This window comes from Hydrogenophaga sp. ZJX-1, from assembly GCF_048590325.1.
Taxonomy (GTDB): Bacteria; Pseudomonadota; Gammaproteobacteria; order Burkholderiales; family Burkholderiaceae_C; genus Hydrogenophaga.
The window spans coordinates 113,859-226,200 of record NZ_JBMBRA010000003.1; the positions used below are offsets into that span (position 1 = coordinate 113,859).

Here is a 112,342-nt window from a genome sequence, read left to right on the forward strand (position 1 = left end):
TCATGCTTGTCTCCTCGTTGTGTTGGAAATCGGTCGTGGGGCGGCCTGGACGCTCCCGGGTGTTCAGATCACCGGGGCGACCTCGTCGCTGGCGGGAGTGCTTCATGCGTTGGGCTCCTTCTCCACGCGCACGCAGCCCGGCACCCGCGCGAAGTCGTCCCGGTGGGTGGAAACACCGGTGGTCCGCCTTGTGCGAGCGGACGCCGCTCAGGCCGCCGCGGTCTGGGCTTGCAGCCGAGCGGGTGAGGTCTCTTTGAAGAAGAGCGAGATCACGATGCCGCAGAGAAAGCCATAGAAGGCAAAGGTGAGCACCGAGGGCAGGCCAAAGTGTTGGGCGCAGTAACCGGCGACCACGGGCGACAAACCACCGCCGATGACCTCGCCCACACCCGACACCAGACCCACAGCCGAAGCGATCAGGCCGGAGGGCGCGCCTTCGGTGGCAATGGGGCCCGTGATCAGGCTGAGCAGGCCCAAGGCACACATGGCGGTCAGAAAGAGCATCGCGAACAGCATGCCGGGGTTCGCACCGGTTTTCTGAAAGAGGCTCACGAAGATGCTCGCGCCGATGAACGAGGCGATCGCCGCCGGCTTGCGACCGATCCTGTCGGATATGGCTGGGATGCCGAAGGCGCCAGCAAAGCCGCCAAAGCCAATGGCCGAGGTGACAAAGCCCATGTGTGCTTGCGAGAGCTTGAGCACTTGGGTCAGATAGACCGGCACCATGGCGCTCATCACGAAGATGCCCGCCATGGCGCACAAGATGCTCAGGCAGGCCAGCACCACATTGCGGCTCTTGAGCAAATCCACCCACCGGACTTTTGCCGGTGCGTTGGCGGATTTTGTGGGGGTGTCGTTCTTCATCGTCTTGGCGATGAAGAAGGCAATCACCAAGCCCGGGGCGATGGACAGCAGGTACACCCAATGCCAGTTCGGCACCACGTCCAAGAGCTGCGTCACCAGGATCGGCCCCAGCCCCAGGCCGATCAGGGAGAACATGGACAGTTGCAGGCCCTGGTTGAAGCCGCGCAGATGGGGGCGCGAAGCCTCGCCAACGGCGGCCACACTGGCGGGCGTGAAGGCCCCTTCGGCCACGCCCATCACGGCGCGGATCATGAGCAGGCTGGCAAAGCCGGTGGCCAGACCCGAGACGCCCGACAAGAGCGAGAAGACGACCATGGTCGTGACCAGAATCGACTTGCGGCCGATGCTGTCGGCCAGGCGGCCCGAGATGATCGCCACCACGCCCCAGGTCAGACCCAGGATGCCGATCAGCTCGCCCAGTTGCTGGAAATTGAGGCCCAGCTCGGCCATCATGGCGGGAAACAGGGGGGCGATCATCCAGCGGTCGAGCCCGACCAGTCCAAACCCCAGGCCCATGAGGACCAGGACCTTTCTTTCATACTTGACGTCGTGTTGCATCTTTGTCTCCTGTCGTTGAGTTTCTTGCTTGCATTGGCTTGAGGCGGGGCTGCACCGAACCCCACCCGCTCGTCTCGCGGTCTGCGGCGCAGCGGTGCCGCAGACCGTTCAACGTCATACGTAGGTCGATGCCAGACCGCCATCCACGGGCAGGTTGATGCCGCTGACCCAGCGCGAGGCGTCGCTGCACAGGAAGGCGATCACCGGGGCCACCTCGTCGCTGAAGGCGGGGCGCTTCATGCGGTGCGCGTCTTTTTCCACGCGCTCGTTGCCGAGCATCTGCACGAAGTCGCCCAGGATGGGCGTGAACACCGGGCCGGGCGCGACACAGTTCATGCGGATGCCACGCTCCAGAAACGGCTTCTGCGACTGGGTGTGGGTCCAGACGATCAGCGCCTCTTTGAAGTACTGGTAGCAGGTGGCCTGCGGCACCGGGTGTTTGGCGAGCCAGGCGGCGCCGGCCTCGAAGCTGGTGGTGGCGCCCAGTTCGCGGTGCAGCTCCAGCCGGGCCGGCCATTCGGCGCCGAGGATGGACGCGATGTTGACCACCGAGCCGCCCTCGCCCATGCGCTCCATCACGCGCTGTGTGAAGTGACGCAGGCCCAGGTAGTTGACCTGGCCCACGAGCTCGACCGGCGCCGTGCCGGGCACGCCGGCGATGTTGGCCAGCGCGTCGATGTGCGCGGGCAACTGGGCCATGGCCGCGTCGATGGCGGCGGGGTCGCCGAGGTCGATCTTGACGAAGCCGTCCAGCGTGAGCATGGGGTCGTTGCGGTCCACGCCGATCACGCGTGCGCCCTGCAGGCGGGCGAGTTTGGCGAAGTCCGAACCGATGCCCGAGCCGCAGCCCGTGACGACGATGGTCTTGTTGGCGAGATGCATGTCTTGTCTCCGGTTGTTTGGGGGTCGGGGTCAGAACGGGAACAGCGGTGGGGCGTCCTTGACCGTGATCCACTGCCACTGCGTGTACTCGTCGATGTCGGCCGGGCCCCCCACGCTGCCGCCGTTGCCACCGATGCCGGGGCCGCCGAAGGGGTTGGTGCACTCGTCGCAGACGGTCTGGTCGTTGATGTGGACCATGCCCGCGCGCAGGCGCTGGCCGATGGCCAGGGCGCGGCCGATCGAGGGGCTGATCACCGCCGCAGCCAGGCCGCCCTGGCTGGTGTTGGCCAGCTGCACGGCTTCGTCGTCGGTGCGGAACGTGACCAGGTTGACCACCGGGCCGAAGGGCTCTTCGTCGAACGAGCGGATGCCGGGCTTCACGCCCGAGAGCACGGTGGGCTTGTAGCAAAGGCCCTCGTAGGTGCCGCCGGCTTCGAGCACGGCACCCTGCTTCACGCTGTCCTGGATCACCGAGTCGAAGTGCGCCAGCTGCTTGGCGTCGATCATCGGGCCCAGGGCCACCTGGCCGCTGGCGCCGTCGCCCACCGGCAGGTGCGTGGCCTTGCCGACCATGCGCGCCTTGAAGCCTTCGGCGATGGACTCGTGCACCAGGATGCGGTTGGACGCCATGCAGATCTGGCCCTGGTGGAACCAGGCGCCGAACGCGGCGGCGCTGGCCGCGGCGTCGAGGTCGGCGTCTTCCAGCACGATCAGGTTGTTGGCGCCGCCCAGCTCCAGCGACACCTTCTTCAGGTGTTCACCGGCCAGCGCGCCGATGCGCCGGCCCACGGCGGGCGAGCCGGTGAAGGCGATCATGGGCACGCGCGGGTCAACCACCAGCGCTTCGCCGGCTTCGGCGTCGCCCGGCAGCACCTGCAACACTCCGGCGGGCAGGCCGGCTTCTTCGAACACGCGGGCGATGATGAAGCCGCCGCTCACGGGGGTGCGCGTGTCGGGCTTGAGCACCACCGCGTTGCCCAGCGCCAGCGCGGGGGCCACGGCGCGCAGGCTCAGGATCAGCGGGAAGTTGAAGGGCGAGATCACACCCACCACACCGTGCGGCACACGCCGAGCGAACGACAGCCGTCCTGGCCCGCTGGGCAGCACCTGCCCCTGCGCCTGCATCGGCAGGCCGGCGGCCAGGTGGCACAGCGTGATGGACTCGTTCACCTCGTGCTGGCCCTTGGGCAGGATGCCACCGGTTTCGCGGGCGATGGTCAGGGCCAGCTCGGCGAAGTGTTGCTGGAAGAGCGCGGCGGCGCGGTGGAACACGGCCGAGCGTTCGCGCGGGCCCATGGCGGCCCAGGCGGGCTGGGCGGCGTGAGCCCGGCCGATGGCGGCGCGCATGTCGGCGGCGCTGGCGATGCCCACCTGCGAGAGCACCTGGCCGGTGGCCGGTTCCTTCACGTCGCGCACGCTGGCGAGGGCGGTGGACCATGTGCCGTCGAAGGCTTTGCCCGACGTGAGGCGGCTGTCGAGCCAGGCCGGATTTTCGGAAACACCCATTGTTTTGCTCCTGTTGATCGTTCATGCACACCACACGGTGGCTGCAACAGGTTTCGCAACGGACGTACCAGCGCGGACGCGATGGCCGACCCGGAGGCCGGCATTTCCGGGTTTTTTCAGAGGGGCAGATCAGGACTTTCCCTAGGGCATTTTTGGGGGTCCACATGCCCTGCTGGAGCCCCAAAAAAGTTACTATAAATAAACAAATGTGATGTTCACATTTCATCAAAACATCCATCAATTGATGTTCTCCCATGCCCAGACAACGCATCTCCCTGGCCGATCTGGCCCGCATCGCGAACAGTGACCAAGACGAGCGCCGGACCGAACCCGGCGAGCGGGTGATGGCCGGGTTCGACACCAGCGGCATCAGCCAGCAGGCGCACCCGACGGTGGCCGATCTGAGCGAGTGCCTGTTCTTCTCGCCGGGCGACGGCCGCATCTGGCTGCAGGACCAGCGCATGGTGCTGCTGCATTCGGAATCGCTGGGTTCGCTGCGCCGCGAGCTGATCGACAGCATCGGCCTGGACAAGGCGCGCGGTCTGCTCACGCGCGCGGGTTACGTCAGCGGTGCGCGCGACGCACAACTGGTGCGCCAGCAGTGGCCCGACGCCGACCCCCCCGCGGCCGCCATGGCGGGCACGCGCCTGCATGCGCTGGAGGGCGTGGTCCAGGTGGAGCTGGTGCATGCGGCCTACGACGCGGTCACCGGCGCCTACGACGGTGAATTCCTCTGGCACAACTCCAGCGAGGACGACGAACACATCGCCGCCTACGGCGTGGGCGGCGCGCCCGCCTGCTGGATGCAGGTGGGCTACGCCACCGGTTATGTGAGCACGCTGTTCGGGCGGCTGGTCGTCTTTCGTGAAGTGAACTGCCGCTCTTCGGGCGACCCCCATTGCCGCGTCATCGGCAAATCGGCCGAACTCTGGGACGACGTGCAGCAGGACCTGCGCTACCTGAACGCCCAGGCCTTCGTGGGCGCGTCCGCTGCGGCCGGCGGCGCGGTGCCGGTGGTGGATCTGCAGGCGTATGCGGCGGCCAACCCCGGCACCGAGCAGAGCATGGTGGGCGCCTCCTCCTCGTTCAACGCGGCCTGCCACATGCTGCACCGCGTGGCGCCGACCACCGCCACGGTGCTCTTCACGGGCGAGTCCGGCGTGGGCAAGGAGATGTTCGCCAGCACCCTGCACCGCATCAGCCCGCGCAAGGACAAACCCTTCGTGGCGATCAACTGCGCGGCCATTCCCGAGACCCTCATGGAGAGCGAGCTCTTCGGCGTGGAGCGCGGTGCCTACACCGGCGCCGGTGCCTCCCGCCCGGGGCGCTTCGAGCGCGCCCATGGCGGCACGCTGTTTCTGGACGAGGTCGGCACCCTGAGTTTTGTCGCCCAGGGCAAGCTGCTGCGCGCCTTGCAGGAGGGCGAGATCGAACGCGTGGGCGGCACACGGTCGATCAGCGTGGATGTGCGCGTGATCGCGGCCACCAACGTGGACCTGCGCCAGGCGGTGCGCGAAGGGCGGTTTCGCGAAGACCTGTTCTTCCGCCTCAACGTCTTCCCCATCCACCTGCCCCCGCTGCGCGACCGGCGAGACGACATCCCGCTGCTGATGAGCCACTTTCTGGGGCACTACAACAAGCGCCACCAGCGCCAGGTGGCGGGCTTCAGCCAGGCCGCGGTGAAGGCCATGTACAACTACGGCTTCCCGGGCAACATCCGCGAGCTGCAGAACCTGGTGGAGCGCGGCGTCATCCTGGTGAGCGACGGCGAGGCCATCGACGTGCACCACCTCTTCAGCAGCGGCGAGTCGCTGGCGCAGGACGTGCTCTCACTCGCCTGGCGCGATGGCGGTCCGGCCACGCTGAGCCTGCTGGGCGCCCGCCGGACGGCCGCACCGGACGAGGCGGCGGGCACTGCGCAAGGCACGTCGAAAAGCGGTGCGCTGGAGCAGGCCGAACTGGCGCTGCTGCGCCAGGCCATCCGGCGCAGCGGCGGCAACCTCGCGGCCGCGGCGCGCGACCTCGGGGTCAGCCGCGCGACCGTGGCCTACCGGGCGAAGAAGTTCGGACTGGCGACTTGAATCCGGGCGCTGCGCGCCCTCAGGCGGCCAGCGCCGCCTTCACAATGCTCGCCGCATCGACCTGAAAGTACGCGCGCAAGGCCGCGCGCGTGTCGCTGCGGCCAAAGCCATCGGTGCCCAGGGTGGCGTAGCGCCGACCTTCGGGCAGGAAGGCACGCACGCTCTCGGGCACGGCGCGCACGTAGTCGGTGGCGGCGATCACCGGGCCTTCGCTGCGCGCCAGCAGCTGCGTGATGAGGGGCACGCCATCGTTGGCCACACCATCACGCGCCAGTTCGCTCCAGCTGGTGATGCTGAACACATCCACCCCCACGCCCTGTTCGGCCAGTTGCTGCGCGGCCCGAATCACTTCGGTGAGGATGGCGCCCGAGCCCAGCAGGGTGATCCGCTGCCCGCCCTGCGGCCCGAAGCTGCCGAAGTGGTAACCACCCTTCAGCACGCCCTCGGCCGCACCTTCAGGCAGATCAGGGTTGGCGTAGTTCTCGTTCATGAGCGTGACGTAATAAAACACGTCCTTCTGCTCCACCAGCATCTCGCGCATGCCGGCATCCACGATCACCGCCAGCTCACCGGCAAACGCCGGGTCGTAAGCCTTGCAGTTGGGAATGGTCGCGGCCACCAGATGGCTGCTGCCGTCCTGGTGCTGCAGGCCTTCGCCGCCGAGCGTGGTGCGGCCCGAGGTGGCGCCGAGCAGGAAGCCGCGCGAGCGCTGGTCGGCCGCGGCCCAGATGGCGTCGCCCACGCGCTGGAAGCCGAACATGGAGTAGTAGATGTAGAACGGCAGCATGGCCAGGCCGTGCACGCTGTAGCTGGTGGCCGCGGCCGTCCAGCTCGCCAGCGCGCCGGCTTCGCTGATGCCTTCTTCCAGAATCTGCCCTTCCAGCGCCTCGCGGTAGCTCAGCACCGAGCCGATGTCTTCCGGTGCGTAGCGCTGGCCCACGCTGCTGTAGATGCCGACCTGCTTGAACAAATTGGCCATGCCGAAGGTGCGCGCCTCGTCGGCCACGATGGGCACGATGCGTGGGCCGAGCGTCGGGTCTTTCAGCAGGGTGCCGAGCATGCGCACGAAGGCCATGGTGGTGCTCATCTCCTTGCCGCCGGCCTTCAGCGCGAACTGCGCGTAGGCGTCGATGGCAGGCACCGGCACCACGTCGCACGCGGTCTCGCGCCGTGGCATGGCGCCGCCGAGCGCCGCGCGGTGCTCGCGCAGGTAGCGCATCTCGGCGCTGTCGTCGGCGGGCTTGAAGAAGGCCAGGCCCTTGGCCTGTTCATCGGTCAGCGGCAGGTTGAAGCGGTTGCGGAATTCGATCAGGTCGCCCTCGTCGAACTTCTTCTGGCTGTGCGTGGTCATCTTGCCCTGGCCGGCCGCGCCCATGCCGTAGCCCTTCTTGGTCTGCGCCAGGATCACCGTGGGCTGGCCGGTGTGCGTGGCTGCGGCGGCGTAGGCGGCGTGGATCTTCACCAGGTCGTGCCCGCCGCGTTTCAGGCGGTCGATCTGCTCGTCCGTCATGCCCTGGGCCAGCGCCGCCAGCTCGGGGTTCTGGCCGAAGAAGTTGTCGCGGTTGAAGCGGCCGTCTTTGGCGGCGAAGGTCTGCATCTGGCCGTCCACCGTGTTGGCAAAGGCGCGCACCAGGGCGCCGCTGGTGTCGCGCGCGAACAGGCCATCCCAGTCGCTGCCCCATACGAGTTTGATCACGTTCCAGCCCGCGCCGGCAAACAGCTTTTCCAGCTCGTCGATGATGCGGCCGTTGCCGCGCACCGGGCCGTCCAGCCGCTGCAGGTTGCAGTTGACCACCCAGACCAGGTTGTCCAGCTTCTCGCGCGCGGCCAGCGTGAGCGCGCTCATGCTCTCGGGCTCGTCCATCTCGCCGTCGCCGAACACGCCCCACACTTTGCGCGCGCCGCAGTTCAGCAACTGCCGGTGCGTGAGGTAGCGCATGAAACGCGCGTGGTAGATCGAGCTGATGGGGCCGATGCCCATGGAGCCGGTGGGGAACTGCCAGAAATCCGGCATCAGCCACGGGTGCGGGTAGCTGGAGAGGCCGCGCGCGCCGCTGGCGGGGGCGGTGATCTCCTGGCGGTAGTGCAGCAGGTCCGCTTCGCTCAGGCGGCCTTCAAGGAAGGCACGCGCATACACACCCGGCGCACTGTGCGGCTGGAAGAACACCAGGTCGCCCTGGCGCCCGGCACGAAAGAAATGGTTGAACCCGGTCTCGAACAAGTCGGCCGCGCTCGCGTAGCTGGCGATGTGGCCACCGAGTTCGCCATACGCCTGGTTGGCGCGCACCACCATGGCCAGCGCGTTCCAGCGCATCAGCGAGGCCAGTCGCTCTTCCACCGCCAGGTCGCCGGGGAAGGCGGGCTGGTCTTCGACCGCGATGGTGTTGATGTAGGGCGTGTTCAGCTCGGGCTGCCAGCCGATGCGCTGGCTGCGCGCCACGCGGGCCAGCTCGTCGAGGATCTGGCGCACGCGCGCCGGGCCTTCGGTGGCCGCCAGCGACAGCAGGGCGTCGCGCCACTCCTGGGTTTCGTCGGGGTTGGTGTCGGTGTGGGCGGCGAGGTGCCAGGCGGGTGTCATGTGATTCATGGCGAAGGTCTCCTGATCCCGGGACTGTAGGCACAAGACGCAGGCAGTTGGTGTTTATTTGTGGGGTGTTGCGGCGGATGTGGCCCATAAAATGCCGCTGAAATGAGCAATCAAAGCACAAACCACCTTGACGCCACCGATCTGAGGATTCTGGAAGAACTCCAGGCCGACGCCAGCCTGTCCAACGTCGAGTTGGCCCGGCGCGTGCACCTGTCGCCCTCGCCCTGCCTGGCGCGGGTGCGTGCGCTGGAGGCGCGGGGCCTGATCCGGCAGTACGTGGCCCTGCTCGACGCGAAGCAGCTGGGTCTGCACCTCAACGTGTTCATTTCCATCAGCCTCAAGCAGCAGAGCCGCGAGACGCTGCAGGCGTTTGAGGAGCGCATCGTCCTGCGCGACGAGGTGATGGAGTGTTACCTCATGACCGGCGACGCCGACTACCTGCTGCGCGTGGCCGTGCCCGACATGCCGGCGCTGGAGCGCTTCATCCTCGAACAGATTTCACCGATTGCGCAGGTGGAGAAGATCCGTTCCAGTTTTGCGCTGAAGCAGGTTCGGTACAAGACGGCGTTGCCACTGCACGCGGCTTGAGCCACGCCCCCTACCGTTCTGCGGGGGGGCTGGGGTGGGGCCTGCAACCACCAAAGGGCTGCTTCATGGCGCTGCCTTGTACTCACACTGCCGGCCAGGAGCAGCCTGTGAAGTTCCCTGATTCCAACAACTTGCGACTTCCGTTGTTGGCCAAAAAGGCGACGTTAGTGCATAAGCCAAGCCTGCCAATTCTTCGGTAAGGCTCTAGTCGAGTTTGAACCGTCGGCGAAGTGCCAGTAATGCGAGAGCAATCAACCCAAGAGATAGAAGGGCATGTAGTGTCGAGAGTGACTTTAGGACTAGCTCGGAGGCTGTCGGGTCCGCTGGCATGCCGGAAGCAATCCCCAACTTTTTTAATGAATCGGGGGCCCATATCGAGAAGGGCCTTATTAATTGCTCCAGAGTGAAATTGATGACAAAACCAAATGAAGGTGGTTGACCATTTCCTACGAATAGGAAGTTAAGCGTATAAGCGAATCCAAATATAGCTGTAACTAAGGCTAAAAAAATAAAAGGGCGGACAAAGCTCTGTCCATAGTCAGACAGTATCCCGTACAAATGCGAGAAGATTTTCACAGAGCGCGATGTTGTAGGTTTCATCACACGGGCCTGCTGCTCCAGCGCGAAGAACATCGCTTGTTCATCACGTGCGCCCAAGCGCTCCATGGCCAACTTCAAGGTACGGTAAGCATGGTCCGCGAAATCTGATGACGTATCTAGGAATTTTGCCCCATCGAAATTCGCACTCTGATGAAAACTGCAGTTATGAAACTCCGGTGCTACTGAGAATTGCGCCTGTTGAAAATTCGGTCCAGATAAGAACACTCTGTCATTAAATCTGGAGTGTCCCAAGAACTTCGCGTGATGGAAAAGCGCCGTTCGGATCGATTCATCTGCCGGGTGAGACGGAAGGAAGGAGTGGTAAAGATTGTGCAGGGAGAAGTCCGCGGTCTCACTGAACTCGGCAGAGGCGAAAACCAGGTTCTGCTGGAACCGTGCTCCATAGAAAATGGCATTCTTCTCAAAGCGTGATTGGAAAAAATTTGCATCACCTTTGAACACGCTTCCAGAGAAATCAGCATCACTGGAAAAGTGCGTCATCGCAAAGTCTGCCTGATTTCCAAAGAACACATTTCTTGCATAAACCGGCTTGGCAAAGTGGAGTGTTTGGAAATCAACCCCTCTTGGAAAATGGGCTCCATCAAGAGCTAACGCCGGTAAATTTTCATAAGGGATTGTCTGAGCATCACTCAGATCATTCCCGTACGCCATCGGAAAAGACAGCCTATCCCAATGAACCAAGCCGCAAAGATCAATAGGTTTATCCTGCTTTCGCCTCTCTTCAATATATTGGAATAGCAGGCCGCCAAATTGCGCTTGAACGAAGAATAACCATGCTTTTTTTTCGGTACTATTCCCACTGCTGTCGGTTAATGGAAGATGAAATGGGCACCATTCCTTTCCATCTGACGAGATCATCTGAGTCTCTTCAAAAAAAGTAAACTGACACTTATTCCCGAACGCATTTTCGGAGTTCGGATCAAATGTCGAGCTTGGCTCAAAGGAACTTGCATAACTAAGCGAGAACTGGCAAGGCATGATTGATCGTCTCTTTCTTGGTTATGTCCGCAGGAACCAATGACATGTTAACAAGTCGCTCGCATGGCGTCGATTCGACCGACCATGTTGAGAGGCCCTCGGCTCGTGCTGGCGCCGGTTAGGAGCCAGAACCGGACATTGGCCTCCTAGAGGCCATCAGTCTGTTGAGGGTCGAGAGCACCAGTTCGCAATCGGGGGCGGCGAACGTTCAAGATGAAGTGCCGTACGGGCAGGCGTGGCCCCTCACCCCAGCCCTCTCCCCAGAGGGGCGAGGGAGTGAAGGCACGGCCTGCGCCTTGAGGTCATGTTGTGCGCGGTCGATGCATTCAGCCATTCCTGAACAAAAAGCTGTACGCATTGAGCGCCGGCACGCCACCCAGGTGGGCGTAGAGCACGCGTGAGCCTTCGGGGAATTCGCCGCGGCGCACCTTGTCGATCATGCCGTGCATGGACTTGCCTTCGTACACCGGGTCGGTGAGCATGCCTTCCTGCCGTGCGCAGAGACGGATGGCTTCGAGCGTGCCTTCGTTGGGCAGGCCGTATTCGGGGCCGCCGTAGCGCGTGTCCAGCACCACGTCTTCAGCCGTGATGTCCTGGTCCAGTTCCACCAGCTGGGCGGTGTTTTGCGCAATGCGCAGAATCTGAGCGTGGGTCTGCTCGGGCTTGGCCGAGGCGTCGATGCCGATCACTTGGCGGGCGCGGCCGTCCGCCGCGAAGCCCACTACCATGCCTGCCTGCGTGCTGCCCGTCACCGAGCAGACCACGATGTAGTCGAACTGGAAACCCAGCTCGGCTTCCTGCTGGCGCACTTCTTCGGCAAAGCCCACGAAGCCCAGGCCGCCATACGGGTGCTCGGAGCAGCCGGCGGGGATGGGGAAGGGCTTGCCGCCGGCCGCGCGCACGTCGTCCATCGCCTGCTGCCAGCTGGGGCGGATGCCGATGTCGAAGCCGGCCGCGTCCAGCCGCACGTCGGCACCCATGATGCGGCTCATCTCGATGTTGCCCACGCGGTCGTACACCGCGTCGGAGTAGTTGACCCAGTTCTCCTGCACCAGCACGCACTTCATGCCGAGGTGCGCGGCCACGGCAGCGACCTGGCGGGTCTGGTTGGACTGGATGCCGCCGATGGACACCAGCGTGTCGTAACCGCCGGCGATGGCTTCGGGGATCAGGTATTCGAGCTTGCGCGTCTTGTTGCCGCCGAAGGCCAGGCCGCTGTTGCAGTCTTCGCGCTTGGCATACAGGTGCACCTTGCCGCCCAGGTGGGCGCTCAGGCGTTTGAGCGGCTGGATGGGGCTGGGGCCGAAGGTGAGCGGGTGACGGGGGAATTTCTGCAGGTTCAGGGCATGGGTGGTGGTGGTCATGGCGGAGGTCCAGGTTGAGAGCAGCGGTTGCAGCCCGGGTGCGTACAGCGTCATGGCGGCAAAACACGAGGGCATGGGGTGGAACGTCGGTGGGTGGAAACGACGTTCATCGTAGGACTGCGGCGGTGCTACGAATTGCGAACTTTGCTTCGAAAAACAGCCTTGAATGCTCATTTCGTGTCTGTTGTCGAATAGATGGTGTGAAATCACGGTCTGACGCAACAAAAGAAAGTCCCGGCTATGGAAACGCCCCTCGACCGCATTGACCGCAAACTGCTCGAACTGCTGCAGCAGGACGCCTCGCTGCCCAACCTGGAACTGGCCGAACGCACCCACCTGAGCCCGCCAGCCTGTTCTCGGCGGGTGGCGCGCCTGAAGGCGTCGGGCGTGATCCGCAAGATGGTGGCGCTGGCCGACCCGCGCGCGCTGGGTTACACGGGGCTGGTGATCATTGGCGTGGTGCTGGACCGGTCCACGCCGGACTCGTTCGCCGCGTTCGAGAAGGCGGCGGCCAGGCTCACCGGTTGCCTGGAGGTGCAGCTGGTCACGGGCGAATTCGACTACTTCGTCAAGCTGCGCATCCAGGGCATTGATTCGTTCAACGACATGCACAGTGCCCAGCTGATCGCGCTGCCGGGCGTGCGCCAGGTGCGCACCTTCGTGTGCCTGAAGGAAGTGTTCGAGACCACGGTGCTGCCGGTATAGGAAACACCCCCACCGCGCTTCGCGCGACCCCCTCCAGGGGGCGATGCCCGTCGTCCGGCAAAGCCGGCCCGACGGTATCTCCGGGCTGGGTCATTTCGCGCCGGAAAGGGCTCCGCGCTGCCGATGCCGTGGGTCGACTCTGCCTAGAGATCGAGCACCAGTCGCGCGCTGCTGGCGCGCGAGCAGCAGGGCAGGAACTGGTCGTTCGCCGCCCGTTCCTCGTCTGTCAGGTACTGGTCGCGGTGGTCGGGCGTGCCCGCTTTCACGCGCGTGAGGCAGGTCCCGCACACACCCTGCTCGCACGACATGGGAATGTCCAGCCCGGCCGCCAGCAGGGCGGCCAGCGCGCTCTGGTCGGCGCGCACCGGGATCACGCGGCCGCTGCTGGCGATCTCGAGTTCGAAGCTGCCGTCGTTCGCATGGTCCACCGGCGCGCCGGCGAAGTACTCGCGGTGCAGGCGCTCTTCGGGCCAGCCGGCGGCGCGCCCGGCGTTCAGCACCGCGTCCATGAAACCTTGCGGGCCGCACACATACAGGTGCGTGCCTTCGGGTGCACGCTGCAGCGTGGCGGCGATGTCCAGCTTCTGCACCGCATCGCCATCGTCGAAGTGGTGGTGGGTGTGCCGGGCGAACGCCGATGCCGCGACCCGTTCCAGGAACGGCGTGCGGTCGCGCGAACGCGTGCAGTGGTGCAGCTCGAAACACTCGCCCTGGCTGGTCAGGCGCTCGGCCATGGCCAGCAGCGGCGTGATGCCGATGCCACCGGCGAGCAGCAGGTGGTGCGCCGCCTCGGTGGCGAGCGGGAAGTGGTTTTTCGGCGCGCTGATGTGCAGGGTCGAACCTTCGGCCACGGCGTCGTGCACGGCCTGCGAGCCGCCGCGCGAAGCGGCGTCGCGCAGCACCGCGATCTGGTAGCGGCCGGTCTCGCCGGGCGGGTTGCACAGGGAGTACTGGCGCACCAGGCCGTTGGGCAGGGCGACGTCGATGTGCGCGCCGGCGCTGAAGGCGGGCAGGCTGTGGCCCGGTTCGGCCACCAGGTCCAGGCTGCAGATGTCCAGCGCTTCGGTGTGCTTGCGCGCCACGCGCACCAGCAAGGGGGTCTGGGGTTCGCTCATGGGGGTTCAGGCGGTGGCGCCCTGCTCGGCCGCGAGCACGCGGTCGATCAGCTTGCGCGACTGCACGCCGCCGGTGTCGATGTTGAGCATGAGCAGCTTGCGGTCGGGGAAGTCGATCAGGTTTTTCTGCTGGCGCTCCAGCATCTCCAGGTCTTCCGAAAAAATCTTGCCCTGGCCTTCGCGGATCTGCTCGGTGAGCGACGCGTCCTGCGGCTTGAACTTGCGCGCCATGCCCCAGAAGTAGTGCATCGAGGTGTCGGTCTCGGGCGTGATGAAGTCCACCACCCAGCTGGCGGCTTTGACTTCGTCGGGCGCGGCGTGGCCGCCCTGCCCGGCCAGCGCCACGCCGACCTCGATCATGATGTGGCTGGGCGGCGTGAAGTGGCAGATCTGCCAGCGGTCCACCGGCTGGTCGTCGGGCAGGCCGTTCATGCGCAGCGCCATCTTCCAGAACGGCGGCGCTTCGATGCCGGCCATGTAGCGCTCGGTAATCACATGCTCGCCATCCACGCGCGTCTGGCACGGCACTTCGTCGATCTCCTTCTGGCCGATGCTGGTCGAGTGCACGTAGGTCTCGTGCGTCAGGTCCATCAGGTTGTCGATCATGAGCCGGTAGTCGCAGGCGATGTGGTACAGGCCACCGCCGTAGGCAAAAGCGGGGTTGTCCTGCCACTCGAACTTCGGCACCAGCGCGGTGTCGGCGAGCGCGGCGTCGCCCGGCCAGACCCACACGAAACCGTGCGCTTCGTGCACCGGGAAACTTTGAATGGCCGGAAACGCCCGCACGCGCTGGCACGGCATCGAGACGGTCTTGCCGTCGCAGCCCATGGCCAGGCCGTGATAACCGCAGACCAGGGTGTCGCCCTCCACCTTGCCCAGCGACAGCGGCGCGCCGCGGTGGGGGCAGAAATCGAGCACGGCGGCAACCTGGCCGGCGCTGTTGCGGAACAGGGCCATCGGCTGGTTGCAGATGCGCCGGCCGAGCGGCCGGTCGGCGGGGATTTCTTCGCTGCGGGCAGCGACGTACCAGGTGTTGAGGGGGAACATGTTGCGTCTCCGGAGGTGTTTCGCGTACTTCATTCAGTATGCTGAATGAAGCGGATTGTACGGACGCCAACGGGTGGTGAACAGGGGTTCAGACCTCGGGTTTTCCCGAGTACGGATCGCCGGACGATGGTGTGTTGAGGTGCACGAACTTGCGCAGCAGGCGCAGGAATTCGGCCTGCTCGGCGGGCTCCAGCGGCTGCAGCAGCTGGCGGTACATGGGCACCACGCGCGGCAGCATGTGGGCCAGCACGGCCTCCCCTTCGGGCGTGAGGCGCAGGGCGCGCTGGCGCCGCGGCAGCAGCTCGCGCACGATCCAGCCCTTGGCCTCCAGCCGGGTGGCGATGTCGGCGGTGGTCGAGGTGTCCAGCGCCACCTTGTCGGCCAGCGTCACCTGGTCGATGCCCGGTGCGTCCTGCAGGGCGCGCAGGATCGCGTACTGCACGGGCGTGATCTGGCGACCGTGCGTTTCGTGGAAGGTGGAGACCGCCAGCTGGTGCGCGCGGCGGATCAGGTGACCGGGCTCGGCCTGCAGGGCAACGACGCTGTCGGGCAGTGGGCTGGCGGTGGCCTGAGGAGTGGGTGTCATGGTGGTGGCGTTGCGGTGAGCGCCGACTATATGACAGGACCTCCGCCGTGCGGGATCGCTTCGTGTGCGCCGGCGTGCCGAGGTTGCTGCCGGCGTGGCGGGCGGCGTCTCAGTCCTTGCTGCCGCGGCCACGCCCCCGGCCCTTGCCCGAACCACCGCCGGACGATCCGCTGCCGGAGCTGCCACTCCCGGAGCTGCCGCTGCCGGACGACCCGCTGCTCCCTGACGTCCCGCTGCCTGAGCTGCCGCTGCCGGACGAATCGCCACCGGACGATCCACTGCCCGAACTGCCACTACCCGAGCTGCCACTGCCAGAACTGCCGCTGCCCGAGGAATCGCCGTCGCCACCCCGTCCGCGGCCCCGACCGCTGCTGTCGTCCGAGCCGCTGCTGCTCTTGCCGCTGCTGCCGGAATCATCCGGATCGTCAGCGTCAGCGTCATCGTTCGAACGGACCGAGGCCCGGCGCGAATTGCCACGGCGGCTTTCGCGCTGGAACTCCAGCAGCTCCACCATGACCCGCTGCTGCGCGTCGACGCGGCCCCGCACCCGCACCGCCTGCCCCACGCTCAGGGCCTCCAACTCGCCGCCCCGCACCCGGGTGGCATCGCTCAGGGTGAGCGCACCGTAGCCCAGTTGCAGCTCCCGCCCGTTGAGCGCGTGCACGTAACCTTGCAGCAGCACCTCGCGCACTTCGCCGACGGCCGACCGCGTGGGCTGGCGCTGCAGTTCGCTCGCGATCAGGCGGCCGTCCGCCCATTCACCGCGCACCGCCACTTCCCCACCACCGTCCGTGCCCACCAGCAAAGCCGGGTCGCGCGACACCACGGGCGTTTCGCCCACCCGCAGCGTGCCGTCGGGCGCCCGCCGCAGCGGACCGGTGACCTGCGCCTCGCCAGCCGTCCAGGCCTGCACCCGGGTGGCGCGGATCTCGCCGCTGGCGAGCCGTTGCCCGCTCACCCGCGCCCAGTCACCCGCCTGGAGCCCCGCGAGATCGGCCGCTTCGAGCGCCACCGCGGGCTGACCCATCACCACGAAACGCCCGCTGGCGGCGTCAACGCTGGACAAAGGCCCGACGGCCGTGTCCAGCACCACGATGCGCCGGGCCTGCAACTGCGCCCCTTGACCGCTGGCCTGAAGCGCCACCCATTGGCCCACCGCCAGATCGCTGAGCGGCGCCTGCGCGCCGTCGCGCTGCACCGGGGTTTCGGGCTGGTATCCCACTTCCACCCCATTGACACAGATGCTGGCAAAGCCGGTGACCACACCCACGATGCCGGTGCCCCCCAAACCGCCTTCGTGGGACAGACCGGCGGCGCCGGCCACCGCGCCGGTGCCACCGAGGCCCGGGCTGCCGGCCACCTGACCCGTGCCGCCCACACCGGGCCGCTGCGCGACCCGCCCGGTGCCGCCGATGCCGCCGGGGTCGGCCACCACGGCCGGGGCACCCGTGCCCCCCAGTCCCGGCGCCATCGCGGCGGGGTTGGTGAGCGAGGCCACGCGGCAGGCCGCGGCGCCGCTGAGTGGCGGGTCTGTGAGTCGGTGACTGCAGCCCGCGGCCAGGCACAGCGTCAGGAGCGCGGCCCATGCCGCGGGCGCGCGGAGGTGTTCCTTCATGGCCGCTCCCCTGGTTGGTCCGGCCCGGTGTCGGGTTCGGTGTAGAAGTACGCGCCCAGCGTGAAGCGCTGGTTGGCCTGGTCCGGCGCGAACGCCTTGTCCTGCGCTTCGGCCTGCATCGCGGCCTTGTTCACGGCCAGCAACGCCTTCATGCTCCATTGCTCGGCGAGCTTCGCCAACTTCTCGACCGAGGCCGCTGACAGGGCGTTGTAGTGCACGCTGCGCTCCATCAGCGCGGGCTGTCCGCCCAGCAGGTTGTGCACCGAAGCGGCGGCGTGGTCGTGCAGGTTGTGGCCGAAATAGAAGGCCTTTTCATCGGCTCCGCGCGTGGGCACAAAGGCCCCGGCGTTCAGGCAGACCAGACCGTCGTCGTCCAGGTGCACCACGCCCAGGCGCAGCCATTCGTCGAGCACCACGCGCGAGCGGATGTCGCTGTTGACGCCGGTCACCAGCGCCTCGAACGACTGCTCGCCGCCCTCGCTGATCAGGCGCGCCAGCGGCCGGGGTTGGCCGTCGGCCTGCAGGTAACGCGGATCGCTCATCCAGTGCGCCACCAGCTGCGCGCCGCGCGGCACCACCGAAGGTTCGATCGCCAGCTCGCTGTGCAGCAGCTGGCGCAGGCGGCTCACGTCCTTGCGGTGCACGCCGCTGATCAGGCTGATGCGGCTGTCGGTGGGCGGCTTGTCGTCGAGCCGGAAGTCGCGGTCGGCCACCTCGACGAACAGACCCTTGAGCATGTCCGACAGGTAGGGGTAGGTGATGCCGCGCGAGAGCATCAGGCGCACCAGCGGACGCAACACCTTGCGCAGGGCGCGCACCACCGCGGGCGAGGGTGCCCCCGCGATCCCGGGCGCGGTGTCCTGTTCGGCAACCGGAGGCGGTGTGGAGTGCGTGGGCATGGGCGGTGACGGTCCGGAGGGTGGGGGCGAAACGAACTTTAACACTTGCGTGGGAAAAAATCACACAAAAAGATTGACGCGGGAAATTTTCACACACATACTGCGGTCGTGCGTGGGAAATTTTCACACGCATTCAACCACCACCCTTCAGGAGAAAACCATGCGCACTTTCAACAAGTCCACCCTCGCCACCCTGATTGCCGCCATGGCACTGGGTCTCGCATCCAGTGCTGTCCTGGCCAGAGACGGGGACTCCGGCAGCGGCAAGAACCGCAGCGGTTCTTCATCGAGCAGTTCCAGCGATTCCTCGGGCGACAGCAGTGGCCGCGGCCGTGGCCGGGGTGGTGACGATGGCGGCAGCTCGTCGTCCTCGTCCTCGAACGGTTCGTCCGGCGACAGCGGCCGCGGGCGCGGCCGGGGTCGCGGCGGCGATGATGGTGGCAACGCCGGCAGTTCCTCGTCCAGCGGTTCCTCGTCTTCCAGCAACTCGGGCAGCGGACGCCGCGGTCGCGGCGCCGATGACGGCCCGAACCACCACGCCGACGGTCACATCAGCGGTCGCGACCGGCCCCGTGGCGTGGAAGACAACGGCGTGGACGCGCCGGACGACAGCGATGGTCGCGTGGGTCGCCGCGGCCGTGGCGCCGACGACGTGAACGATGCACCGGACGACAGCGACGGTCGCTTGAGCCGCCGCGGTGGCATGGACGACGTCTTCCAGAACTGATCCCCGTAGCGGGCGTGTGCGCCCCGCTCAGCGGTAGCTGGCCAGATGGATGCTGGTCTCCGTGCCGCGGATGCCGCTGATCAGGCGCACACGCTCCAGCACGTCAGACAGTTCCTTCATCGAGCCCACCTCCAGCTCGGCCAGCAGGTCCCAGCGGCCATTGGTGTCGTGCAGGGCGGCCACACCCGGCTCGCCCAGCAGGCTGGCGATCACCAGCCGGGTCTGGTTGCCCTCGACCTGCACACTCATCCAGGCGCGGATGCGCTCGGGCTGCGACTCGGGCCGCAGGCGCACGGTGTAACCCACGATCACCTGCGTGTCTTCGAGCTTGCGCAGCCGGTTGGTGACGGTGCCGCGCGAGACCTTGAGCTTGTGCGCGAGGTCGGCCACGGAGAGCCTGGCGTCCTGCCGCAACAGGGCAATGAGTTGCTGGTCGAGCTGGTCCATGGTCAAAACGCCAATCGAGGTTGCCGAATTGGCTGATTTTCTGCCATTTCTCTACTTTGTTGCCGATTTTCATTGTCTCTGCCCAGCGGCAAACTTCAAGAACCGGTTGGCGGATGCCTGTCCGCTCCGTTTTCCGCACCACAAGAGACGACCATGAAGAACACCGCACTCACCCAATTCCGTGACACGGGCACCCTGTACCTGAGCGCACCCGAAGCCGCCGAGCTGGTCCGCCGCCTCGGCCTGCCGCACTGCCTGCAGCACATAGCACAACACATCCACGCCGACTTCCTGCGCTGGGCCGATTTCGACAAGACCGCCCGCGTGGCCGCGCACTCGAAAGACGGCGTGATCGAGCTCATGCCCGTGGCCGACGACCACCGCTACAGCTTCAAGTACGTCAACGGCCATCCCGGCAACACGCGCTTCGGCATGTCCACGGTGATGGCCTTCGGCGTGCTCGCCGACGTGGACACCGGCGCCCCGCTGTTCCTGAGCGAACTCACGCTCACCACCGCGCTGCGCACCGCCGCCATGTCGGCCCTGGCCGCCCAGACCCTGGCCCGGCCCGACAGCCGCGTGATGGCCCTCATCGGCAACGGCGCGCAGAGCGAGTTCCAGGCCCTGGCCTTCCAGCACCTGGTGGGCATCACCAGCCTGCGCGTGTACGACGTGGACCCCGCCGCCAGCGTCAAGCTGGTGGCCAACCTGCAAGGCAGTGGCCTGCAGATCACGGTGTGCCAGAGCACGGCCGAAGCGGTCAAGGGCGCGGACATCGTGACCACCGTCACCGCCGACAAGGCCATGGCCCTGATCCTCACGCCCGGGATGATGGAGCCCGGCATGCACCTCAACGCCGTGGGCGGCGACTGCCCGGGCAAGACCGAACTGCACGGCGACATCCTCGACGCGGCCAAGGTGTTCGTGGAATACGAGCCACAGTCGCGCATCGAAGGCGAGATCCAGCACCAGCCCGCCGACTTCGCCGTCACCGAACTCTGGCAGGTGCTGCGCGGCGAGCGCGCCGGGCGCGACAGCGCGGATCAGGTCACCGTGTTCGATTCGGTGGGTTTCGCGCTCGAAGACTTTTCCGCCCTGCGCTTCATGATGGACAGCGCGGTCCGGCTGGGCATGGGCGAGCGCATCGCGCTGATCCCGCAGCTGGCCGATCCGAAGAACCTGTTTGGACTGCTGGCTGCACCGGCTTCTGTGGCCGATCAGCTGGTGCAGATCGCCGCGACCGCGCGCGCCTGATCAGCTCTCAGTCGTCGTCGTCCAGCTCGGCATTCCAGCCCATGGCCTTGGCGCGCTCCACCGCCGTCGCGTGGATGCGTGCGTGGCGCTCGGCCAGCTCGGGTGGCAGGCGGCTGGGCAACTGGCCGTAAGGCTCCCAGGCCTTGTGCACTGCCTCGAAAAGGTTCGACAGGTCGCCCGCGTTCTTGCCGCCAAAGCCATCGCCTTCGGGCAGCAATCCAAACACCCAGGCGTCGCGGATGATGCGCCCGGTCATGGTCATGCCATGGTGTTCTTCGTGGTCGATGCCGGCGTAGCTCTGGGTACGGCTGTGAATCATGCTCATGGTCTGTTCCTGGTTATCGGGTCAGGCCAGCATAGAGCACCGGCAACTTCTCGGGCAGTTTTTCCACCTTGTCCACCACCAGGTAGTTGCGTTCGCCGAAGATGCGGCGCACGTACTGGTCGGCGCGCGGGTCCAGGCTCATGCAGTAGGTCATGACGCCGTTGCGTCCGGCCTCTTCCACCGCTTTCTTGGTGTCGTGGCGCAGGTACTGCGGGTCGCGCACGTCCACGTCGGCCGGCTCGCCGTCGGTGATGACGAGCAGCAGCTTCTTGCTGCTGCGCTGCGCCTTGAGCGCCGCCGCCGCGTGGCGGATGGCCGCGCCCATGCGGGTGGACAGCTGCCCCTCCATGCCGGCCAGGCGCGCCTTGGCGGTGTCGTCGTAGGGCTGGTCAAAGTCCTTGAAGCGCCAGTAGTTCACGTCGTGCCGGCCGTCGGAGCAGAAGCCGTGGATGGCGAACGGGTCGCCCACCTTCTGGATCGCGTCGGCCAGCAGCGCGCAGGCGGATCGTGTGAGTTCAAGCACCGTGTGGTCCTGGCCCGCCACCTTGTCGTTCGTCGATTGCGACAGGTCGAGCAGCACCAGCACCGAGATGTCGCGCGTTTTGCGCACGCTGCGCATCATGATGCGCGGGTCGGGCTGGCGGCCCATTCGCAGATCGGTGAGCGAGGCCAGCGCGGCGTTGAGGTCGATCTCGTCGCCGTCCTCGAGCTTGCGGATGCGCTGCACGCCCTGTGGCTGCATGGCGTCGAGGATGTATTTCATGCGGCCGATCAGGCGCCGGTGTTCGGTGAGGATGCCGTCGATCACCGCCACGTCGCCCGCCTTGGGGCGGCGCTCCTGCACCGTGGCCCAGGCCGGGCGTTCGAGCTGGATCATGTGGTCCCACTCGCCATAGTGCACCGGCGGCAGCACCGGTTCGCGCCCTTCGCTTTCATTGAAGGACACGCCCAGGTCTTCGTAGGGGAAGAGCTCGGTGCCCAGCACCCAGATTTCCTGCGCGTCGTCGCCCGCGCCTTCCACCTCCAGCTCGTTGACGAACTCCATCAGGTTGACCTGCTTGCGCAGTTGCTGCGGCGGCTCGTAGCCGGCGGCCATCGATCGCTCGAAGTCGAAACCGTCGAAGGCCCAGAAGTAGCGGTTGTCGTCGCGGTAGGCAGCCGTCTGCAGGTCCGTGCGCGGCTGGTAGCTCGGGCCTTGCGTGAGTTCGCGGTAGCTGTGCGCCAGCTGCACGCCGATCTCCCACGACACGGTGTTGTCGTGGGGCCCGGTTTGCATGCGGGGCAACGCCTCGGCCAGCAGGGCGCGGCCTTGGGCGATCCAGGGGTGGGCGTCTTCGAAGGCTGGATCGAGCAGCGCGCGCGCCAGGCGGTTGAGCCAGTCACCGGCCGTGGCTTGCTGGGTGGCATGCACGGTGTGCAACTGCGCCCAGAGCGGGCGCATGCCGGGAAAGCGCGCGAGCGTGAGCGCCTCGACCCGCGCGTCTTCCACCAGACCGATCAGCGCCATCTGCCACGGGCTCAGCGACTCGGCCGAGATCGGCTGGCGCGTGAACACCACGTGCGCGGCGGCGTGCGTGGCGGCGGCGCGGTAGAGCTGTATGGCATCCACCGGACCGGCGTTGCCGTCCACCGCGTCGTAGGCGTCGGGCAGGTGGATGAAGTAGTCCTCGATGAAAGGGCGGTAGCCCTCGCGCGATTCGTAGTCGCCGGCCGTGGGCCGCATGAAGAAGTCGCGGCCCCAGAGCGCGCGCAGGTACATGTTGATGCGCCGTTGCACGTCCACCAGCAGCGTGCCCTTGCGCTCCTTCTGCAACATGGCCAGCGACTCTTTGGACTGCAGGCCGAAGTAGGCGACCTGCTCTTCATAGTTCGTGCGGTGCGCCTGCGCCCCCCAGGTGGCCCAGCGCCGCAGACCGCCCAGCGTGAGCTGGCCGAACAGCGCGTCGAGCTGACCCAGCATGGGACGCAGCCCGCGCGGCGCCTGCGCCACCAGGGTGTTGAGGAACTGCAGGTACTGCATGAACAGCGCGCCATCGGCCAGGCGACGCGCGGCGGTGGGCGCGGTGGCCAGCACCAGTTCGATCACCGAACCCGAGGTCTTGGACGCGAGCATGAGCGCGGTGGTGGCGAGTTCACCGACCACGTCCTCGCCGATCTCCTGCGCCACCTGCGGTGCGCCGTCGATCCAGGCGTCCACCAGTTCGTGGCCACGGCCCAGACCGCGCAACGCAGCGGCGCCTTTGACGTAGTTGTCCAGCCCACGCGCCGAAAACACCTTGGTCGCGTCCGGCCAGCTGCGCTCCAGCAGTTCGCGCGATGCGGGCTCCAGCTGGTCGGTCCACTCGGCGTGGTCGTGGAGGTGGACGCTCATGGCTCGTCAGAAAAACGTGGCTACCGCAGCGTCCAGCGCATCGCGCATGTCCGGGTCGTCGGTGATCGGGCGCACCAGGGCCACGCGGCAGGCGGCCTGGGCGGCCACATCCTTGGCGATCAGGCTGCCCGCGTAGATCAGCATGCGGGTGGAGATGCCTTCGTCCAGGCCATGACCCTTGAGGTTGCGCGCACGCTCGGCGATGCCAACGAGCTTGCCCGCGGTGTCGAGGCTCACGCCGGTTTCGTGCGCGACGATCTCGGCCTCGATGTCGTGTTCGGGGTAGTTGAAATCCAGCGCACCGAAGCGCTGCTTGGTGGACTGCTTGAGGTCCTTCATCAGGCTCTGGTAGCCCGGGTTGTAGGAGATGACGATCTGGAAGTCTGGATGGGCCCTGACCAGTTCGCCCTTTTTCTCCAGCGGCAGCACGCGGCGGTTGTCGGTCAGCGGATGGATGACCACGGTGGTGTCCTGCCGGGCTTCGACAACTTCGTCGAGGTAGCAGATGGCGCCATAACGCGCGGCCATGGCCAGCGGACCGTCCTGCCAGCGCGTGCCCTGCGCGTCAAGCAAGAAGCGGCCGACCAGATCGCTCGCCGTCATGTCTTCGTTGCAGGCCACGGTAATCAACGGCTTGTCGAGCTTCCACGCCATGTATTCGACGAAGCGGGTCTTGCCGCAGCCGGTCGGGCCCTTGAGCATCATGGGCATGCGCACCGAATACGCAGCCTCGTACAGCTCGACCTCGTCGGCCACCGGGCGGTAGTAGGGTTGCTGGACGACGCGGTAGGCGTCGAGGTTGTCGCTCATGTTCGTCTCCACAGACCTTGCACTCGTTGCATTGTTGCGTTGGCCTGCACCGCATGGTGCGGGGCGGCCAACTCCGTTCGTGTCCTCCGACGGCCTGCGGCCGTCTCCCCCTTTACCTCACTGCGTCGACCACCCCGCACCACGCTCAAGGGCGCTCCAGGAAGAAACGCCATCGAGCGTCCGGAGCGCGTGTCTCGGTTCAGAGATGCCGTGGAACCGGCTTGGCCGGGCCACAGGCATCGTCCCCCCTTCCAGAGGGGAAGCCGCGCAGTGGCGCAGGGGGGTTACACCGTCTTCCCGCGGAAGATGACCATGCTCGCGCCTTGCGACTGCTTGAAGTTGTCATAGCCGATCAGGCGGATGTGGTTCTCCGGGTTGGCCTGGCGGCAGGCTTCGCACTCGGCGAGCACCTTGTCCACGTCGGTTTCGCCGAACATGGGCAGCTTCCACATGTACCAGTAGGAGTCCATCAGGTACTTGGGTTCGGTGTGTTCGATCGCCGGGTTCAAACCCTTCTTCACCAAGTATTCCACCTGCTTGCGGATTTCTTCGGTGCTCATGGCCGGCAGGTAGGAGAAGGTCTCGAACTTGCGGCTGGCGGGATCGGAGAGGCGGCTGTTGTAGTCCTGCATGCTCATGGTGTGTGTCCTTTCAATGCTGTTGCTGTGATCACTTGTGGGCGATGTCGAGCTTGTCCACGGTGTCGAATTCGAACTTGATCTCTTTCCAGGTTTCCATGGCGATCTTGAGCTCGGGCGAGTGCTTGGCCGCGTCGGACAACACCGCCTTGCCTTCCTTCTCCACCGCCACGCCTTCGTTGCGCGCCTTGACGCAGGCTTCCAGCGCGACGCGGTTGGCGGCGGCGCCAGCGGCGTTGCCCCAGGGGTGGCCGAGCGTGCCACCACCGAACTGCAGCACCGAGTCGTCACCGAAGATGTTGACCAGCGCAGGCATGTGCCAGACGTGGATGCCGCCAGAGGCGACCGGCAGCACACCGGGCATGGAGCCGAAGTCCTGGTCGAAGAAGATGCCGCGGCTGCGGTCTTCCTTGATGAACTCGTCGCGCATGATGTCGATCCAGCCCAGCGTGGAGGCGCGGTCGCCTTCGAGCTTGCCCACCACGGTGCCGGAGTGCAGGTGGTCGCCGCCGGAGAGGCGCAGCACCTTGGTCAGCACGCGGAAGTGGATGCCGTGGTGCGGGTTGCGGTCGAGCACGGCGTGCATGGCGCGGTGGATGTGCAGCAGCATGCCGTTGTCGCGGCACCAGTTCGCCAGACCCGTGTTGGCGCACAGGCCACCGGTCAGGTAGTCGTGCATGATGATCGGCGAGCCGAGTTCTTTCGCGTACTCGGCGCGCTTGTACATCTCTTCGGGCGTGGGCGCGGTCACGTTCAGGTAGTGGCCCTTGCGCTCGCCGGTCTCGCGCTCGGCCTTCTCGATGGCTTCCTGCACGAAGTCGAATCGCTGGCGCCAGCGCATGAAGGGCTGGCTGTTGACGTTCTCGTCGTCCTTGGTGAAGTCCAGGCCACCGCGCAGGCACTCGTACACCGCGCGGCCGTAGTTCTTGCCCGACAGACCCAGCTTGGGCTTGATGGTGCAGCCCAGCAGCGGACGACCGTACTTGTTCATGATGTCGCGCTCGACCTGGATGCCGTGGGGCGGGCCACCGCAGGTCTTCACATACGCGATCGGGAAGCGGATGTCTTCCAGGCGCAGGGCGCGCAGGGCCTTGAAGCCGAACACGTTGCCCACCAGCGAGGTCAGCACGTTGACGACGGAGCCTTCTTCGAACAGGTCGATCGGGTAGGCCACGAAAGCGTAGAAGCAGGTGTCGTCGCCGGGCACGTCTTCGATGCGGTAGGCGCGGCCCTTGTAGTAATCGAGATCGGTCAGCAGGTCGGTCCAGACCGTGGTCCAGGTGCCGGTGGACGATTCGGCGGCCACGGCGGCGGCCACTTCTTCACGGTCCACGCCGGCCTGCGGCGTGATCTTGAAACACGCGAGGATGTCGGTGTCTTTGGGGGTGTAGTGGGGTTCCCAGTACGTGCTGCGGTATTCCTTGACACCGGCGCTGTAGGTTTTCGTAGCCATTGCGTGTTGCTCCTTCTCGGGTGGTCGAACGTCTCACTGTGGTGCTCAAAGCGCCCGCGATGTACTTGAATGGGGCGTGATTGCTCTGAACTGGTGCAGATTGTTGGCCACCACAACAATAAATAAAAGTAAAATGTTTTTACTGTTACGTTAGATTTTTATCTATCAATTCCGGAGACTCGAATGAACCTGCGCCACGCCACCCTGCACCAGCTGCGCATCTTTCTGGCCGTGGCGCGCCACAACAGCTTCGCGCGCGCGGCCGAAGAACTGCACCTCTCGCCGCCCACGCTGTCGCTGCAGGTCAAGCAGCTCTCCGAAACGGTGGGCCAGCCGCTGTTCGAGCAGTTGGGGAAGAAGATCTTTCTCACCGCCACCGGCCAGACCCTGGCCGACGCCTGCGCCGACATCGAAACCCGCATGGAGCGCCTGTCGCAAGACCTGGCCGCGCTGCAGGGCGTGGAGCGCGGCAGTCTCAAACTCGCGATCCTCACCACGGTGAAGTACACCGTGCCCAAGCTGCTCGGCGGTTTCTGCGCGGCCCACCCCGGCATCGAGGTGGCCATGCTGGTGGGCAACCGCGAGAACCTGCTGCAGCGCCTGGCCGCCAACCAGGACGATCTCTACATCATGGGTCAGCCACCCGAGAGCATGGACGTGGTGAGCGAGAACTTTGCCGACAACCCGCTGGTGCTGGTGGCACCACCCGACCACCCGCTGGTGGGCCAAAAGAAGATCGCGCCCAGCCGGCTGAAGAACGAGCCCTTCATCCTGCGCGAACCCGGCTCGGGCACACGGCTCACGGCCGAAAAGTTTTTTGCCAGCCAGGGCGTGACGCTGAAGAACCGGCTGGAGGTCGGCAGCAACGAGGCCATCAAACAGACCGTGGCCGGCGGCCTGGGCCTGGCCGTGCTGTCGGCCACCACGGTGGTGTCAGAGCTGGCGCTGGGCGAGCTGGTGCTGCTGGATGTGGTGGGCTTTCCGCTGATCCGCCGCTGGCACGTGGTCTACCCGCGCGGCAAGCGCCTGTCGGCTGCGGCGCTGGCGTTCAAGGACTGGTTGTTCGAACACCGGACGGTGAGCCCCACCCAGCCCCCGGCCTGATAAGGCCGAGGCGGCCAGCGGGCACCTTAGGCCACCGCTTCTTCGCCTTCTGGCAGGCGCGATATCAAAACCTGATCGATGCGCCGGCCGTCGAGCACCAGCACCTCGAAGCGCCAGCCCGCGCAATCCACGTGCTGGTGCTGCTCCAGCAGATCGCCTTCCACGGTCTGCATCAAACCGGCCACCGTGTTGTAGCGGCCCTTGTCCTCGTCGGGCAGTTCCTCGATGTCCAGCCGCGCCTTGAGTTCGGCCACCGGCATGGCCCCGTCCACCAGCCAGGCACCGTCCTCGCGCTGCGTGGCCCAGGCGTCCAGCGCCTCGTGGGGCGAGAGTTCGCCGGTGATGGCTTCCAGCATGTCCAGCGGTGTGAGCAGCCCCTGCACCACGCCGTATTCGTCCACCACCAGCACCATGCGCGTGGAGCGCTCGCGGAACTGCTCCAGCAGCTCCATGCCCGAGAGCGTCTCGGGCACGAACACGGCCGGCTGCACGTGCCGCATGATCGGCTCGTTGTTGCCCTCGGCCTGCAGCGCCAGCATGCGCGGCAGGTGGATCACGCCAACCACGTCGGCGAGGCCGCCACGGCAGACCGGGTACCACGAATGACCGGTGGTCCAGGCCCGCTGCACCGCGTCGTCGATGGCGCTTTCCGCATCCAGCCACTCGATATCGGCGTGCGGCACCATGATGGAGGTGAGCTGGCGATCATCGAGCTGGAACACGTTGCGAACCATCTGGTGCTCGTGCTCCTCGATCAGCCCGGCGTCGACACCCTCTTCCAGGCTGGCGTTGATTTCTTCCTCGGTCACGTGCTGCACGGCGTTGGTGTCGACGCGCAGCAGCTTGAGCGTGCCCTGCGTCGTCACCGACAGCAGCAGCACGAAGGGGCGCGCGATTTTCGCCACCCAGGCCATGGGCCGCGAGACCCAGCGCGACACCGTTTCCGGGTACAGCTGGCCGATGCGCTTGGGCACCAGTTCGCCGAACACGATGGTGATGAAGGTGATCACCACCACCACCACCGCGGTGGCGCTCACGCTGGCCGTGGCCGCGGTCAGTCCCAGGCCCTGCAGCCACGCCGCCAGGTTATCGCTGAAGGCGGCTTCGCCAACGATGCCGTTGAGCATGCCGATGGAGGTGATGCCCACCTGCACCGAGGAGAGGAACTGGGTCGGGTTTTCGAGCAGTTTCAGCGCTGTCTGTGCGCCCTTGTCACCGGACTCTGCCATGGCCGACAGGCGGGCCTTGCGGCTGGAGGCCAGCGCCAGTTCCGACATGGCAAAGGCACCATTGAGCAGGGTGAGAAAGATGATTAAGAGGGTATCCATAATGGGCGCATGGCACTTTACATGATTGGCGACGTGCAGGGCTGCGACGAGGCCCTCGGACGTCTGATGGACGAAATCGGTTTTTCACCCAGCCGCGACACGCTGTACCTGCTGGGCGACCTGGTCAACCGCGGTCCGGATTCGCTGGCGGTGTTGCGCCGGCTGATGGCGCTTGAAGGTGCGGCGCATTGCCTGCTGGGCAACCACGACCTGCACCTGCTCGCCGTGGCGCAGGGCGTGCGCAAGCCGCACCGCAGCGATACCGTGGCCGACATCCTGAGCGCGCCCGATCGCAACCACCTGCTGGACTGGCTGCGCACACGCTCCATGGCGCTGCAGGCGCACGGCTGGCTGATGGTGCACGCGGGCGTGCTGCCGCAGTGGGACGCGGCGCAGACCCTGGCGCTGGCGGGCGAACTGGAGGCGGCGCTGCGCAGCGCGGACTGGGGCGTGTTCCTGCACGGCATGTACGGCAACCAGCCCGACTTCTGGAGCGATGGCCTGCGCGGCGCGGCGCGGCTGCGTGTGATCGTCAACGCGCTCACGCGGCTGCGCTTCTGTTCACCGCAGGGTGTGATGGAATTCGACACCAAGGACAGCGCGGACAGCGCACCGGCGGGCTTCATGCCGTGGTTCGAGGTGCCGGGGCGGCGCACCGAAGGCACGCCGGTGGCGTTCGGCCACTGGTCCACGCTGGACGCCGACGTGCAGCGCCCGGGTGTTCTTGCGCTGGACACGGGTTGTGTGTGGGGGGGGTGCCTGACGGCGGCGCGGCTGGGGGCGCAACCGGGCGAGGTCGAGCGCATCGCCGTGCGCTGCCCACAGACCCGCAAACCGGGCAAGGGCTGATTGATTCAGCTGTTGTCGGTCACAGGGGCCACCGGTGCGCTCTTGAACAGCGCCGGCACCTTCTTGCGGGTTTTGATGTTGGGCGACAGGCGGCTGGTGGGCTTCTGCGCGGCTTCCCAGGACGGCGTGGCCTCGGCGGCCAGGCTGGGCTCGTAGGGCTTGTCGAACAAGGGATCGGCAGGCGCACGGGGTGGGCGCACCGGGCGGCTGGACGGCGCGCGCGCCTCGCGCTCGGGACGGCTGCCGCGGCTCTCGCGGATTTCACGCGCTTCGCGCGCCGTGTCGGGCTGCTGCCAGGCGCGCTGGCCGTCGTTGAAGTGCCCGGCCGGACGCTTGTCCGCTTCGAGTTCCAGCGCTTCCAGCTCCAGCTTCTTGCCCAGCAGTTTTTCCAGATCGCCCATCAGGCGCGCATCGCGCGCACTGACAAACGACACCGCCAGACCCGAGGCCCCTGCGCGGCCGGTGCGGCCGATGCGGTGCACATAGTCTTCGGCGTTGAAGGGAATGTCGAAGTTGAACACCGCCGGCACGTCCTTGATGTCCAGGCCGCGTGCGGCCACATCGGTACACACCAGCAGGTCGACCGCGCCGCTCTTGAAGGCTTCGAGCGCCTTCAGGCGTTCGTCCTGGCTCTTGTCGCCGTGCAGGGCCGTGGTGTTCAGGCCCTCGCGCTCCAGCGAACGCGCCAGGCGCGCACAACCGAGCTTGCTGTTGACGAACACGAAGGCCTGCTTGATGCCGCGCTCGCGCAGGATCTGCTTGAGCGTACCGCGCTTGTCGTCGTCGTCGACGCGGTAGAAGTGCTGCTCGACGGTGGACGCGGTGGCGTTGGAGCGTGCGACCTCGATGGTCACCGGATCCTGCAGGTAGCTGTTGGCCAGGCGCTTGATCTCGGTCGAGAAGGTGGCCGAAAACAGCAACGTCGTGCGCTGCTTGGGCAGGAACGAGAGGATGCGCTGCAGGTCGGGCAGGAAGCCGATGTCGAGCATGCGGTCGGCCTCGTCGAGCACGACGTATTCGACCTGGTTCAACACACAGTTCTTGGCTTCGATGTGGTCCAGCAGACGCCCCGGCGTGGCCACCAGCACTTCAACGCCCTTTTTCAATTCGGCGGTCTGCGGCTTCATGTCCATGCCGCCGAACACCACGGTGCTGCGCAGGTTGGTGTACTTGGCGTAAAGCTTGACCTGTTCGGCCACCTGGTCGGCCAGCTCGCGCGTGGGCAACAGCACCAGCGCGCGCACCGGGTGGCGCGCGGGCGAGGTGGAGGTGTTGTCGTGCTTCATCATGCGCTGCAGCAGCGGCAGCGTGAAGGCAGCGGTCTTGCCGGTGCCCGTCTGGGCGGCGCCCATCACGTCACGTCCCTGCAGCACCACTGGGATGGCCTGAGCCTGGATCGGCGTCATGTTTTCGTAGCCCATTTCGGCCACGGCGCGCTCCAGAGAAGGAGAGAGGGAGAGTTGGGAGAAGGATAGGGTCATTTCAATGCGCGTTGCGTGTTCATGCGCGCTGGGAGGGCTTTAGCCCGCTATTGTCGCACTTTGGGCGTTTTTTACCCAGCCCGGACGGCGAAGCCCCGGGTAACACCCTCACGACACCGATCACCGGGTGACGTCAGATCTGCCGCGTGTTGAAGGTGTCGCAGGCCTTGACGCTGCCGGTTTCGAGCCCCTTGTGGAACCAGCGCTGACGCTGTTCGCTGCTGCCGTGGGTGAAGCTGTCGGGCACCACCTGCCCCTGGCTCTTGCGCTGGATGGCGTCGTCGCCGATCGCGGCGGCCGCGTTCAGCGCCTCTTCCACGTCACCCGGCTCCAGGATGGCGTTGCTCTTGTGGTTGTGGTGCGCCCAGATGCCGGCAAAGCAGTCGGCCTGCAGTTCCAGCCGCACGGACAGCGCGTTGTACTCGCGCTCGCTCACGCGTTGCCGGGACTGCTCCATCTGCTGGGTCAGGCCCATCAGGTTCTGCACGTGGTGGCCCACCTCGTGCGCGATCACATAGGCCTGCGCGAAGTCGCCGGGCGCGCCGAGCTGGCTGCGCAGCGTCTCGTAGAAGCTCAGGTCGATGTAGACCTTCTGGTCGCCCGGGCAATAAAACGGGCCCATGGCCGACTGGCCGGTGCCACAGGCCGTGGGCACAGCGCCACGGAACAGCACCAGACGGGGCTTCTGGTACTGCGAGCCACTCTGCTGGAAAACCGCCATCCACACATCTTCGGTACCACCCAGCACGGCGGCGACGAACTGGCCCATTTCGTCGGTCGGCCGGCCCGCCGGGGCCGATGCCGGCGCGCTCTGCGTCTGCGTGAGATCGCCCGCGCCGCCCAGGACACCGAGGATGGTCATCGGGTTGATGCCGAAGATCCAGCCGGCGAGCAGCGCGATCACGATGGTGCCCAGGCCGATGTTGCGTCCGCCGGTGCGCCGCCCCCCACCGCCGAACATGCCGCCCCCCGAAGAGGAGCGGCGGTCTTCAACCTGGTCCGACTGGCGGTTGTTTCCCCATTTCATGGTGCGTTCTCCTCGGGTCTGGCGACACAGCCGGACCCATTATGCAAAGCTCCAAACAAAAAAGCGCTGCCGGCGGCAGCGCTTCCGTTGCGATCGGTGTGGCGATCTCAGGTCTTGGGCAGCGTCACACCGACCTGACCCTGGTATTTGCCGCCACGGTCCTTGTAGCTGGTCTCGCAGACGTCGTCCTTGTCGCTCTCGAAGAACAGCACCTGGGCGCAGCCCTCACCCGCGTAGATCTTGGCCGGCAGCGGTGTGGTGTTGCTGAACTCCAGCGTCACATAACCTTCCCACTCGGGCTCGAAGGGCGTGACGTTGACGATGATGCCGCAACGCGCGTAGGTGCTCTTGCCCAGGCAGATGGTCAGCACGTTGCGCGGGATGCGGAAGTACTCCATGGTGCGCGCCAGCGCGAAGCTGTTGGGCGGGATCACGCAGACATCCTTGTTGATGTCCACGAAGCTGTTCTCGTCGAAGTTCTTCGGGTCCACCACCGTGCTGTGGATGTTGGTGAAGACCTTGAATTCGGGCGCGCAGCGGATGTCGTAGCCGTAGCTGCTGGTGCCGTAGCTGACGATTTTTTCGCCGGCCACGTTTTGCCGGATCTGGCCGGGCTCGAAGGGCTCGATCATGCCGGTCTGCTCGGCCATGCGGCGGATCCATTTGTCGCTTTTGATGCTCATGCGTGCGTGCTCCGGGCGGTGTTGTTGCGTCCGATTGTAGGCACCCGCCTGTGCCGCGCGCCGCACAAAGGCCCGGTGCGCCAATGGAATGCCCCTACGGCTGTTCATGTAATTTCAGAACTTTCTGAAACTTCAGACACGACTGCCTAGACTCCAGCCCATGCCGCTGCAAGACCACCTCCCCCCGCTGAACCGCGAATTCGTTGCCCACTTTGGCGAGATGGGCAGCAAATGGGGCATCAACCGCACCGTGGGCCAGATCTACGCGCTGATCTTCGTCTCGCCCCGGGCGCTCAACGCCGACGAGATCGCCGAGCAGCTGGAGTTCTCGCGCTCCAACGTCAGCATGGGCCTCAAGGAGCTGCAGTCCTGGCGCCTGGTGCGGCTGCGCCACCAGCCCGGTGACCGGCGCGAGTATTTCGAAGCGCCCGCCGATGTGTGGGAGATCTTCCGCGTGCTGGCCGAAGAGCGCCGCCGCCGCGAAATCGAGCCCACGCTGTCGATGTTGCGCACGGCCCTGCTGGAGACGCCCTCGACCGACGCCGAGCGCCACGCACAGGCCCGCATGCGCGACATGCACGACCTGATCGACCGGCTCATGACCTGGTTCGACGACGTGCAGAAGCTCGCCCCCGAGACCGCCCTGCAGCTCATGGGCATGGGCGCCACCGTGACCCGCGTGCTCGAACTCAAGGACCGGCTCACCGGCAAGGGTGCGGCCCGCCCGACCCGCGCCGACAAGCTGTCCGACGCCGCCTGACGGCCCTTTTCGCCACGCACCCAACCACCTGGAAACCCCATGGACGCCTTGATCCTGTCGCGCATGCAGTTCGCGGCCAACATCAGTTTCCACATCCTGTTCCCCTCCATCACCATCGCGCTGTGCTGGTTCCTGCTGTTCTTCCGCCTGCGTTTCATCCAGACCCGCGAGCCGGCCTGGGAAGAGGCGTACTACTTCTGGACCAAGGTGTTTGCGTTGAGCTTCGCGCTGGGCGTGGTCTCGGGCATCGTGATGAGCTTCCAGTTCGGCACCAACTGGCCGGGCTTCATGGAGAAAACCGGCAACATCTCGGGGCCTCTGCTGGGCTACGAGGTGCTGACCGCGTTTTTCCTCGAAGCCAGCTTCCTGGGCATCATGCTGTTTGGCCGGGGCCGCGTGTCCGAGCGCGTGCACCTGCTCGCCACCGCCCTGGTGGCGCTGGGCACCACGCTGTCGGCGTTCTGGATCCTCAGCCTCAACTCCTGGCTGCAGACGCCCGCGGGCTTCGAGATCGTCAACGGCCAGTTCATCCCCACCGACTGGTGGGCGGTGGTGTTCAACCCCTCGTTCCCCTACCGCTTCGCGCACAAGCTGCTGGCCTCGGCGCTGACCGCCTCGTTCCTGATCGCGGGCCTGTGCGCCTGGCAACTCCTCAAGGGCAGCGCCACGGCCGGCACCCACAAGGCCATGCGTGCGGCCATCGTGGCGGCCGCGGTGGCCATGCCGCTGCAGTTCCTGGCCGGTGACCTGCACGGACTCAACACCCTGGAACACCAGCCGGCCAAGATCGCCGCCATGGAAGGCATCTGGGACACCGAAAAGGGCGCACCGCTCACGCTCTTCGGCATCCCCGATGAAGCCGCGGGCACCACCCACTACGCGCTCAAGATCCCCCGGCTGGCCAGCCTGGTGCTCACGCACGACCTCGATGGCGAAGTCCAGGGCATCCACGATTTCAAGGACGCACACCCACCGGTGGCGCCGGTGTTCTGGGGCTTTCGCGTGATGGTGGGCGTGGGCAGCCTGATGCTGGTGGTGGCCTGGTTCAGCGTCTGGCGCCTCTGGCGCCAGCGCCACCGGGGCGCTGCAGAAGGCCACGCCCCGTGGCCCCGGCCCTGGCTCTGGGTGTTGGCGGGCATGACGTTCTCGGGCTGGCTGGCCACGCTCTCGGGCTGGTACGTCACCGAGATCGGCCGCCAGCCCTTCATGGTCTACGGCCTGCTGCGCACCAGCGAGCTGGCCACCCACACGGCGCCGCCCATGATCGCACTCACCCTTGCCGCCTACCTGGTGGTCTACGGCCTGCTGCTGGTCACCTACGTGGGCGTGCTCAAGTACATGGCGGAGCACCCCGTCCAGCACGCGCCCTCCCCCACCCACGGCGCCGGACTCGGCAAGGCCGGCGTCTGACACCCCCTCGGAGAACCCCATGGACACAAGCTGGGCGCACCTGCTGCCGCTGATCTTTCTGGCCGTGATGGGCCTGGCCCTGCTGGCCTACGTCGTGCTCGATGGCTACGACCTCGGCGTGGGCCTGCTGCTGCCCCTGGCCGACGACGCGCAGAAGGACACCATGATCGCCAGCATCGGCCCGTTCTGGGACGCCAACGAGACCTGGCTGGTGCTGGGCGTGGGCGTGTTGCTGGTGGCGTTTCCGTTCGCCCATGGCCTGGTGCTGCAGGCGCTGTACCTGCCGGTGGCCCTCATGCTGATCGGGCTGATCCTGCGCGGTGTGGCGTTCGACTTCCGCGTGAAGGCGCCGCCGATCTGGAAGCCGTTCTGGAACCGGGCCTTTTTCGGCGGCTCGCTGCTGGCCAGCGCGGCCCAGGGCTGGATGCTGGGCAGCTACATCACGGGCTTCGACAACGGGCCGCTCGGGCTGGGTTTCAGCCTGGGCATCGCGCTCACGCTGCCCGCGGCCTATGTGCTGCTGGGCGCGGGCTGGTTGATCATGAAGACCGAGGGCGTGTTGCAGGAGCGCGCGGTGCACTGGGCGCGGCGCGTGCTGTGGCCCATGGGTGCGGCGCTGGTGGCCATCTCGGCCGCCACGCCGCTGGTGAACCCGGCGGTGGTGGACAAGTGGTTCGGCGTGCCCGAAGTGTTTGCGCTGATGCCGATTCCGCTGAGCTGTGCGTTCGCCTTCTTCGCGGTGCGCTGGGTGGTGACGCACCCGGGTGCGGTGAAGGCCGGCCACGGCTGGGTGGTGTTCGCCGCCACCGTGCTGATCTTCGTGATGGCCTTCTTCGGGCTGGCCTACAGCATCTTCCCGGACATCGTGATCGGTCGCATGACGGTGTGGGAAGCGGCCATCGGTACCGGGTCACTCACGGTGGTGTTCATCGGTGTGGCGATCACGCTGCCCATGATCATCGTCTACACGGCCTATATGTACCGCGTGTTCTGGGGGAAAGCGCGCGCGCTTTCTTATAACTAGGAACACCCCCCTGCGCCGCTGACGCGGCTTCCCCCCTCTCTTGCGCGCCTTCGGCGCTTGGAGGGGGGACGGCATCTCGGGCCGGCGGAGCCGGACCCTTGACGCCCCTGGTTGAAGTCGTTACTTCATGCGGTGCGGGTTTTGCTCCCTCTCCCCCTGGGAAAGGGCTCGGGTGAGGGCACGGTGGCGGGGCGCCGTTACTGTCCGGCGATCACCGTGCGTTCCACCACCCGGTCGTCCCCCAGCACGATCAGTGCGAACAGCAGTTCGTCGAGGCTGTTCGCCTGCGCCGTCTTGCGCGCCAGCAGCGGCGTGGACTGGAGGTTGAGCACCACAAAGTCGGCTTCGTTGCCGGGCTGCAGGTTGCCCACCACGCCGGCCAGACCCAGCGCCTGCGCGGCACCCGCGGTGTGTTGCCACCAGAGCTGGCCGGGCGAGAGGCTCAGGCCCGTCTTGCTCTGGCCTTCTCGGCCCACGTAATACGCTGCGAGCATGGTGTGGAAGGGCGAGAAACTGGTGCCGCCGCCCACGTCGCTGGCCAGGCCGTAACGCATGCCGGCGGCATCGGCGGCGGCGTAGTCAAAGAACCCACTGCCCAGAAACAGGTTGCTGGTGGGGCTCACGGCCGCTACGGCGCCGGTTTCGCGCATGAGCGCCCGGTCCTCCGCATCGAGGTGGATGCAGTGGGCGTACACCGCGCGCTCGCGCAGCAGGCCGAAGTCGCCATAAACACCGAGGTAGCTGCGCGCGTCCGGGAACAGCTCGGCCGCCCATTTCACTTCGTCCAGGTTTTCGGCCACGTGCGACTGGATCCACACGTCGGCGTACTTCGCCGCCAGCTCGCCCGCGCCGCGCAGCTGGGCGGGTGTGCTGGTGGGTGCGAATCGCGGCGTGATCGCGTAGCCCAGGCGGTCCACGCCGTGCCAGCGCTGGATCAGGGTCTCGGTGTCGATCAGGCTCTGCTCGGTGTCGTCGCGCACACCATCGGGGCTGTGGCGGTCCTGCAGCACCTTGCCGGTGATGAAACGCAGGCCGCGCGCCTGGGCTTCCTTGAACGCCGCGTCCACCGACTGCGGGTGTGAGGTGGCAAAGGTCAAGGCCGTGGTGACACCATGGCGCTGCAGTTCGTCGAAGAAGAAACCCGCCACCTCGCGCGCATGGTCTTCGTCGTGGAAACGCGATTCGTGCGGGAAAGTGTAGTTTTCCAGCCAGGGCAGCAGGCCCGCGGCGGGGGCACCGATCACGTCGGTCTGAGGGTAGTGGACGTGCATGTCCACGAAACCGGGGGCGATCAGGCGGCCGCGCAGGTCCTCCACGGCGACGCCGGGAAAGCGGTCCACCAGCGCGCTGTGGCTCCCCGCAGCCCGCACGACCCGGCGCCCGTTCGCGTCGGGGCCGACCACGAGCAGGCCGTCGGATTCGTAGAGGGGGGCGTGGTCGTTGTCGAAACGGAGAAGGGCGGCGCGGTAGGCTTTCATGCACTTCGAAGCTTACCGGCACCGTCCGCCTGCGGCATACGGCGGGGCAGATAACCCCATGACGAAAGTCACACGGTCCGCCGGGCGCACCCCGTTTTCAGCGCGCCAGCTTGCCCACCACGCCTTCGACCAGCCAGTTCATTTGGAGGATCGCGGCGTCGCTGAGCGACTGGCCAGCCGGAATCACCACCTGGCCTTCGTTGTTGCGCACATCGGCTTTGGCGGCAAACGGTTGCAGCCGGCCCGCGGCCATGTCGGCCTGCCGCGCCAGCACCTCCGCCTGCACGGCGGCGGGCACCTTGCTGCCGAACGCATCGACGCGGATCATGCCGTCCTTCACCCCGCCCCAGACGCGGCCACTCTGCCAGCTGCCGTCGAGCACGGCCTTGACGCGGCGGGTGTAGTAGTCGCCCCAGAGGTGGGTCACCGCCACCACCTGCGCGTCGGGCGCGACCTTGCGCATGTCCGAGTGGTAGGCCACGGCGAGCTTGCCGCGCTCCTGCGCCGCCGCCATCACGGCGGTGGAGCCGGTGTGGAAAGCCAGCACCTCGGCGCCCTGGTTCATCAGCGTCATGGCCGCCTCGCGCTCGCGCGGCGGGTTGAACCATTCGCCCAGGAACACCACGCGCACCGTGGCGGCCGGGTTCACCGAACGCATGCCGAGCGTGAACGCGTTGATGCCCTGAACCACCTCGGGAATCGGGAAACCGGCCACGTAGCCGGCCTGCGTGGCCATGCGCCCGGCCGCCACACCGGCCAGGTACCGGCCTTCGTAATAACGCGCATTGGACGTGGCCACGTTGGGCGCGGTCTTGTAACCCGTGACCGACTCGAACTTCACGTTCGGGAACTCGCGCGCCACCTTGAGCGTGGGCTCCATGTAGCCGAAGCTGGGGGTGAAGATGATCTGGTGCCCCTGCTGCGCGAGGTCGCGGATCACGCGCTCGGCGTCCGGGCCTTCGGCCACGTTTTCCACGAACGTGGTCTGCACCTGGCCGGACAGCGCCGCTTCCACGGCCTTGCGGCCCTGGTCGTGCTGTCGCACCCAGCCGGCGTCGGTCAGCGGCGCGACGTAGACAAACGCGGCCTTGACCGGTGGCGCGACGGGCGCCGTCTGGGCTTGTGCGGAGAAGGGAAAAGAAAAGAAAAAGCTGGTGACCGCCAAGGCGCAGGTGCGCCGGGCCACGAGGTTTTTGTACATGGTGTTCCTCTACATGGCTTCCGAAGGACAAAAAAAGCGAGCCGGGGAAGCACCGGCTCGCAGGGGGAGAATTGTACCGTGCGGCGTGGATGCCGCCCGTTCAGGCGAGTGCGGCCAGGCCGACCGAACGGTCCAGCGCGTCGACCATGGCCGCGCGCTGGTCATCGCTCACGAAGCTCGCCTCGAAGCTGTTTTTCGCCAGCGTGATCACGTCGGCCTCCGTCAGCGCCAGTGCCCGCACCGTCTGTTCGAAGTTCGCATTGAGGTAGCCGCCGAAATAAGCCGGATCGTCCGAATTGACGGTGGCGCACAGGCCCGCGTCGAGCAGCTGTTTCATCGGGTGGTCGGCCAGGTCGTCCACCACACAGAGCTTCAGGTTGGACAGCGGACACACGGTCAGCGGCGTGCGGCGCTTCGCCAGTTCGGCCACCAGCACCGGGTCTTCCAGGCAGCGCACGCCGTGGTCGATGCGTTCGGCCTGCAGCAGCTCCAGCGCTTCCCAGATGTACTCGGGCGGACCTTCTTCACCCGCGTGCGCGACGATGCGCAAACCCAGTTCACGGCAGCGTGCGAACACGTGCACGAACTTTTCGGGCGGGTGGTCCACCTCGCTGGAATCCAGCCCCACGCCGATGAAGTGTTCGCGGTACGGCAGTGCGGCTTCCAGCGTCGCGAACGCGTCGGCCTCGCTCAGGTGGCGCAGGAAACACAGGATCAGCGACGCACTGATGCCCAGCTTCGCCTGCGCGTCGGCGCAGGCGCGCGACAGCCCCTGGATGACGGTTGCCATGGGCACACCGCGCGCGGTGTGCGTCTGCGGGTCGAAGAAGATTTCGGCGTGGATGACGTGATCGATCTTGGCCCGCTCGAAATAGGCCCAGGCCATGTCGTAAAAATCGGCCTCCTTCAGCAGCACGCTGGCACCGGCGTAATAGATGTCCAGGAAGCTCTGCAGGTCGGTGAAGGCGTAGGCCGCGCGCAGGGCCTCGACGTCGGCGTACGGCAGCTGCACACCGTTGCGCTGCGCCAGCGCAAAGATGAGCTCGGGCTCCAGCGAGCCCTCGATGTGGATGTGCAACTCGGCCTTGGGAATGGCACGCGCCAGGGCCACGGCGCGTTCAACAGCGAGGTTTTTCATGGCTTGACTCCTTGCGACAAGAAAAAAGTATCCGTGTTCCATGGTCCCGGAGCAACACCCCGAAGCACGAAACGGTGCAGCGCAGGGCACCGCCGGGCCGGCTTTGCCGGACGGCCAGTGCCGCCCCCTTGAGGGGGTCGCGCGAAGCGCGGCGGGGGTGGTTCATCTCAACACACGCCCAAAGACACACCCAGCCGAGCCAGGTAGCGCCGGTAGGCGCTGGACATGCGGTCGGCCGGGCTGTGCACCTCGTTGATCGGTCCGTCCTGACCGATCGGCAGGGTCCTGGGCACCTGGGATTCGACGATGGGGCGGTCCTGCGCGAACACGGCGTCCTGGAAGGCGCGCAGTTCCTCGTCATCCGAGAGGTCGCCCAGCGTGGCCATGGCGAACCAGGCGGTGCAACTTGCCGCCGAGTCGGGCCGGATGAACAGCGCGATCGCGTTGCTCACCGGGTCGCCCTCGGCCGCGTCCTTGCGCAGCACCGCGGCAAACGGGTGCGGCACGGTGTAGCGGTAGGCGATGAAGCCACCTTCGCTGGCGCCCGCATACGCCCGCGGCTGCCAGGCCTTGCAGTCGCGGGCCACCAGGCCGTCGGCGCCCTCCTCCACCCGGCCTGTTTCCACCTGCGCATGGCTGCGCTCACCGAGCCAGCCCTCGTGCACAAAACCGAAATGGCTCAGGTCCAGGAAGTTCTCGACCAGGCGCGGCGCGCTGGTGTTCACCTCGTAAGGCCCGCACAGCACCTGGCGCCAGAGCGGATCGCTCCAGGGCTCGAAGACCGGCGGTTCCGCCAGGGCCACGGGCACACGGGTCCGATCAGGTCGCTGCAGGCGGACCCACACCAGCCCGTGGCGCTCCACCGCCTCGAACACCGTGGCGCAGTGGGACGCGGGCGGCTCAAACACCGGCGCCGCCGGCACATGCACACAACGCCCCACGGCCACCGGCGCTGCCGCCTGCTGGGCCGCGGTGTCGCCACCGAACTGCCAGCCGTGGTACGGGCACTCCAGCCGCGCGCCGTGCAGGTGGTTCAGCACGCGACCGAGCGAGAGACTCGCCCCGCGGTGCGGGCAGCGGTCGGCCCAGGCGTGCACCCTACCCGGCGCGCCCTCGTGCCCCGGCTCGCGCCAGAGAACCAAGGGCTTGCCCAGCAGCTCCACCGCCACCGGCGCATCGCGCACCATGTGCGATGCGGTCACCGGATGCCAGAGTTGTTTCTCGATCATGTGATCCTCCAACGAAAAAGCCGCTGCAGATGCAGCGGCTTTGGGCCAGGGCACCGCAGGTCCGACGGTCGTCGATCTGCCATGTGTCCGAAGCGAGTGGCTTTTCCCAGGATGCGGTGGAACCGGCTTCGCCGGGCCACTCGCATCGCCCCCTTGAGGGGGTCGCGCCCATGGCGCGGCAGGGGTGGACTCAGTTCGGCAGCTTGCCCTCGACACCCTTGACATAGAACTTGATGCCACCCATGAAGGCGTCGTCGGCGACCACGTCCTTGGCCAGCACTTCCTTGCCATCCTGACCCATGATCGGGCCCTTCCAGATCGCGAAGCTGCCGTCTTTCAGGCCGGCCTTGACTTCATTGATCTTGGCCTTGGCTTCGGCCGGCACGTCTTCGGCGATGGAGACCATGTCGATCGCGCCTTCCTTGTGGCCCCACCAGACACCGCCGGTGCTCCAGGTGCCTTCCAGCGCGTCCTTCACAGCCTTGACGTAGTACGGGCCCCAGTTGATCACGGCCGAACCCAGGTGGGCCTTGGGACCGTAGGCGGTCATGTCGGAATCCCAGCCGAAGGCGCGCTTGCCCAGCTTCTCGGCGGTCTGCAGCACGGCGGACGAGTCGGTGTTCTGCATCAGCACGTCGGCGCCGCCGTTGATCAGCGAGGTCGCGGCTTCGGTTTCCTTCGGTGGGTCGAACCAGCCGTTGACCCAGACCACCTTGGTCTTGACCTTGGGGTTGACCGACTGCGCACCCAGAGTGAAGCTGTTGATGTTGCGGATCACTTCGGGAATTGGGATCGACGCCACCACACCCAGCGTGTTGGTCTTGGTCATGGAGCCCGCGATCACGCCGGCCATGTAGGCGCCTTCGTAGGTGCGGCTGTCGTAGGTGCGCATGTTGGGCGCGGTCTTGTAGCCGGTGGCGTGCTCGAACTTCACGTCCGGGAAGTCGGGCGCGACCTTGAGCATGGGCTCCATGTAGCCGAAGGTGGTGCCGAACACCAGCTTGTTGCCCTGGCTGGCCAGATCGCGCAGCACGCGCTCGGCGTCGGCGCTCTCGGGCACGTTCTCGACGAAGCTGGTCACGACCTTGTCACCGAACTCGGCCTCGACGGCCTTGCGGCCGTTGTCGTGCGCGAAGGTCCAGCCGCCGTCGCCCACCGGGCCGACGTAGGCAAACGCGACCTTCAGCGGCTCGGCCTTGGGCGCCTCGGCCACGGCGGGTGCCGGAGCCGGTGCGGGCGCGGCTTCTTCCTTCTTGCCGCAGCCGATCAGCGCGGCGCTGGCCACGGCCGTCAGGGCCGCAAGCTTCATCAGGGAACGTTTGCTCAGGTCAGTCATGGAAACCTCTTTGTTGGGAGAGTTGGTGGTAGCAGAAACAGTGACAAAAACCAAAAAAGATTATGCGCCGGGATAGAAGGGCTTTCCGATGGACGTAGGCATGTTGATGCGGATCCAGGTCGGGTTGCGCGAGATCAGCACCAGCACCACGATGGTGGCCACGTAGGGCATCATGGTCAGGAACTGGCTGGGCACATTGACGCCGACACCCTGCAGGTGGAACTGCAGCATGGTCACGCCACCGAACAGGTAGGCACCAAGCAACACGCGTGCCGGACGCCAGGTGGCAAAGGTGGTGAGCGCCAGCGCGATCCAGCCCTTGCCGGCGATCATGCCCTCGACCCACAGCGGCGTGTAGATGGTGGACACATAGGCGCCCGCCAGGCCGCAGAGCGCGCCGCCGGCCATCACCGCCATCAGCCGGATGCGGCGCACCGGGTAGCCCAGCGCATGCGCCGACTCAGGGCTCTCGCCCACGCTGCGAAGCACCAGGCCGGCGCGCGTGCGGTAGAGGAACCAGATCAGGCCGAACACGATGCCGATGCAGATGTAGACCATCGGGTGGTGACGAAACAATGCCGGGCCCACGAGCGGGATGTTGCCCAGCACCGGAACCACGAACTGCGCCTGCTCGGGCAGTTTTTCCTGCACGTAACTGCTGCCCGCGAAGGCGGAAAACCCCGCGCCGAACAGCGACAGCGCCAGACCGGTGGCGTACTGGTTGGTGTTGAGCCAGATCACCAGACCGCCAAAGATGGCCGCCAGAAAAGCGCCCGCCGCCATGCCGGCGGCAAAGCCCGCCACCGTGCTGCCGGTGTGCACCACCGTGGCAAACCCGGCCAGCGCGGCGCAGAGCATCATGCCCTCGGCACCGAGGTTGACGATGCCGGCCTTCTCGTTGATCAGCAGGCCTAGCGAGGCGATGGCCAGCACGGTGCCCGCGTTGAGCGATGAGCCGATGAGGAGGGCAATGGATTCCATCATTTACTCCACTTGATGCGATAAGCGATGAGCGTGTCGCAGGCCAGCAGCGCGAACAGCAGCAGACCCTGGAACACGCCGGTGATGGACTTGGGCAGACCCAGGCGCGACTGCGCCAGCTCACCACCGATGTAGAACATGCTCATCAGGATGGCCGAGAACACGATGCCCACCGGATGCAGCCGCCCCACAAAGGCCACGATGATGGCCGCGAAGCCGTAGCCAGCCGGTACGTAGGGCGTGAGCTGGCCGATCGGGCCGGCCACCTCCAGCGCACCGGCCAGGCCGGCGGCGCCGCCCGAGGTGAGCAGCGCGATCCACAGCGCCTTGCGTGAGGAGAAGCCGGCGTAGCGCGCAGCCGCTGGCGCCAGTCCGCCCACCAGCTGGCCGTAGCCCGCGTAGGTGCGGAACAGGAAGACCCAGACCGCGGCCACGCCAGCCAGCGCGAGCAGCAGGCCGATGTTGACGCGCGAGCCCTGCATCAGCTTGGGGATCTGCGTGACCGCCTCGAAGGTCTTGGTCTGCGGGAAGTTGTAGCCCAGCGGGTCTTTCCAGGGGCCGTAGACCAGGAAGTTCAGCACCTGGATCGCCACATAGACCAGCATCAGGCTGACCAGGATCTCGTTGGCGTTGAAGCGGTCGCGCAGCAGCGCCGTGATGCCGGCCCAGAGCATGCCGCCCAGAATGCCGGCCACGATGATGGCCGGGATGATCCAGGGCCCCGTGGTCTTGTCGGCGGTGAGGGCGACACCAGCGGCGAAGATGGCCCCGATCAGGTACTGCCCTTCGGCGCCGATGTTCCACACGTTGGAGCGGAAACACACCGCCAGACCCAGCGCGATGATGAGCAAGGGCGTGGCCTTGACCATCAGCTCCGACAGCGCGTAGGTGCTCTTGATGGGTTCCCAGAAAAACACCTGCAGACCACGCACCGGGTCTTTGCCGAGCACGGCAAACAGGATCACGCCGATCACCACCGTGATGGCCAGGGCCAGCAGCGGCGAGGCGTAGCCCCAGCGCGCCGAGGGCTGGGGACGGACTTCAAGCCGCAGCATGGGCGGTCTCCTTCTTGTGGTGTTCCGAGGCGGCGCCTGAGGGTGCACCCCACAGGCCCGACATCCATTCGCCGATGCGTTCGATGGTCGCGTCGGCCCGGTCCATGCTGGGTGACAGGCGCCCCTTGGCGATCACGTGCAGACGGTCGCTGATCTCGAACAGCTCGTCCAGCTCTTCGCTCACCACCAGCACCGCACAACCGGCGTCGCGCAGCGCCAGAATCTCGCCGCGGATCTGCGCCGCAGCGCCCACGTCGACACCCCAGGTCGGCTGGCTGACGATCAGCAACTTGGGTTTGGCCTCGATCTCTCGGCCGACGATGAATTTCTGCAGGTTGCCGCCCGAGAGCGATTTGGCCGCCGCGTCGGGACCGTTGGCCTTGACGTTGTAGCGCTGGATGATGTCGGTCGCCTGGGCCTTGAGCGCGCCCAGCTTGAGCCAGCCGCCGGCGCCCAGCGCGTCGCGCCGCGTCAGCAACAGGTTGTGCGCCAGCGAGAGCGTGGGCACGGCGCCTCGGCCCAGGCGTTCTTCGGGCACGAAATGCAGGCCCAGGGCGCGGCGCTTGCCCGGCCCATAGTGCGAAGCGTCCTTGCCCGCCACCCGGATGCTGCCCGCCGGCGCGCGGCGGTCTTCGCCCGAGAGCGCAAACAGCAGCTCGCTCTGGCCGTTGCCCGACACGCCCGCGATGCCCACCACCTCGCCGCTGCGCACGGTGAGCGCGATGTCGGCCAGATCGGTCCCGAAGGGGTCGTCGCTGGCCAGCGTCAGGCCTTGCACCTCCAGCACCGCGGCGCCGGCGTGGAGCGCGCGCACTTCCAGCGCGGGCGGTTCGGCGCCGATCATCAGGCGCGAGAGCGAGGCGTTGCTTTCTTCGCGCGGGTCGCACACGCCGGTCACCTGGCCGCCGCGCAGCACGGTGCAGGCGGTGCAGAGTTCGCGGATTTCGTGCAGCTTGTGGCTGATGTAGAGGATGCTGCAGCCTTCGGCCGCCAGCTTGTTGAGCACCACAAACAGCTTCTCCACCGCCTGCGGCGTGAGCACCGACGTGGGTTCGTCGAGGATCAGCAACTGCGGGTGGGTCAGCAGCGCGCGGATGATTTCCACCCGCTGCATCTCGCCCACGCTGAGCGTGTGCACCGGCCGCTTGGGGTCGATGTCCAGGCCGTACTGGGAAGCGGTGACGTCGATGCTGGCGCTGACCTCGGCGAGCGTGAGCGACTTGTCCAGCCCGAGCCAGACGTTTTCGGCCACGGTCAGCGTGTCGAACAGGCTGAAGTGCTGGAACACCATGCTGATGCCCAGCGCCCGCGCTTCCTGCGGGTTGCGCACGTGCACCGGCCGGCCGTTGAACATGACCGCGCCCTCGTCGGGCTTGACCGAGCCGTAGATGATCTTCATCAGCGTGGACTTGCCAGCGCCGTTTTCGCCCAGCACGGCGTGGATCTGGCCCGGCGCCACGCTGAGCGAGACACCGCTGTTGGCCACCACGCCGGGATAGCGCTTGGTGATGCCGGTGAGTTGCAGTCGTGGCGCGGTCACGGGGTCTCCTCTTGGGTGTTCAGGCTGCGGCGGCGTCAGCGTCGGGGCGGCGCAGCGAAGCCGCCACGCCCTTGATCTGCTCACGCAGCCAGCGCCCCGCGCTGGAAGCGTGGGTGCGCTCATGCCAGAGCTGGTAATACATCATGCGGGGGAACTCCACCGGACACGGCAGCACCTGCACCGGCAGCACGCCGGTGTAGCGCTCGCAATACTGGCGGCCGGTGGTCAACACCAGCAGGCTGCCCGCCACCATGGCCGGGATGAGCCCGAAATGCGGGCAGCGCGCGGTGATGTTGCGCACCAGGCCCTTGGCGGCCAGGTGGTCATCGATCACGCCGCGCGCGCCGGGGTGGGTGGGCGTGGGCGCGATGTGTTCGGCGGTGAGCCAGGCTTCCACGTCCCAACCCCTGCGGACCGCCGGGTGCTGGTTCGACACCAGGCACACCACCTCGTCGCCAAACAACCGGCCCAGGTGCAGGTCACCGGGCGGCAGCGGCCAATTGCCGATCACCACATCGAAGTCGCCCTGGGCGAGGTGGTGACGGTAGTCGGAGTCGGCCGACAGTGGATGGATCTCGATCGGACACTGCGGCGCCAGGCTCTTGATCTGGGCCACCAGCTGCGGCAGGAACAGCGGGTCCAGGTAGTCGCTGGCGGCCAGGCTGAAGGTGTGGTGGGCCGTGGCGGGGTCGAAGCTGCGGGCGTCGGAAAACAGCACCTCGGCACTGCGCAGGATGTCGGCCGCCGGTTCGATCATGCGCAACCCGGCCACGGTGGGCACCATGCCGGAACCCGAACGCACCAAAAGCGGATCCCCGGCCAGTTCGCGCAGGCGTTTGAGCGACGCGCTGACCGCCGGCTGGTACATGCCCAGCCGCAACGCCGCGCGCGACACGCTGCGCTCGGTGAGCACGGTGTACAGCACGCGGATCAGGTGCAGGTCAATCTTGTCGAACATGGACACGTATTTCATACCCTGAGGCTATGCGTGTGGATGGTGGTTTGGGCATTCTGCCCATATGCCTGAGCATATGTTGTGCCATGGGGTGGGCGCTATGCTGGCGCGCATGAATTCAAAAATCTCCGCACAAACCCTGAGATTCGTGCGCCGCGGCCAGACCGTGGCGCTCGGCAATGTAGCACCCGACCGCACCCTGCTGGAGGTGCTGCGCGAGGACCTGCAGCTCACCGCCACCAAGGAGGGCTGCGGCGAAGGCGACTGCGGCGCCTGCACCGTGGTGCTGGCGCAGGCCGTCAACGGCCAGCTGCAATACCAGGCCATCAACAGCTGCATCCGGCTGGCGCATTCGGTGGATGGCATGGCGGTGTTCACCGCCGAAGACCTTTCCGCCCCCACGCTCAAGGCTGGCGCCTCCCCCGACCTGCATCCCTGCCAGGAAGCCATGGTGCAGTGCCACGGCAGCCAGTGCGGCTTCTGCACGCCGGGCTTCGTGATGAGCCTGTTTGGCATGTACCAGAACAGTGGTGGCGGACAAGGCATCACGCGGGAACAGGCCCAGGTGGACCTCTCGGGCAACCTCTGCCGCTGCACCGGCTACCGCCCCATCCTCGACGCCGCTGAAAAAATGGGCAGCCTGCCGCTGCCCGCCGGCTGTGGCGTGGACGAAGCGGCCACCGTCGCCGCCCTCAAGGCGCTGAAGCCGCGCCAGAAGGGCAATGAAAGCTACCTGCGCCCCACCACCCTGGCCGCTCTGCTGCAGGCCCGCTCTGCTCACCCCAAGGCGCAGGTCGTGGCCGGCTGCACCGACGTGGGCCTCTGGGTCACCAAGCTTCACAAGCGCTTCGAGCGCGTGCTGGACGTGACCGCGGCGCGCGAGCTGCAGCGCGTGGAGACCTACCCGCACCACATCGCCATCGGCGCGGCCGTGAACCTGACCGACGCCTATGCGGCGCTGGTGAAGGAGCGCCCCCAGCTTCAGACCTTCAGCCAGCGCTTCGCCGGCCTGCCGGTGCGCAACTCCGGCACGCTGGGAGGCAACGTGGCGAACGGATCGCCGATTGGCGATTCGATGCCGCTGCTGATCGCGCTGGGCGCCAGCGTGGTGCTGATGCGGTGGAGAAAAACCGCCGCCGGCGGCGAGATCGCGCACCGCGAGTTGCGGCTGGAAGACCTGTACACCGGCTACCGGACCAACGTGATGCGGCCCGACGAACTGCTGTGCTGGATCAAGGTGCCTCGGCCGGAAAACAAAGCGTTCATGCGCGTCTACAAGATCAGCAAACGCTTCGACGACGACATTTCCGCCGTCTGCCTCGCCATCCAGATGACCCTGAAAGACGGCACCGTGCAACAGGTCTCCATCGGCGCCGGCGGCGTGGCCGCCACCCCGGCCCGCGCGCGCCAGACCGAAGCCGCCCTGCTCGGCCAGCCCTGGAACGCCGACACCGTGATGGCCGCCAGCGCCGCGCTGCGCGCCGAGTTCCAGCCCATTTCCGACATGCGCGCCAGCGCCGCCTACCGCCAGACCGTGCTGGGCAATCTGCTGCAACGCTTCTGGCTGGAAAGCCAGGGCATGACGAGCATCAACCTGGAAAGTCTGAACGCGGTAACGCTGGAGGCCTTGGCATGAACGCGCCCGATCTGAAACTCGTCAGCGACAACACCCTGCGTGCCGCCGGACAGTCGAAATTTCATGAAAGTGCCCGGGCCCAGGTGGCCGGCGCCGCGACCTACATCGATGACATCCCCGAGGTGCGCGGCACGTTGCACGCGGCGCCGGTCTGCTCGCCCGTGGCGCACGGCATCCTGCGCAAGCTCGACGCCTCGGCGGCGCTGGCGCTCCCCGGCGTGCGCGCCGTGATCGACGCCGGCGACATCCCCGGCGACACCACGCTCGCCGCCTTTGCGCACGACGAGCCGGTGTTCGCGCTCGACACCGTGATGTTCACCGGCCAGGTGATCGCGCTGGTGGTGGCCGACGACGTGATGACCGCGCGCCGCGCCGCGCGGCTGGTGAAGCTCGAGATCGAGGAGCTGCCCGCCGTGCTCAACGTGCACGAGGCCCACGCGCTGGAAAGCTACGTGTTGCCGCCCGTGCAGGTGTGCCGGGGCGACGCGAAGGCCGCCCTCCGGCGCGCACCGCACCAGCTCGAAGGCCGCTTCGAAGTGGGGGGCCAGGAACACTTCTACCTTGAAGGCCAGATCGCCTACGTGCTGCCGCTGGAACAGAACCAGTGGTGGGTCTACACCAGCACGCAGCACCCCGGCGAGGTGCAGCACTGGGTGTCGCATGCGCTGGGCATTGCCAGCAACGCCGTCACGGTCGAATGCCGGCGCATGGGCGGCGGCTTCGGTGGCAAGGAAACGCAGGCCGGCCACCTGGCGGTGTGGGCCGCCATCGCCGCCAACCAGCTGAAGTGTCCGGTCAAGCTGCGGCTGGACCGCGACGACGATTTCATGATCACCGGCAAGCGCCACCCCTTTGCCTACCACTACCGGGTGGGTTTTGAGGACAGCGGCCTGCTCTGCGGGCTGGAGCTGGAGATGCTGGCCAACTGCGGTTTCAGCGCCGACCTCTCCGGCCCCGTGGCCGACCGCGCCATCTTCCACGCCGACAACGCCTACTTCCTTGAAGACGTGGCCGTGGCCAGCTACCGCTGCAAGACCAACACGCAGAGCCACACCGCCTTCCGCGGTTTCGGCGGCCCGCAGGGCGTGATCGTGATCGAGCGCATCCTGGGTGACATCGCGCGCACGCTGGACCTGGACCCGCTGGACGTGCGCCTGCGCAACCTGTACGGCATCAAGGAGCGCAATGTCACCCACTACCAGATGAAGGTGGAAGACAACATCCTCGACCCGCTGATCAATACCCTGGCGATCACCAGCGGCTACCGCGAACGCCGCGAACAGATCGCCGCCTGGAACGCCAGCAGCCCCGTCATCAAGAAAGGCCTGGCGCTCACCCCCGTCAAGTTCGGCATCAGCTTCACCGCCACCCTGTTCAACCAGGCCGGCGCGCTGGTGCACGTCTACACCGACGGCAGCGTGCAGGTGAACCACGGTGGCACCGAGATGGGCCAGGGCCTGAACACCAAGGTGGCGCAGATCGTGGCCGACGAACTCGGCGTGCCGTTCGAGCGCGTGCTCGCCACCGCCAGCGACACCAGCAAGGTGCCCAACGCCAGCGCCACCGCGGCCAGCAGCGGCACCGACCTGAATGGCCGCGCCGCGCAGTTCGCCGCGCGCCATGTGCGCGACAACCTGGCCGCTTTCGTGGCCGGTCTCGACGGCTGCGGCGCGGGCGCGGTGCGCTTCGAAGGCGGCCAGGTCATCACGGAGAAAACCACGCGCCGCTGGGAAGACGTGGTGGGCGCGGCCTACGCCAACCGCATCCAGCTCTGGAGCGACGGCTTCTACCGCACGCCCAAGATCCACTACGACAAGACCACGCTCACCGGCCGGCCGTTCTACTACTTCGCCTACGGTGCGGCGGTCAGCGAAGTGGCCATCGACACGCTGACCGGCGAGTACCGGGTGTTGAAGGTGGACATCCTGCACGACGTCGGCCACAGCATCAACCCGGCGATCGACATCGGCCAGATCGAGGGCGGCTTCATCCAGGGCATGGGCTGGCTGACGACGGAACAACTCGTCTGGAACGGCAAAGGGTATCTGCAGACCCACGCGCCCAGCACCTACAAGATCCCCGCCACCGGCGACGTGCCCGCGCACTTCAAGATCGAGCTCTGGCCCGAGGCCAACCGCGAGGACAACGTGCACGGCAGCAAGGCCGTGGGCGAGCCACCCTTCATGCTGGCCATCAGCGTGTACGAGGCGCTGCGCGACGCGGTCGCACAGGCGGGTGGCCAGCCGATGCAGGTCAACGCGCCGGCAACCGCCGAGGAGGTGCTGCGCGCCCTGGGCGCCTGACGGATCAGGCCGGCCGGGGTCGGGCGCCCAGCAGACGCTGTGCCTCGTTTTCCGCGTCGATCGCCCGATCGAAGGCGGGCAGGCCGATCTGGTTCAGCACCCGCTTGAAGGTCCGTGCCACTTCCGGGTCGAGCGCGGCCAGGGTGGTCGCGACCTGCCAGGACGCCGCATCGCGGTCCGCATCGTCCACCACCCGGTAGACCAGCCCCCAGTCCAGCGCCTGCGGGGCATCAAAAGCCTCACCCATCAGGATCAGCGACCTGGCACGGGCCAGCCCCACCATCGCCGACAGGGTCGCGCTCAGTCCGCCGGTGACGAACACCCCCAGCGAGGCTTCCGGCAGGCGAAAACGCGCGCTGGCGCCGGCGACCACCAGGTCCGCATCCAGCATCCATTCGAGCCCCGCGCCCAGCGTCCAGCCGTGCACCTCGGCCACCACCGGTTGCGGCAGGCGCACGATCGCCTGGGCCACCGCCTGCACCAGCGCCAGATCGCGTCCGGTCGGCGGCTCGCTCACGTCGCGGCCGGCGCAGAAGGCACGCCCCGCCCCACGCAGGCGCACCACGCGGACGTCCGGGTCCGCTGCTGCCGAGCCCAGGGCATCGAGCAGGTCCTGCGCCAGCGCGTTGTTGATCGCATTGAGCTTGTGTGGCCGGTTCAGTGTCAAGGTCAGCACACCGTCGCGCAGCGCCGAAATCAGTGCCATGTCCGCCCCTCAACCGCGCAGCACGCCGGCGCGCGCGCGCACCGCGTCTTCGAACGCCGCCACCATGGTGTCGCAGGCCGCGTCGTCAAACGGCAGCGACAGCGCCACCAGGCCGCGCTGCGCCATGTAGACGCCGCGCTCCAGCAGCTCGAAGTACAGCAGTTCCTTCATCAGGCCGCTGGAAGGGGCCAGATCGGCCACGCAGCGCACCGGACCGGTCATGCCATGCAGGTTCATGATCGAGCCCAGGCCGGTGAACTGGGCCGGCACGTCCTGCGCCCGCAGGACCGCGTTGAGCCGTTCACGCAGGCGTTCACCGCGCTGGTTGAGCGCCGTCAGCGCCGCTTCGCTCAGCACCTGCTGCAATCCGGCGAGCCCGGCCGCCATCGAGAGCACGTTGTTGTTGAAGGTGCCCGCATGGGCCAGCGCATCGGGGCGGCGCGGGTCGAAGCGCTGCATGCAGTCCTCACGCCCGCCGAAGGCGCCGAAGGACAGGCCACCACCAAAATACTTGCCGATCACCGTCAGGTCGGGCGCGATGCCCAGCAGCGCCTGCCGCCCGCCAAAGGACAGGCGCGAGGTCTGCACCTCGTCGAACACCAGCAGGGCACCACAGCGCCGGGTGAGATCGCGCAGCCCCTGCAGGAACGCCACATCGCCCGGAATGCAACCGCCCGCGCCCAGCATGGGTTCCACCATGATCGCCGCGAGCGCCGCACCGTGTTCGCGCACCAGCGCCTCGACCGCCGGCAGATCGTTGTAGGGTGCGATGAGGCAGTCGTAGGGTGCGTTGATCGGTGAGCCGCCACGGCCGAAGCTCAGCAAGCCGCCGTGGTAGGCACCGTCGAACACCAGGATCTTGCGCCGCCCCGTGAAAACCTGGGCCGTGGCCAGCGCCAGCAGACTGGCCTCGGTGCCGGAATTGGTGAAGCGCATCAGCGCCATCGACGGGAAGCGCCGCTGGATCTCGCGCGCCAGCGCCACCTCGCGGCAGTTGTGCGAAGACAGGCTCAGGCCATCGTCCAGCGCAGCGACGATGGCCTGCCGGATCGCGGCATTCGAATGACCGAACAGGCCGGCGGTGAACTCACCCAGCGCGTCGAGGTAGCGGTGCCCGTCGGCATCCCAGAGATGGGCCCCTTCGCCCCGCACCATGGTCAGCGGGAACGGCGCATGGAACAGCACGGTGCGGGTATTGCCGCCGGGCATGACCATGGCGGCCTCGGCCAGCTGGCGCTCGCTGGCCGGGTTGCCGGCACGGTAGCGTTCGCGTGCGGCATCGACGGCGTCTTTCAGATGCATGGGGGTTCCTTCTTGTCGTGGAGGCCCGCACAGCGTAACGGATGCGGGCAGCACCATCGCCCCCTCCTAGAATGAAATCATGAATGCTCCCCTGCCCTCTCCCCTCCAGGTCGCCGTCATGGGCGCTGGCGCCGTCGGCTGTTTCTATGGCGGCATGCTCGCCCGCGCCGGTCACCGCGTCACGCTGATCGGCCGCCCGCAACACGTGCAAGCCGTCGAGGCCCACGGCCTGCGCATGGAAACCCGCCACTTTGACGAGGCGGTCCGGCTCGACGCGAGCACCGCGGCCAGCGCCGTGGCGGGCGCGGACCTGGTGCTGTTCGCGGTGAAGTCGACCGACACCGAAGCCGCCGGCGAGCAGATCCGGCCGCACCTGGCGCCAGGGGCGCTGGTGCTGTGCCTGCAGAACGGCGTCGACAACGCCGAGCGGCTGCGCACCGTGCTGCCTGGCCACGCGGTGGCCGCCGCGGTGGTCTACGTGGCCACCGAAATGGCCGGACCGGGCCACCTGCGGCACCACGGCCGCGGCGAACTCGTGATCGAGCCGTCGCCGCACAGCGGACCCGTGGCGCAGGCGCTCATCGCCGCCGGCGTGCCGACCGAGATCAGCGACAACGTGCGCGGCGCGCTCTGGGCCAAGCTGATCCTCAACTGCGCCTACAACGCGCTGTCGGCCCTGGGCCGCACCGTCTACGGCGAACTGGTGCAACAGCCCGGCGTGGCGGCGGTCATGCGCGACGTGGTGGCCGAATGCCAGGCGGTCGCGCAGGCCGACGGGGTCACGGTTCCCGGCGATGTGGAAATGGCGGTGCGCCGCATCGCCGAGACCATGCCGGGCCAGTATTCCTCCACCGCGCAGGACCTGATGCGCGGCAAGCCCAGCGAGATCGATTTCCTCAACGGGTATGTGGTGCGCCGGGGCGACGCCCTGGGTGTGCCCACGCCGGCCAACCGCGCGCTGTGGACCGCCGTCAAGCTGGTTGAACGCCGCGTGGCCGACGCCGCCCCGGCTGCCGGCGCCTGAACCCGGCCTGCGGCGGGGACATCGGCGGTCGGCCGTGCGGTTCACATGGTTGATGGTCCGGCCGGGTGATGCCAGCCTCGGCCGGCCCAGGCCGCCTATCGCGCCGGCATCATGTCGGTCTGGGTCGGCCGTCCCGGCAATGCAAGGCGCGAATGGGCGGCAGGCGTCTCGGCCAGCAGCCGGCCCTGACGCCACACCCGCAGCCGTGTCGCGCGCAGGCGGATCGCCTCGACCGGGTCGCGCGCCTGCAGCAGCACGAAGCTGGCGTCCCTGCCGGCCTCGATGCCGTAACCGGCCAGCCCCATCACCTGGGCCGCGTTCGTGGTCACGGCCTCGAAGCACTGGCGCATGCCGGCCTGGCTGGTCATCTGCGCCACGTGCAGCCCCATGTGCGCCACCTCCAGCATGTCACCGCTGCCGAGCGAATACCAGGGGTCCATCACACAGTCGTGGCCGAAGGCCACCGTCACACCCGCGGCCATCAGTTCGGGCACCCGGGTCATGCCGCGCCGCTTGGGGTAGCTGTCGTGCCGGCCCTGCAGCGTGATGTTGATCAGCGGGTTGGCCACCGCGCTCACGCCGGCCTCGGCAATCAGCGGGATCAGCTTGCTGACGTAGTAGTTGTCCATGCTGTGCATGGACGTCAGGTGCGAGCCGTTGACGCGGCCCTGCAGGCCCAGGCGCTGGGTCTCATACGCCAGCGTCTCGATGTGGCGCGAGAGCGGGTCGTCGCTCTCGTCGCAGTGCATGTCCACCGGCAGGCCGCGTTCGGCCGCGATCTCGCACAGCAGCTTCACGCTGGCCGCGCCATCGGCCATGGTGCGTTCGAAATGCGGAATGCCGCCGACCACGTCGACGCCCAGGTCCAGCGCGCGCTTCAGGTTGTCGAGGCCGCCCGGGCTGCGCAGCACACCGTCCTGCGGGAAGGCGACCAGCTGCAGGTCGAGGTAGGGCGCGACGCGCTTCCTGACCTCGAGCATCGCCCGCACCGGCAGCAGGCTGGGGTCGCTGGTGTCGACGTGGCTGCGGATCGCCAGCAGGCCATTGGCGACAGCCCAGTCGCAGTAGGCCAGCGCACGCTCGACCAGCGCCTCCTCGGTCAGCAGCGGCTTGAGTTCGCCCCAGAGCGCGATGCCTTCGAGCAGGGTGCCGCTCTGGTTCACGCGCGGCAGGCCGTAGCTCAGCGTCGCATCCATGTGGAAGTGCGGGTCGCAGAACGGCGGCGAGAGCAGTTGGCCGCCGGCGTCCAGCGTCTCGTGCGCGGGCGCTTGCAGGCCGTGCGCCACTTCGACGATGCGGCCACCCTGTACCGCCACGCTCATGTCGGTGCGGCCGTCGGGCAAGTTGGCGTGGGTGATCAGCAGGTCCAGCATCGTGGTTCACCTTGGCGGCGGGGTTTCATCAGCGCCCGAGGATACGCCGCGGAGCGGTGCGCTATTTGGTGCCGAAGATGCGGTCGCCCGCATCGCCCAGACCGGGCAGGATGTAGCCGTGTTCGTTGAGCTGGCGGTCGATGGCCGCCGTGTAGATCGGCACGTCGGGGTGCGACTTCTGCAGCGCGGCCAGGCCTTCGGGGCAGGTCAGCAGGCAGACGAACTTGATGGACTTGGGCCGTGTTTCCTTGAGCCGGTCAATGGCGGCGATGGCCGAGTTGCCGGTCGCCAGCATCGGGTCGACCACGACCACGTCGCGCTCGTGCATGTCCGACGGCATCTTGAAGTAGTACTCCACCGCCGTCAGCGTCTTGGGGTCGCGGTACAGGCCGATGTGGCCCACGCGCGCGCCCGGCACCACGCTCAGCATGCCCTCCAGGATGCCGTTGCCCGCGCGCAGGATGGAGACGAAGACCAGCTTCTTGCCATCGATCACCTTGGCGGTCATGGTCTCCAGCGGCGTCTCGATCTCGATGTCCTGCATCGGCATGTCGCGCGTGACCTCGTAGGTCATGAGCAGGGCCAGTTCGTTGAGCAGGCGGCGGAAGCTGTTGGTGCTGGCGTCCTTGCGGCGCATCAGCGTGAGCTTGTGCTGCACCAGCGGATGGTCGATGAGGTGGACGTTGCTCATGGTGTTGCCTTGTGTTGTTGTGGTCAGAAAACCGTGCCATCGCTGACGATGTTCAGCGGCGGCAGTCCGTTGCGCAGCCGCTGCGCGAGTGCCCTCCCCGCGGCCCAGGTCCCGCCTTCGAGCACGCAGGCCAGCGGCATCTGCTGTGCGCTCAGGCCCAGCTCGGCGCGCACCAGCGGGGCCAGCTCGTCGAGCAGGGCCACGGTGAGCGCGCGCCATTCGACGATGAAGGCATCGCCGGCGGACCAGCGGCGCGTGGCCCAGTCGTCCGGCAGCGGACGCAGCACGCCCGCGTCGATCAGCAGACCGCCGTTGCGGTATTCGGGCAGGCCGGTCAGCGCATCCAGACCGGTCACCCGCACGCCCGACCATTCGAACGGTTCGAGCAGCGAATAGGTCAGCCATTGCGAGAGCTTGTGAAACGGCATCCACCCCGCCGTCAGGCCCTCGCCATCCAGCGCCGGGTGGGGCCAGCAGTCGCCCAGCGGCTGGCCATCGATCGCGTTCTGCGCCGGCCAGATCGCCGACAGCGTGTCCAGCAGCAGCACCAGCAGATCGTGCGCCGCCATGGTGCGCACCGTGTCGGTGCCCGGCAGCATGGCGTCGTACAAGGCACCGGGTCGCCCCGCCGGGCCATAGACATCCTGGCGGCTCGCCAGCACCACGCCCAGCCGGCGCAGCAGCTCGGTCCGGCCTTCGAGGCCCACCAGCGGGTTGCTCTCGCTGACCTGGAACGCCTCGCCCAGGCGCCCGGTGCTCAGCGCCGCGAGGCCCGCCGCGTCCACCCGCAGGGGCTGCAACGGGTCGCCCGAGAACAGCCCCGCGGTGAAGGCGTGAAAGCTCGCCACGCCCAGGCCTTCGGAGCGCGAAAAATCTTGCCCGCTGGCCGTTTCACGGTAAACCCATTGCGGACCGGCACCGGCGTCCAGCAACACGCTCACCAGCGCCAGGTCGATCTGAGCCCGCGCGCGGGTGGCCGCGTCCACCGGACCCAGCAACGCATCGAGCTGGCCAGCGCGGTCCACCCCGCCCGCTTCGAAATGGCGCCAGCGGCTGTGGTACGGGATGCGCCCGTCCGGAAAGCGCTGCCGCGTGAGTTCGGCGACGCTGCGTGCGGCCACGCTCAGTGCGGCATCGTCCACCGCAAAGGCATCCGAAGCGCCAGCGCGGGCGCGGGCCAGCAGCTGCTGCGCCCGTTCGCGCACCGCCGCAGTGGAGCGCAGGACGCGCACGGCAGCGGTCAAGACCCCAGCCCCCGTCCCTTGGCGATCTTCAGCTCGTCGGCATCGGGCACCACGCCCGGCGTGAAGTAGCCCGCCGCCATCTTGGCGTCCATCTCCACGCGCGCATCGGCGGGGATCAACTCGTCCGGGATGTTCACGCGCTCGCCGACCTCGATGCCCGAGCCGGTGATGGCGTCGTATTTCATGTTGCTCATCGAGACCAGCCGGTGGATCCTGGTTATGCCCAGCCAGTGCAGCACGTCGGGCATCAGCTCCTGGAAACGCATGTCCTGCACGCCGGCCACGCACTCGGTGCGCGCGAAATACTGGTCGGCCGTGTCGCCGCCCACCTGGCGCTTGCGCGCGTTGTAGACCAGGAACTTGGTCACCTCGCCCAGCGCCCGGCCCTCCTTGCGCGAGTACGACACGAGCCCCACACCGCCGCGCTGCGCGCCCTGGATGCACTCCTCGATGGCGTGCGTGAGGTAGGGCCGGCAGGTGCAGATGTCGGAGCCGAACACGTCGGAGCCGTTGCACTCGTCGTGCACGCGCGCGGTCAGCGTCACGGACGGGTCGGCCAGGTCGCGCGGGTTGCCGAAGATGTAGACCGTCTGCCCGCCGATGGGCGGCAGGAACACCTCCAGGTCGGAGCGCGTGACCAGCTCGGGGTACATGCCACCGGTCTCTTCAAACAGCACACGGCGCAACACCGCCTCGGTGCAGCCAAAACGCTTCGCCACGCCCGGCAGGTACCACACCGGCTCCACCGCCACCTTGGTGACGACCGCCGCACCACCCGGGGTAAGGAAGCGGCCATCGGGTTGGAGCCTGCCTTTCTGCAGCGCGTCGATCACCTCGGGCAGGATCACGTGCGCCTGGGTCACGGCGATGGTGGGGCGGATGTCGTAGCCGGCCTCCAGCTCGCTCGAATAGGCGTCGGCGATCACGGCACCCCACGGGTCCATGCTGACGATCTTTTCCGGGTCGGCCCACTGCGGGTAGGGGCCGATGATGTCGGTGGGCGCGGTGTTCGTCAGGTCGGCGCGGTGCTCGCGCTTGAGCGCACCGGCTGCCACGGCCAGCGCACGGTAGACGCTGTAGCTGCCGCTGTGGGTGCCGATCACGTTGCGGTTCGACACGTTGAGCGTGGTGCCCACCACCGGCCCGCGCTCGCGCGCACTGGCCGCGCCCCAGACGATGGGCAGCGCCCCGAAGCCGCCGGAGTGCGAGGTCAGGCGGATGTGGCGCGGGTGCGGCGTGTTGGGCGAAGCGGGTGCCACGGCCACAGCAACCTCTGGCGACGGGGAATCAGCTGACAGGGCATCTGCGGACATGGGCGGGAACCTTGAAAAAGACCAATCGCTGGCGAACCGGGCGGAGCCCACACGAGGTCGGCTCCGTCACCCCGGGGGCGTTAGCAAGTGCAGTGCCAACCGATGGCGCCGGGTCGCCGGCGCCATCGGTAAAATCGCGGCCCCTGGTGACCCGCACATTGGCGGGCCGCCCTGACCTGGCCACACACACCCGAAGCGCGCATGCACTATTCCGTCTCTCATCACAAACTCAAGCTCATCCTTTCGGCCCAGGGCATCAAGACCGGCGATGCCGGCGCCATCGACACGCTGTTCGGCGGCAAGGACGGCTACTACTGGTTTGGCACTTTGCGCGACATGTGTCCGGAAGGCAAGACCCTCTCGTGGGAAAACCAGTACGCGCTGGTCAACGCGGTCCAGGCGCACGAGAACGCCACCGCCGAAGAAGACGAGATGAAACCGCAGGTGCCCAGCGCGGCCAACATCGCGGCCATGTGCAAGCTGCTGGCCGATCCGATCTGACTCAGCGCTGTCGCAGCGCCTCGGCCAGCTCGCGGTCGTGGCCGTAGATGTCGGGGTAAAAATGCAGGCGTCCCTGCTTCACCAGTGCCGTGCCATAGGTGATCAGCACCGGCACCGGCGTGGCGAGCCGCACGGTCTGCAACTGCCCTGCGGCCATGGCTTCGCGCACCCGCGGCTCGGTCCACTGGGGCATGTCCTGCAACACGAACAGGGCCAGCGCCACCGGCTGCTCGACACGCACGCAGCCGTGGCTGAAGTCGCGGCGGCCCTTGCCGAAGAGCCGGGCCGCGGGCGTGTGGTGCAGGTAGATATGGTCGCGGTTCGGGAATGAGAACTTGACCGCGCCCAGCGCATTCTTCGGCCCGGGGCGCTGGCGTATGCGGGCGCGCCCGGCCAGCACCTCGGCCAGCACGTCCGGGGTGACCTCGGTGCTGACGAGGCCGTCGGGCAGCACGAATTCCATGTCCTCACGCGCCAGGTAGCCGGGGTCGTGCTGGAGCCTGGGGACGGTCTCGGTGCGCGCGATCGACGGCGGCACGTTCCAGTAGGGGCTGAACTCGATGCTGCGCATCTCTTCTTCGAACACCGGCGTGCGCGTGTCCATGGCCTTGCCCACGATGATCTTCATGGTCTGGTGGACGACGATGCGGCCCTCGCGGACCTCGTAGGCCCGCAGCACGAATTCCGGGATGTTGACCACGATCATGCGCCGGGCTTCGGTCAGCGGCGTCCAGCGCAGCCGCTCCAGATTGAGGGCGATCTGCAGCGCCCGCTCGCCTGGCGTCACCTGCAATGCGGCCCAGGTGTCCTTGCCGACCACACCGTCGACCTCCAGTCCATGGCGCTGCTGGAAGCGCTGAACCGCCTCCACCCAGACGCCCTCATAGACCGTCGGCAGCGGCCCGCCGGCCGCCATATCCCCCAGCAAGCGCAGCCGTTCGGCCAGCAGGGCCAGGCCGGCCCAGGTCTGGCCGGGCTCCAGCTTGCCGGGCCGGCCTGGCTTGAAGTGGGCCGGACGCGGCAACGGGGGCAGGTCCTGCCGCCAGGCGGGGTGGCCCACCAGGGTCCGCATCCGGACCAATGCCTGGCGCAGCGCTTCGTACTGCGACAAGCGCGGCGCGGCCTCGCGCACCACATCGGCCAGTCGCCCGGCCTGCAGACCCTCGCGCAGCCGTGCCGCCGGGTCGAAGCCGTCGCGGGCCGGTGGCTTGAACTGGTGGTTGATCCGTCGCGGGTCCAGCCGGCCCTGGTGCAGGTCGCTCAGGTAGCGCTGCATGGATGCGCTGAGTGCTTGCGCCAGCCGTTCCTGGGCCGCGTCATCCAGCGCCGGCTCCTGGGCCGCCCCGGCCACCTGCAGCCCCAGCGCATCGACGCCGTAGTCTTGGGCGATCAGCCCATGGCCAGGCGCCCCGGCCAGCAACTCCACCGCCTGCCAGGCCTGGGGCCTGGGACGGCCTGCGTCGAACCACAACGGCCGCTCGGACGCCCGCACGCCACCCGCGGCCAGGCCCAGCGCCAGAACCAGGCTGCACAAGGCGCGGGACACCGTGGGCGGTGTGGGCATGCGGTCAGGCGCCCGGTCTGGCGTCGGGCGCTGGGCAGGCACAGTTCAGGAACACGGGCACAAGGTGCGGCCCTCCATCACACGGAGACGGGGTGCCCGCCGAGCTTGGTGCAGACCCGGCGCAGGCGCTGCTCGGCCTCGTCGGCCACCGATTTCACCCCGGCGCCACCGACCAGTCCCACCATGACCTGAGGGTCCAGGAACCCCACCACGATTTCGTGGCTCGACACTTCGCGCACGATCACATTGCAGGGCAGCAGAAGCCCGATGTCGGGCTCCGCCTGCAACGCCTGAAAAGCCAGCGGCGGGTTGCACGCACCGAGGATGCGGTAGGGTGGCATGTCTTCGCCGAGCTTGTCTTTCATCGCGGCTTGCACATTGATGTCGCTCAGCACGCCAAAGCCTTCGGCCTTGAGCGCCTGCGTGGTCTGGGCGATCGCTTCGTCAAACGAGACGCCACTGAGCGTGGTGGTGAATCCATACATGGCAGGTTCCTTCCTTGAGGGTGGTGGTTCAGCTCCGAAGATGGCTGCTGTGGAGCAACGCGTCTGTTCGACACCGAACCGACGCATGAACCATGCCGGAGTCAGGGTCAGAATGCAAGCCTTGATCAGCGTTGCCGTTTTGTGGCTGCGCCAACCTTGAGGATGCCCTTGACCCCGCCCCAGCCCGCCACCCCGAAACCGCCCCCCGCGACACCGGCCCCTGACACCGGGGCCGGCCTGTCCGCGAAAGACGCCGCGCAGCGCCTCGCTGCAGACGGACCCAACGCCTTGCCCGGCGGACAGCGGCGCAGCCTGCTGTCCATCGCCCTGGACACGGTGCGCGAACCGATGTTCCTGCTGCTGCTCGCGGCCGGCACGCTCTACATGGCGTTCGGCGACCTGCAGGAGGGCCTGACGCTGTTCGGCTTCGTGGTCATCACGCTGGGGCTGACGCTGTACCAGGAGGGCAAAACCGAGCGCGCCATTGAAGCGCTGCGCGACCTGACCAGCCCGCGCGCGCTCGTCATCCGCGACGGGGAGCCGCAGCGCATTGCCGGGCGCGATGTGGTGCGCGGCGACCTGCTGCAACTGAGCGAAGGCGACCGGGTGCCGGCGGACGCCCTGCTGGTGTCGGCCGACGGCGTGCAGGCGGACGAATCGCTGCTGACCGGCGAGGCGGTGCCGGTGAGCAAGCGGGCAGCGCTGGCGCCGGAGCTGGCCGCGAACCCGCAGGCCGACGACGCCGCCCGCGCCCGCCCCGGCGGCGACGACTGGCCCACCGTGTACGCGGGCACGCTGATCGTGCAGGGGCACGCGCTGGCGCGTGTCACGGCCACCGGTGCGCGCAGCGAGATCGGGCGCATCGGCACGGCGCTGGGCACGCTGGAAAACGAACGTTCGCCCCTGCAGAAGCAGACGGCGCAGCTGGTGCGCCACCTGGCCCTGCTGGCGCTGGCGCTCAGCCTGGCGCTGGTGCTGGTGCACGGCCTGATGCGGGGCGACTGGTTGCAGGCGCTGCTGGCCGGCATCGCGCTGGCCATGGCGATGCTGCCGGAGGAATACCCGGTGGTGATGACCGTGTTCCCGGCGCTGGGCGCGCGCCGCCTGTCCACCGAAGGCGTGCTCACGCGCCGCATCAACGCGATCGAAACACTGGGCGCCACCACCGTGCTGTGCAGCGACAAGACCGGCACGCTGACCGGCAACCGCATGACGGTGACGCACCTGGCGGCGGGCGGTGTGGCGCTCACCGACCGCCTGATGCTGGATGCGGGGTCCGAATCACCGCTGCCCGAAGCCTTCCACACGCTGGTGGAGTTCTCGATTCTGGCGAGCGTGGTGGACCCGTTTGACCCGATGGAGAAGGCGTTTCACCAGCTGGGCGAACGCTTCCTGACCGACACCGAACACCTGCACCGCGACTGGCGGCTGGTGCAGACCTACGCACTCAGCCCCGCGCTGCGCGCGATGTCGCATGTGTGGGCGGCGTCGGAGCAGGGTGTGCAGACGGTGGCCGCCAAGGGCGCGCCCGAGGCGGTGGTGGACCTGTGCCACCTTGACGACGCGCAGAAGGCGCACATTGCCAGCGTGGTGGACGAACTGGCCGCCGAGGGCCTGCGCGTGCTCGCCGTGGCCAGCGGCCGCTTCGAAGGCCAGGACTGGCCCGCGAACGAGCACGATTTCGACTTCACGTTCGTCGGCCTGCTGGGCCTGGCGGACCCGGTGCGCCCGCAGGTGCCCGCCGCCATCGCCGAGTGCCGCGCGGCCGGCATCCGCGTGGTGATGATCACCGGCGACTACCCGGCCACGGCGCAGGCGATCGCGCGGCAGGCGGGCCTGGCGGAGTCGGCCGCCGAGGTGCTCTCGGGCGACGAGATGGCGACGCTGAGCGATGCCGCCCTGCGCGAGCGCATGGCAACCGTGAGCGTGTGCGCGCGCATCGCACCCGAGCAGAAGCTGCGCATCGTGCAGGCGCTGAAAGCGCGCGGCGACATCGTCGCCATGACGGGCGACGGTGTGAACGACGCGCCGGCCCTGCGCGCTGCCCACGTGGGCGTGGCCATGGGCCAGCGCGGCACCGACGTGGCGCGCGAGTCGGCCTCGCTGGTGCTGGTGGACGACGACTTCGCGGCCATCGTGCGCGCGGTGCGGCTGGGGCGCCGCATCTTCGACAACCTGCGCAAGGCGATGTCGTACATCCTGGCGGTGCACGTGCCGATTGCCGGCATGGCGCTGCTGCCGGTGCTGTTCGGCTGGCCGGCGCTGCTGTTCCCGATGCACATTGCCCTGCTCGAACTCATCATCGACCCGGCCTGCTCGATCGCTTTCGAGAACGAACCGGCCGAGAGCGACGTGATGCAGCGCCCGCCGCGCGACGCCAGCGCACCGCTGTTTGGCGGCGTCACCTTGTGGCTGGCGCTGCTGCAGGGCCTGGGTGTGCTGGCGGCGGTGATGGGCGCGTTTGCCTGGGCGGCGCCCCGGCTGCCCGAGGCGGAGGCCCGCGCTTTTGCCTTTGCCACGCTGGTGATCGGCAACCTGGCGCTGATCCTTTCCAACCGCTCGGCCACGAGGCCGCTCTGGGCCACGCTGCGCACGCCGAACACCACGCTCTGGGTGGTGGTGGGTCTGGCCCTGGCGCTGCTGCTGGCCGCGCTCTATGTGCCCTGGGCGGTGGGCGTGTTGCGCTTTGCGCCCTTGCCGGCGCACGAACTGGCCATCGCCAGCGGGCTGGGCCTGTTCAGCGTGTTCTGGTTCGAAGGCATCAAGTGGGCCCGAAGAGCCCACGCCGGTTCACGCCGACCATTCGTGGCGCAGTGACGTGACCGTGCCACGCCAGCAGGACTTGCGGCCTTCGGGCAGCAGCCAGTACCGACCGACACGGCGCACGCCAGGGCATCACGGCGACACGCGAACAGAGGGGACCGCCGCCTTACACTCGGACGCTGTTCAACCCCGGAGCACTCCCTTGAGATCTTTATTTGTTTTGGGCGCGGTGGCCCTGGTCTGCGGTTCTGCACTGGCCCTGGAGGCGAAAACCTTGCCCTCCGGCGTGAAGGTGTTGTTGACCGCGCCAGGCACGGGCGCCACCCCCAAAGCCACGGACACCGTGAAAGTGCACTACCGTGGCACGCTGGCCGACGGCAAGGAATTTGACAGCTCCTACAAGCGCGGAACACCCGCCAGTTTCACCCTGAACCGCGTGGTCCCCTGTTGGACCGAAGGCTTTCAGCACATCCCGGTGGGTGCAAAGGCCACCCTGACCTGCCCGCCGGCCAGCGCCTATGGCCAGCAAGGCGCGGGCGGTGTGGTTCCCCCGAACGCCACGCTGACCTTCGAAGTGGAGTTGCTCGGCATCGAACGCTAGCACCCGTTCCGGGCGGGCTGCGGCCCCCAGGAGGTCTGATCCGGCTTCTTCATGCCCCGCTTGCCCGCGTCCCCGCCGGGCGCCCTGGTTGGCGTTCTCTGAGCGGCTTGTTGACTCCTTGCACCAGAGGCGTGTGGGGCGACGTTGGCAAAGAACATGGTCGCGGCACTCCCGCTATACTGCGCACTGCTCCGGGGTGCACGGACTTGAAAAAGTCCGGCGCTGAGATGGTGTGAAACACCGAACCCGTGAACTTGATCTGGCTAGTACCAGCGAAAGAAGAGCGCAGCCCCCAGGGCCTGCATCCCCGACCCGTCCCTCGCGCGACGGGTCCGTCCACGCCACCCGTGGACCCGGGTGCATGTTTTGACGGGCGGTCTCCGGAGCATCCACAGCCCCACACAGGAGACCGCCGCCATGAACGCCCCCGACAAGATTCCCTTCGCAGACCAGTTCGCCCTCAGCCGCGAGCCCTTCCCCGCTTCGCGCAAGATCTACGTGCCCGGCTCGCAGGACAGCATCCGCGTGCCCATGCGCGAGATCGCGCTGAGCAACGGCGAGCGCGTCACGGTGTACGACACCTCCGGCCCCTACAGCGACCCGACCGCCACCATCGATGTGCGCACCGGCCTGGCCGACGTGCGCGGCCCCTGGATCGACGCGCGCGGCGACACCGAGCGTTATGACGGGCGCCAGCGCGCCGCGCTGGACGACGGCGTGAAGAACGAGGCGCAGAACAACGGCACCACCATCGAACGCATCGAGGCCCTGCGCGCCGAAGCGGCCGGCCTGCAGCGCACGCCGCGCCGCGCGAAGAGCGGCGCCAACGTGACGCAGATGCACTACGCGCGCAAGGGCATCGTCACGCCCGAGATGGAATACGTGGCGCTGCGCGAAAACGGCAAGCGCGAGTGGATGCGCGAGTACCTCGGCGATCCGGCGCGTGAAGCGCGCCTGCGCGGCAACCCCATGGGCGCGCGCATTCCCGAGGTGTTCACACCCGAGTTCGTGCGCGACGAGGTGGCGCGCGGCCGTGCCATCATTCCGGCCAACATCAACCACCCCGAGGTCGAGCCCATGGCCATCGGGCGCAACTTCGGCGTCAAGATCAACGCCAACATCGGCAACTCGGCCGTCACCTCCAGCATCGAGGAAGAAGTGGACAAGATGGTATGGGCCACGCGCTGGGGCGCCGACAACGTGATGGACCTCTCCACCGGCCGCAACATCCACACCACGCGCGACTGGATCGTGCGCAACAGCCCGGTGCCCATCGGCACGGTGCCGATCTACCAGGCGCTGGAGAAGGTGGGCGGCGTGGCCGAGGACCTCACCTGGGCGATCTACCGCGACACGCTGATCGAGCAGGCCGAACAGGGCGTGGACTACTTCACCATCCACGCCGGCGTGCGGCTGGCCTACATCCACCTCACGGCGCAGCGCCGCACCGGCATCGTCTCGCGCGGCGGCTCGATCCTCGCCAAGTGGTGCATCACCCACCACAAGGAAAACTTCCTCTACACGCACTTCGACGAGATCTGCGAGATCATGAAGGCCTACGACGTGAGCTTCTCGCTCGGCGACGGCCTGCGCCCCGGCAGCGCCTCGGACGCCAACGACGAAGCGCAGTTCGCCGAACTCAAGACACTGGGCGAGCTGACGCAGGTGGCGTGGAAGCACGACGTGCAGACCATGATCGAAGGCCCCGGCCACGTGCCCATGCACCTGATCCAGGCCAACATGGACGAGCAACTCAAGCACTGCCACGAGGCCCCCTTCTACACGCTGGGCCCGCTGACCATCGACATCGCACCCGGCTACGACCACATCGCCTCCGCCGTGGGCGCGGCCATGATCGGCTGGATGGGCACCTCCATGCTGTGCTACGTGACGCCCAAGGAACACCTGGGCCTGCCCGACCGCGACGACGTGAAGCAAGGGATCATTGCCTACAAGATCGCGGCGCACGCGGCCGACATCGCCAAAGGCCACCCGGGCGCCCGGGCGCGCGACGACGCGATGAGCAAGGCGCGTTTCGAGTTCCGCTGGCGCGACCAGTTCGCGCTCGGCCTGGACCCGCAGACCGCCGAGGACTACCACGACGAAACCCTGCCCAAGGACTCGTCGAAAGAGGCGCACTTCTGCTCGATGTGCGGGCCGAAGTTCTGCTCCATGAAGATCACGCAGGACGTGCGCGACTACGCCGCCGCCAGGGGCGTGAGCGAAGAGCAGGCCCTGAACGAAGGCATGGCGCAGAAGAGCGCGGAATTCAAGGCCGTGGGCGGCGAGTTCTACGTGCCGGTGGACGCCATCGGCAAGAAGGGCTGAGCCATGCATGCCCATCGTTCACGCATCGGCATCGCCGGCGCGGGCGTGCTTGGCCGGCTGCTCGCATGGCAACTGTCCCGGGCCGGGCACACTGTCACGGTGTTCGATCCGGCGGCGGGTCCGGAAGCACCGGCCACGGGCTCCTTGTCGGAACACGCGGCCTGCGCAGCCGGCTTCACGGCCGCCGGCATGCTCAGCCCCATCGCCGAACTGGACAACGCCGGCCCCGACATCGCGCGCCTGGGCTGGCGCTCGCTGGCCCTCTGGCGCGCGGTGGCGGCCACGCTGCGCGCAGAGGGCTGCAGCGCGCCGCTGTTCGAACAACACGGCAGCCTGATGCTCGCGCACGGCGCCGACCTGGGCGCGGCGCGACGTGTGCTGGCCCGGCTGGACACCGCTCCATCGCTGGCGGCCGAGCTGCCCGCGCCGCAGCCGCTGGACCGTGCGGCGCTGGCCGCGCTGGAGCCCGCGCTGGCACCGGGCCTGCACGCCTGGCTGCTGCCCGGCGAGGCGCAGGTGATGTCGCGCGACATGCTCCACGCGCTGGCCGTGCAGGCGCCGAACGTGCACTGGTGCTGGGGCGAGCGCGTGGAACGGGTGGCGCCCGGCGTCCTGCATGTGGCGGGCGAGGGGCCGGTGCACTTCGATCTGGCCATTGATGTGCGCGGTGTGGGCGCGAGGCCCGACCAGGCATTGCGGGGCGTGCGCGGTGAAGTCATCTGGCTGCACGCCCCCGGCGTACAGCTGCAGCGCCCGGTGCGCCTGCTGCACCCGCGCCACCGGGTCTACATCGTGCCGCGCCCGGGCGACCTGTTCGTGGTCGGCGCGAGCGAGGTGGAGAGCGAGGACCGCTCGCCGGTGAGCCTGCGCAGCGCCGTGGAGCTGATGGCCGCGGCGCAGAGCGTGCTGCCCGAACTGGCCGAGGCGCGCATCGTGCACATGGAGGCCAACCTGCGTCCCGCCCTGCCCGACAACGAGCCCCATACCCACGCCGAGCCCGGCCTGCTGCGCATCAACGGCCTGTTCCGCCACGGCTGGCTGCTGGCGCCGGCGCTGGCGCAGGACGCGCTTGTGCTGGCCGGTCTGGTTGAACACGAAAAGGAGACCGTCCATGCCTGAAACCCTTTCGCCTGCCGAAGCCCGGTTGCGCTTCAACGAACTCACCCTGCCCTGCCCCAGAGACCTGACGCTGGCGGCCCTGCTGGACGCGCAAGGCGTGGCCAGCAACCAGGTCGCCACAGCGGTGAACGGTGAATTCGTGCCCGCCCCCATGCGTGCTTCCACGGCACTTCAGGGCGGTGACACGGTCCTGACCTTTCAAGCCATCGTCGGAGGCTGATCAGATGGGCCATCCAACGCCGACCTGGGCGCCCTACGGCGTCGAACTCACGAGCCGCTTCCTGCTCGGCACAGCCGGCTACCCCTCGCCACAGGTGCTGGCCCACAGCATCGCCGCCAGCGGCACGCAGATCGTCACCGTGGGCCTCAAGCGCACACTGGCCGCGGGTGGCGACAACGGCTTCGTGGAGATCATCCGCACGGCCATGCAGGAACACCGCGCCCACCTGCTGCCCAACACCGCCGGCTGCCGCACCGCACGCGAGGCGATCACGCTGGCGCACATGGCGCGCGAGCTCTACGGCACGCGCTGGATCAAGCTCGAGGTGGTGGGCGACGAACACACCCTGCAGCCCGACCCCTGGGGCACGGTGGAAGCCGCGGCACAGCTCACGCGCGACGGCTTCGCCGTGTTCCCTTACTGCACCGACGACCTCGTCACCTGCCAGCGCCTGCTGGACGCGGGCTGCGAAGTGCTGATGCCCTGGGGCGCGCCCATCGGCTCGGGCCAGGGCCTCATCAACCCGTTTGCGCTGCGCACCCTGCGCGCGCGGCTGCCCGGCGTGCCGCTGATCGTGGACGCCGGCATCGGCGCGCCTTCACACGCCGCCGCCGCGATGGAACTGGGCTTTGACGCCGTGCTGCTGAACTCGGCCGTGGCCCAGGCCGTGGACCCGGTGCGCATGGCGCGCGGCTTCGGCCTGGCCATCGAAGCCGGTCGTGCGGCTTACGAGGCGGGTGTGATGGCACCGCAGGACATGGCGGTGGCGAGCACACCGGTGAGCGGACATCCTTTCTTGATCAACTGACCATGACCCCTGTGATCTGGAGCATCGCCGGCACCGACAGCGGTGGCGGCGCGGGCCTCGCGGCCGACCAGCGCGCGGCCGATGCGTTTGGCGTGCACCTGTGCCCGGTGGTGGCAGCCGTCACCGCGCAGAGCACCGTGGCCGTGACGCAGGTCCAGGCCGTGGCGCCCGAACTGCTGGATGCGCAGCTCGAAGCCCTGGCCGCCGACTTGCCGCCACGCGTGATCAAGACCGGCTTGCTCGGCAGCGCGGCCAACGCGCGCGTGGTCGCCCGCTGGGTGGACCGCCTGCGCGAGCGCGGGCCGGTGCAACTGGTGATCGACCCGGTGCTGCGGGCCAGCACCGGCGCGGCGTTCGCCAGCGATGAGCTGCTGAAGGTCTACCGCGAAGAGCTGTTGCCGCGCGCCAGCGTGGTCACACCCAACCAGCGCGAAGCCGCCATCCTGCTCGGAGCCGACACGGCGAACAACGTGCCCGGTCTCGCGAGGACCCTGCAGCGGCTGGGCACGCAGGCGGTGGTGGTGACGGGCGGTGACGCCGGCACGCCAGGCCTCTCGCTCGACTGGCTGCACACGCCCCACGCCCGAGGCTGGCTCAGCCTGCCGCGCGTGGACACCTGCAACAACCACGGCACCGGCTGCACCTTCGCAACGGCGCTGGCCGCCGCGCTGGCGCTGGGCTTCGTCGCGTCCGACGCCACCGTGCTCGCCAAGATGGCCACCACGCACGCGCTGCGCCATGCGCGCGCCGTGGGCCAGGGGGCCGGGCCGGTGGTGGCGCGGCCCGGGTTCGGCGGCGATCCGACCCTGCTACCCCGCCTGTCGCTGGACGAACAACCGCCCACGGGCTGGCCAGTGCGCGAGCCGGCCCGCACACCGGGCGTGTACGCCATCGTCGACAGCGCCGAGCGGGTGGAAGCTGTGCTGCGCGCGCAGCCCACGGTGCCTACGATCCAGCTGCGCACGAAGCGCCCGCCCGGTCTCGACAACGCGACCTGGTCCGAACGGCTGCACCGCGAAACCGAGCGCAGCCTGCGCGCCGCCGACGCGGCCGGCGCCACGCTGGTGGTCAACGACCACTGGCAACTCGCGCTGCGGGCCGGCGCGCAGGCCCTGCACCTGGGGCAGGAAGACCTGCTGGCGCTCACGCCCGGCGAACGTGCGCAGCTGCAGACCGCTCGCGACGGCGGCGTGCAGCTCGGCCTGAGCTCACACAGCCTGTGGGAACTCTGCCGCGCCGCCGCGCTGTTGCCCGACTACATCGCCTGCGGCCCGGTGTGGCCCACCACCACCAAGGACATGCCCTGGTGGCCACAAGGTCTGGACAACCTGGCCTGGTGGGCCCACATGGCGCCCGCGCCGGTGGTGGGCATCGGCGGCATCCTCGAACCCGCGCAGCTGCAGGCCGTGGCCGCGGCCGGTGCGGCCGGGGGCTGCGTGGTGCGGGGGCTGGGCGACGAGCCCGCGCAAACCCTCCCGGCCTGGCTCAGCGCCTGGCAAGCGGGCCTGGCCCGGCAAGACCGGACGGCGGTGCCGGCCCTGCCCCACCCCTCGCTGCCAGCGAACGGCACCCCCCGGTAACACCCAAGGGTTAACCCGAAGCTGGGGTATCGTTGAGGGGTTCGTCACCGCCGGGCGATCGGGGCGCCTGCCGCCACGGGGCACCGGCATTTTTCTTCCTCAGGAGTACTTTCGTGGATCGTCGTTCCCTCATCAAGAACGCTGGCATCGCTGGCGTGTTGACCACTGGCATCGCGCCCGCCGTGCATGCCCAGGCCGCGGTGCGCTGGCGCATGGCGTCGAGCTTCCCCAAGTCGCTGCCCACCATCTTTGGTTCGGCCGAGAAGTTTTCAGAGACCGTCAAGGCCCTGTCCGGTGGCAGGTTCGAGGTGTCGGTGCACGCCGCCGGCGACCTGGTGCCCCCCTTCGGCGTGGTGGACGCGCTGCAGAACAGCACCGTGGAAATGGCGCAGACCGCCTCCTACTACTTCACCGGCAAGGACGCCACCTTCGCCTTCGGCTGCGCCGTGCCCTTCGGCCTGACCGCGCGCCACATGGATGCCTGGATGGAACACGGCAACGGCCGCAAGTACATGGACGAGTTCTACGCGAAGTACAACATCACCTCCATGAGCGCGGGCAACACCGGCACCCAGATGGGCGGCTGGTACCGCAAGGAGATCAAGACCGTGGCCGACCTCAAGGGCCTGAAGATGCGCATGGGTGGCGGTCTGTTCGGCGAGACCATGAACAAGCTGGGTGTGGTGGCGCAGAACATGCCGGCCGGCGAGGTCTACCAGGCGCTGGAAAAAGGCACGCTGGACGCCACCGAATTCGTCGGCCCGTTCGACGACGAGCGCCTGGGCTTCCACAAGGTGGCGCCGTTCTACTACTACCCCGGCTGGTGGGAAGGCGGCGCGGAGCTGGAGTTCTTCATCAACAAGAAAGCCTTCGACGCGCTGTCGGCCGAGAACAAGGCCATCGTGCGCGCCGCCGGTGCCGTGGCCGCGCGCGACATGACGGCCAAGTACGACACGCAGAACCCGATGGCGCTGCGTCGCCTCGTGGCCAGCGGCACCAAGCTCAAGCCCTTCAGCAAAGCGGTGATGGACGCCGGCTTCAAGGCCGCCATGGAAGTGTTCGCCGAGCATGAGGCCAAGTCGCCCGAGTTCAAGAAGATCCACCGCGACATGCGCGCTTTCCAGCGCGACCAGGTGTTGTGGAGCAAGTTCTCCGAATGGCGCTTCGACGACTACATCGGCGCGGCCAAGATCTGACCGGCCGGCACCGCGTTCCCAAACAGAAAGGCGCCCCGCGGGGCGCCTTTCTGGTTTCCGGAAGCCCGCAGAGCGATCAGCTGCGCGCTTCGCCCAAGGCCATGTGGGTCACCTGCAGGTCCAGGATTGCTTCCGGTTCCTGTGCCTCCTGTGCGGTCGGGTGGTCCAGGCCCTGCTGCAGTCGCTGCATGTCGAGGTCACCGGTCCATTTCGCCACCAAGTGGAGCGCAGCGACACGCTGCACGGCGCACAATTCACGCGCTGGCTGCCCACGACATGAACCCCACCGTCCACCTGATCGACGACGACACGGACTTCCGCGAAGGCCTGGCCTGGCTGCTCGATTCGCGCGGCCTGCCCACGCGCAACTGGGCCGGGGGCGACGCCTTCCTGCAGGCCCTGCGCAGCGGTGAAGTGCCCAACGCCTGCTGCGTGCTGCTGCTCGACATCCGCATGGAGCCGCTCTCGGGCCTGGCCACCTTCGAACAGCTCAAGGCCCTGGCCTGGCCCTGGCCGGTGCTCTTCCTCACCGGTCACGGTGACGTCAGCATGGCGGTGGCGGCGGTGAAGAACGGCGCCTGGGACTTCCTGGAAAAACCATTCCAGAACAACCTGCTGGCGGACAAGGTGGAGGCCGCGCGCCAGGCCGCCGTGACGCTGCACACCGAATCGCAGGACCGGTTGCAGCTCCAGCAGGCGCTGGCCGCGCTGAGCGCGCGCGAGCGTGAGGTGCTGACCGAGCTGCTGCAAGGCCACTACAACAAGAACATCGCCGACCACCTGGGCATCACCCAGCGCACGGTGGAATTCCACCGCGCCAACATCTTCGAGAAGCTCAAGGTGCAGTCGGCCGTGGAGCTGGCCCACCGCTTGGGCCGGCTGGGCGGCAGCGGCAGCGGCGGCTGAGTCCCGCCCGGGTTTGGCACACTCGGGGCCCAGCCCCGTTTCCCCGCGCCCATGACCGCCCCCACCGACCACGACCTGCCCCCGCTGAACGCCACGCCGCCCGGCCTGTACCGCCACTACAAGGGCGGCTGGTACGAGGTCATCGAGACGGCGCGCTGCAGCGAGACACTGCAAGGCATGACGCTGTACCGCGCGCTGTATGGCGATTTGGGTCTCTGGGTGCGGCCGGCCGCGATGTTCAACGAGCAAGGCACCTTCGAAGGCAAGCCACAGCCCCGTTTCGCCCCGCAAGACCCGGCGCGCATCCCGCTCGGCGACCTGCCCACCGCGCACGCGCTCATCGCCCACCTGCGCGGCCGCGCGCTGCGCGAAAAACACACCGATCTGGACACCGCCCTGCGCCCGCCACCGCCCGAGCCCACGGCCTGCTGCGGCCGCGGCTGCAACGGCTGCGTGTGGGAGGGGTTCTACGAAGCACTGCACCACTGGCGGGTGGACGCGCTGGCGTTGCTCGGATCGCTGCCGCCAGCGGGCTGATCGGGGCGTGCCAATGCCCGCACGCCGGGCAAGGGCATGCTCAAGTGTGCTGCGGGGGTGTCGAAACAACCTGGACACACCAGGATTCGAGACACCATGACCCCCACTGCGCTTCTGGAGCCGCCGCCCGCCGAGGCGGTCGAAGGTCCATCCGGGGTTCCGACGGTACTGACCGTCGATGACGAACCCTCCGTTCTCAACGCCCTGCGTCGCGTCTTCCGGTCGCAAGGCATCGCCACGCTGCAGGCGACCAGCGCCGCCGAGGGGCTGTCCCTGCTGAAAACCCATCGGGTGGACCTGGTGATCTCGGACATGCGCATGCCCGAAATGGATGGCGCGCGCTTTCTGGAACGGGTGAAGATCCACGATGAAAGCATCGTGCGCGTGCTGCTGACGGGCTATGCCGACATGTCCTCCACGATCGCCGCCATCAACCGGGGCGCCATTCACCGGTACATCGCCAAGCCCTGGGACGATCAGGACCTGGTGCTGGTGGTGCGCGAGGCCCTGAGCCGGCGCGACCTGGAAAAGAAGAACGCCGAGTTGACCGAGTTGACCAAGCGGCAGAACGAGCAGCTGCGGGACATCAACCAGACCCTGGAAACCCGGGTGGCCGCGCGAACATCCGAACTCGAGCAGATCAACGGCATGCTCGACGCGGCCTACGCGGACCTGGACAACACCTTCGTGCTCGCGGTGAATGTGTTCTCCAGCCTGATGGAGATGCGGGGCGGCCACCCCGGACACTCACGCCGGGTGGCCGATCTCGCACGCGAAACCGCCAAGCGCCTGGGTTTACCGGACCGCGATGTGCGCGACGTGTACCTGGCCGCGCTGGTGCACGACGTCGGCACCATCGGGTTTCCCGACACCATGCTGGGCAAGCCGGTGTCCACCTACACCGCGGAAGAACACCAGCGCTACCGGCGCCACACCATCGACGGCGAAACCGCCCTGATGGCCCTGTCGCAGCTGCAAGGCGTGGCCAGGATCGTGCGACAGCATCACGAGCGGGTGGACGGGAATGGCTTTCCCGATGGCCTGGCGGGCGCCGAGATCGTGCTGGGCGCGCGCATTGTGGCCGCGGCGAGCGACCTGGACGAGCTGGCCCATGGCCACATGGGTGAGATCAACCACTCGGCGGAGCGGGCGCACAGCATGCTCCGTGGCGGCATGGACACGCGCTACGACCCGGCGGTGGTCGAGACCCTGCTCCAGGTCGTGGTCGACATGGCCGCTGCCGCCAAGGACGACGTGCAGATCGACGTGCGCGACCTGCGCCCCGGCATGGTGCTGGCGCGGGCCGTGCTGTCGGCCAAAGGCGCCATCCTGCTGGCAGCTGGCTACGTCTTTGACGAACGCGTGGTCAGGCAGGTGACGAATTTTTCGACCAAGGAAGGCGTGCACCTCACGCTGTGGGTGCAACGCGACTCCATCCCCGAGGGAACCCAGCTCATGGCACCGCCGAAGGTGCATGCCTGATGTCGTGCCCTGACAAGAAAAAATCGAACGCCATCGTGGCCAGGGAGGTCGTCCAGGCCGTGGCCATGCCCGCGGCCTTGCTGGGCAAGGGGCTGATCCTGACGGCCAACGACGCTTTCTGCCGGCTGAGCTCGCGCAGTGCTTCTGCACTTCAGGGCCTGTCGCTGCTGGACCTGGTGGACGCGACCACGCGCCCCCACCTGCAGGCGGCGGTGCTGGCCTGCACGGAGCACGGCGGCGCACCGCCCGTGGTGTCGGGCTCCATCACCACCCCCGACGGCGGACAGCGTCCGGTGGAGATCCATGCCCGAAGGATCTGTCTCGGTGACCTGACCAAGGTGGTCGTGACCTGCGTCGACCTCAGCGACGTGATGCACGTCCAGGGCAGCCTGCTGGGCATGACCAAGATGCTGTCGCAGATCATCGACGGTGCCCCGGTACCCTCGATGGTGATCGACCGGCACCATCGGGTGACCCACTGGAACACGGCCTGCGAACGCATGACGGGCATCAAGCGCAACGAGGTGCTCGGGACCCGGGACGGCTGGAAAGCGTTCTACCGGGAGCAGCGCCCCCTGCTTGCGGACATGATCGTCGACGGGGTCGACGAGGCGACCATGCAGTCGTTCTACGGCGTGGCCATGAACCGCTCAGCCACCATCGCCGGGGGTGTCGAGGTCGAGGCCTTTTTCCCGGGCTTCGGGGCCTCTGGCAAATGGCTGTTCTTCACCGCGGCGCCCCTGTACGACGCCGATGGCCAGGTGATCGGTGCCATCGAAACCCTGCAGGACGTCACCGCCCGCCGGACCTCGGAAGAAGAGGTGCTGCGGCACCGCAACGAGCTGGAAGAAATCGTCCGGCAACGCTCGGCCGAGCTGGCGGACACGGCGCGCGAGCTGAAATGGTTCGTCGCCAGTTCGCCCATCGGGGTGGCGTATTCCTCGGGGGGCATCATCAAGCGGATCAATCCCGCGATGGCCGAGATGTTCGGCTACGCCGGGCCCGACATGATCGGCATGCCCGCGCGCAAGCTCTACCTGTCGGACGGCGACTACGCGAGCTTCGGCCGCTACGCCGGCCCCCTGCTGTCACAAGGCGAGCCGATCCACAGCGAGATGTGGATGCGCCACGCCGATGGCCACCCGATCTGGGTGCAGATCGACGCCCACGTGGCGGACACGAAGGACACCGCCCGCGGCACCTGGTGGATGATGCAGGACCGCTCCGACATCCGGGATGCCCAGCTGCAGCTGCAAGCGCGGATCACCGAACTCGATGCCATGAACCACCAGCTCGAAGAAGCACAGAACCAGCTGCTGCAGCAGGACAAGATGGCCTCGATCGGGCAACTGGCCGCCGGTGTGGCCCACGAGATCAACAACCCGATCGGCTTCGTGAGTTCCAACCTCAACACCCTGCGCCAGTACGTGAACAGCCTCTTCAGCCTGGGCGAAGCCTGCGACGCGGCACTGGCGGCGCCAGCCGACGCCACCCTGGCCAGCGCACTGGCACAGAAGCGCGAAGAGGTCGAGATCGATTTCCTGCGCGAGGACCTTCCCCAGCTGCTGGACGAATGCGCGGACGGCCTCGGGCGCGTCAAGAAGATCGTCCAGGACCTCAAGGATTTCTCGCGCGTGGACCATTCCGACTGGCAGGAGGCCGATCTGAACGTGGGCCTGGAGTCCACCCTCAACGTGGTCCGGCACGAGGTGAAATACAAGGCCGAGGTGATCAAACACCTCGCGCCGCTCCCACCGGTCATGTGCCTGGCGGCACAGCTCAACCAGGTGTTCATGAACCTGATCGTCAACGCCGCACACGCCATCGTCGACAAGGGAACGATCACCCTGTTGTCGGGTGTCGAGCAGGACTGGGTCTGGGTGCAGGTCGAAGACACCGGCTCCGGCATGAGCGCCGAAGTCCAGCGGCGGATCTTCGAACCCTTCTTCACCACCAAGGACGTGGGCAAGGGCACGGGCCTGGGCATGTCGCTGTCGTTTTCCATCATCCAGAAACACGGCGGTGCCATCCAGGTGCGCTCCAGCGTCGGGCAGGGCACGGCCATCCGAATCTGGCTGCCGGTGGCCGGGCCACAGGCCCTGGCCAAAGACGCCAAGCCACCGGTGTGGGAGCACGAGCATGAACACACCGCCTGAGCTCACCACACGCCCCCATCCGCGCACGCTGCTGCTGGTGGACGACGAGGAGTCGATCCTCTCGTCGCTCAGGCGCCTGTTCCGCCGCGATGGTTACCACCTGCTCACGGCCACCAGCGGCGCCCAGGGGCTGGCGCTGCTGGCCCAGCAACCGGTGGACGTGATCCTCTCGGACCAGCGCATGCCCGGCATGACGGGCATCGACTTCATGCGCGAAGCCCGTCGCCTCCATCCCCACACGGTGCGCATGACCTTGTCCGGCTACACCGACCTGGAGTCGATCATCGAGGCGGTCAACGAGGGCGCCGTGTACAAGTTCCTCACCAAGCCCTGGGACGACAATCTCCTGCGGAGCCACGTGGCGCAGGCCTTTGAACAGAGCGAACTGGCGGCGGAGAACCGCCGCCTGGGTGAGGCGGTGCGCCAGGCCAACCGCGAGCTGGCCATGACCAACCAGCGGCTCGAAAGCCTGGTGCGCCACGAGAGCGAACGCAGCCGGGCCATGCAGAACGCGGCCGGCGCCTCCCGGGATGCCCTCGATGGCTTGCCGATCGCGGTTTTCGGCATCGGCGACGACGGCATGCTGGCGTATGTCAATCGCCTGGCGGTGCGGCAGTGGCCCCAGTGGTCATCGGCCCTGGGCAGCGATCCCGCGCCGGCCATGCAGCAGACGCTGGCGGCACTGGAGCTGCCATCGCTGCGCGCCGAGGCGGAAGGGCTGCGCACGGCCATCGAAGGTCGAAATGCCCGGGTCTGGCTCCGCCAGCTGACCGGGCAACAGCAACCCCTGGGTTGCCTGATGCTGGTACAGCTGTTGCAGGATGCCGCGGCAGCCGACCCGGAAAGCCCGGCGTGAACGTGCTTGAAACCGCGGCGGCTGGCGAGCCCCTGAACCCCGCCGAATGGGCACGGTGCATCCGGGAACTGCCCTCGTTGCCGAGCGCCTTCATCGCGGCGGTCGAGGTGCTGAGCCAGGACCAGGCGTCCGCATCGACCTGCATCGAGGCGATCGAGCGCGACCAGGCCCTGACCGTTCGGGTGCTGCGCCTGGCCAACTCCGCGTTCTACGGGGCGCCGGGCCAGGTCTCGCGCATCGGCGACGCCGTCCAGATGCTGGGACTGCGCACCGTCGCGAGCACGCTGGCGGCCATTTCCCTGCGGGCCACGCTGGGATCGTTGCACTGTGAGGGCTTCTGCTTTGACAGCTACTGGCGCCACAGCCTGTGCGCCGCCCTTTCAGCGCGAGAACTGGCCAGGCTCGCTGCGCTGGACACCGGCGAAGCCTTTCTGCTGGGTTTGCTGCACGACGTGGGCAAACTGATTCTGGCCATGACCAGTCCGTCGCAGGAAGCGCAGGCGCTGCAACTCTGCCACTCGGAAGCGCTGCCCATGCACGAAGCGGAATGGCGGGTGTTTGGCGTGTCCCACGCCGAGGTCGGTGCGGCGGTGGTCAGGCAATGGAACTTCCCGCCCAGCATCCCGGACGCGATTGCCGGTCACCACCGCCCCCTGGTCGTTCAGCCGCTGGAACGCCTGACCGCCTGCCATCTGGTGCGACTGGCCAACCACATGGCGCATGGCCTGGCGGCATCTTCCGGCGCCAGCGAGCCCTTCTGGACCGAGCCGCTGTGGTCCGACCTGGGCATCGGCGAGCAACACCTGCGCGATCTGACGGAACGCGTCAGTGGCGAGCTGGACATCATGTCCTGCGCCTGAAACACCCGACCGGAGCCTCCCATGAGCCAAGAACTTCAAGGCAGCATCCTTCTCGTCGACGACGAGGCCGCCATCGTCCGCGCCTTGTTTCGCACACTGCGCACTCCGCTGGGCAACCGGGTGAAGATCGTGACCTGCAACAGCGCTTCGGAGGCGCTCGCGGAACTGATGGCGCAACGATTTGACGTCATCGTCAGCGATCTGCGCATGCCCGACATGGGCGGCATGGAGCTCCTGGCCCTGGCGGCGGACATCCAGCCCGGGTGCGTGCGCATGATCCTGACCGGGACGGCCGATTTCACGACGGCGCAGGCAGCCGTGAACCAGTTCGGCCTGTACCGCTACCTCACCAAACCCTGGGAGACCGATGAACTGGTGCGCCACATCACATCGGCCATCGCCTTCGGTGTCGAGCAGCGCGCCCGCCAGGACCATGCCACACAGTGGGTCGCCAGCCAGGGCCAGGCCAGCCCCGAAGAGCGGGAACGGCGCAGGCTCGAAGCCATGGAGCCCGGCATCACCCAGGTGGAGTGGGATGCCGAGGGCTGCGTGATCCTGAGATAGCGAAGCCCCCCTGCCGCGCCGCGCGCGGCCCCCTCAAGGGGGGGCGGCACTGGCCGTCCGGCAAAGCCGGCCCGGCGGTGCCCTGGGTGGCACCCCCCGACCGCGCGGAAAACGGTTCAGAACAGATCGCCCTGCCCGCGCAGCGCTGCGGGCCGGAACTGCGTGGCGTCCAGCGGCTCGCGATCGCGGTTGAAGCCGAGCCGGTCACACGTTTTCACGAAGCGCTGGCGCAGCAGGTCGGCCCAGATGCCCTGGCCCTTCATGCGGGTGGCGAAATCGGCGTCGTAGTCCTTGCCGCCGCGCATGTCCTGGATGCGCGCCATCACGCGCGCGGCGCGGTCCGGGTAGTGCTGCTCCAGCCACAGGCGAAACATGTCGCTGAGTTCCCAGGGCAGGCGCAGCACCTGGTAGAACGCGCGCCGCGCACCGGCCTCATAAGCCGCTTCCAGCACCCGCTCCATGTCGTCGTTGATGAACGGAATCTGCGGCGACACGCTCACGCCCGTGGGCACACCCGCCTCGGCCAGCGTGCGGATGGTGCGCAGCCGCCGGTGCGGCGCAGCGGCGCGCGGCTCCAGGATGCGCGCGAGCTGCGCATCCAGCGTGGTGATGGTCACGTACACCGCGGCCAGGCGCTGCGTGCCCATGGGCGCGAGCAGGTCGATGTCGCGCTCCACGCCGCTGCCCTTGGTCACCATCGCCAGCGGGTGGTGCGCGGTGTGCAGCAGCTCCAGCACGGCGCGCGTCAGCCGCAGTTCACGCTCCACCGGCTGGTAGGCATCGGTCACGGTACCGATGGCCAACAGGTCGGGCGCGTAGGCCGGGCGCAGCAGCTCGCTGCGCAACACGGCGGCGATGTTGCGCTTGGCGATGATCTTCGTTTCAAAATCCAGCCCAGGCGAGAGGTTGAGGTAGCTGTGCGTGGGCCGGGCGTAGCAGTAGATGCAGCCGTGTTCGCAGCCGCGGTACGGGTTGAGCCCGAGGGTGAAGCCGATGTCGGGTGAGTCGTTGTGGGTGATGGCGCTGCGCGCGTCTTCGAACGTGACCTGCGTGGCCGGCGCGGCGGCTTCTTCGCCCGCGGCCGTGGCTTCGGCCAGCGTGCCCCAGCCGTCGTCGAACGCGGCGCGCTGGTCGCGCTCGAAGCGGTGCGGCTGGCGGTGGGCCACACCACGGCCTTTGATGGCCTGCACGGGAATGTGGACGGTGGTCATGCTTCAATACTGTACAAAATACCAGTATAGATTCACGCCCCCGCCGGGCACAAGGCCGCTGGTCAGAAGAGGTCTTAGCCCGAGCCCACCAGGCCCACGCGCACCGCAAACCGCGTGAGCCCGGCGATGTCGTGGATGTCCAGGCGCTGCATCAGCTGGGTGCGGTGGATGTCGATGGTCTTGGGCGATACCTTCAGCTGTCGGGCGATGCCCTTGGAGGTCATGCCTTCGGCGATCAGGCGCAGCACGTCGGATTGCCGCGCGGTGAGGGCGTGCAGCGGGTCGGCCAGCCGGAGCGCGGGCAGCACCTGCTGGATCAGCAGCGAGGCGGCCGCCGGGCTCAGGTAGCTCTGCCCCACCCGCATGGCCTGCACCGCGAGCTTCAGCTCGGCCGGCGCCGCGTCCTTCACCATGTAGCCGTCGGCGCCCGCGCTGAGCGCACCGCGGATGTGGTCCTCGTTCAGGTGCATGGACAACACGATCACGCGGGTGTCGGGCAGGGCCGCCTTGATCTGGGCGGTGGCCACGATGCCGTTCATCACCGGCATGGCGATGTCGAGGAACACCAGGTCGGGCCGGGTCTCGATCGCCAGCGCCACGGCCGCCGCGCCGTCGCCCGCTTCGCCCACGATGTCCATGCCGGGCAGATCGCCCAGCAGCGCCGTCAGCCCGGCGCGAAACAGGGTGTGATCGTCGGCCAGCAGCACCCTCACGGCGCCACCCCGTCGGTGTGGAACACCGCGTGCACCGTGGTGCCCTGCCCGGCTTCGGAGCGCAGCTCGCAGGTCCCGTCCGCCAGGCGTGCGCGCTCCTGCATGCCGGCCAGGCCGATGTGCCCGTCGCGCAAGGCGGCCATCCGTGCCTGTCCGGGTTCGAAGCCGACGCCATCGTCGGTCACGGTGAGTTGCAGCAGCCCGGGCGCCATGGTCACCCGGATGTGCACGGCCGAGCAGGCGCTGTGCTGCATCGCGTTGCTCAGCGCTTCCTGGGCGATGCGGAAGGCCGCCGTCTCCACCGCGGGCGGGTAGCGCAACTCCGCGCCCTCGGCCTGCAGCCGCACCACCAGCGCCGGCAGCCGGCCCAGCGAAGCCACCAGGCTGCGCAGCGCGGCCATGACGCCGAAGTCGTCCAGTTCCAGCGGGCGCAGGCCCAGGCCGATCTGACGCACGCGCGAGCCGAGCTGGTCCGACATCTGCAGCACATTGGTGGCGATCCCGGCCATCGGTCCGTCGCCGGCCATCTCGGCCATGTGCGCCAGGTGCAGCCGCATCGCCGCAACCACCTGGCCAATGTCGTCGTGCAGCTCCTGCGCGATGCGCTGGCGTTCGGCTTCCTGCACCTGCAGCAGCCGCTGCGACAGCGCGCGCAGGGACATCTCGGCACCGTGGAGCCGGTGCTCGGTGCGGTGCAACGCGGTGATGTCCTTGATGAGCACCAGGCAACCCGGGCGCGCGCCGCCACCGCCCTTCAAGGGGATGTAGGAGGTCAGCAGCACCTTGCGCACACCCTCCGTGGTCTCGATCTCCACCCGCTCGTCCAGCACCGCTTCGCCCGCCTTCAGGGCCCTCGTGGTGCCCCATTCGTCGTCGCCGATCGGGCGGCCGGTGTCGGCCCACCAGCCCAGGCAGCCGGGAAAGCGGCTCACGTCGGCGTCGCGCACACCGTCCCAGATGGCGATCGCCGCCGGGTTGCGGTGCAGGGTGTGGCTCTGCACGTCGCAGACCCAGATGCCTTCCGGCAAGTGGGCCAGCACCTGGGTGAACAGCGTTTGAGGCGGGGCATGGCGCGCTCGCGCAGGCAACGGGGACGTGATCATCGGGCGATGGTGTGGACCGGAGCCGGACGCCGTCTGTGCGCCAGCGCGCCAACAGACGGCGACGGGCAGCCGTTCAAATCTCGGACAGGCCGGCCAGCAAGCGCTTGGTGCGCTGGTAGAAACCCAGTTCGTTGATGGTGACGAGCGCCCGGTTGTCGACAAACATCTGCTCGATCAGGGTCTTCTGGGTGCGCGCCTGCGCGAAGCTGCCGCGCTTGGCCGCGACCAAGCCCAGCACCGCCCAGGGGTACGGGTCGTAGCGCCCATCGGCCCAGCCGGGGGAGTAGGTCTCCAGGAACTGGTAACCGCGGTCGAAGTACGGCGCCAGTTCGCTCACGCCAAAGGCCTGCGGGAACACCTGGCAGGTAGTGCCGGGGTAGAAGCTGGTCTCGGCCAGTGGGGTGTGGTCGCCCACCGCGAAGCCGCCGCGCGCGTTGTCAAAGCCGATCTGGAGAATGCCGTTGGTGATGCCGGTGGCAAACGAGTCGTAGTACGTGGCTTCGCTCGGCTCACCGCGTTCGCGCAACATCGCAGCAAAATCGCGCAGGCCCCGGTAGACCTCGCAGTTGTCCATGAGGTAGCCAATGCTGTTGCTCTGGTTGCGTGGCGCCTGGAACACGCTGGTGTAGCCGTCGGGTTTGACCATCACCGCCAGGTTGCGGTAGGCGATGAATTTCAGCTTCGCCTTGTTCGCGTCCCACCAGATCCAGTTCTTGCTGGCGCGCAGGTACTTCACCGCGAGGGTCAGCAGGGTGGCGGCGTAAGAATCGTCCGAGTCGGAGGGCACCATGGCGTAGGCGCCGCTCGTGCTCAGGCCCGAGGTGAAATCCACATCCTCGATCGTGCCGTCGGCCCGCACCGTCTTGAGGTAGAGGTCGAGGTAGGAACGGATGTAGAGCTCGCGGTCGGCCGCATTCAACAGTTGCACGACCGGCAGCAGGCCCAGGTTGGTGAAATACCAGTTGAGCCGACCGGCCGGTGCGATTTCATAGCCACCGGCCCACGGACCGCTCGGGATGCGCAAGGCCTTGACGGTGGCCACCACGTTGATGACCGGCGGTGCCAGCGCCGCATGGGCGGGAAGGGTGAATCCCGTGAAGGTGGTGGCGATGGCCGCGGCAGAGCCCGCGAAAAACTGGCGTCGAAGCATGAGCGAACTCCTGGAGAGGAAAGTCGCGATGGGCCTGGGCCGCGCGCAAGACGGCGTGGCGGGCCATCGCAAGAGCTCCGGAGTGCCTGCTTTGGAGGGCTTCAAAGAGGACCCCGGGGGGTGCCTTTGAATCTATAGAGAGCACGCTTTTTTCCCATACGAGGGCTTCCCTATGGGCCGGGGAAAGATGCCCTATCGGGGGACGGAAAATGCCCGCTCCGGGGAGGGCACGCTCAACCCCGGCGCTGCAAGGCCGCTCCCGTACCGGTATAAAGAGCGGTTACCAGAAAACTGCCGCCACCCCACAGAGGCTCAGACCCGTGCGGCAGCCCACCCCCTACCCCGCCAGCACACCATGACCCTACCCCCTGTCGCGGTCGCCATCACCGACGCCATCGTCAGCGTTCGCGGCGTCAGCAAGACCTACGCTGGCGGCTTTCAGGCGCTGAAAAACGTCAACCTCGACATCCGCCGCGGCGAAATCTTTGCCCTGCTCGGACCCAACGGTGCCGGCAAGACCACGCTCATCAGCGTCATCTGCGGCATGGTCAACGCCAGCGAAGGCACGGTCACTGCCGACGGGCACGACACCGTGCGCGACTACCGCGCCGCCCGCGCCGCCATCGGCCTGGTGCCGCAGGAACTGCACACCGATTCCTTCGAAACCGTGTGGGCTACCGTGAGCTTCAGCCGCGGCCTGTTCGGCAAGGCGCCCAACCCCGCCTACATCGAGAAGATCCTCAAAGACCTCTCGCTCTGGGACAAGAAAGACAGCAAGATCCTCGCGCTCTCAGGCGGCATGAAGCGCCGCGTGCTGATCGCCAAGGCGCTGTCGCACGAGCCCAAAATCTTGTTTCTCGATGAGCCCAGCGCGGGTGTGGACGTGGAACTGCGGCACGACATGTGGCGCCTGGTGCGCGAGCTGCGTGAAGCGGGCACCACCATCATCCTCACCACGCACTACATCGAAGAAGCCGAAGACATGGCCGACCGCATCGGCGTGATCCGCAAGGGCGAACTCATCGTGGTGGAAGAAAAGGCCACGCTCATGCGCCAGCTCGGCCAGAAGCAGCTCGCGCTCACGCTGCAGCAGCCGCTGGCCACCGTGCCCGCCGCACTGGCGCAGTGGCCGCTCACGCTGTCGACCGACGGGCTCACGCTCACCTACAGCTTCGACGCCCAGAAAGACGACACCGGCATCGCCGAGTTGCTCGCCGCGCTGGGCACCGAAGGCATCCACTTCAAGGACCTGCGCTCCAGCGAGAGCTCGCTCGAAGACATCTTCGTCAGCCTGGTCCACGAGAACAAAGAGGTGACGGCATGAGCTTGAACATGCACGGCGTGCGCGCCATCTACCAGTTCGAAATGAACCGCGCCCTGCGCACCTGGATGCAGAGCATCATCGCGCCGGTGCTCAGCACCTCGCTGTACTTCATCGTCTTCGGCTCGGCCATCGGCTCGCGCATGGGGGACATCGGCGGCGTGAGCTACGGCGCCTACATCATCCCCGGCCTGCTCATGCTCTCGCTGCTGAGCGAGAGCATTTCCAACGCCGCCTTCGGCATCTACATGCCCAAGTGGTCCGGCACCATCTATGAGCTGCTGAGCGCGCCGGTGAACTGGGTCGAGGTGCTGCTCGGGTATGTGGGCGCGGCGGCCACCAAGAGCCTCACGCTGGGCCTGCTGATCCTGCTGACCGCGCGCCTGTTCGTGCCCTACGAGGTGGCGCACCCGGTGTGGATGGTGGGCTTTCTGATCCTCACCGCCATCACCTTCTGCCTGTTCGGTTTCATCATCGGCCTGTGGGCCGACAGCTTCCAGAAACTGCAGGTGATCCCGCTGCTCGTCATCACGCCGCTCACCTTCCTGGGCGGCGCGTTCTACAGCATCAACATGCTGCCGCCGCTGTGGCAGACCGTGTCGCTGTTCAACCCGGTGGTCTACCTCATCAGCGGCCTGCGCTGGGCCTTCTACGGCGCGGCCGACGTGCACATCGCGGTGAGCACCGGCATGACGCTGGCCTTCATGCTGGCCTGCCTGACCGTGGTGTGGTGGGTGTTCAAGACCGGGCACCGCATCCGGCGCTGAGCGCTATCAGTCAGCCTTGAATGGCCGGCGCGACGGCGTCGCGCATCAAGGCCACGAAGCGCAGCAGGCGCGACGGGTAGAAGCGTGCGTGCGGGTAGGCGATGTAGACCGGCAGCGGCGCGGCATGCCAGTCCGGCGCCACATGCACCAGCCGCCCCTGGGCGATGTCGTCGGCCAGCATCCAGGCCGAACCCACGCAGACCCCCAGCCCCAGCAAGGCGGCACTGCGCAGGGCGAACAGGTTGTCGGTGCTCATCACCGGCCGCAGCGCGATGCGCTCGTTCTGGCCGGTGACCCGGTGGGTGAGTGCGATTTCGTTGCGGTAGTAGGTGCGCAGGGACAGCCAGGGCAGAGCGGCCAGATCGCCAGGAGCCTGCGGCACCGTCGCGCTGGCCAGCACCGACGGCGCGGCCACCGCGATGCGGGGCACCTCCGAGAGCTTGATCGCCACCACCGACGGGTCGGTCGGCGCACCCACCTGGATCGCACAATCCACGCCTTCGGCGATGAAGTCGCGCACCCCGTCCTGAAGCAGCCACTCGACCGAGACGCGGGGGCACTCGCGCAGAAACCGGGCCAGCGGTTCCACAAACTTCTCCTGGCCGAAGGCGTGTGGCACGCGCACCCGCAACAAGCCCTCTGGCTCTTCCTGCGCACCGCGCAGGTCGGCCTCGAAGGCGGCCCAGCTGGCCAGCAGCTCCTTGGCGCGCTCGAAACACCGCTCGCCGTCCACCGTCAGGCGCATCGCATGCGTCGAGCGCTGCAGCAGCCGCACCCCCAGTGATTGCTCCAGGGCCTGCAGGCGGCGGCTGACCGTGGGCTGGGTGGACTGCATCCGGGCCGCCGCGGCCGAGAGGGAGCCGGCCTCCACGATGCGCACGAACGTCGCCATCAGCTGCAGGCGGTCACCCGCGCCCACCTGCGGTGCTGGCGTTGCGGTGATCGCGCGCGCGGTTGTGGGTCTTTTGGTCATGCGTTCATCGTATGTCAGATGTTCAACCTTTGCACCTTCACACCGTGCATCAAAGCCTTGAAACTCGATCCACACCAACAAAATTCACCACCCATTGACCATGAAATCCATACACGAATCGAATGGGAACTTCGCCGCCGCCCCACTGGAAGAAGCGGGCGCCTGCGCCGTGCACCTGCCAACACCCCTGGTGCTGCTGCTGGCCAGCGGCGCCGGTCTGGCGGTGGCGTCGATCTACTACAGCCAGCCCATGCTGGGCGAACTGGCCGCGGGCATGGGCGCCTCGACCAGCACCGTGGGCCTGGTGCCCACGCTCACACAGCTGGGCTACGCGCTGGGCATCCTGCTGCTGGCGCCGCTGGGTGACCGCTACGACCGGCGCCGCATCATCCTGCTCAAAGCCGCCGCCCTGGTCGCGGCCCTGCTCGCCGCGGCCGCCGCCCCCTCCATGGCGGTGCTGCTGGCGGCCAGCCTGGTGATCGGGCTGGTGGCCACCCTGGCCCAGGACATCGTGCCCGCCGCCGCCACGCTCGCACCCGATGCGCACCGTGGCAAGGTGGTGGGCACGGTCATGACGGGGCTGCTGCTGGGCATCCTGCTCTCGCGCGTGGTCAGCGGCTTCGTGGCCGAACAGTTCGGCTGGCGCACGATGTTCGCGCTGGCCGCCGCGAGCATCGCCGCCATCGGCGTGGCCCTCTGGCGGGCGCTGCCGCGTTTCCACCCAACCACCCAGTTGCCCTACGGCGCCCTGCTCGGCTCGCTCTGGCAGCTCTGGATGCGCCACGCGCCGCTGCGCCGGGCGGCGCTGGCGCAGGGCCTGCTCTCGGTGGGGTTCAGCGCCTTCTGGTCCACGCTGGCCGTCATGCTGCACGACGCGCCGTTCCACCTGGGCAGCGCCGCCGCCGGCGCCTTTGGCCTGGCGGGGGCGGCCGGCGCGCTGGCGGCGCCCGTAGCCGGCCGCTTGTCCGATCGCCACGGACCGGAACGCGTCACCCGCCTGGGTGCGGGCCTGGTGGTGGCGGCGTTCGCGGCCATGGCGCTGGGGCCGCTCCTGACACCGCACGCGCAGTTGCTGCTGCTGGCGGTGGGCGCCATCGGCTTTGATCTCGGCGCGCAGGCCATGCTCGTCGCCCACCAGACCATCGTCTACGGCATCGACCCCGCCGCCCGCAGCCGCCTGAACGCCGTGCTCTTCGTTGGCATGTTCATCGGCATGGCCAGCGGCGCAGCACTGGGCAGCCTGCTGCTCGCTCACGGTGGCTGGATCGCGGTCGTGCTGCTGGCCACGACCAGCGCCCTGGCGGCACTCGCCGTCCGCCTGTGGCCGCAGCGGCGCTGAGCGGTGGCGGCTAATCCCGGTCCCGCCCGCCCTTCTGCTTCTTGTAGTTGTGCAAGAAGCGGCCGAACGCGCGGTCCTTGTTGCGCCGCTCGGTGAGCGACAGCTCGTGAAACTCGGACTCCTTGCGCAGCTTCAGGTAGTTGCGCAGGTGTGCTTCGCTGACCTCGTTCCGGTCGATCGCGGCACGCACCGCACAGCCCGGTTCGCTGCCATGCGTGCAATCGGGAAAACGGCACTGGCGCGCCAGCGCGGCGATGTCGGCGAAGCTGTCTTCGATGCCTTCGCCCGCACCGAGCAGGCCCAGCTCGCGCATGCCGGGCATGTCGATCAACAGCGCGCCGTGCGCCAGCACGATCAGGTGCCGCCGCGTGGTGGTGTGGCGGCCCTCGCCGGTGTGGCTGACCTCGCGGGTTTCCAGATCGCCGTCGCCCAGCAGGCGGTTGATCAGCGTCGTCTTGCCCACGCCCGATGAACCCAGCAGGCAGTAAGTCTTGCCCGGTGTCATGAGCTCGCGCACCTGCTCGACGCCCGAGCCGGTCACGCTGCTGACGCAAACGATCCGGGCCTCCACGCCCACGCGCCGTATCTGCCCGATCAGCTGCTCCAGCGCTTCCGGGCTGATCAGGTCCGTCTTGGTCAGCAGCACCACGGGTTCGATGTGGCCGTCCCGCGTCATCACCAGGTAACGCTCCAGCCGGGGGATGTTGAAATCGAAATGGCACGACATCACGATGAACGCCGCGTCGATGTTCGCGGCGATCATCTGGAACTCCACGTCGCGGCCAGCGGCCTTGCGCCGCAGGAACGAGCGCCGCGGCAACACCGTGTGGATGCTCGCCTGGGTGCCGCCATCGCGGTAACGCACGCCCACCCAGTCGCCCACGCAGGGCAGATCGGCCGAGCTTTCGGCCAGATGCAGCAGCTTGCCCGTCAGCTCGGCGGGCACCTCGCCCGCTTCGTTGCGCACCAGGTAACGGCCCCGGTCCACCGCCGTCACCCGGGCAGCACACAGGTCCAGCGCCGCCAGTTCGCTGATGCTGGGGGCGAGCCATGCATCCATGCCCAGTTCACTGAGTTCCATGGGCAAATTTTCGCCCATGCCGTGGGAGCCTTGCTTGCGCTGGCTCAAGCATCTCCGGCCAGGCGTGGACCTTGACCCGAACGCCCGGCTCCCAGGCGCGGCAAAGCGGCGCTTATCCCCGTTGTGGCGCCAGCGTCTTGCTGAAGAGCGAAGCCCCTGCGAGGTCTTTCAGCGTCACCGTCATCGCGCGCGTCCGGGCGTCGATGTCGACCTGGCCGAAAAACTGCAGGCCATTGGTGGGCGGTGCGTTCACCTCGGTGGGCGCCTTCTGGTACACCACCTGCATGCCGAACGTGGTATCGGCCTTGTTGGGGCCGAAGCCACCCGCGTTGAGCGGGCCGGAGACAAATTCCCAGAACGGCGAGAAATCGCTGAACTGCGCCTGGGCCGGATCGAAGTAGTGGGCCGCGGTGTAGTGCACGTCGGCGGTGAGCCACACCACGTTCTTGATCCCCGCCCGCTTGATCGCGCGCAGCAGACCGGCCAACTCCAGCTCCCGGCCTTTGGGTGCGCCGTTTTCGCCGTTGGCAATGGCTTCCCATTTTTCCTTGCCGTCGGCCACATGCAGGCTGAGTGGCATGTCGGCGGCGATCACTTTCCAGACCGCTTTTGAGCGTTTGAGTCCGTCCAGCAGCCAGTCCAGCTGGGGCTTGCCCATGAACACGGTGTCGGCGCTTTCGCTGGTCTGCATGTTCGCGGTGTTGGGGCCACGGTAGCTGCGCATGTCCACCACGAACAGATCGAGCAGCGGGCCCTGCGGCAGGTGGCGGTACACGCGCTCGGACTCCACATCGGCCGTGCGGCGCATCGGTGCGAACTCGTTGAAGGCCTTGGTGGCCCGCGCCACCAGCAGCGGGACGTTCTTCTCGGTGTAGCGCTTGTCGTCGCTCAGGTCCTTGGAATCCGAGTAGTTGTTGCACACCTCGTGGTCATCCCACTGCCAGATCTGGGGCACATCGGCGGCCATGCGGCGCACGTTGGCGTCCATCAGGTTGTAGCGGTAGCGGCCACGGAACTCGTTCAGCGTCTCGGCGACCTTGCTCACCTCTTCGGTGACCACGTTGTTCCACAGGCTGCCATCGGCCAGCTTCACCTGTGCGCTGATCGGGCCGTCGGCGTAGATGGTGTCACCGCAGTGCAGGAAGAAGTCCGGGTTGGTCTTGCGCATCTGCTCGTAGATCTTCATGCCGCCCCAAGCCTCGTTGATGCCCCAGCCCTGCCCGGCCGTGTCACCGCTCCAGACGAAGCGCACGTCGCGCGTGGCCCGTCCATGGGTGGCCGCCGGTGGCAGGCGCAGATGGCCTTGCAGGGGTTCCGAGAGCACGCGCTCGTTGTGCAGGTCCTGCAGCACCACGCGGTAAAAGATGGCCTGACCGGCGGGCAGCCGGGTGAGGTCGACGCGGCCGGTGAAGTCGGAGTCCTCCAGCATGTGCTGGCCGCGCACGCGGGTGGCATTGGCAAAGCTGGCGGTGGTGGCCCACTCCAGCCACAGGCGTGCCGGGCGGTCGCTGCGCGTCCAGATCACCGCGCCATCGGCCTTCGGGTCACCACTCTGGATGCCATGGGCCATTTGCGGGCGCACGCCATCGCGCGTGATGATGGCGGGTGCGGCGGCGCCCTGCGCCCAGACACGCGACACTGGTGCCACCGCGGCACCCCCGAGAAGGGCCCCTTGGGCCATGAAAAGACGACGATCCATCGAAACACTCCAAAGACAATTGCAACAGCGCTGCAGTTTTCAGGGTTTCGATGTCAGGCGTATGAAGCTGGCGTGTCAGTTCGCCAGGCGTGTAGCCGCACCAGCGGCCGGACTACCGCGAATCGGACTCCGGCCCGCCACCCAGCGCCGCCTGCTTGCGGCTCACGTGGTAGGCCGTCATCACCTGCGCGGCGATCAAATCCAGGCTTGGGCGGGCAATGCCCTGCTTGTCGGTCCACACCTTGGGCGTCAGCGCGCCCGACAGCGTGAGCGCCTCGCCATCGGCCAGGGCCAGCAGCGCGGCGCAGGGCGCCTCGTCGAACGCGATCACGTTGACGATGAACTCCTCGTCCATCTTGTTGCGCGCCAGCACGCGCGCCACGATGTAGGTGCGGCCCGCCTTGTCCACGCGGCGGGAGGCGTCGCCCATCAGGCGGCCGGCAATGAGTCCGTCGATCATGTGCGCGGCTTTTCAAAACCCGAGACCACCCAGGCCTCGGCACTGGCCGTGTTGAGCCTGAAGTTCGGCGGCGCGGACACCAGGGCCAGCTCTTCGTCAAACTCGTTGAGTGCGCGCAGCGTGGCGGTGGCGCCCTCTTCGTCGGGCACGATGGCCAGCTCCACGCGGATGCGCTGGCCGCCCACCGTGATGCTCACGTTCTTGTTCAGCTCGGCATGGCGCTGTTGCTCCGAGCGGCGGATCACTTCCTTGGCCGTCTTCACCAGCGTGTTGAACGCACTGGTGTCCAGCGGCTTGGGGTCCTTCTTGTTGCGCCCCATGGTCCAGGGGCCGACCAGCGCGGGCTCAACCTGGCCGTCCAGGAACATGGCCACCGCCCAGCCATCGTCGTCTTCGTTCTTGATCACGCGCGCGGTCCAGTGCTCGTCGCTCCACACGCGGTCTTCGTGGATCGGGTCTTGAATGTCTTGGGTCATGGTGGGGATGGTAAACGGCGGCGCCCGCGGCGCGGAGGTTTGCGATGTAATGCCAAGCCATGACCGCCGCACCCGCCCCGCTGCTCTACACCTACCGGCGCTGCCCCTACGCCATGCGCGCACGGATGGCCATGTTGCAGGCGGGCGCGGCGTTTGATGCGTTCGAGATCGTGTTGCGCGACAAGCCCGCCGAAATGCTGGCCCTCTCCCCCAAGGGCACGGTGCCCGTGCTGCGGCTGCCAGACGGGCAGGTGCTGGAACAGAGCCTGGACATCATGCGCTGGGCCTTTGTGGAAACCGGTGACGTCGAGGGCTGGTGGGCGCGTGCGCAAAGTCCGGTGAACCTCGATCTGCTGGCCATCTGCGATGGCGGATTCAAACACCACCTGGACCGGTACAAATACCCCGAGCGTTTCGATGGTGTGGATTCCAGAGCGCGCCACCGCGAGCAGGCGGTGGACATGCTGTTGAAGCCGCTGGACGCGCAGTTGCAAAGCACCGGCCAGCTCGGCGGCCCTGCCCCGTGCGCCACCGACATCGCCATCTTTCCGTTCGTGCGGCAGTTCGCTGCGGTGGAGCCGGGGTGGCTTGAGGGGCAGCCTTTGCCGGCGCTGAAGGCTTGGCTGAGCGATTGGCTGGCGCGCCCCCTGTTCCAGGCGGCGATGCCCAAACTGACCAACGGGCGCGCGCTGCCGTTTCCCCTATGAATTGCGTGGCGGTCGAAATCGAGATCCTTCACCCTCAGCGAAAGGCCTTCGGTCAAACGCAAACCCGTGCCATACAGCAAGCGAGCCAGCAAACCCTCGTCGGCCGTCATCAGGCACAACACCCGTTGGACTTCTTCTTGGGTCAACACCACCGGAATGCGCTTGCGCTCTGCAGGGCGGCCTATTTGCTGCATCCATGGCAATTCCATACCCAGGACCTGCCGATACATGAAAAGGATGGCATTGAGCGCTTGCCTGTGTGTCGCGGGTGAAACCTGTCGCTCGTTGGCGAGCATGGTGAGAAAGGCCTCCACCTCGCCAACACCCATGTCGCGTGGATGCCGCATGCCACCCTGACTGCCGGACCAAAGCAAAAAAAACGCGTCCAGTGCACATAAGCTCTCTCAGTCTGCCAGCTATCGTGCAAATACCTGATTCGTTCGCGAACCTGATCCAGCAAACGTTTGGACTGCAGAGGGGCGGCAACACCCTCACGAACTTTGTCAGATCTGCTATACCTGTCCATGCATCCGGTATGCCGATGTAACCTCATGAATGCAAACACAATTTTCAGACTGAGGTGCCATGTCATCTCGTGGCTACTGTGGGTATCTGGTGAAACACGAACTACATCAAAGTTAGGCGTCTGACCCCATGACCTTAGACATTCAACCGTTGAATGAAGATCGCTGGCCCGATCTGGAGACGATCTTCCATGCAAAGGGATGCTCAATCGCCCGTGGTTGTTGGTGCATGTATTACCGGCGCAGCGGCAAGGCGCCTACATTGCAGCCAGATGAAAGCCAGAGTAGCCGAAATCGCGCAGATTTGTATGCACTCGCTTCAGGCGATGTTCCCCCAGGGCTGCTCGGATACAGGAATGGAGTTCCTGTTGGATGGGTATCCCTGGGGCCGAGGGAGGGCTTTTCCAAACTGGCGCGCTCTACAGTGATGAAACCTGTAGATCAATTACCGGTATGGTCCATCATCTGCTTTGTCGTACCTTCACAGTATCGTGGTCAAGGTGTCGCTAGGCAACTTTTGACTGGCGCAATTGAATATTCTAAGGCTCAAGGTGTTCAATTGCTGGAAGCCTATCCAGTCGATCTTTCTGAAACACCCGAAGCCGAGTCACTGTGGTTCGGTACGAAGACCATGTATGACCGAACTGGGTTCCAAGAGGTCGCCCGCCGAAAACCCGGCCGGCCAGTTCTTCGCTTGAAACTAGTTGATTCCTAGGCGTGCTCGCACAGCCGCCTAACCATTCGCTCAACCGGACATTTTTCGGCATAGGGAAATTGGACTTCATTTCATTCTCGCCCAATTTCCCTATGCCGAAAAATGCCGGTTAGCTCAAACGTTTGGCCCTCGCGGAATACGCCGCGTGCGCAGGCCACACGAGCCGCCTCCTCGGTGGCCAAGCCACTGCCGTAAACTAAACGCCAACTCGTCAACAAAGGCCACCCCATGAGAGCACTGATTGCAATGGTTGTTCTTGCATCGTCCATCGCTGGCTGCGCCGTCTACACGCCGTCGGGCTCGGTTGTCGTCGACCCCGCCGGCCGGCATGACTCTGGCGGCGGGAAGTTCTGTCCGCCTGGTCAAGCCAAAAAGGGCAACTGCTAAGCATGCAGTCATGCGCCATCCACCAGCGCCTAACTTGGCGTTGCAGGGGACGCCTCCACCAGCGCACGCTTCGGCCACGCCAAGCGCGCGCCCTTGAACTTGAGCGTTGATCGACCGCTTACTAGCTTGATCGATGGCCGCCCGTGGCCGAGATGTTGAGTTCGTCGACTCGAAGACCCGCCGATCTGTCGGCGCCTGATCGGATGACGGTTATAGGCGGGTGGCCGCGAGCCCGCGATCCCGGCCTGGAGCGGTCACCGAATTCAGAACTCTCTACCGATCAGTCGACGACATCTCAGGTCGAGCGAATCGGGTTCGGCCTGTTTCGCCCAGCTATCGAGTCCCAATTCCCATTTCAAACTTGAAATCTCTATCGGCCACGCTGCAATGGGGTGGACTGCGGTAGCGAGGTGGCCGCTGTTTCCAGAGCCTGCATGCGCTCCCGCAACCGAACCACTGCAAAGTCGATGAATGCCCGGGTCTTCATGGGAAGTCGCCCCTGCCCAGGGTAGATCAGGCTCGCAGGCACCGCTGGAGGCTCGTTGTCGCTCAGCACACGAACAAGGCGCCCATCGCTCAAGGCATCGGCGACCTGATACGACAGCACGCGCGTCAGGCCCAGACCAAGGGTCGATGCTGCAATGGCAGCGTCTGCTGTATTGACCGTCAGGCGCGTGTGGATGGCAACTTGCCGCTTCTCGCCGTCCTTGCCAACGAATGTCCAAGCGGTGGCCGAGTCCAGACCGTCGAAGCTGATGCAGCGGTGAACCGCAAGATCGTCCGGTGCCAACGGGGTGCCGAACCGAAGCAAGTAGTCGGGGCTCGCGCACACCACTCGGCGAATGGCACCGACCTGCGTCGCGACGAGGCCGCTGTCGGGCAGCGTGCCGATGCGCAGCGCCACATCGACATGTTCCTCGATCAGGTTGACGTTGCGATCGCCGAGCCGGAGTTGGATGTCGATCTCGGGATGCTGTTCGAGAAATTCGGCGGCCACCGGCACCACGTGCAAACGGCCAAACACGATCGGCGCCGCAACCACGAGCTGGCCCCTGACCTTGGCGTACGCACCGGCGGCAGTGCGTTCGGCTTCGTCAACCTGCTCGAGGATCTGCCGGCACGCGGCCAGGTAGTCACGCCCGGCATCCGTCAGCACCAGCTTGCGCGTCGAGCGTGTGATGAGGCGCGTCTTGAGGTACGCCTCCAGATCCGCCAGCTTGCGGCTCACGGTGGCCAGCGGGACGCCGAGCTTGCGCCCGGCCGCCGACAGGCTGCCGCCATCAACGATGGCGGCGAAAACGGTCATGGCTTCGAGTCGGTCCATTATTTCAATAATCGAGATAAACATTCCAAAGATGACAGTCTAGTGCTTGGCATTGGGAATATCTACAGTCTCCTTCACCGGAATGCACCGGCCCAACCCAACCAACCCCTGGAGTCAACACCATGTCCCGCATCCTCACCCCCGCCAACATCGAAGCTGCCCCTGTCGCTGCGCAAGCGCAACTCGAGGCGGTCAACCAGCAGCTTGGCGTTGTGCCGAACCTCTTCCGCCTGATCGCCAACAGCCCCTCCGCGCTGGAGGGCTACCTGGGGATGTCCGGCGCGCTCGCCAAAGGCAGTCTGCCGGCACAAACCCGCGAGCGCATCGCGCTGGCGGTGGCACAGGTCAACGGTTGCGACTATTGCCTGTCGGCCCATACCTACCTGGGCAAGAACCTGGCAAAACTGAGCGACGCCGAGATCGCCGCCAATCGCCATGGGGGCTCGCTTGACCCCAAGGCCGAAGCGGCGGTGCGCTTCGCCGTCAAGGTGGTTCGCGAACGCGGGCACGTGTCCGACGCCGATGTGCAGGCCGTGCGCATGGCCGACTACGACGACGCGCAGATCGTCGAAATCGTCCAGCACGTGGCGCTGAACACCTGGACCAACTACATCAACGAAGTCGCAAAAACCGAGATCGACTTCCCGGCGGCGCAGGCCCTCGCCGCCTGACTATCCAAGATTCCCTCGCAGGGACGACGCTGCCACGGCGCACGTCGTCCTCAGAGACACCGAACGATCCACCAGAGGCTTGACCATGTCCCGTCCACCCTTTCCACCGTTCACGCACGAGACAGCCATCCAGAAGGTGCGCATGGCCGAGGATGCCTGGAACGGCCGTGACCCCGCGCGCGTGGCCCAGGCGTATTCGCCCGACAGCCGCTGGCGCAACCGGTCCACCTTCCTGCAGGGCCGCGCCGAGATCGAAGCCTTTCTCGAGCAGAAATGGCAGCGCGAACGCGACTACCGGCTCATCAAGGAGTTGTGGGCGTTTTCCGAGGACCGCATCGCGGTCAGGTTCGCCTACGAATGGCACGACGCGAACGGGCAGTGGTTTCGCAGCTACGGCAACGAGAACTGGGCCTTCGACGCCGAGGGCCTGATGCACACCCGTATCGCGAGCATCAACGATCTGCCGATCGCCGAGGGCGAGCGCAAGTACCACTGGCCGATCGGTCGGCGACCGGACGACCACCCCGGGCTTTCCCGGTTGGGGCTGTGATCATGGACCGCCACACAACGTACACCAGCGACGTGGCATTCACCGACGTCGTCAAGGCGATCCAGACCCGCAAAGGGTCGCGCGACGCATACGCCCGCATGGAACAAGGCGGCTCTTGGGAACGGTTGATCACCGCCGAGCTGAAGACCGAGATCGAAGCGCAGAGAAGTGTGTTCCTGGCCACTGCAAACGCGCAAGGTCAACCCTACATCCAGCACCGCGGTGGGCCGGTCGGGTTCCTGCGCGTGCTGGACAACCAGACCATCGGGTTCGCCGACTTTGCGGGCAATCGCCAGTACATCACGCAAGGCAACCTCGAACAGAACCCGAAAGCGCACCTGTTCCTCATGGACTATGCGAACCGGCGCCGCATCAAGATCTGGGGCACGGCTCGCGTGGTCGAAGGTGATGATGCACTCGTCCAGCAACTCATGCCGATGGACTATCGTGCGCGGCCCGAGCAGGTTCTGCTGTTCACGGTGACCGCGTGGGACGTGAACTGCCCACAGCACATACCGCAACGGTTCGAGGCCGCGGACGTGGAGGCCGCCATCGAATCTCGTGACCAGCGCATTGCCGCGCTGGAAGCCGAAGTCAGGCGCCTGCGCCAAGACCGGGCGACCTGAACGCCGTCGAGGACGGGCCCGATGGCAGGTGTTCGACGTACATTCGTCTCACCTGATGGGCTGTCACTTCGTCGGCAACTGGTGGTGTGGTGCATTCGCGTTTGATCGCATGTGCCAGTTGGTCACAGACGGCTACTCGCTGCCCCCTGTTCCGCGCTCGTTGGCGACTGGCATTCTCGGTCATGACCGACGCCTCCAGGTCGGGAGCACCAGTTCATCATTGGCGTGAGCAGTCGTTCCAGCGAGCCTGTCTGCCTGGCTTCGATCGTGTGACCGGTCTGGTTGGTCAAGCAGTCGTTTGAGGCCCGGCTCTGCCAATGCCAGGTGACAAAACTCGTGAACGTTCAAGCGTCAGTTTCCAATACCTGGACCCAGCCTATCGCCGTCCCTCAAGTGGGTCGCCACCGAGGCCGGCCACGCATTCATCGGCTTCAACAACTTCAGCCACGAGCCTGAAACTGGCCCGGCGCCCCCTGAAGCTCGGGCCGTGATTCGCGCAGAAACAGGCCTTCACCGCGATCAGGATCCGGCTTTGGTCCGCCTGGTCACGGCTACGCAATCCGCGGGCCGACGAGGCCGAAAACAGCGCCTTGCGGGTCGCGCGCATGGAGGGTGTATTCGCCACCGGGGATCTGGTGCGGGCCATTGAGCACCTGGCCGCCGCCCGTCTGGATCCGCTCCATCGCCGCATCGATGTCACCGACCCCGATGTAGTACATCCAGCGCGGCTCCTGGCCGGCCGGACTGCGCATCAATGCGCCCATGCGGACGCCGTTGGCGGCGAGCAGGTGGTAGTCGCCCATCGCGCCCATGGGCATCGCACCCACAACCTCCCAGCCGAAGCGCGCCTTGTAGAAACCGAGCGCCGCCGCATCGTCCTTGGCGGCGATCTCGTTCCAGCGCACATGGCGCGCATCGGCGACGCGAAACGCGGTGCTGCTCGCATCACTGGCGCCACGCATCACGTACAGCGGCACGCCGTCCGGATCGGCGAGCATGGCGATCCGCCCGACGTTCGGGATGTCCATCGCGGGCATCTGCACGCTGCCGCCTGCGGCCGTCCAGTCGGCAACCGCGGCGTCAACGTCGGGCACGCCGACATAACCGAGCCAGACCGGCTTCGCACCGGGCATCTGTTCGTTGATCTGCATCAGGCCGCCCGCCTGGCCGTCACCCGCGTCGAGGATGCGGTAGTCCATGCCCGGCTGGCCGCTGTCGCTTGCCTTCCAGCCGACGACATCGCCATAGAAGCGCTGCGCGGCGTCGGCGTCGGTGGTCAGCAATTCGTACCAGATGAAATCGCCCTTGGGGTTGCTCATGTCACTTCTCCAGCGTCACGACCGGGGTGAACCCGGCATAGATCATGCGCTTGCCGTCGAACGGCCAGTCCATGCCCTCGGGCGGCTTCATGCGATCGTCTTTCATGATCTTTTCTTGTGCGGCGTCGCAGACTTCGCGCGACGGCCATTCCATGAAAGCGAACACGATGTTCTCGCCCGGCTCGGCCTTCACGGCGCGACGAAAGTCGGTGAGCTTGCCATCGGGCACGTCGTCGCCCCAGGCTTCGACCACGCGCAGCGCACCGTAGTCCTTGAACAGCACCCACGCCTCTTCGGCCATCTGGCGGTAGTCTTCGCGCCGGCCCGCCGGCACCGGGATGACGAAGCCCTGGACGTAGCAGTCGGGGGCCGCCTCGCCTTGCTCGACGATCGGCTCGAAGCCGCCGTAGATCAGCCGCTTGCCGTCGAACGGCATCGGGTTCTTCGCCGGGTCAAAGCGCTGGTCGGTCTTGGCCAGTTCGTCCATCCGGCCCATCACCCCGTCGCGCGTGGCCTTGTCGGGCCACTCGATCCACGCGAACGCCACCGTCTCGTCGTCCTGCGCCGCCACCGCGCCCTGGAAGTCGGTGGTCTTGCCCTTGGGCACATCGGCCCCCCAGCACTCGACCACCCGCGTCGCGCCGTGATCGATGAAGGCGCTGTCAACCGCGCTGGCGTGGGCGATGAACTGCGACTGCTTCCCGGTCGGGACCGCGATCACGAAACCATCGATGTAAGACATGGGGGCTCTCCTGTGTGTTGCACGGCGGGGCCCGGCCCCGACGCGCGGTGGCGATGCCGAACGGCTGAATTTTCATCTCCTCAGCGTGCAAGTTCAAGCATTGCGGCCGTCATTGACCAGCGTCCAGTTTCTCTCGCCGTCGGGTGTCTGATCTTTGCGCCAGGACACCGACGCACACCACCCCAGACGGCAAAGCGTCTTCTGCACCGAGCCGAGGTGAACCCCGCGCTTCCTCGGCCGATGACCTGAAGCTCAATCCGCGCTGCCCAACATCGAGAGAAAAAACAGCGCGGTCTGGCGTCCCGCGCCTGCGGCCTGCTCCAGCAGCGCCGTGGCCCGCGCCAGATCGCGGGGAATCTGCGGGCCGTAGGCCGCTGCGCCCTGCAGCAGCATGTAGCCCGCGCGTTCGGCGGCTTCTGCGTTGCCTTGCGCAGCGAGCCGTTCGTAGAGCACCAGCGAGCGCTGGTACTCGCCGCCGTGGTAGGCCTGGTGGGCCGCGTCGATGCGCAAAGGTTCGGCACTCGCGAAGCTGGCGGCCGCCAGCAGAATTGCGCCGATGAGGGGGGTGTGGAGTGTGTGTGAGCGGGTCATAGGCGTTTCCTTTGAGGTGGTGATCGTTGTGGTGGTGTTTGTAGGGGGCGTTCCATTCAGCTCCATGGCTGGAGTTCCCGGCACATGAAGGCCGGCAGGGGTGGCCGTTCGGATGGCACTTCGGCCTGCTCCAGCACGGCCACGATGTCGAGCAGGCGCGCCTCTGCGGCTCGCCTGCCGGCTTCGAACAGGTAAGGCATGGCCGACGTTTCCCAGAGGCCGACGGGGCGGTCCAGGTCGAGCTCGATGGCGATCACTTTCTGCCCCGCAGCCTGCGCGGCGTCGGTGCGCGCCTGCATCAGGTTGTTGATGAGCGTGGTGCTGGTCTGGGCCACCAGGCGCGAGAGGCGGTCCACCCGGCGCGGCATGCGGCCCCGAAAGCCGAGCGTCACCACGACGCGCGCATCGGCCGCGGCCGCGATCGGCAGGGGATCGGAGAGTGCGCCATCGACCAGGCGCCGGCCGGCCACCTCCACGCTCGGGAAGATGATGGGCACCGCCATGCTGGCGCGCAGCACGTCCACCAGGCGTCCCTGCGTCAACACCACCGGTTCCCCGGTGGTTGCGTCGGTGGCGGCCACGCGCAGCGGCGTCGGCAGTTGCTCCAGACGGACGTCACCAAAAGCGCTTTCAATGCGCTCAGCGATCAAGCGGTCGTCGCGCAGGGCAAAGCCGGCGCCGAAGCCGGCGAGCTTCGGCGCAACGAGCTGCGGGTAGGCGCGCCAGCGGCGTTGCTGCGTCAGCTCGGCGGACCACAAGGTGGTGGCCAGGCACACCGCTTCCTCGCCGTGCATGCCGTGCGCGATCTGCGCGCCGAACAGGGCGCCCGAGCTGCAGCCGACGATGAGATCGGGACGTATGCCTTCGCGCGCGAGGCGCTCTGCGATGCCCAGCGCGGCGATGCTGCGCACGCCGCCGCTGCCGAGCACGAGGGCCAGCTGGCCAGCGTGCGCACGTCCGGAGGGAACAACAGGGTGTTGCATGCGAGGCTCCTAGTGGGCGACAAAGTCCACCACGCGGCGGATGACCCCGGCGTTGCGCACCACCCGGTGGTGGCCCAGACCCCGTGTGCGCTCGAACTCCGCATGATCGATCGCAGAAGCGATCTTCAGGCTGTGTTCGAAAGGCACTTCTTCGTCGGTCTGGTCGTGGACGAGCAGGGCCGGCAGCCGGGCCTGGCGGGCCATCTCGACCACCGACATGCGGCCCCAGTCGAAGTGGCCGCCCTGGCGCTGAACCTGCATCTCTCGCACGCGCTCGATCACTTCGGGGGTGAGTCCGACGTGTTGCGCAAACAGGTCCACGAACCAGTTGCAGTGGTCGAAGCTGCTGATGAGCACCAGCCGCGACGTGGCCAGGCCCCAATCTCGCGCGGCGTACAAGGTCATGGCAGCACCGAAGGAATGGCCGACCACCGCATGCAGGGGTCCCGCGTGCCGGGCCACCGCGGTCACTGCGTAGGCGAACGCCACCATGTCGGTTCTGCGGCCGGACGATTGGCCATGCGCGGGCGCATCGAAAGCGATCACCCGGAACCCTGCGCGCAGCAGCGGCAGCACCATGCGGCCCATGCACATCGCGTTGGAACCCCAGCCATGGACCAGAAGGACCGCCGGGCCTCGACCCCACTCGTAGACCGCCAGCTCGCCCACACCGCAGGGCAGGCGGTGCGAGCGCATCGGCGCATGCAGGGAAGAAGGCCAGCGACCCGCCGCCGCGCGTGGCGGTGTGGCGAGCTGCCGGTACGCCAGGTGGGCGGCCAGCCTTGGCGTGAAACGGCAAAGCGCGCTGTAAACGCGGCGCACCGCCTGGGTACCGGGCTCCTCGGCAAAGCGGCCTGCACGGCGGCGCTGCGGCGGTGTGATGGCGGGCACCGCTGCGGGCACCTCGTGGACAGGGGAGAACAGGATCCTCATGAAAACTCCTTGCGTTGACCCGGCACACGGCGTGCGCGGGGTGGTCTTCAATCTACCGACGCAAGGTGGTCCTGAACACGTGAAATTGGTCATGCCCTGGTGCCAGGCCGGGCGGCCTGCAGGGGGCTCAGAAGTCCTGCAGGGCGGTGAGCAGCTGCGTGCACGACACCGGCTTGATCAGCAGGCGCAGCTGATGCCGCCGCGCCGCGTCGCGCAGCGTGGCCTGGGTCTCGCCGCTGATCAGCAGCACCTGCTTGCCCGCCTCGCGCAGGGTGATCGCGAGCTCCAGGCCGGACGCGGCGTGGGGCAGCCGCACATCGCAGATGGCCACCTGGCCGTAGGCCGCGTGTTCAAGGGCTTCGGCCGAGGTTTCCACGTGCCGCACCCGCAAACCCCATTGCGTCAGCAGGTCGCTGGTGGCGGCGGCCACGAGCGCGTCGTCCTCGACCAGCAACACCTCCTGCACCGCGAGCAGCGGCACGGGCAATGCCGGGCGGAAGGCGGGCATGAGCGCACTGGGTACCGTCACCGGGTCGTGCGCACCGCTCTGCGGCGGGTCCACCTGGACGGCGGGTGCGGCGCGCGACAGCGTGAGCGTCATGCAGCAACCCTGGCCCGGCGCGGAACGCACGGCAATGTCGCCGTTCATCAGCAACGCCAGACGACGCGCGATCGCGAGGCCCAGACCCAGGCCCTGGCGGCGGTCGCGCGCTTCGTTGTGGCCCTGAACAAATTCCTCAAAGATGCGCGCCTGTCCGGCCTGCGCGATGCCCGGCCCTGCGTCGCGCACCTGCAGGCGCCACCGCCCGACGCCCGGCCGCAGGGCCAGCAGCACGGTGCCGCCCGGTGGTGAAAACTTGATCGCGTTGTCCAGCAGGTTCGACAGCACGCGGATGAGCATCAGGCCATCGGCCATGGCGAACGCGCCGGGCTGGACGAGCGCGACGATGCGCACACCCACCGCCTCAGCCACCGCGCTGTGCTGACGCACCAGGCCAGCCACCAGCGGAGCGAGCTCGGTGGGCTGCAGATCGGCCTGCACCACGCCCGAGTCCATGCGCGTGAGGTCCAGCACTTGCGACAGCAGGTCATCGAGTGCCCGCCACGACTGGGTGATGCCATCGATGGCGCGCAGGGCCGCGCGGTCCTGCGTGGCCTGTGCCAGGCCGGCCAGCGGCGCGAGGTAGAGGCCGATGGCGTGCACCGGCTGGCGCAGGTCGTGGCTCACGGCCGCGAAGAAACGCGATTTCGCCACCCCGAGCGCGGCGACGGCATCGGCCGCGGCTTCGGCGCGACGGCGCTGCTCGACCTGGCGCATCACGCCGATCTCCTGCGCCCGCGAGAGGAACACCATGGTCACCGTCATGAGCATGCCGCCGGTGCCCATCATCACCAGCAAGGCGTGGTCGCCGCGGATGCCGTCGACGATGAGGCGGATCGAGGTGGGCAGCACCGCGAGGCACAGCGCGATGGTGGTGCGCACCACATCGCCCGTGAGACGCACCGCGATGAGGGTGGCGTTGCCGAGCAGATAGCTCATCAGCACCGCCAGGATGGGCACGTTGCCGGGCACGTAGAGGAACCAGCAGGCGCTGCCCACAAAAGACATCAGCACCCACATGTAGATGCGGTAGACGCGCTGGCGGTCGCGCTTGGGCAACGCCCTGAAGGCCGGCCGGTTGACGTGCCACCAGCGCAGCACGCCCATGGCCGCGATCACGGAGAACCAGGCGAAAGGCTGTTGCCAGGGCAGTGCCGTCGCGAACATCAGCGCGCACACCAGCTCGCAGGCCCGCAGGGCCCAGAGCGATGCGACGGTGTGGGCGTTGTCCTCCGGGTCGGGGCGCTCGTCCCTGAGCGGCGTCATAGTGTGTCGGGATCGAGCTGGGCGGCCTGTGTGCGGTTGGACACCTGCAGCGCCTTGAAGATCTCGCTCATGTGATTCTTCACCGTGCCCTCGCTGATACCCAGGGTGCGCGCGATGAGTTTGTTGCTCATGCCCTGGCGCAGCAGCTGGCGCACCTCCTCCATGCGCGGCGTGAGCACCACCTCCGGGCGCTGGGCTTCGACGGCGCGGTGCGCGAACGGCAGCTTCTCGCCGCGCAGCGCGGCCCCGATCGCGGCACATATCTGTTCGGTGGGCGAACTCTTGGGCACAAAGGCGTGCACGCTCGGTATCTCCAGCGTGCGGCGTACCACGTCGGGCGAGGTGAGCGCCGAAATCACCACAAGCGGAAGGCCCGGGTGGTGGTGCGCGAGCTCGGCCAGGCGAAAGCCCCGCTCCATGCCAGGCATGTTCAGGTCCACCAGCGCCAGCCGGGCTGGCGGCTGGGTGCGTGCTGCGCGCATCAGCGCGTCGCCATCGCCGACCTCGATGACCCCCACCTCACCCAGCACTTCGATGACCAGGCCGCGCATGCCGTCGCGCACCAGGGCGTGGTCGTCGGCGATCAGCACCGTGATGTCCTCCGCGGACACGGCAACGCAGCAGGGGTGGGGTTGCTGGGTCACCTTCGCATCCTCTGCTCGGCGCAGACCTCAGACCGGCTGCCGATGCTCCGTGATGTGCGCGGCCACGCAACGCCAGTCGCCGCCTTGGCGGTGCCAGATGTCGGTGTAGCGGCTCACGCCCTCACGCCCGTCCTTGAGCGTGTAGGCGTTCTCGGCGTGGATCAGCGCGAGCTCGCCGAAGCGCCGCACCGTGACCCGATCCACCGGGAAGTCCCGCATCTCGGTCGCAAAGGACGGCAAAGCAAACCGGGCCAGGGCCGCGGACCGGTCACACACCGTGCCATCGCCCTGCACGGCGTTGTAGTCGGGCGCAAAGTGCGCGTCGTACCAGGCCACGTCGGCGTCGCGGTAGGCCTGTACGTACTGCGCGTTGAGTGCCTGCAGCACCGCGAGTTCGTCACCCTGCGGGTCTTGCCCGCTCCAGGGCAGGTGCCGCGGCACGACGCCGGTGCGTGACGACATGGGCACGCCCACCTGCGCCAGTGTGTGCTGGCTGTTCACCAGGCTCCAGGCCCGGCCGCGGAGCGTGTACACGTCGCTGTAGCGCAGCCGGGAGACCACCCCATCGTCCAGCGGCGTCTGAACCGTTCCCTGCACCAGCGCGACTGTCCCGTACAGGCGCACGCGGACGCCCTCACACGAAGCACTGTGCAGCCTGGCGGGCGAGCGCATGCGCGCGAGGTAACCGTCGCGATCGACCCATTCGCCGTCGCTGGCCGTGAAGCGGAAGTCGTCATCGACGAGTGCGTTGATGAATGGGGCGTCGGGCACCACGAGCGCGTGCACGGCGCGGTGGTTGATGGCACGCAACTGGGCATGTGCCAGGCTCACGGGTACAGAAGAGGTAGCCAGCATGACGAGGGACTCCTTATGGCCGTGGCGCGCGCTCCTGCCAGGCCGGCATGGCGGCCAGCAGGGCCCGCGCCATCTCGCGCGCGGCACCCGGGTCCAGGCCTTGCTGGCGCACGAGGTAGTCGGCGTTGGCGCTCAGCACCTCGTCGTAGGGCCTCAGCTGGCCGGCTTCATCGCCGCAGGTGCTGCAATAGGCCGCACCGGGCTGGCCGCCGGCGAAGTCGGCCGGCTCGCGCATCGGAAAACCGCAGGAGCCGCAGGAAGGGCAGAGATCGGGTTGGGACATGGGAACTTCTCCTCAGGGTTGAAGCACTTCGAGCAGCTGCGCCTTGAGTTCGGCGCCGCGCAAGGCCACCACGCTGCCGCCGGGTGCGAACAGGTCACGGTTCATCAGGTAATGGTTGGTCAACGCGATCCACAGGTTGGTCAACGCAACCGGGTTCATGGCGCGCGCCACACCGCGCTCGACATCGCGCGCGTGGGCCTGACGCAATCGGCTGCCGACCGCGGACTGCAAGGCGAACACCCGTGCGCGCGCCGACAGCGGCAGCGCAGGCGCTTCGCGCAGCAGGCGCGAATACAGCACTTCCTGTTCGCCGAGCGCGACCAGGTGCGCGTCAAGCACCTCGCCCACGCTGCAGGCGTCGGCCGGCAGGACCGAGAGGCGCTGCGACATGGCCTGCCCGACTTCGGCCACCAGGGCCTCCACCAGCGTGTCGCGGTTGGCGAAGTGCACGAACACCGTGCCGTGGGCCTTGCCCGTGGCCTGGGCGATTGCCGCGGTGGTCGCACCTGCAAAGCCGTGCTCGGCCACGACACGCAGGCCCGCTTCCACCAGTTGGCGTCGCGTGGCCTCGCGTTGGCGAGTGCGGGGTCGGGAGCTTGATGGGAGGGTCATCCTGATTTTATTGAGCAGACACTCAGTGAGTGTTGACTCATTATAATCAGACCCCATCCCGATGGGGGGCTATTTTTTCGGCCGCGCGGCCTTCACCACCTTGCCCTTGCCCGCCGGTGCCTTGAGCTGCCCCTGCGCCTGCTCCAGCCAGAGCAGGGTTTCGGTGTGCGAGAGGAAGCGCCGCAGGTAGTGCGGCGAGAGCTCGCGCATGAGGCCGAGCGTGCGCAGCACGAGCATGTGGGAGTTGAGCGGGCCGGCGTTTTCAGGGGCACGGTGCGTGGCCTTCACCACGGCTTCTTCGGCACCCAGGCGCTCCCAGGTTTCGCGGAAGCGCTGGGCGCTGCGCAGTTCGGGCCACTGGCCTGCGCTTGATCTGGGGACACCAGCAGCGGCCTGGCTGGCCTGGGCGATGTGGGCGTTGAGGGCTGCGAGGGGGGAGGGTTTGGGAGGCGGAGAGGCTGCCTCACGCTGGCCCCCACCCCTGCCCGCCCCCAGAGGGGGAGGGAGACGATCAGGATCGCCTTGGGTGTTCATGGCTTGGCGGTAGCGGCCACGGGCGCGGCCGTGCTCGGCGTGGGCGCGGCGCGCGGCACGGGGGCCATTTCCACCCGGCGATTGAGCGCCCTGCCCTTTTCATCGGCGTTGCTGGCCACGGGCTGTTCGGCGCCGAAAGCGGCGCTGAACACGCGCTGGCGCGGCATGCCTTCTTTGACGAGCGTGCGCGTCACGGTGAGCGCGCGCTGGGCCGAGAGCTCCAGGTTGTCTTCGAAGCGCTGGTGGGGGCCTTTGACGATGGGCTTGTCGTCGGTGAAGCCGCTCACCATGAGCATCTCGTCGCGCTCGCCGAGGTACACCTCCAGCGGCGGCACCAGGCTCTTGAGCAGTTGCTGGCCTTCGGGGCGCAGCTCGTCGGAGTTGAAGTCGAACAGCACGCTGCCGCTGATGCCGATGCGGCCGTTGTTGAGCGTGACGCGGCCGCTCTGCAGCGGAATGGCGAGCGCTTTTTCCAGCGCCATGCGGCGGGCTTCCTCCTGCTGGCGTTTGGCGATCTCGGACTGCAGGCTGGCCATCAGGTCCATCTGCACCAGCAGCACGCCGATGAGGATGAGCACGAACGCGCCAACCACACCGGACATGAGGTCGCCGAACACGGCCCAGACGGGCGCGGTCTCACCCAGGCCGTCGTCGATGGCGGTGTCGTCCACGCTGCTGCTCATCGGACCACCCTCCGTGCGGTGCACTGCGGGGCTGAGCGCCTTCGGAACGGCCGGGCGGCGCTCATCAGGCGGCTCCCTGAGCGGAAGAAGGTGCAGCGGGCGCGGCGGCTTTGGCGGCGGCGGGCTTGGCGGCACGCAGGCTGCGCATGTCTTCCACGATGCCCTGCTGCGCGCTGATGCTGAGGTCGATCACCTCGCGCGCCTGCGCCACGTAGTAGGCGAGCTGCTCGTCGCTGCGCGCCATGTGCTGGCCGATGGCGCCTTCCACGCGCTGCAGGCCGTCCACCAGCTTTTCGTTCGTGCTGCTGAACAGCGCCACGCCCTGCTGGAAGGCCTGGCCCAACGCGGCGAGTTCGGCGGCGCTGGTGGCCATCTGCGCGGTCTGCTCGTCGGCCCGACCGGCCTGCGCACCCAGGGTCTGCGCGAACTGCGCGCCGGTCTGGTTGAGCACGGTGGTGGCCGACGCGACCAGCGATTCGATGGCGGCGCGCTGCTCGCTGGTGGTCTGCTGCACGTTCTGCAGCAGGCTGCTGATGTGCGCCACCAGCTCGGTGCGCTCTTGCAAAGCCAGGTTGTCGCGCTCGGTGAGTCGGCTCATCTCCTGCCGCAGCTGGCCAATGACTTCGGCCGCGGCCTTGGGCGCCTCGGACGCCGTTTCGAGCAGGCGCGACATGGGCGCTTCGAGCGAGGTGCCGAGCGTGGCCAGGTGTTCGGTAACGGCGGCCTGCAGCTCGCCCAGGCGCTGCACCGCGGCCTGGCCGCGCGCGGCCTCTTCGCTGCGCAGGGTTTGCAGGTGGGTGGCTTCTTCGGCGCGCAAGGCTTGCAGTTGTGTGGCCAGCTCGGTCTGCAGGGTGGCGAGGCGGTCCACGGCGGCTTGCTGGCGGGTGGCTTCTTCTGCGCGCAGGGTTTGCAGCTGCGTGGCCAGCTCGGTTTGCAGGCCGCTCATGCGCTCCACGGCGGCCTGGCCGCGGGTGGCTTCTTCGCTGCGCAGGGTCTGCAGGTGCGTGCTTTCTTCACTGCGCAGGGCGCTGAGTTCGCTGCGCCAGAGCGCGGCGAGTTGATCCATGCGCTGGCCGTGTTGCTGCGTCCATTGCGCTTCCGACTCGGTGCGGGCCAGCACGAGCGCTTCGCTCTGCGCCAGCAGGCGGGCCACGCTCTCCATGCTGCGCGTCGCCTGCTCGCTGGCGCTGTGCTGGATGGCGCTGGCGGTCTGCTCCAGCGTCTGGCACACGGCCTGCTGCTGCGCAAGGTTGGCCGTGCCCACCTGCTGCCATTCGGCCTGCAGGCTGCTGGCCATGCCCTGCAGCGCTGAGGTCCACGCGGCCTGCTTGAGCGCTTCGGCCTGGGCCTGCTCGCTGTGCTGCTGCGCCGTGGCCTGTTGCACGTTGGACAGCAGCTGGGCCGCGCGGGCTTCGAAGCTGGTGTTGAACTGGTCCAGGGCGCTGCCCAGGCCGTTCACCAGTCGCTCGCTGGTGCGCGCGTGGTTCTGCAGCGCGGACTGCCAGCCTTCGGCCACGCTGCCGGTGGTGGCGGCGAACTGGGTGGAGAGGCCGGTCAGCTGCGTCTGCACCGCCGCGCTCACGCGCTCGTGCAAGCGGGTGGACTCTTGTGCGATGGCGGCCATGGCGTTTTCCACCACTGGCTTGATGCTGTCGCTGGCCACGCGGGCGCTCGACGACAGGCTGTCGTTGAGCGTCTGCGCCACCGACTGGCCCAGGCCGGTGTACGCGGCGGCGGCTTCGCGGTGGAACTGGTCTTGTCGTGCGGTGAGCTGCTCGTCGAGCTGCTGGTGGCGGCGCTCGACCTGCTCCATCAGCGCCTGCAGCTGCGCGACCACCTGGGGCAGCGCGTCGGCCTGGCGCTGCAGGGCGGCGAAGGTGTGGTCGCGGTTCTCTGCGGCGATGAAGGCGGCGGTAAAGGGGCGCAGCGCGCCGGCGGTGTGCTGCTCCAGCGCGCGGGCCACGTCCATGCGCTCGCGGCGGGCGATGGCGGACATGAGGCCCAGCATGGCCGAGCTGGCCACGCCGGCCACCGAGGTGCCGAACGAAATGCCCAGACCCTTGATGGGCGCGGCCAGCGCGCCTCGGATGGCGCCCAGGTCGGCCGAGCCCTCGAGCGCGAACACGGCGCCCTTGAAGGTGACCACCATGCCGAGGAAGGTGCCGAGCATGCCAAGCATGACCAGCAGACCGATCAGGTAGGGCGTGAGTGACAGGCCGGGCAGTGCGCCGCGCCCGCTCTCGACGCGCTGGCGCACGGCGTTCTGCAGTGGGGCGGGCACGCGGGCGAGCCAGTCGGCGAGGCTGTTGAGCGGCTGCGGAATGTGGGCGAGCGCCTGGGCCAGGCCGGTGCTGGCAAGGCGGAAGCGGCGGATCTCGAGTGCGCCCACCAGGTAGGCGACGGCGATGGCCACCGTCATGCCCAGGGCAAGCCAGCTGCTGGTGCCGGTGAAGCCGAAGCCCACCCAGGCGATGGCGAACAGGCCGAGCAGGAAGGCGCCGATGAGCAGGGCCCGGCTGGAGAAGGAGGAGGAAGACATGGCTTGTGTTTTCAAAGGCTCAAATTCGGTGTGGGGCGCTGGCCTGGCGCTTTGGGCTGGGGGATTCATGAATCCATGGCCTCAATCATTCCGGCGACCGGCTGCAGGCGGTGGTCGAGCTCGGCGAGCAGGGTCTGCTCCAGCTCGGTGTTGAAGGTGGCAAGCCAGTTGTCTTCGGAGGTCAGCAGCTGGCGGCGCAGTTCGGTGAACCGCAGCTTCAAAAAAGCAGGCACGTTGTTCAACAGGCGCTGCTCGCGCCCGCCAAGCATCTCGCCCAGCACCGCGTCGAGCGCTGCGAGCTGGGCCAGGCGCGGCGGGCCTTTGGCCAGGGTCTGGCGCACGTGTTCGCGCAGCGCGTCCACGCTCATCTCCAGACGTCGCTGCTGGTCCTGGTAGCGCTGCAGGCAGAGGGCGAACTCGGTGTCGAGGTCGTCCGGGTCGGGCTGGTGGCGCGCGTCGCGCGTGTTGATGGACTGGCTGAGCACGGCGCGCACGCGCTCCAGCTCGGCCTGCAGCGCTTCAGCGCTGGTGGCCAGGTGGCCGGGGGTGCGGGCGGCCTGCCGTCCGGCGGCGGCGATGGCCGCGTGCGCCGAACTCAGGCTGATGGCGTCGGCCACGTTGAGCCACTGCCCCAGGCGCTCGGCCACGTCCTGCCGCGCCGCGTCACCGGGCGCAGACGCCCCTGCGGGCTGAAAGCCCGCCAGCTGGCGCACCAGGGCGGTGGTTGGGGAGTGGAAGAAAGAACTGCGCAAAACGGTCCGCAGCGCCCCGCAGGGCGCCTGAGCGTGGAGGAAAACAGGGGATTTGCCGGCCCGAACGGGGGGCTGGCGCCGGTCCGGCGGTTTCGCCGGCGGCCAGGCCACTATTAGAAACGATTCACCGGCCTACCCCGGCGCCGCCGGGCGGGCGGCCTTGAGCACCTGCGCGCCCTGCTTCGCCAGCGCCTTGAGGGTCTGGAAGTCGGCGTCGTGTTCGACCACGAGGTGATCGATCTCGCGGATGGGCGTGACACGGTAAGGCAGCTGCAAACCCAGCTTGTCGTTGGTGGCCATGGCGACACAGCGGCGGCTGGCCGCGCGCAAGGCGCGTTTGAAGGCGGCATCACCGGCATCGACAGTGCAGATGCCGGCTTCGACCGTGACCGCGCAGGCGCCGAGGAAGCAACGCTGGATGTTCATCTGGCCGACGGCCAGCACCGCGGTGGCATCGACGCAACCGCCCACCAGCGGGTCCACCGCTCCGCCAACCATGATGAGCTGCACGTCCTGGCGGCGCAGCAGGGCAGCGGCGATGTCCACCGAGTTGGTGGCCACGGTGAGGGCGTGGTCCTCGGGCAGGCAGGCGGCCAGCGCCAGGTTGGTGCTGCTGCTGTCCAGAAAGAGGAACTCACCTGGCTCGATGACGGCGACCGCCGCCCGCGCCAGCGCAGCCTTGCGTTCGCGGCCTGCGTCCATGCGCACCACCATCGGCAACGCACCGGGCAGGGGCGGCAGCGCCCCGCCGTAGACGCGGCGGCAGCGCCCTTCGGCGGCCAGCGCGCGCAGGTCGCGCCGGATGGCGTCTTCCGACACCTGGAATTCAGCGGCCAGCGCAGCGGCCACCACGGTCTGGCCCTGGGCCAGGCGTTGGGCGATCAGATCGCGGCGCTCAAGAGGGATGTCCGTGTGCATGCGCACATCATATGCGTGCACAAACAAGAAAATAACATGCACAAACGTGCATTTCAGTTGCCGCCGCTCACACCACCAGAACGCCGCGGACACCGTCAAGAGCCCACCTCACCCCTTGGCAGGGGACCGGATGTGCTTCTCGAACAGATCCATGGCCAGCGACGCACCGGGGCTGACGTAGGCCCCGGTGCGCCAGATGATCCCGAGCTCCCGCTTCGACGACCACCCGCCCCCGGGCGAGACCGCCGCCAGCCGGGCCTGCACCTCGGGCTCGCGCACGGCAGAGCGCGGCATGAGCAGGATGGCATCAAGCGCCAGGCACAGCAAGAACTCGCGCCCGGAGGATGAGGACAGCACCGCCGGCACCGGCGCCGCGATGCCGCGGGCAGCGAAGTTGGCCTCGAACTCCCGGAAGGTGGCGGTGGGGCGACCCGTGACAATCCAGCGCGCCTGCGCCAGTTCGGACCAGGGCACGCTGCGGCGCGGCCGGGCCATGGCATGGCCCTTGGGCGCCATGGGCTGCATGGGGTCGTCGGTGAGCACCCGCCACGACAGGTCCTGGGGCGGTGCACCGGTCTGGCCCAGCACGGCGAAATCAAGTTCGCCACGCAGCGCGGCCTCCTTGAGCGAGTCGGTCATACCGCCGCTGAGCTCCACCGAGATGCCGCGTGTCACCAGCGCCTGGACCACCGGGCGCACCCAGCGGTCCGGCAAGCCGTTGCCCACCCCCACGCGCACCACGCCGGCACGGGCCTGGCGCAGGTCGCGCAGTTCGGCAAACAGGTCCTCGGCCGCGAGGTCCATCTGGGCGGCGCGCTGCAGGAAGGCAGCGCCGAACGCCGTGGGCCTCATGCCGCGCGCCATGCGCTCGAAGAGCTTCACGCGTGTCGAGCGTTCGATGCGGGCGATGGCCTTGCTCAAGGTGCCGGGCGAAATGCCCAGCGTGACGCAGGCCGCGCTGAGGCTGCCCTCGCGGCCCACCACCACCGCCCAGTGAAGATCGTTGAGGTTCATGGTTTTCCAATCTGGAAAGGGTCTACACGTATTTTGAGTTGCTCGCCCACATCGCCCATCCTATCGTTGGGGCGTTCACCCACAATCAGGAGACAAGCCCATGACAAGCCCTTCACCCCACAGCCTGTGGCTCGCGGCGGCCATCGCCACCACCGGCTTTCCCGCCGCCGCCCAGGACGCCTACCCGGTCAAACCCATCACCCTTGTGGTGCCTTTCGGTGCAGGCAGCGGCACCGACCTGATCACCCGCCTGGTCGGCAAGAGCCTGCAGGAGAGCCTCGGGGTCCCGGTGGTGGTGGATAACAAACCCGGCGCCAACGGCGCCATCGCCGCCACCAGCGTGGCCCGGTCCAAGCCAGACGGCCACACGCTGCTGGTGGGCAGCGCCACGACCAACGCCGCCAATTTCGCGTTCTTCCCCGGCAAGCTGGGCTACACCCCGGGGTCGTTCGACATCGTCTCGGGCCTGTCGGCGAGCCCGATCTCGCTCTATGTGCCCATCGATTCGCCCTGGAAGTCCCTGGCCGACCTGAAAGCGGCCAGCCAACAACCCGACCG

General features: G+C 67.5%; 104 protein-coding genes, 3 pseudogenes and 1 riboswitch (2 of these 108 only partly in view). Of the genes and pseudogenes, 39 read left to right on the forward strand and 68 right to left on the reverse strand.

Features of this window, described 5'->3' with window-relative positions:
* From ACN5W5_RS09370 to ACN5W5_RS09385, 4 genes are all read right to left on the reverse strand, one after another.
* Nucleotides 1–4, reverse strand: the 5' portion of a protein-coding gene (locus tag ACN5W5_RS09370; protein WP_420048274.1) for a DUF1302 domain-containing protein. 1,685 nt of this gene lie to the left of the window's left edge; 4 of the gene's 1,689 nt are visible here — the first part of the coding sequence; its start codon is at nt 2–4; the stop codon falls past the left edge of the window.
* 203 nt (nt 5–207) lie between these two features.
* Nucleotides 208–1,422: an MFS transporter gene (locus tag ACN5W5_RS09375; RefSeq protein ID WP_420048275.1), complete on the reverse strand. Its 1,215-nt coding sequence runs from the start codon at nt 1,420–1,422 to the stop codon at nt 208–210.
* Nucleotides 1,423–1,536: 114 nt separating this feature from the next.
* Nucleotides 1,537–2,304, reverse strand: a complete 768-nt coding sequence (locus ACN5W5_RS09380) for a coniferyl-alcohol dehydrogenase (RefSeq protein WP_420048276.1) — start codon at nt 2,302–2,304, stop codon at nt 1,537–1,539.
* A gap of 30 nt (nt 2,305–2,334) precedes the next feature.
* Nucleotides 2,335–3,810 (reverse strand): benzaldehyde dehydrogenase, encoded by a 1,476-nt coding sequence (locus ACN5W5_RS09385; protein WP_420048277.1) that lies wholly within the window; start codon nt 3,808–3,810, stop codon nt 2,335–2,337.
* 254 nt (nt 3,811–4,064) lie between these two features.
* Between ACN5W5_RS09385 and ACN5W5_RS09390 the strand changes: the two genes are divergently transcribed.
* Complete coding sequence (locus ACN5W5_RS09390; protein ID WP_420048278.1) at nt 4,065–5,891, forward strand: sigma 54-interacting transcriptional regulator; 1,827 nt, start codon at nt 4,065–4,067, stop codon at nt 5,889–5,891.
* 19 nt (nt 5,892–5,910) lie between these two features.
* Here ACN5W5_RS09390 and mdeB read toward each other — a convergent pair whose 3' ends face one another.
* Nucleotides 5,911–8,478: an alpha-ketoglutarate dehydrogenase gene (gene mdeB / locus ACN5W5_RS09395; RefSeq protein WP_420048279.1), complete on the reverse strand. Its 2,568-nt coding sequence runs from the start codon at nt 8,476–8,478 to the stop codon at nt 5,911–5,913.
* 102 nt (nt 8,479–8,580) lie between these two features.
* Between mdeB and ACN5W5_RS09400 the strand changes: the two genes are divergently transcribed.
* Nucleotides 8,581–9,066, forward strand: a complete 486-nt coding sequence (locus tag ACN5W5_RS09400; RefSeq protein ID WP_420048280.1) for an Lrp/AsnC family transcriptional regulator — start codon at nt 8,581–8,583, stop codon at nt 9,064–9,066.
* A 204-nt stretch (nt 9,067–9,270) separates the two neighbouring features.
* On the opposite strand, the gene ACN5W5_RS09405 is transcribed toward ACN5W5_RS09400, so the two are convergent.
* Both ACN5W5_RS09405 and ACN5W5_RS09410 read right to left on the reverse strand, forming a co-directional pair.
* On the reverse strand, nt 9,271–10,665 hold the full coding sequence (locus ACN5W5_RS09405) for a pentapeptide repeat-containing protein (RefSeq protein WP_420048281.1): 1,395 nt from the start codon (nt 10,663–10,665) through the stop codon (nt 9,271–9,273).
* Between the two features lie 326 nt (nt 10,666–10,991).
* Entirely contained in the window at nt 10,992–12,008 is a 1,017-nt protein-coding gene (locus tag ACN5W5_RS09410) for a 1-aminocyclopropane-1-carboxylate deaminase (RefSeq protein ID WP_420048732.1), read from the reverse strand.
* Nucleotides 12,009–12,269: 261 nt separating this feature from the next.
* Here ACN5W5_RS09410 and ACN5W5_RS09415 point away from each other — a divergent pair, with 261 nt between their 5' ends.
* Nucleotides 12,270–12,734, forward strand: coding sequence for an Lrp/AsnC family transcriptional regulator (locus ACN5W5_RS09415; RefSeq protein ID WP_420048282.1), 465 nt, complete (start codon nt 12,270–12,272; stop codon nt 12,732–12,734).
* Between the two features lie 143 nt (nt 12,735–12,877).
* On the opposite strand, the gene ACN5W5_RS09420 is transcribed toward ACN5W5_RS09415, so the two are convergent.
* From ACN5W5_RS09420 to ACN5W5_RS09440, 5 genes are all read right to left on the reverse strand, one after another.
* Entirely contained in the window at nt 12,878–13,849 is a 972-nt protein-coding gene (locus tag ACN5W5_RS09420; RefSeq protein ID WP_420048283.1) for a PDR/VanB family oxidoreductase, read from the reverse strand.
* 6 nt (nt 13,850–13,855) lie between these two features.
* The gene (locus ACN5W5_RS09425; protein WP_420048284.1) at nt 13,856–14,896 is read right to left on the reverse strand and encodes a Rieske 2Fe-2S domain-containing protein; all 1,041 of its coding nucleotides are present in this window, start codon (nt 14,894–14,896) and stop codon (nt 13,856–13,858) included.
* A gap of 88 nt (nt 14,897–14,984) precedes the next feature.
* Entirely contained in the window at nt 14,985–15,482 is a 498-nt protein-coding gene (locus ACN5W5_RS09430) for a MarR family winged helix-turn-helix transcriptional regulator (RefSeq protein WP_420048285.1), read from the reverse strand.
* 109 nt (nt 15,483–15,591) lie between these two features.
* A complete protein-coding gene (locus ACN5W5_RS09435; RefSeq protein WP_420048286.1) occupies nt 15,592–17,097 on the reverse strand; it encodes a DUF5666 domain-containing protein in 1,506 nt (501 codons plus the stop codon).
* Nucleotides 17,094–17,996, reverse strand: a complete 903-nt coding sequence (locus ACN5W5_RS09440) for a DUF6502 family protein (protein WP_420048287.1) — start codon at nt 17,994–17,996, stop codon at nt 17,094–17,096. The genes ACN5W5_RS09435 and ACN5W5_RS09440 overlap by 4 nt, the downstream gene beginning before the upstream one ends.
* Before the next feature lie 160 nt (nt 17,997–18,156).
* Here ACN5W5_RS09440 and ACN5W5_RS09445 point away from each other — a divergent pair, with 160 nt between their 5' ends.
* Entirely contained in the window at nt 18,157–18,723 is a 567-nt protein-coding gene (locus tag ACN5W5_RS09445; RefSeq protein WP_420048288.1) for a hypothetical protein, read from the forward strand.
* A gap of 27 nt (nt 18,724–18,750) precedes the next feature.
* Here ACN5W5_RS09445 and ACN5W5_RS09450 read toward each other — a convergent pair whose 3' ends face one another.
* Nucleotides 18,751–19,170 (reverse strand): Lrp/AsnC family transcriptional regulator, encoded by a 420-nt coding sequence (locus ACN5W5_RS09450; protein WP_420048289.1) that lies wholly within the window; start codon nt 19,168–19,170, stop codon nt 18,751–18,753.
* A gap of 153 nt (nt 19,171–19,323) precedes the next feature.
* Here ACN5W5_RS09450 and ACN5W5_RS09455 point away from each other — a divergent pair, with 153 nt between their 5' ends.
* Complete coding sequence (locus ACN5W5_RS09455; RefSeq protein ID WP_420048290.1) at nt 19,324–20,424, forward strand: ornithine cyclodeaminase; 1,101 nt, start codon at nt 19,324–19,326, stop codon at nt 20,422–20,424.
* A 7-nt stretch (nt 20,425–20,431) separates the two neighbouring features.
* Here the strand turns inward: ACN5W5_RS09455 and ACN5W5_RS09460 are convergent, their stop codons facing one another.
* The 5 genes from ACN5W5_RS09460 to ACN5W5_RS09480 all read right to left on the reverse strand — a co-directional run bounded on the left by ACN5W5_RS09460 (nt 20,432) and on the right by ACN5W5_RS09480 (nt 26,021).
* On the reverse strand, nt 20,432–20,749 hold the full coding sequence (locus ACN5W5_RS09460) for a hypothetical protein (protein ID WP_420048291.1): 318 nt from the start codon (nt 20,747–20,749) through the stop codon (nt 20,432–20,434).
* 13 nt (nt 20,750–20,762) lie between these two features.
* A complete protein-coding gene (locus ACN5W5_RS09465; RefSeq protein ID WP_420048292.1) occupies nt 20,763–23,120 on the reverse strand; it encodes a nitric oxide reductase activation protein NorD in 2,358 nt (785 codons plus the stop codon).
* 6 nt (nt 23,121–23,126) lie between these two features.
* Nucleotides 23,127–23,930: a CbbQ/NirQ/NorQ/GpvN family protein gene (locus ACN5W5_RS09470; RefSeq protein ID WP_420048293.1), complete on the reverse strand. Its 804-nt coding sequence runs from the start codon at nt 23,928–23,930 to the stop codon at nt 23,127–23,129.
* 284 nt (nt 23,931–24,214) lie between these two features.
* The gene (locus ACN5W5_RS09475) at nt 24,215–24,568 is read right to left on the reverse strand and encodes a ribulose bisphosphate carboxylase small subunit (protein ID WP_420048294.1); all 354 of its coding nucleotides are present in this window, start codon (nt 24,566–24,568) and stop codon (nt 24,215–24,217) included.
* A 31-nt stretch (nt 24,569–24,599) separates the two neighbouring features.
* A complete protein-coding gene (locus tag ACN5W5_RS09480; protein ID WP_420048295.1) occupies nt 24,600–26,021 on the reverse strand; it encodes a form I ribulose bisphosphate carboxylase large subunit in 1,422 nt (473 codons plus the stop codon).
* A gap of 183 nt (nt 26,022–26,204) precedes the next feature.
* Here ACN5W5_RS09480 and ACN5W5_RS09485 point away from each other — a divergent pair, with 183 nt between their 5' ends.
* Nucleotides 26,205–27,125 carry a LysR family transcriptional regulator gene (locus ACN5W5_RS09485; protein WP_420048296.1) on the forward strand — a complete coding sequence of 307 codons (921 nt, stop codon included), beginning with the start codon at nt 26,205–26,207 and terminating at the stop codon, nt 27,123–27,125.
* Between the two features lie 26 nt (nt 27,126–27,151).
* On the opposite strand, the gene ACN5W5_RS09490 is transcribed toward ACN5W5_RS09485, so the two are convergent.
* Complete coding sequence (locus ACN5W5_RS09490; RefSeq protein WP_420048297.1) at nt 27,152–28,453, reverse strand: hemolysin family protein; 1,302 nt, start codon at nt 28,451–28,453, stop codon at nt 27,152–27,154.
* A gap of 9 nt (nt 28,454–28,462) precedes the next feature.
* Here ACN5W5_RS09490 and ACN5W5_RS09495 point away from each other — a divergent pair, with 9 nt between their 5' ends.
* Nucleotides 28,463–29,302 (forward strand): symmetrical bis(5'-nucleosyl)-tetraphosphatase, encoded by an 840-nt coding sequence (locus tag ACN5W5_RS09495; protein WP_420048298.1) that lies wholly within the window; start codon nt 28,463–28,465, stop codon nt 29,300–29,302.
* A gap of 5 nt (nt 29,303–29,307) precedes the next feature.
* On the opposite strand, the gene ACN5W5_RS09500 is transcribed toward ACN5W5_RS09495, so the two are convergent.
* From ACN5W5_RS09500 to dcd, 3 genes are all read right to left on the reverse strand, one after another.
* On the reverse strand, nt 29,308–30,783 hold the full coding sequence (locus ACN5W5_RS09500) for a DEAD/DEAH box helicase (protein WP_420048299.1): 1,476 nt from the start codon (nt 30,781–30,783) through the stop codon (nt 29,308–29,310).
* A 133-nt stretch (nt 30,784–30,916) separates the two neighbouring features.
* Nucleotides 30,917–31,810 carry a neutral zinc metallopeptidase gene (locus ACN5W5_RS09505; RefSeq protein WP_420048300.1) on the reverse strand — a complete coding sequence of 298 codons (894 nt, stop codon included), beginning with the start codon at nt 31,808–31,810 and terminating at the stop codon, nt 30,917–30,919.
* Nucleotides 31,811–31,917: 107 nt separating this feature from the next.
* Nucleotides 31,918–32,493, reverse strand: coding sequence for a dCTP deaminase (gene dcd, locus ACN5W5_RS09510; protein WP_420048301.1), 576 nt, complete (start codon nt 32,491–32,493; stop codon nt 31,918–31,920).
* 160 nt (nt 32,494–32,653) lie between these two features.
* Here dcd and ACN5W5_RS09515 point away from each other — a divergent pair, with 160 nt between their 5' ends.
* Genes ACN5W5_RS09515 through ACN5W5_RS09525 form a run of 3 tightly spaced genes read left to right on the forward strand, consistent with a single transcriptional unit; the run spans nt 32,654 to nt 35,687 of the window.
* Entirely contained in the window at nt 32,654–33,253 is a 600-nt protein-coding gene (locus ACN5W5_RS09515) for a GbsR/MarR family transcriptional regulator (protein WP_420048302.1), read from the forward strand.
* Nucleotides 33,254–33,292: 39 nt separating this feature from the next.
* On the forward strand, nt 33,293–34,663 hold the full coding sequence (locus tag ACN5W5_RS09520; RefSeq protein ID WP_420048303.1) for a cytochrome ubiquinol oxidase subunit I: 1,371 nt from the start codon (nt 33,293–33,295) through the stop codon (nt 34,661–34,663).
* A gap of 19 nt (nt 34,664–34,682) precedes the next feature.
* Entirely contained in the window at nt 34,683–35,687 is a 1,005-nt protein-coding gene (locus ACN5W5_RS09525) for a cytochrome d ubiquinol oxidase subunit II (RefSeq protein ID WP_420048304.1), read from the forward strand.
* Nucleotides 35,688–35,884: 197 nt separating this feature from the next.
* Here ACN5W5_RS09525 and guaD read toward each other — a convergent pair whose 3' ends face one another.
* The 9 genes from guaD to ACN5W5_RS09570 all read right to left on the reverse strand — a co-directional run bounded on the left by guaD (nt 35,885) and on the right by ACN5W5_RS09570 (nt 46,618).
* Nucleotides 35,885–37,165, reverse strand: coding sequence for a guanine deaminase (gene guaD, locus ACN5W5_RS09530; RefSeq protein ID WP_420048305.1), 1,281 nt, complete (start codon nt 37,163–37,165; stop codon nt 35,885–35,887).
* A 97-nt stretch (nt 37,166–37,262) separates the two neighbouring features.
* Nucleotides 37,263–38,366: a BMP family ABC transporter substrate-binding protein gene (locus ACN5W5_RS09535; protein WP_420048306.1), complete on the reverse strand. Its 1,104-nt coding sequence runs from the start codon at nt 38,364–38,366 to the stop codon at nt 37,263–37,265.
* Nucleotides 38,367–38,466: 100 nt separating this feature from the next.
* Nucleotides 38,467–39,504 (reverse strand): adenosine deaminase, encoded by a 1,038-nt coding sequence (locus ACN5W5_RS09540; protein WP_420048307.1) that lies wholly within the window; start codon nt 39,502–39,504, stop codon nt 38,467–38,469.
* Nucleotides 39,505–39,671: 167 nt separating this feature from the next.
* Entirely contained in the window at nt 39,672–40,733 is a 1,062-nt protein-coding gene (locus tag ACN5W5_RS09545) for a Rieske 2Fe-2S domain-containing protein (RefSeq protein WP_420048308.1), read from the reverse strand.
* Nucleotides 40,734–40,923: 190 nt separating this feature from the next.
* The gene (locus ACN5W5_RS09550; RefSeq protein ID WP_420048309.1) at nt 40,924–42,069 is read right to left on the reverse strand and encodes a BMP family ABC transporter substrate-binding protein; all 1,146 of its coding nucleotides are present in this window, start codon (nt 42,067–42,069) and stop codon (nt 40,924–40,926) included.
* A gap of 60 nt (nt 42,070–42,129) precedes the next feature.
* Complete coding sequence (locus ACN5W5_RS09555; RefSeq protein WP_420048310.1) at nt 42,130–43,050, reverse strand: ABC transporter permease; 921 nt, start codon at nt 43,048–43,050, stop codon at nt 42,130–42,132.
* Entirely contained in the window at nt 43,050–44,105 is a 1,056-nt protein-coding gene (locus ACN5W5_RS09560) for an ABC transporter permease (RefSeq protein WP_420048311.1), read from the reverse strand. The genes ACN5W5_RS09555 and ACN5W5_RS09560 overlap by 1 nt, the downstream gene beginning before the upstream one ends.
* Nucleotides 44,092–45,645: an ABC transporter ATP-binding protein gene (locus tag ACN5W5_RS09565; RefSeq protein ID WP_420048312.1), complete on the reverse strand. Its 1,554-nt coding sequence runs from the start codon at nt 45,643–45,645 to the stop codon at nt 44,092–44,094. The genes ACN5W5_RS09560 and ACN5W5_RS09565 overlap by 14 nt, the downstream gene beginning before the upstream one ends.
* A 19-nt stretch (nt 45,646–45,664) precedes the next feature.
* On the reverse strand, nt 45,665–46,618 hold the full coding sequence (locus tag ACN5W5_RS09570) for a LysR family transcriptional regulator (RefSeq protein WP_420048313.1): 954 nt from the start codon (nt 46,616–46,618) through the stop codon (nt 45,665–45,667).
* Between the two features lie 94 nt (nt 46,619–46,712).
* Between ACN5W5_RS09570 and xdhA the strand changes: the two genes are divergently transcribed.
* Both xdhA and xdhB read left to right on the forward strand, forming a co-directional pair.
* Nucleotides 46,713–48,236: a xanthine dehydrogenase small subunit gene (gene xdhA / locus ACN5W5_RS09575; protein WP_420048314.1), complete on the forward strand. Its 1,524-nt coding sequence runs from the start codon at nt 46,713–46,715 to the stop codon at nt 48,234–48,236.
* Nucleotides 48,233–50,539: a xanthine dehydrogenase molybdopterin binding subunit gene (gene xdhB, locus ACN5W5_RS09580; protein ID WP_420048315.1), complete on the forward strand. Its 2,307-nt coding sequence runs from the start codon at nt 48,233–48,235 to the stop codon at nt 50,537–50,539. Before xdhA ends, xdhB begins: the two co-directional genes overlap by 4 nt.
* A 4-nt stretch (nt 50,540–50,543) precedes the next feature.
* Here the strand turns inward: xdhB and ACN5W5_RS09585 are convergent, their stop codons facing one another.
* Together ACN5W5_RS09585 and ACN5W5_RS09590 are read right to left on the reverse strand one after the other, a co-directional pair.
* Complete coding sequence (locus tag ACN5W5_RS09585) at nt 50,544–51,245, reverse strand: enoyl-CoA hydratase/isomerase family protein (protein WP_420048316.1); 702 nt, start codon at nt 51,243–51,245, stop codon at nt 50,544–50,546.
* Nucleotides 51,246–51,254: 9 nt separating this feature from the next.
* Nucleotides 51,255–52,547, reverse strand: a complete 1,293-nt coding sequence (locus ACN5W5_RS09590) for an aspartate aminotransferase family protein (protein ID WP_420048317.1) — start codon at nt 52,545–52,547, stop codon at nt 51,255–51,257.
* 79 nt (nt 52,548–52,626) lie between these two features.
* On the opposite strand from ACN5W5_RS09590, the gene ACN5W5_RS09595 reads away from it, so the two are divergent.
* Nucleotides 52,627–53,571 carry a ketopantoate reductase family protein gene (locus ACN5W5_RS09595; RefSeq protein WP_420048318.1) on the forward strand — a complete coding sequence of 315 codons (945 nt, stop codon included), beginning with the start codon at nt 52,627–52,629 and terminating at the stop codon, nt 53,569–53,571.
* A 95-nt stretch (nt 53,572–53,666) separates the two neighbouring features.
* Here ACN5W5_RS09595 and ACN5W5_RS09600 read toward each other — a convergent pair whose 3' ends face one another.
* From ACN5W5_RS09600 to ACN5W5_RS09615, 4 genes are all read right to left on the reverse strand, one after another.
* Nucleotides 53,667–54,944: an amidohydrolase family protein gene (locus ACN5W5_RS09600; RefSeq protein WP_420048319.1), complete on the reverse strand. Its 1,278-nt coding sequence runs from the start codon at nt 54,942–54,944 to the stop codon at nt 53,667–53,669.
* A gap of 61 nt (nt 54,945–55,005) precedes the next feature.
* Entirely contained in the window at nt 55,006–55,635 is a 630-nt protein-coding gene (upp, locus tag ACN5W5_RS09605) for a uracil phosphoribosyltransferase (protein ID WP_420048320.1), read from the reverse strand.
* Between the two features lie 23 nt (nt 55,636–55,658).
* Nucleotides 55,659–56,867 (reverse strand): URC4/urg3 family protein, encoded by a 1,209-nt coding sequence (locus ACN5W5_RS09610; protein ID WP_420048321.1) that lies wholly within the window; start codon nt 56,865–56,867, stop codon nt 55,659–55,661.
* Between the two features lie 8 nt (nt 56,868–56,875).
* A complete protein-coding gene (locus tag ACN5W5_RS09615) occupies nt 56,876–58,192 on the reverse strand; it encodes a GTP cyclohydrolase II (RefSeq protein ID WP_420048322.1) in 1,317 nt (438 codons plus the stop codon).
* Between the two features lie 201 nt (nt 58,193–58,393).
* On the opposite strand from ACN5W5_RS09615, the gene ACN5W5_RS09620 reads away from it, so the two are divergent.
* A complete protein-coding gene (locus ACN5W5_RS09620) occupies nt 58,394–58,693 on the forward strand; it encodes a hypothetical protein (protein ID WP_420048323.1) in 300 nt (99 codons plus the stop codon).
* A gap of 1 nt (nt 58,694) precedes the next feature.
* On the opposite strand, the gene ACN5W5_RS09625 is transcribed toward ACN5W5_RS09620, so the two are convergent.
* The gene (locus ACN5W5_RS09625; protein ID WP_420048324.1) at nt 58,695–60,257 is read right to left on the reverse strand and encodes a L,D-transpeptidase family protein; all 1,563 of its coding nucleotides are present in this window, start codon (nt 60,255–60,257) and stop codon (nt 58,695–58,697) included.
* A 77-nt stretch (nt 60,258–60,334) separates the two neighbouring features.
* The gene (locus ACN5W5_RS09630) at nt 60,335–60,742 is read right to left on the reverse strand and encodes a DUF302 domain-containing protein (RefSeq protein ID WP_420048325.1); all 408 of its coding nucleotides are present in this window, start codon (nt 60,740–60,742) and stop codon (nt 60,335–60,337) included.
* Between the two features lie 162 nt (nt 60,743–60,904).
* On the opposite strand from ACN5W5_RS09630, the gene ACN5W5_RS09635 reads away from it, so the two are divergent.
* The 8 genes from ACN5W5_RS09635 to ACN5W5_RS09670 all read left to right on the forward strand — a co-directional run bounded on the left by ACN5W5_RS09635 (nt 60,905) and on the right by ACN5W5_RS09670 (nt 71,357).
* Nucleotides 60,905–63,559 (forward strand): cation-translocating P-type ATPase, encoded by a 2,655-nt coding sequence (locus ACN5W5_RS09635; protein WP_420048326.1) that lies wholly within the window; start codon nt 60,905–60,907, stop codon nt 63,557–63,559.
* A 148-nt stretch (nt 63,560–63,707) separates the two neighbouring features.
* Entirely contained in the window at nt 63,708–64,106 is a 399-nt protein-coding gene (locus ACN5W5_RS09640) for an FKBP-type peptidyl-prolyl cis-trans isomerase (protein ID WP_420048327.1), read from the forward strand.
* Between the two features lie 182 nt (nt 64,107–64,288).
* A riboswitch (TPP riboswitch) is annotated at nt 64,289–64,404 on the forward strand.
* Between the two features lie 119 nt (nt 64,405–64,523).
* A complete protein-coding gene (gene thiC / locus ACN5W5_RS09645) occupies nt 64,524–66,434 on the forward strand; it encodes a phosphomethylpyrimidine synthase ThiC (protein WP_420048328.1) in 1,911 nt (636 codons plus the stop codon).
* A 3-nt stretch (nt 66,435–66,437) separates the two neighbouring features.
* Nucleotides 66,438–67,553 carry an FAD-dependent oxidoreductase gene (locus ACN5W5_RS09650; RefSeq protein ID WP_420048329.1) on the forward strand — a complete coding sequence of 372 codons (1,116 nt, stop codon included), beginning with the start codon at nt 66,438–66,440 and terminating at the stop codon, nt 67,551–67,553.
* Nucleotides 67,546–67,773, forward strand: coding sequence for a sulfur carrier protein ThiS (thiS, locus tag ACN5W5_RS09655; RefSeq protein ID WP_420048330.1), 228 nt, complete (start codon nt 67,546–67,548; stop codon nt 67,771–67,773). Before ACN5W5_RS09650 ends, thiS begins: the two co-directional genes overlap by 8 nt.
* Nucleotides 67,774–67,777: 4 nt before the next feature.
* The gene (locus tag ACN5W5_RS09660; protein ID WP_420048331.1) at nt 67,778–68,581 is read left to right on the forward strand and encodes a thiazole synthase; all 804 of its coding nucleotides are present in this window, start codon (nt 67,778–67,780) and stop codon (nt 68,579–68,581) included.
* A gap of 2 nt (nt 68,582–68,583) precedes the next feature.
* Complete coding sequence (gene thiD, locus ACN5W5_RS09665) at nt 68,584–70,161, forward strand: bifunctional hydroxymethylpyrimidine kinase/phosphomethylpyrimidine kinase (RefSeq protein ID WP_420048332.1); 1,578 nt, start codon at nt 68,584–68,586, stop codon at nt 70,159–70,161.
* A 113-nt stretch (nt 70,162–70,274) separates the two neighbouring features.
* Nucleotides 70,275–71,357, forward strand: coding sequence for a TRAP transporter substrate-binding protein (locus tag ACN5W5_RS09670; protein WP_420048333.1), 1,083 nt, complete (start codon nt 70,275–70,277; stop codon nt 71,355–71,357).
* Nucleotides 71,358–71,433: 76 nt separating this feature from the next.
* On the opposite strand, the gene ACN5W5_RS09675 is transcribed toward ACN5W5_RS09670, so the two are convergent.
* A complete protein-coding gene (locus ACN5W5_RS09675) occupies nt 71,434–71,601 on the reverse strand; it encodes a hypothetical protein (protein WP_420048334.1) in 168 nt (55 codons plus the stop codon).
* Nucleotides 71,602–71,633: 32 nt separating this feature from the next.
* Between ACN5W5_RS09675 and ACN5W5_RS09680 the strand changes: the two genes are divergently transcribed.
* From ACN5W5_RS09680 to ACN5W5_RS09715, 8 genes and pseudogenes are all read left to right on the forward strand, one after another.
* Nucleotides 71,634–72,263 carry a response regulator transcription factor gene (locus ACN5W5_RS09680; RefSeq protein WP_420048335.1) on the forward strand — a complete coding sequence of 210 codons (630 nt, stop codon included), beginning with the start codon at nt 71,634–71,636 and terminating at the stop codon, nt 72,261–72,263.
* 51 nt (nt 72,264–72,314) lie between these two features.
* Nucleotides 72,315–72,548, forward strand: a pseudogene (locus tag ACN5W5_RS09685) (DUF1653 domain-containing protein); the annotation flags it as partial.
* 111 nt (nt 72,549–72,659) lie between these two features.
* A complete protein-coding gene (locus ACN5W5_RS09690) occupies nt 72,660–72,800 on the forward strand; it encodes an oxidoreductase-like domain-containing protein (protein WP_420048733.1) in 141 nt (46 codons plus the stop codon).
* Between the two features lie 96 nt (nt 72,801–72,896).
* Nucleotides 72,897–74,282 carry an HD domain-containing phosphohydrolase gene (locus ACN5W5_RS09695; protein WP_420048336.1) on the forward strand — a complete coding sequence of 462 codons (1,386 nt, stop codon included), beginning with the start codon at nt 72,897–72,899 and terminating at the stop codon, nt 74,280–74,282.
* Nucleotides 74,282–76,438 carry a PAS domain S-box protein gene (locus tag ACN5W5_RS09700; protein ID WP_420048337.1) on the forward strand — a complete coding sequence of 719 codons (2,157 nt, stop codon included), beginning with the start codon at nt 74,282–74,284 and terminating at the stop codon, nt 76,436–76,438. The genes ACN5W5_RS09695 and ACN5W5_RS09700 overlap by 1 nt, the downstream gene beginning before the upstream one ends.
* A complete protein-coding gene (locus ACN5W5_RS09705; RefSeq protein WP_420048338.1) occupies nt 76,422–77,294 on the forward strand; it encodes a response regulator in 873 nt (290 codons plus the stop codon). Before ACN5W5_RS09700 ends, ACN5W5_RS09705 begins: the two co-directional genes overlap by 17 nt.
* Nucleotides 77,291–78,154, forward strand: coding sequence for an HDOD domain-containing protein (locus ACN5W5_RS09710; RefSeq protein WP_420048339.1), 864 nt, complete (start codon nt 77,291–77,293; stop codon nt 78,152–78,154). Before ACN5W5_RS09705 ends, ACN5W5_RS09710 begins: the two co-directional genes overlap by 4 nt.
* Before the next feature lie 21 nt (nt 78,155–78,175).
* Nucleotides 78,176–78,718, forward strand: a complete 543-nt coding sequence (locus ACN5W5_RS09715; RefSeq protein WP_420048340.1) for a response regulator — start codon at nt 78,176–78,178, stop codon at nt 78,716–78,718.
* 116 nt (nt 78,719–78,834) lie between these two features.
* Here the strand turns inward: ACN5W5_RS09715 and ACN5W5_RS09720 are convergent, their stop codons facing one another.
* The 4 genes from ACN5W5_RS09720 to ACN5W5_RS09735 all read right to left on the reverse strand — a co-directional run bounded on the left by ACN5W5_RS09720 (nt 78,835) and on the right by ACN5W5_RS09735 (nt 82,895).
* Nucleotides 78,835–79,929 (reverse strand): PA0069 family radical SAM protein, encoded by a 1,095-nt coding sequence (locus ACN5W5_RS09720; RefSeq protein WP_420048341.1) that lies wholly within the window; start codon nt 79,927–79,929, stop codon nt 78,835–78,837.
* A 74-nt stretch (nt 79,930–80,003) separates the two neighbouring features.
* Nucleotides 80,004–80,642, reverse strand: coding sequence for a response regulator (locus tag ACN5W5_RS09725; protein ID WP_177136305.1), 639 nt, complete (start codon nt 80,640–80,642; stop codon nt 80,004–80,006).
* Nucleotides 80,639–81,745, reverse strand: coding sequence for an ATP-binding protein (locus ACN5W5_RS09730; RefSeq protein ID WP_420048342.1), 1,107 nt, complete (start codon nt 81,743–81,745; stop codon nt 80,639–80,641). The genes ACN5W5_RS09725 and ACN5W5_RS09730 overlap by 4 nt, the downstream gene beginning before the upstream one ends.
* 73 nt (nt 81,746–81,818) lie before the next feature.
* Nucleotides 81,819–82,895: a hypothetical protein gene (locus ACN5W5_RS09735; RefSeq protein ID WP_420048343.1), complete on the reverse strand. Its 1,077-nt coding sequence runs from the start codon at nt 82,893–82,895 to the stop codon at nt 81,819–81,821.
* 355 nt (nt 82,896–83,250) lie between these two features.
* On the opposite strand from ACN5W5_RS09735, the gene ACN5W5_RS09740 reads away from it, so the two are divergent.
* Complete coding sequence (locus ACN5W5_RS09740; RefSeq protein ID WP_420048344.1) at nt 83,251–84,219, forward strand: ABC transporter ATP-binding protein; 969 nt, start codon at nt 83,251–83,253, stop codon at nt 84,217–84,219.
* Nucleotides 84,216–84,983 (forward strand): ABC transporter permease, encoded by a 768-nt coding sequence (locus ACN5W5_RS09745; RefSeq protein WP_370692111.1) that lies wholly within the window; start codon nt 84,216–84,218, stop codon nt 84,981–84,983. The genes ACN5W5_RS09740 and ACN5W5_RS09745 overlap by 4 nt, the downstream gene beginning before the upstream one ends.
* Before the next feature lie 10 nt (nt 84,984–84,993).
* Here the strand turns inward: ACN5W5_RS09745 and ACN5W5_RS09750 are convergent, their stop codons facing one another.
* Nucleotides 84,994–85,956 (reverse strand): LysR family transcriptional regulator, encoded by a 963-nt coding sequence (locus ACN5W5_RS09750; RefSeq protein WP_420048345.1) that lies wholly within the window; start codon nt 85,954–85,956, stop codon nt 84,994–84,996.
* Between the two features lie 100 nt (nt 85,957–86,056).
* Here ACN5W5_RS09750 and ACN5W5_RS09755 point away from each other — a divergent pair, with 100 nt between their 5' ends.
* Nucleotides 86,057–87,295 (forward strand): MFS transporter, encoded by a 1,239-nt coding sequence (locus ACN5W5_RS09755; protein WP_420048346.1) that lies wholly within the window; start codon nt 86,057–86,059, stop codon nt 87,293–87,295.
* A gap of 10 nt (nt 87,296–87,305) precedes the next feature.
* On the opposite strand, the gene rsgA is transcribed toward ACN5W5_RS09755, so the two are convergent.
* The 4 genes from rsgA to ACN5W5_RS09775 form a co-directional block, all read right to left on the reverse strand.
* A complete protein-coding gene (gene rsgA, locus ACN5W5_RS09760) occupies nt 87,306–88,376 on the reverse strand; it encodes a ribosome small subunit-dependent GTPase A (protein ID WP_420048347.1) in 1,071 nt (356 codons plus the stop codon).
* Between the two features lie 112 nt (nt 88,377–88,488).
* Nucleotides 88,489–90,075, reverse strand: a complete 1,587-nt coding sequence (locus ACN5W5_RS09765) for an alkaline phosphatase D family protein (RefSeq protein WP_420048348.1) — start codon at nt 90,073–90,075, stop codon at nt 88,489–88,491.
* Between the two features lie 112 nt (nt 90,076–90,187).
* The gene (locus ACN5W5_RS09770; protein ID WP_420048349.1) at nt 90,188–90,535 is read right to left on the reverse strand and encodes a single-stranded DNA-binding protein; all 348 of its coding nucleotides are present in this window, start codon (nt 90,533–90,535) and stop codon (nt 90,188–90,190) included.
* Nucleotides 90,532–91,011: a hypothetical protein gene (locus tag ACN5W5_RS09775; RefSeq protein ID WP_420048350.1), complete on the reverse strand. Its 480-nt coding sequence runs from the start codon at nt 91,009–91,011 to the stop codon at nt 90,532–90,534. Before ACN5W5_RS09775 ends, ACN5W5_RS09770 begins: the two co-directional genes overlap by 4 nt.
* A 59-nt stretch (nt 91,012–91,070) precedes the next feature.
* Here ACN5W5_RS09775 and ACN5W5_RS09780 point away from each other — a divergent pair, with 59 nt between their 5' ends.
* Nucleotides 91,071–91,718, forward strand: coding sequence for a glutathione S-transferase (locus ACN5W5_RS09780; RefSeq protein ID WP_420048351.1), 648 nt, complete (start codon nt 91,071–91,073; stop codon nt 91,716–91,718).
* Between the two features lie 257 nt (nt 91,719–91,975).
* Here the strand turns inward: ACN5W5_RS09780 and ACN5W5_RS09785 are convergent.
* Nucleotides 91,976–92,065, reverse strand: a pseudogene (locus tag ACN5W5_RS09785) (phage integrase N-terminal SAM-like domain-containing protein); the annotation flags it as partial.
* 307 nt (nt 92,066–92,372) lie between these two features.
* Here ACN5W5_RS09785 and ACN5W5_RS09790 point away from each other — a divergent pair.
* Nucleotides 92,373–92,957: a GNAT family N-acetyltransferase gene (locus tag ACN5W5_RS09790; RefSeq protein WP_420048352.1), complete on the forward strand. Its 585-nt coding sequence runs from the start codon at nt 92,373–92,375 to the stop codon at nt 92,955–92,957.
* 757 nt (nt 92,958–93,714) lie between these two features.
* Here the strand turns inward: ACN5W5_RS09790 and ACN5W5_RS09795 are convergent.
* Nucleotides 93,715–94,668 (reverse strand): LysR family transcriptional regulator, encoded by a 954-nt coding sequence (locus tag ACN5W5_RS09795; RefSeq protein ID WP_420048353.1) that lies wholly within the window; start codon nt 94,666–94,668, stop codon nt 93,715–93,717.
* Between the two features lie 122 nt (nt 94,669–94,790).
* Here ACN5W5_RS09795 and ACN5W5_RS09800 point away from each other — a divergent pair, with 122 nt between their 5' ends.
* The 3 genes from ACN5W5_RS09800 to ACN5W5_RS09810 all read left to right on the forward strand — a co-directional run bounded on the left by ACN5W5_RS09800 (nt 94,791) and on the right by ACN5W5_RS09810 (nt 96,515).
* Nucleotides 94,791–95,339 carry a carboxymuconolactone decarboxylase family protein gene (locus ACN5W5_RS09800; RefSeq protein ID WP_420048354.1) on the forward strand — a complete coding sequence of 183 codons (549 nt, stop codon included), beginning with the start codon at nt 94,791–94,793 and terminating at the stop codon, nt 95,337–95,339.
* A gap of 85 nt (nt 95,340–95,424) precedes the next feature.
* On the forward strand, nt 95,425–95,889 hold the full coding sequence (locus ACN5W5_RS09805) for a DUF1348 family protein (protein ID WP_420048355.1): 465 nt from the start codon (nt 95,425–95,427) through the stop codon (nt 95,887–95,889).
* A gap of 2 nt (nt 95,890–95,891) precedes the next feature.
* Complete coding sequence (locus ACN5W5_RS09810; RefSeq protein ID WP_420048356.1) at nt 95,892–96,515, forward strand: pyridoxamine 5'-phosphate oxidase family protein; 624 nt, start codon at nt 95,892–95,894, stop codon at nt 96,513–96,515.
* 551 nt (nt 96,516–97,066) lie between these two features.
* Here ACN5W5_RS09810 and ACN5W5_RS09815 read toward each other — a convergent pair.
* From ACN5W5_RS09815 to ACN5W5_RS09895, 17 genes and pseudogenes are all read right to left on the reverse strand, one after another.
* Entirely contained in the window at nt 97,067–97,834 is a 768-nt protein-coding gene (locus ACN5W5_RS09815) for a VOC family protein (protein ID WP_420048357.1), read from the reverse strand.
* 1 nt (nt 97,835) lies between these two features.
* The gene (locus ACN5W5_RS09820) at nt 97,836–98,225 is read right to left on the reverse strand and encodes a DUF1428 domain-containing protein (RefSeq protein ID WP_420048734.1); all 390 of its coding nucleotides are present in this window, start codon (nt 98,223–98,225) and stop codon (nt 97,836–97,838) included.
* A pseudogene (locus ACN5W5_RS09825) lies at nt 98,217–98,576 on the reverse strand (DUF1428 domain-containing protein); the annotation flags it as partial. The pseudogene ACN5W5_RS09825 and the gene ACN5W5_RS09820, both read right to left, overlap by 9 nt.
* A gap of 252 nt (nt 98,577–98,828) precedes the next feature.
* The gene (locus ACN5W5_RS09830) at nt 98,829–99,167 is read right to left on the reverse strand and encodes a hypothetical protein (RefSeq protein WP_420048358.1); all 339 of its coding nucleotides are present in this window, start codon (nt 99,165–99,167) and stop codon (nt 98,829–98,831) included.
* Nucleotides 99,168–99,223: 56 nt separating this feature from the next.
* Nucleotides 99,224–100,150: a patatin-like phospholipase family protein gene (locus ACN5W5_RS09835; protein WP_420048359.1), complete on the reverse strand. Its 927-nt coding sequence runs from the start codon at nt 100,148–100,150 to the stop codon at nt 99,224–99,226.
* A gap of 9 nt (nt 100,151–100,159) precedes the next feature.
* Nucleotides 100,160–101,083, reverse strand: coding sequence for an alpha/beta fold hydrolase (locus ACN5W5_RS09840; RefSeq protein ID WP_420048360.1), 924 nt, complete (start codon nt 101,081–101,083; stop codon nt 100,160–100,162).
* Nucleotides 101,084–101,210: 127 nt separating this feature from the next.
* The gene (locus tag ACN5W5_RS09845) at nt 101,211–102,950 is read right to left on the reverse strand and encodes an ATP-binding protein (RefSeq protein WP_420048361.1); all 1,740 of its coding nucleotides are present in this window, start codon (nt 102,948–102,950) and stop codon (nt 101,211–101,213) included.
* A complete protein-coding gene (locus ACN5W5_RS09850; protein ID WP_420048362.1) occupies nt 102,947–103,594 on the reverse strand; it encodes a response regulator transcription factor in 648 nt (215 codons plus the stop codon). The genes ACN5W5_RS09845 and ACN5W5_RS09850 overlap by 4 nt, the downstream gene beginning before the upstream one ends.
* A 27-nt stretch (nt 103,595–103,621) precedes the next feature.
* A complete protein-coding gene (locus tag ACN5W5_RS09855; RefSeq protein ID WP_420048363.1) occupies nt 103,622–104,449 on the reverse strand; it encodes a nuclear transport factor 2 family protein in 828 nt (275 codons plus the stop codon).
* A 13-nt stretch (nt 104,450–104,462) separates the two neighbouring features.
* Complete coding sequence (locus tag ACN5W5_RS09860; RefSeq protein WP_420048364.1) at nt 104,463–104,732, reverse strand: zinc ribbon domain-containing protein; 270 nt, start codon at nt 104,730–104,732, stop codon at nt 104,463–104,465.
* A gap of 12 nt (nt 104,733–104,744) precedes the next feature.
* Entirely contained in the window at nt 104,745–105,344 is a 600-nt protein-coding gene (locus ACN5W5_RS09865; RefSeq protein WP_420048365.1) for a TetR/AcrR family transcriptional regulator, read from the reverse strand.
* 69 nt (nt 105,345–105,413) lie between these two features.
* Nucleotides 105,414–105,878, reverse strand: coding sequence for a DUF2894 domain-containing protein (locus ACN5W5_RS09870; RefSeq protein WP_420048366.1), 465 nt, complete (start codon nt 105,876–105,878; stop codon nt 105,414–105,416).
* The gene (locus tag ACN5W5_RS09875) at nt 105,875–106,561 is read right to left on the reverse strand and encodes an OmpA family protein (protein ID WP_420048367.1); all 687 of its coding nucleotides are present in this window, start codon (nt 106,559–106,561) and stop codon (nt 105,875–105,877) included. The genes ACN5W5_RS09870 and ACN5W5_RS09875 overlap by 4 nt, the downstream gene beginning before the upstream one ends.
* Before the next feature lie 64 nt (nt 106,562–106,625).
* Nucleotides 106,626–109,100, reverse strand: a complete 2,475-nt coding sequence (locus ACN5W5_RS09880; RefSeq protein ID WP_420048368.1) for a DUF802 domain-containing protein — start codon at nt 109,098–109,100, stop codon at nt 106,626–106,628.
* A 65-nt stretch (nt 109,101–109,165) separates the two neighbouring features.
* A complete protein-coding gene (locus ACN5W5_RS09885) occupies nt 109,166–109,852 on the reverse strand; it encodes a DUF3348 family protein (RefSeq protein WP_420048369.1) in 687 nt (228 codons plus the stop codon).
* 132 nt (nt 109,853–109,984) lie between these two features.
* Entirely contained in the window at nt 109,985–110,770 is a 786-nt protein-coding gene (locus tag ACN5W5_RS09890) for a DeoR/GlpR family DNA-binding transcription regulator (protein WP_420048370.1), read from the reverse strand.
* Between the two features lie 108 nt (nt 110,771–110,878).
* Nucleotides 110,879–111,784 (reverse strand): LysR family transcriptional regulator, encoded by a 906-nt coding sequence (locus ACN5W5_RS09895; protein WP_420048371.1) that lies wholly within the window; start codon nt 111,782–111,784, stop codon nt 110,879–110,881.
* A 100-nt stretch (nt 111,785–111,884) separates the two neighbouring features.
* On the opposite strand from ACN5W5_RS09895, the gene ACN5W5_RS09900 reads away from it, so the two are divergent.
* Nucleotides 111,885–112,342, forward strand: the 5' end (the start) of a protein-coding gene (locus ACN5W5_RS09900) for a Bug family tripartite tricarboxylate transporter substrate binding protein (RefSeq protein WP_420048372.1). It continues 517 nt past the right edge of the window; the window shows 458 of its 975 coding nt (coding positions 1–458); the start codon lies at nt 111,885–111,887; its stop codon lies off the right edge, out of view.

Coding starts and splice junctions, on each gene's coding strand:
- ACN5W5_RS09375 (WP_420048275.1), bottom strand. CDS start 1,422: ATGCAACACGACGTCAAGTATGAAAGAAAGGTCCTGGTCCTCATGGGC.
- ACN5W5_RS09380 (WP_420048276.1), bottom strand. CDS start 2,304: ATGCATCTCGCCAACAAGACCATCGTCGTCACGGGCTGCGGCTCGGGC.
- ACN5W5_RS09385 (WP_420048277.1), bottom strand. CDS start 3,810: ATGGGTGTTTCCGAAAATCCGGCCTGGCTCGACAGCCGCCTCACGTCG.
- ACN5W5_RS09390 (WP_420048278.1), top strand. CDS start 4,065: ATGCCCAGACAACGCATCTCCCTGGCCGATCTGGCCCGCATCGCGAAC.
- mdeB (WP_420048279.1), bottom strand. CDS start 8,478: ATGAATCACATGACACCCGCCTGGCACCTCGCCGCCCACACCGACACC.
- ACN5W5_RS09400 (WP_420048280.1), top strand. CDS start 8,581: ATGAGCAATCAAAGCACAAACCACCTTGACGCCACCGATCTGAGGATT.
- ACN5W5_RS09405 (WP_420048281.1), bottom strand. CDS start 10,665: ATGCCTTGCCAGTTCTCGCTTAGTTATGCAAGTTCCTTTGAGCCAAGC.
- ACN5W5_RS09415 (WP_420048282.1), top strand. CDS start 12,270: ATGGAAACGCCCCTCGACCGCATTGACCGCAAACTGCTCGAACTGCTG.
- ACN5W5_RS09420 (WP_420048283.1), bottom strand. CDS start 13,849: ATGAGCGAACCCCAGACCCCCTTGCTGGTGCGCGTGGCGCGCAAGCAC.
- ACN5W5_RS09425 (WP_420048284.1), bottom strand. CDS start 14,896: ATGTTCCCCCTCAACACCTGGTACGTCGCTGCCCGCAGCGAAGAAATC.
- ACN5W5_RS09430 (WP_420048285.1), bottom strand. CDS start 15,482: ATGACACCCACTCCTCAGGCCACCGCCAGCCCACTGCCCGACAGCGTC.
- ACN5W5_RS09435 (WP_420048286.1), bottom strand. CDS start 17,097: ATGAAGGAACACCTCCGCGCGCCCGCGGCATGGGCCGCGCTCCTGACG.
- ACN5W5_RS09440 (WP_420048287.1), bottom strand. CDS start 17,996: ATGCCCACGCACTCCACACCGCCTCCGGTTGCCGAACAGGACACCGCG.
- ACN5W5_RS09445 (WP_420048288.1), top strand. CDS start 18,157: ATGCGCACTTTCAACAAGTCCACCCTCGCCACCCTGATTGCCGCCATG.
- ACN5W5_RS09450 (WP_420048289.1), bottom strand. CDS start 19,170: ATGGACCAGCTCGACCAGCAACTCATTGCCCTGTTGCGGCAGGACGCC.
- ACN5W5_RS09455 (WP_420048290.1), top strand. CDS start 19,324: ATGAAGAACACCGCACTCACCCAATTCCGTGACACGGGCACCCTGTAC.
- ACN5W5_RS09460 (WP_420048291.1), bottom strand. CDS start 20,749: ATGAGCATGATTCACAGCCGTACCCAGAGCTACGCCGGCATCGACCAC.
- ACN5W5_RS09465 (WP_420048292.1), bottom strand. CDS start 23,120: ATGAGCGTCCACCTCCACGACCACGCCGAGTGGACCGACCAGCTGGAG.
- ACN5W5_RS09470 (WP_420048293.1), bottom strand. CDS start 23,930: ATGAGCGACAACCTCGACGCCTACCGCGTCGTCCAGCAACCCTACTAC.
- ACN5W5_RS09475 (WP_420048294.1), bottom strand. CDS start 24,568: ATGAGCATGCAGGACTACAACAGCCGCCTCTCCGATCCCGCCAGCCGC.
- ACN5W5_RS09480 (WP_420048295.1), bottom strand. CDS start 26,021: ATGGCTACGAAAACCTACAGCGCCGGTGTCAAGGAATACCGCAGCACG.
- ACN5W5_RS09485 (WP_420048296.1), top strand. CDS start 26,205: ATGAACCTGCGCCACGCCACCCTGCACCAGCTGCGCATCTTTCTGGCC.
- ACN5W5_RS09490 (WP_420048297.1), bottom strand. CDS start 28,453: ATGGATACCCTCTTAATCATCTTTCTCACCCTGCTCAATGGTGCCTTT.
- ACN5W5_RS09495 (WP_420048298.1), top strand. CDS start 28,463: ATGGCACTTTACATGATTGGCGACGTGCAGGGCTGCGACGAGGCCCTC.
- ACN5W5_RS09500 (WP_420048299.1), bottom strand. CDS start 30,783: ATGACCCTATCCTTCTCCCAACTCTCCCTCTCTCCTTCTCTGGAGCGC.
- ACN5W5_RS09505 (WP_420048300.1), bottom strand. CDS start 31,810: ATGAAATGGGGAAACAACCGCCAGTCGGACCAGGTTGAAGACCGCCGC.
- dcd (WP_420048301.1), bottom strand. CDS start 32,493: ATGAGCATCAAAAGCGACAAATGGATCCGCCGCATGGCCGAGCAGACC.
- ACN5W5_RS09515 (WP_420048302.1), top strand. CDS start 32,654: ATGCCGCTGCAAGACCACCTCCCCCCGCTGAACCGCGAATTCGTTGCC.
- ACN5W5_RS09520 (WP_420048303.1), top strand. CDS start 33,293: ATGGACGCCTTGATCCTGTCGCGCATGCAGTTCGCGGCCAACATCAGT.
- ACN5W5_RS09525 (WP_420048304.1), top strand. CDS start 34,683: ATGGACACAAGCTGGGCGCACCTGCTGCCGCTGATCTTTCTGGCCGTG.
- guaD (WP_420048305.1), bottom strand. CDS start 37,165: ATGAAAGCCTACCGCGCCGCCCTTCTCCGTTTCGACAACGACCACGCC.
- ACN5W5_RS09535 (WP_420048306.1), bottom strand. CDS start 38,366: ATGTACAAAAACCTCGTGGCCCGGCGCACCTGCGCCTTGGCGGTCACC.
- ACN5W5_RS09540 (WP_420048307.1), bottom strand. CDS start 39,504: ATGAAAAACCTCGCTGTTGAACGCGCCGTGGCCCTGGCGCGTGCCATT.
- ACN5W5_RS09545 (WP_420048308.1), bottom strand. CDS start 40,733: ATGATCGAGAAACAACTCTGGCATCCGGTGACCGCATCGCACATGGTG.
- ACN5W5_RS09550 (WP_420048309.1), bottom strand. CDS start 42,069: ATGACTGACCTGAGCAAACGTTCCCTGATGAAGCTTGCGGCCCTGACG.
- ACN5W5_RS09555 (WP_420048310.1), bottom strand. CDS start 43,050: ATGGAATCCATTGCCCTCCTCATCGGCTCATCGCTCAACGCGGGCACC.
- ACN5W5_RS09560 (WP_420048311.1), bottom strand. CDS start 44,105: ATGCTGCGGCTTGAAGTCCGTCCCCAGCCCTCGGCGCGCTGGGGCTAC.
- ACN5W5_RS09570 (WP_420048313.1), bottom strand. CDS start 46,618: ATGAAATACGTGTCCATGTTCGACAAGATTGACCTGCACCTGATCCGC.
- xdhA (WP_420048314.1), top strand. CDS start 46,713: ATGAATTCAAAAATCTCCGCACAAACCCTGAGATTCGTGCGCCGCGGC.
- xdhB (WP_420048315.1), top strand. CDS start 48,233: ATGAACGCGCCCGATCTGAAACTCGTCAGCGACAACACCCTGCGTGCC.
- ACN5W5_RS09585 (WP_420048316.1), bottom strand. CDS start 51,245: ATGGCACTGATTTCGGCGCTGCGCGACGGTGTGCTGACCTTGACACTG.
- ACN5W5_RS09590 (WP_420048317.1), bottom strand. CDS start 52,547: ATGCATCTGAAAGACGCCGTCGATGCCGCACGCGAACGCTACCGTGCC.
- ACN5W5_RS09595 (WP_420048318.1), top strand. CDS start 52,627: ATGAATGCTCCCCTGCCCTCTCCCCTCCAGGTCGCCGTCATGGGCGCT.
- ACN5W5_RS09600 (WP_420048319.1), bottom strand. CDS start 54,944: ATGCTGGACCTGCTGATCACCCACGCCAACTTGCCCGACGGCCGCACC.
- upp (WP_420048320.1), bottom strand. CDS start 55,635: ATGAGCAACGTCCACCTCATCGACCATCCGCTGGTGCAGCACAAGCTC.
- ACN5W5_RS09615 (WP_420048322.1), bottom strand. CDS start 58,192: ATGTCCGCAGATGCCCTGTCAGCTGATTCCCCGTCGCCAGAGGTTGCT.
- ACN5W5_RS09620 (WP_420048323.1), top strand. CDS start 58,394: ATGCACTATTCCGTCTCTCATCACAAACTCAAGCTCATCCTTTCGGCC.
- ACN5W5_RS09625 (WP_420048324.1), bottom strand. CDS start 60,257: ATGCCCACACCGCCCACGGTGTCCCGCGCCTTGTGCAGCCTGGTTCTG.
- ACN5W5_RS09630 (WP_420048325.1), bottom strand. CDS start 60,742: ATGTATGGATTCACCACCACGCTCAGTGGCGTCTCGTTTGACGAAGCG.
- ACN5W5_RS09635 (WP_420048326.1), top strand. CDS start 60,905: ATGCCCTTGACCCCGCCCCAGCCCGCCACCCCGAAACCGCCCCCCGCG.
- thiC (WP_420048328.1), top strand. CDS start 64,524: ATGAACGCCCCCGACAAGATTCCCTTCGCAGACCAGTTCGCCCTCAGC.
- ACN5W5_RS09650 (WP_420048329.1), top strand. CDS start 66,438: ATGCATGCCCATCGTTCACGCATCGGCATCGCCGGCGCGGGCGTGCTT.
- thiS (WP_420048330.1), top strand. CDS start 67,546: ATGCCTGAAACCCTTTCGCCTGCCGAAGCCCGGTTGCGCTTCAACGAA.
- ACN5W5_RS09660 (WP_420048331.1), top strand. CDS start 67,778: ATGGGCCATCCAACGCCGACCTGGGCGCCCTACGGCGTCGAACTCACG.
- thiD (WP_420048332.1), top strand. CDS start 68,584: ATGACCCCTGTGATCTGGAGCATCGCCGGCACCGACAGCGGTGGCGGC.
- ACN5W5_RS09680 (WP_420048335.1), top strand. CDS start 71,634: ATGAACCCCACCGTCCACCTGATCGACGACGACACGGACTTCCGCGAA.
- ACN5W5_RS09695 (WP_420048336.1), top strand. CDS start 72,897: ATGACCCCCACTGCGCTTCTGGAGCCGCCGCCCGCCGAGGCGGTCGAA.
- ACN5W5_RS09700 (WP_420048337.1), top strand. CDS start 74,282: ATGTCGTGCCCTGACAAGAAAAAATCGAACGCCATCGTGGCCAGGGAG.
- ACN5W5_RS09705 (WP_420048338.1), top strand. CDS start 76,422: ATGAACACACCGCCTGAGCTCACCACACGCCCCCATCCGCGCACGCTG.
- ACN5W5_RS09715 (WP_420048340.1), top strand. CDS start 78,176: ATGAGCCAAGAACTTCAAGGCAGCATCCTTCTCGTCGACGACGAGGCC.
- ACN5W5_RS09720 (WP_420048341.1), bottom strand. CDS start 79,929: ATGACCACCGTCCACATTCCCGTGCAGGCCATCAAAGGCCGTGGTGTG.
- ACN5W5_RS09730 (WP_420048342.1), bottom strand. CDS start 81,745: ATGATCACGTCCCCGTTGCCTGCGCGAGCGCGCCATGCCCCGCCTCAA.
- ACN5W5_RS09735 (WP_420048343.1), bottom strand. CDS start 82,895: ATGCTTCGACGCCAGTTTTTCGCGGGCTCTGCCGCGGCCATCGCCACC.
- ACN5W5_RS09740 (WP_420048344.1), top strand. CDS start 83,251: ATGACCCTACCCCCTGTCGCGGTCGCCATCACCGACGCCATCGTCAGC.
- ACN5W5_RS09745 (WP_370692111.1), top strand. CDS start 84,216: ATGAGCTTGAACATGCACGGCGTGCGCGCCATCTACCAGTTCGAAATG.
- ACN5W5_RS09750 (WP_420048345.1), bottom strand. CDS start 85,956: ATGACCAAAAGACCCACAACCGCGCGCGCGATCACCGCAACGCCAGCA.
- ACN5W5_RS09755 (WP_420048346.1), top strand. CDS start 86,057: ATGAAATCCATACACGAATCGAATGGGAACTTCGCCGCCGCCCCACTG.
- rsgA (WP_420048347.1), bottom strand. CDS start 88,376: ATGGAACTCAGTGAACTGGGCATGGATGCATGGCTCGCCCCCAGCATC.
- ACN5W5_RS09765 (WP_420048348.1), bottom strand. CDS start 90,075: ATGGATCGTCGTCTTTTCATGGCCCAAGGGGCCCTTCTCGGGGGTGCC.
- ACN5W5_RS09770 (WP_420048349.1), bottom strand. CDS start 90,535: ATGATCGACGGACTCATTGCCGGCCGCCTGATGGGCGACGCCTCCCGC.
- ACN5W5_RS09775 (WP_420048350.1), bottom strand. CDS start 91,011: ATGACCCAAGACATTCAAGACCCGATCCACGAAGACCGCGTGTGGAGC.
- ACN5W5_RS09780 (WP_420048351.1), top strand. CDS start 91,071: ATGACCGCCGCACCCGCCCCGCTGCTCTACACCTACCGGCGCTGCCCC.
- ACN5W5_RS09790 (WP_420048352.1), top strand. CDS start 92,373: ATGACCTTAGACATTCAACCGTTGAATGAAGATCGCTGGCCCGATCTG.
- ACN5W5_RS09795 (WP_420048353.1), bottom strand. CDS start 94,668: ATGGACCGACTCGAAGCCATGACCGTTTTCGCCGCCATCGTTGATGGC.
- ACN5W5_RS09800 (WP_420048354.1), top strand. CDS start 94,791: ATGTCCCGCATCCTCACCCCCGCCAACATCGAAGCTGCCCCTGTCGCT.
- ACN5W5_RS09805 (WP_420048355.1), top strand. CDS start 95,425: ATGTCCCGTCCACCCTTTCCACCGTTCACGCACGAGACAGCCATCCAG.
- ACN5W5_RS09810 (WP_420048356.1), top strand. CDS start 95,892: ATGGACCGCCACACAACGTACACCAGCGACGTGGCATTCACCGACGTC.
- ACN5W5_RS09815 (WP_420048357.1), bottom strand. CDS start 97,834: ATGAGCAACCCCAAGGGCGATTTCATCTGGTACGAATTGCTGACCACC.
- ACN5W5_RS09830 (WP_420048358.1), bottom strand. CDS start 99,167: ATGACCCGCTCACACACACTCCACACCCCCCTCATCGGCGCAATTCTG.
- ACN5W5_RS09835 (WP_420048359.1), bottom strand. CDS start 100,150: ATGCAACACCCTGTTGTTCCCTCCGGACGTGCGCACGCTGGCCAGCTG.
- ACN5W5_RS09840 (WP_420048360.1), bottom strand. CDS start 101,083: ATGAGGATCCTGTTCTCCCCTGTCCACGAGGTGCCCGCAGCGGTGCCC.
- ACN5W5_RS09845 (WP_420048361.1), bottom strand. CDS start 102,950: ATGACGCCGCTCAGGGACGAGCGCCCCGACCCGGAGGACAACGCCCAC.
- ACN5W5_RS09855 (WP_420048363.1), bottom strand. CDS start 104,449: ATGCTGGCTACCTCTTCTGTACCCGTGAGCCTGGCACATGCCCAGTTG.
- ACN5W5_RS09860 (WP_420048364.1), bottom strand. CDS start 104,732: ATGTCCCAACCCGATCTCTGCCCTTCCTGCGGCTCCTGCGGTTTTCCG.
- ACN5W5_RS09865 (WP_420048365.1), bottom strand. CDS start 105,344: ATGACCCTCCCATCAAGCTCCCGACCCCGCACTCGCCAACGCGAGGCC.
- ACN5W5_RS09870 (WP_420048366.1), bottom strand. CDS start 105,878: ATGAACACCCAAGGCGATCCTGATCGTCTCCCTCCCCCTCTGGGGGCG.
- ACN5W5_RS09875 (WP_420048367.1), bottom strand. CDS start 106,561: ATGAGCAGCAGCGTGGACGACACCGCCATCGACGACGGCCTGGGTGAG.
- ACN5W5_RS09880 (WP_420048368.1), bottom strand. CDS start 109,100: ATGTCTTCCTCCTCCTTCTCCAGCCGGGCCCTGCTCATCGGCGCCTTC.
- ACN5W5_RS09890 (WP_420048370.1), bottom strand. CDS start 110,770: ATGCACACGGACATCCCTCTTGAGCGCCGCGATCTGATCGCCCAACGC.
- ACN5W5_RS09895 (WP_420048371.1), bottom strand. CDS start 111,784: ATGAACCTCAACGATCTTCACTGGGCGGTGGTGGTGGGCCGCGAGGGC.